Below are 111985 nucleotides of genomic sequence, written 5' to 3' on the forward strand. Positions count from 1 at the left end.
ACGCCGGGGACAGCTCATATTAACCAATCCGAACCTGATTACCATTATTTGTTAGTAAACATCGGATACTTGTTCGAGACAAGGTATTATTTCAATTTAAAAAATCGAATTCTAAAAGGAAAAACAGGGAATGGATTATCGGCTGACTATATTTCTTTGGGTGTTTATAACTACTACCAAAACAATGACTACATAAACTATACAAGTTCGGCTTTAAGAGGTGGTGATCATTTTAATTTTTTACAACCTCAACTCAACATCGGTACACAACGTTTTGTTGGAGATCGATTCTTTTATGATTTAGGAGCTGGAATCCGATTTACAGATCTTTTAGATAAAGTTCATCCAAGTAATAATCGATCTGGTGCAGAAGTTCTATTAAGAAGTAAAGTAGGTTTTCGATTTTAGCAGTGTTAATTAATTCAGCAAATTTTAGATAATTGGTTCGTTTTCAAAAAAAGTCCTTAGTGCTGCAGAGCACTAAGGATTTACCTTTTTGTATCGCCTGAGTGAGCCGAACCCTCGTCCAAAAGAGGACCTATTGAGTTATTATTGATGCAATTGTTTTAGAATTATAGAATAAACCAACTACTCAAACAACCTCGCATGAGCTACTAAATCAGGAAAAAAGGCATCAAATTCTGCTAAATATTGCGCTTCGTCTTTCCGCAGGTATTCGGCAGCTAATTCCATTTTGGAGCCTTTGATTGTTCTTCTGGACATCCCACTTAACGCTCGGTCTATACCTTCTATTTTTCGGTAGTTGTACAGCCAATTGTCACGCTCCATATAACTGAACATAAATGCTGCTTTTTCAGGAATTAGATAATGAAATTCATTGACAACTTCGTAAACATTTATGGTAAAATCCTTCAAACTTTTCTGGGAATAATCATTCCATCGTTTGGCCAATAAGTAATCGTAAAATACGTCAACTATAACGGGAGAAAACTTATGAAAGATTGGACGCAACCGCTTTTTGCTTTCCAACACTACCGGGTGCTCATCGGTAAAGGTATCAATGGCTCTGTGCTGTAGCACTCCTTTCTGAATGGATTCTGGAAAATCTAAATATTGATTACCTACGATGTGATCAGCAATAAAATTGCCAACCATCCGTCCTTTATCGCCATTAGCGAGGTAAAAATGGGCTAAATAATTCACGTTTTAAAGATAGTTTTTTAATGATTGTGATTGACATGATTAATTTATTCCTAACCACAAAGAACGCTAAGGGTTTCGCTAAGTGCACAAAGAACAATTTAATTATGAATTCATTGCTAGATTGATACATTGTTACATTGATTCATTAATTTTGCTGCGTGTATACGACCCAAGAAACCATTTGTGCATTAGCTACTCCATCGGGCTCAGGAGCCATAGGAATCATTCGATTATCAGGACCTAAAGCGTATGAAATAGCCAACACTATTTTTCACGGAAAAGACCTTACCAAACAAGCCACTCATACCATCCACTTTGGAACAGTAAGAGACGACAATAAAATCATCGATGAAGTATTGGTGAGTTTATTCAAAGGTCCTAACTCATACACTGGAGAGGATAGTGTTGAAATTTCTTGTCACGGTTCTTCTTTTATTTTAGGAAAAGTGATCGCACTTTGCCTGAAAAATGGAGCTCGTTTTGCCAAAGCAGGTGAATTTACACAACGAGCATTCGTCAACGGCAAATTAGATTTAGCACAAGCGGAAGCTGTAGCTGATCTGATAGCTTCGGAATCAGAAAGTGCTCATGAGTTGGCTATGAATCAAATGCGTGGAGGGTTTTCAGACAAAATCAAAACCTTGCGTGATGAGCTGATTCATTTTGCCTCTTTGATAGAATTGGAACTTGATTTTGGTGAAGAGGATGTTGAATTTGCGGATCGAGATGATTTGAAAGAGTTAGTTGATCGATTAACTGTTGTTCTTTATAATTTAATTCAATCTTTCTCTGCAGGAAACGTATTGAAAAACGGCGTTCCTATTGCCATTGTTGGTGAACCCAACGTTGGAAAATCGACTTTATTGAATGCCATATTAAACGAAGAACGTGCCATTGTATCAGACATAGCCGGAACCACTCGTGACGCCATAGAAGATGAAGTAAATTTGGGCGGTATAATTTTCCGATTTATTGATACTGCAGGACTTCGTGAAACCACAGACGTGGTAGAAAATATAGGAATTACTAAAACCTACCAAAAAGTAGATCAAGCTACCGTGATACTATATTTGGTTGATGCGAAGAAGAGTACCAAAGAAGAAATTCAGAAAACTGTTGCGACTATTCAAGCGCGAATTGTGGACACCAACAAGCGACTAATCGTTGTTGCCAATAAATTAGAAAATGAGCTGAATGATAAGAAAGAAGTTCCGACGGCTATTCTAGACAAGTTTGAAGGATTGGATGAAGTCCATTATTTATCAGCATTGCAAAAAACAAATGTTGAAGAGTTATGCGCCCATCTAGTGGAATTGGTGAAAAGCAATATCGTATCCAACAGCGATGTTACCGTGAGTAACTACCGCCACTATGAAGCGCTTTCTAAAGCTTATGAAGCATTAATGAAAGTAACCGAAGGCTTGGCAGTCAACATTACTGGAGACTTCTTGGCCATGGACATTCGTCAATCGCTGCATTACTTAGGGGAGATTACTGGTGAAATTACCACCGATGATTTGTTGGGTAATATCTTTAGTAAGTTTTGTATCGGAAAGTGATTACTTTTCATTTGGTTAGCTAATCCCTTCTTTTAGTGCATTTTAGGCTGTTTTTCTTTCTCTTATTTGTTACTGATTTGCCTATTTTTTCGTATCTTTCGTTACTAATTTGTTACTAAGAACACCATTTTTGTTTCTAGCAACAGATTAGAAGTATCAAGGGGGAGATTATGTTACATGCAGATACATTCTGATACATAGCGATACACCCTGATACAGAAACACGAAAGAGAGAGAACATGAGTAGCAATCTTCGTATTCCAAAAATCTGTCAGGATTGTGGTAGCGATTTTATCGCCAAAACCACCGTTACTCAATATTGCAGTGACAGATGTGCTAAGCGAGCTTACAAGAAGCGCAAGCGCAAACAGAAGGTTGAAGCTGTTCCCACCCTTTCTCAGCAAAAGGTCAATCACTCCAAAGAGATAGTTGGCGACAAGGAATTTCTAAGCATTAAAGAAACCTGTCAGCTATTAGGCACAAGCAGAATGACAATATACCGCCAGATCAAGAGCGGGACAATCCCTGCGGCCAAGGTTGGAGCCCGTACCATTATTAAGAGAACCGATATTGAAAAACTGTTTACAGCATGAAAGTAACATTGAGAGAACGCCACCAGGGCGGCAAGATCAGCCTATACCTTGACTACTACCATAAGGGCAAACGCAAAGCTGAGTATCTGAAACTATACATTGAGCCTAACCCGAAAAGCAAAGCTGAAAGGGAACTCAACAAAAAGACTATGCAGCTTGCAGAATCAATCCGGGCTAAACGCCTGATTGAAATTCAAAACGGTGTGTATGGCTTCAGAGACAATGAAAAGCTTAAAAGCAGTTTCCTAGAGTACATTCAACTCTTAACCAACAAGCGGCACAGCAGCAAAGGCAACTACGGGAATTGGGACAGTATGCTCAAACACTTGAAAGGCTACATTCCTTATGACAAGACCTTTGAAGAAATAGACCGACAGTTTGTAATGGGTTTCAAGGAATATCTTGACCATGATGCTAAGAAGTCAAGCGGTCAACCGCTTTCCCAAAATTCAAAGTACTCCTACTTCAACAAGCTAAGAACAGCACTCAAACAAGCAGTTAAAGACGGTATCATTCCAAGCAATCCAAGTGAAGGAGTTGAAGCATTTAAGCAAGGCGAACCTCAGCGAGAGTTTCTAACCTTAGAAGAATTACAATCTGCAGCACAAGCGGAATGTGAAATTCCTGCGATTAAGACAGCCTTTTTATTCTCCACTCTTACAGGTTTAAGATGGTCCGATATTCAGAAGCTACTTTGGTCAGAAGTACAGCATTCAAATGATATGGGCTACTATATTCGATTCAGACAGCAAAAGACTAAAGGAGCAGAAACCTTACCCATTTCAGAACAAGCCGTTGGCTTGCTCGGTGAAAGACAAGACAAAGACGAACGAGTATTCAAAGGATTGAAATACTCCTCTTGGCACAATGTGAAGTTGCAGCAATGGATGATGAGAGCAGGAATCAGCAAGACCATTTCATTTCACTGTGCGAGACATACCTACGCTACTTTACAGCTTTCAGCAGGTACAGATATTTACACAGTTTCAAAGCTCTTAGGTCATAGAGAACTGAAAACCACCCAGATTTATGCCAAAATCATTGACGACAAGAAGAAAGAAGCTGCGAACAAAATCAAATTAGACCTATGAGCAATACATTATTCAGCAGTTTTAGAGACTTCATTCACAATGGTAAAGAGCCTTGGAAGGCAAACTTCACAAAAGCCAAATACAATGAACAAGTCCTTGCATTGGCTATTCCTACCTACAACACACAACCATTATATGAACTCACCTTTCCAGACCCATTGACTGAAAAGGCCAACTATTACAAAAAGCTCATAGATCAATACGCAGTTCAAGAGTTGAACAGCTTTCACAGCATTGTTTCTGAATCCAAAGACAAAGCGAGACTTTACCAAGTGTATTTCCCACTCTCCCGAACATTACCAGGTCTAATGAACGACCTCAACAATACGCTTGAAACATTGGATCTCACCAATCCAAAATATGAACCTGATGCAAACGGTAGAATCAACCTGACTGATGAATACGATAACTCGTATATCCTCCACTACTTAAAGCATGAACTCATTCGCATTTACCTTGAAGTCATTGAACACTATCCTGATTATGCGAAAGATGCTGAGAAGGATGTAAACAAGCTGTATATCAAATTCTATAAGCACGTTCAACCTCCTGTGCCGGTTATCACAGATGCTCCTACCCTTGAGATTGAAAAACCAATAGCTGAGCAAAAGGTAAAGGCTACCGATAAAGCCTTACAAGTAATGAAGCGAGACTTTAGAACCGAGAAGGATTCTATTCTCAGCTACAAAGAAGTAGTTAAGGACGGCAGCAAATTCGCCCTATTTGAAGAGAAGCTATTCCAAAGTGGCTTTATTGATTCAGAGTACAATGCCATTGAATCGCACGGCTCTAAAGGGAAACTAGCAGCGATCTATCACAGGATTATTGAGAAAGGATATTTCAATGAAAGAACCTTTCAGCCCATGAAGCCAATCCAACCCACTGACATTCGGGCTTTCTTGGATTACCGCTACAATACCAACCTCAGTCAGCAATTCAGGAGATACAAACAGAACGAAGAAAAGCACAAGGAATACCTCGACAGCCAGTATTGGTTAGACAGCCTTCCGACCCTTCGTTAATCCGCTTCATTTTGTCCTGATTTTTAGTATGGTAAAGTCGCTCGATTTTACCAATACAAATTACCACTTCATTTCATAACATTCTGTTATTCAATGGTTTTTGCTGTGTCAAATTACCATTGAGCACCTTACCATTTGCCTTTATTTTCCTTTGGTCTTGTCAACGGAAATCGTTGGTGACTTTAGCGCTGAAGTCTTTTTCAAATTTTCAAAATCCAATAAAAATGGAAGAGATTTTAAAAAGACTAGAAATAATAGAAAAACACGTATTAGACCAAAATCTAATACTAAAGAATGTGCTCAATTTTAATGAAGCTGCAAAGTTCATTGAAGTATCGCATTCGCACCTGTACAAGCTCACCAGCTCGGGTAAAGTGCCATTCTATAAACCGAATGGCAAGAAGATCTACTTCAACCGACAAGAGCTAGAAGAATGGTTGCTACGCAACAGAAATGAAACGGACGCTGAGATAGACCAAAGAGCAGCAGATTATCTAATCAAAAAAGGGAGAGTGAAGCTATGAGTGAGTTGATAGACATGATCCTGAAGCTCTCTCAGGAAATCAAATGGATTAGAGCCTACTTAGGTCAATTTCAGAAGAGCCAATTGGAGCATTTCAAAGATGCTTGGATTGATGGACAAGATGTAATGATGGCTTTGCATATCAGCAAGCGCACACTACAGACTTTGCGTGACAATGGAACACTGCCATACAGCCGAATCAATGGCAAGTTCTACTACAAGGTTTCTGACTTAGAGAAACTACTTGAATCCAATTACTCAACCTTTAAAAGCAAGAGCCATGGAAATAAGTAGAGAGTCAGTCCTAGAGAGAACGCACTACGGGCTTAATATCTACGCCCATGTGCTTCGCAAATACTATCCGGGTGAAACAGTCCTTTCCCTTGCGGGAAGGGACTGCAAGCCTGCAAAGAATCCTTTCAACAACTCAAAGGCTACCCTTTGGATAAAGATTGTAGAAGGAATGGCCACCCATGTAGATACCGAAAGAGCCATTGAAAACGGTGATGCGTTTGACTTTGCGGCACTTCATTTCAAAGTCCAGGGACAAGCCCTATACGATTTATTGAATGAAGAAATGCACCTGCGAATTGACACCAAGCACCCGTTCTATGACTATAAGGAATTTGACAAAGAGAAAGAGCCAGTAACTAAGAAGGAAGAAATCAAGATTCCTGTATTCAGCTACTTCAAAAAGCCAATTACCAATGTCAATCCTTATGGAACCAAGAGCTTACTTGAAGTTTACGAACTGATTAAAAGCGATACTTTCAAAGCTCACACAGCAAAGCTGCGTTCGCTTACTGATGTAAAAGAAGCACGCAAATACAAAGCCTTCAGCTTTGATTACGTGACCTTCTCAGGCGCATTCTCTTCGAGAAGCGACAAAAACCTGAAAGCACATTCAGGATTGATAGTGATTGACTTTGACCACCTTGAAGACCTAAACGGTCTCAAGGAGCAATTACTGAACGATAAGCACTTTGATACAGAACTACTCTTTACCTCACCCTCAGGTGATGGGTTGAAATGGGTCATTACTATCGACATTCAGGAAGCCGATCACCAAACATGGTTCAAGGGCATAGCCAACTACCTCAACGCAACTTACCAGTTGCAAGTAGATGAATCAGGCAAAGACATTTCAAGAGCCTGTTTCCTACCCCATGACCCAGAGATATTCATTAATTCAAAATACTTAGGACAATGAGAGAGAAATTCAATTTGAACGATTGGGTAGATACACCCAAGCAACAAGCAATAGATACAGAACCAAAACAAGAAAGCACCATTAAAACAAGTAAAGCACAAGCCAAGCAAGAAGCACCTAAGCAGTCGGTTGAGCTTACTGAAGTAGAAACAGTAGTTGCTAAACTTGAAGAAGCACAGCAAGACATTACAGGCACTTACAGCGATTGGCGAAACGTTGGTTTCGCTTTCGCTGATGAGCTAGGCGAATCAGGTCGAGACCTGTTTCACCGTGTCAGTAGGTTTCATGGAGACTACAATCAGAAAGAATGTGATGAGCAGTTTGACAAATGCCTACAATCTAAAGGGCATGGAATCAATATCAGCACCTTCTTCTATTTGGCGAAACAGGCAGGAATCAAGATAGGCAAAGCAGAAAGCACCATTGAAGTTAAGCCAATGGATATGCCAACTATTCCTGATTCGGTATTTCCGCAACTTCCTGAGTTTCTGCAAAACGTTACCATGTACGCCAATTCTAGTGAAGAAAGAGACATTCTCCTATTGGGTGCAGTGGTTTGTTTAAGCGCATGTATGCCCAATGTTTACGGTATTTATGGCAATAGCAAGGTTCACCCCAATCTGTTTGTATTTGTTACAGGAAGAGCCTCAGCAGGTAAAGGCGTATTGAATCATTGCAAGCACTTAGTAAATCCAGTACACCATGATTTGAGAGAACAGGCCGCCAGAGCCAAACAGGAATACGAAATAGAATTGGCAGCTTACAACCAATCCAAAGGATCTGACACCAGTGTACAGAAACCAGCTAAACCACCTGAAATGATGCTCTACATTCCTGCCAACAATAGCAGTACAGGAGCCTATCAACTATTGGCCGACGGTGGCGGCAAAGGATTGATATTTGAAACAGAAGGCGACACGCTTGCCCAATCTTTCAAATCAGATTATGGAAACTACTCAGACGGATTCAGGAAAGCCTTTCACCATGAAACCATTTCCTATTTCCGCAGAACCGATAAGGAGTTTGTAGAGATTGAAAAGCCTTGCATTTCTGCAATGCTATCAGGTACACCCAAGCAAATCACCAGTCTTATTCCTAGTTCTGAAAACGGCTTATTCAGCCGCTTTATGTTCTATTACATGAATACGAAATATGAGTGGTTAGATGTATTCGCCAACACGGAAAGCGGAGCATTGGAAGACTATTTCAAAGGGCTTGGCGATACCTTTTATGAATACTACAAATACCTGAAAGCCACACCGCCAATTTGTTACAAATTGTCTCCAGGGCAGCAAAAAGAGTTCAATCAATACTTCGCTCAGATGCAACAGAAATATCTTGCTTTGCTCGGTGATGATTTCTTAGGCTCTATTAGGCGTTTAGGTTTAATCACCTTTCGCTTATCCATGATTTTCACTGTCCTCAGGAGCTTTGAAACAGGTGAAGCTGCAAACCCTTTGGTTTGCGCTGATGAAGATTTTCAAGCTGCGCTTTCAATCATTGCAGTATTGATGAAGCACTCTAGCCATATCTTTTCAGAATTACCAGAAGAAACCCAATTGCCTATTCATAAGACCACCAAAGAACAATTCTTTGATGCCTTGCCCCCAACCTTCAATAGGCAAGCCTATTTGAAGTTGGCCGAAACATTGGGTATCAATCCAAAAACGGCAGAAGGCTACATAGGGCAATTCAAAAAGAAAGGATTGATTCACCACCCCAGGCAAGACCACTACACCAAATCAGGAAAGTAGGAATCTTAGGAAGTTAAGGAAACCAAGGAAGTAAAAGCCGTTTCGGCTTTACTTCTGTAGGTTCGACCATTCCATAAAGAATAAACACTTATGGTCACTTTAAGGAATTTGTTCCTTGATTTCCTGAGTTTCCTTAAAATCCTTATCACTTACCGAGTGATATTTCTTCTTTTTCTTAGCCTTTCTCTTCTCTTAATTTCTTAAATTGGCCAAATATTGACAAGTCATAAATTAACAGGTCATGCAATTTGGTGAACGGATAAAAGAGCTACGTGAGAGTAAAGAACTTTTGCAACGCCAACTAGCCGCTAGTTTAGAAATAGATACTCCTATGTACAGTAAACTAGAACGGGGTGAAAGACGAGCCAAAAGAGAACAAGTGCTCTTGCTTGCAGACCTCTTAGATGCTGATGTTCACGACCTTCTAACCATTTGGTTGGCAGATCAGGTGTATGACTTGGTAAAGGATGAAGAAGATGCTCAAAAAGCCCTTAGAGTGGCGGAAGAGCGGGTAACATATAAAACTCAAAAGAAACGATAATGCAGCTATTTGAGCATGTAAAAGAAGTACTATCTAAGAACGAGTCATTCTGTAAAGATGGTAAGCTATTTAAGAACAATGTGGTAGAAGCCGCCTTAAAATTAGATGCTGAACTACTCACTATCTTATTGAAGGATGACACCACCAAAAAGCATTTTTTCACCACCGTTGAAGGTGTCCAGGTGTTTGATAAAGTGAAGTTCCAACAGTTTGTATCCAACAAACAGTTCTTACCCGATAGTTACACTACTTTCAAAAACAAGATTGGCCTTACTGCAAATGGTGAATACCTAACAGAAGCCAATGAAGTAGTACTTGATTTTCCATATAAAGACTGTGTACTAGAAGGCGGCCAAACCAAAGAAGACCAAAAGAGAAAAGAGATATTTTGGAATGAAACCTTAGCAGGTGATGAAATAGACCGATTGTTTGAGCCAAAAGTCTTGACCAATTGGAAGAGATACGACAAGAAGGGTGAACATGCGCCAACGTCAGTTTCTGACAAGGATAACCTTATGATTAAAGGCAATAACCTGATTGCTATGCATTCACTAGAAAGTAGGTTCAAAGGAAAGGTGAAATTGATTTATATTGATCCACCCTACAACACAGGTAAAGATGGATTCCAGTACAATGACAGGTTCAGCTTATCAGCATGGTTAGCATTTCTTTCAAATAGACTTGAAATAGCTAAAAGACTATTATCAAATGAAGGAGTAATTTTCATTCAAATAGATGATAAATACAAAGATTATTTGAAGGTACTGCTTGATGGATTATTCAAAAGGGAAAACTTTATTTGTAATATTATTTGGAAAAAAAGGGGCGGGGCACCCAATGATAAAATTATAGGTTCAACACATGAAAATATTTTACTATACTGTAAAAGCCCAAACTATTCCTTAAATAAAAAACCTCGTTCAGAAAAGCAGTTGAGCCGATATGGAAACCCTGATAATCACCCTAAAGGAAAATGGGCTTCAGATAACTTGATGGCAAATGTAAAAGGGGGAAGATTTGTTCAGTCTCTTCATTTTCCTATTAAAAACCCTAATACAGGTGAAGAATTTCTACCCTCTTCAAATGGGAATTGGAGATTCAATAAAGAAAGAATTGATGAATTACTAAAAAATGATGAAATCTATTTCGGAGCAGATGGAAAAGGTCGCCCAAAACTTAAGCGTTTTTTAAGTGATTTAAAGGATGATGGAGTGTCAGTAGCCACAATATGGGATGATGTGCCTCAAAACAATACAGCCTCTTCCGAAATTGAGAAGCTATTTGGATCTGTAAATGAATTCGACACACCGAAACCTGAAGGATTGATAGAGAAAATCATAACTATTGGTTCTAACGAAAATGACATAGTACTTGACTTCTTTGCCGGTAGTGGAACAACAGCTGCAGTTGCACACAAAATGAAAAGGCAGTTTATCACGATTGAGCAAATGGACTATGTAGAATCGGTGACCAAATTGAGATTGAAAAAAGTAATTGAAGGCGAACAAGGGGGTATTTCAGAAAAGGTCAATTGGAAAGGTGGTGGCTCATTTGTTTATGCGGAATTAGCTGAAAATGCAGCAAGCTACATTTCTAAAATAGAAGAACTTAAAAGCAGTAAAGATGCGGTTGCCTTATGGAATAAATTAAAAGAAGAACCCTTTATTTCCTACCGTGTATCACCTTCTGAATTTGATGCCAACATTGATTCTTTTGAACAATTAGAGCTTGATGACCAGAAGAAATTATTGATCTCTACCATTGACAAGAATCACTTGTACATAAACTACGCAGATATTGAAGACAAGACCTACAATATCTCAGATGCAGACAAAAAGTTGAACCTTCAATTCTATAATCGATAAGCTATGAAACAAGACATAATTTCAGGTCTTACACAGACTTTTGAAGACTATGCCAATAAAACGGATAGCGGTATTGAGTTTTGGCTAGCGAGAGATTTACAACACTTGTTGGGCTATTCTAAGTGGGACAACTTCTTAAAAGTCATTCACAAAGCAAAGACTTCATGTGAAGCCAGTGGCAACGATATTGACGACCATTTTGCTGAAGTCGGGAAAATGGTCAATCTAGGTTCAGGTTCTCAACGTGAAGTTCAGGATTTTATGCTTACACGCTATGCCTGTTACCTCATTGCTCAAAACGGAGATCCAAAGAAAGAAGCGATAGCATTTGCACAAAACTACTTTGCAGTACAAACCCGCAAGTTGGAGATAATAGAGCAAAGAATAAAAGATTGGGAACGTCTGCAAGCAAGAAGCAAACTCTCTTTGTCTGAAAAGGAGTTGAGCACCCTAATCTTTGAAAAAACAGGTAGCGACAGAAACTTCGCTCTTATCCGAAGCAAAGGCGATACTGCCCTATTTGGTGGCAACTCTACCAAGCAAATGAAAAAACGTTTGGGCGTTCCTGACAATAGACCACTTGCAGACTTTCTACCAACCATTACCATTAAAGCTAAAGACTTTGCTACTGAGATTACCATTTTCAATACAAAAGAAAAAGGACTTTCCAGTGAAAGAAGTATTTCAGCAGAACACATTACCAACAACCGCTCGGTAAGAAAAATACTCTTAGATAGAGAAATTGTACCAGAGAACTTACCGCCCGAAGAAGACATTAAGAAGTTGGAACGCAGAGTTAAATCTGAAGAAAAGAAATTAGGCAAAAGTCAAGGCTCCTTAAAAGACAATAAAGATGAGTAGTCAAACCCTAGAACAAAAGATTTCAGCAGGGTTTGAAATGGGCGTTCCTCGTCCTGAAATTCCTGCATATATAACCACGAATCTTAATCCAAAGTTTGAGCTTCGCCCCTATCAAGAAGAAGCCTTTTCAAGGTTTATCTTTTATACCGAGAAATATCCGGGAAAGATTTTACCTACTCAGCTATTGTTTCACATGGCTACAGGTAGCGGCAAAACCATGATGATGGCAGGCTGTATGCTTCACCTATATGAGTTAGGCTACAGAAACTTTATATTCTTTGTAAACAGCAATACCATTATTGAGAAGACCAGAGATAACTTCTTGAATGATGCTTCCACAAAATACCTCTTTGCAGAAACGATTTCTATTGCGGAACAAAAGATCAATGTCAAAGAAGTAGATTCATTTGAAGGGGTAAATGAAGACGATATAAACATAGTCTTCACCACCATTCACGGTTTACATTCAGACCTGAACAATCCCAAGGAAAACAGTCTCACCTATGAAGATTTTGAAGACAAGAAAATTGTCCTGATTTCTGATGAAGCCCACCACATAAACGCAGATACCAAAAACAGTAAGAAGCTGACCAAAGGAGAGTTGGAAGACAAGTTGAGTTGGGAAAAGACTGTGACCAAAATCTTCAACGCTTCAAAGGATAATTACCTCTTAGAGTTTACTGCAACAGCAGACTTGGCCAATGCAGCCATTGCAGAAAAGTATAAGGATAAACTCATTTTTGATTACCCATTAAAGCAATTCAAGAAGGATTTATATTCCAAAGAAGTAAAGATTCTACAAGCGGAGATAGATCCCTTTCAAAGAGCATTACAGGCTATTATTCTGAACCAGTACCGCAGAAAAGTATTTGAAAAGAATGGTTGGCACATTAAGCCAGTTGTACTCTTCAAATCCAAAAAGATTGATGAAAGTGCAGCTTTCTTTGCAGAGTTTGTGGAAGGGATTAAATCCCTGTCCAAATCAGATATTGATAAAGTCTATGCTGCCAACACGAACAACGCCATAACAGAAGCAAAATCATATTTTGAATCCAATGGGGTTACTATTGCAAACCTGATTCAAGAGTTGAAAGAAGACTTCTCAGAAGACAAATGTATTTCTGTTGACAGCAAGTCTGATTCAGAAGAAAAGCAGCTCATAATCAATAGCCTAGAAGATGAAAACAACGAATACCGTGCGGTATTCGCTGTTGACAAACTCAATGAAGGTTGGGATGTACTCAACCTATTTGATATTGTAAGGCTTTATGATTCCAGGGATGCTGACACAAAAACAGGAAAAGTTGGAAAGACTACCATGTCAGAAGCACAGCTAATTGGTCGTGGTGCTCGTTACTGTCCTTTTAAGTTGTCAGAAGACCAAGACAAGTACAAAAGGAAATATGATAAGGACCTTACCAACCCACTCCGTATTTGTGAAGAGCTGTACTATCATGCAGCCTACAATCCTCGTTACATTTCTGAACTGAATAAAGCACTTGAAGACATTGGCCTAAAAGACACAAAAACCAAGCAGGTAGAATTGTTCCTGAAACCTGAGTTTAAAGAAACAGACTTCTACAAGAGCGGCCTAGTCTATGTGAATGAAAAAGTGCCTAACCAACGTGAAGAAGTAAAAGAACTGCCAAAACACCTGAGAGATAAGGTTCATAAGGTAAAACTCGCTACAGGCTACACCAGTGTAAGCATTGCTTTTCAATCTTCAACTGACAACCTTCAAAGAGACCAAAAGACCTACAAGCTCAGTGAGATTGATTATAGAATCAGACTGAAAGCATTGAGCAAGCTCAAATTCTATCGCTTCAACAACCTAAAGAAGCACTTTCCTCATTTAGATTCAGTTGAGCAGTTTATTACAGATGATAGCTATGCCAATACCATTTCAGTTGAGCTATCCGGCACAAAAGAACAGGTAGAGTCTCCTACTCCAGATATGTTCCTTGAAGCCTGTATTCAAGCCTTTGATGATACCGCCAAACAGATTCAAAGCAATGCCATTGATTTTGTTGGTTCTAAATCCTTCAAGCCTAAAGGCTTGCCGTATTTGTTCAAGGACAAAGTATTGAATATTACTGTAAATGAAGATGGTGATGCAGAATATGGCCGTTCACAGAAAGAACCTAGCAATGCAGACCTTCTCATTGATTTAGGGCAAGAAGAATGGTACGCACACAATGATAACTACGGTACTTCAGAAGAGAAATACCTTGTCAAGTTTATCAAGCAAGCACATACAGAACTATCAAAGGAATATGAAGATGTGTACCTACTCAGAAATGAAAGATTCTTCAAGCTGTTTGCCTTTGATGATGGCCGTGCAGTAGAGCCTGATTTTGTGCTTTACCTGAAAAAGGAAGTTGAAAAGAAGTACCTATTCTATCAAATATTCATTGAACCAAAAGGTCAGCACCTTATCAAGAATGATGAATGGAAGCAGGAATTTCTAACACAGATAGAAGAAGAATACGAACTCGAAACAGTTTTTGAAAATAAGGAATACAAATTGGTGGGAATGCCATTCTACAATGAGACTTTGACAAGGACAGATTTTGAGAAGAAACTACAAGAGTACTATGGAAAATAGCCTCACCCCAAATCAAAGTGAATTTCTACTCTACGTTTCCCAGAGCGGTGATGTAAAGGTAGATGTATTGCTACAGGATGAAACCGTATGGCTTACCCAAAAGGGAATGCAGGAGTTGTTTGAAAAAGCCAAGTCCACCATTTCCGAGCACATTACCAATGTATTTGAAGAAGGTGAGTTGGAAGAAGAAGTGGTTGTTCGGGATTTCCGAACTACCAGTCCACATGGAGCCATAAAGGGTAAAACTCAGGAAAATACCGTAAAGTATTACAACCTTGATGTGATTATCTCAGTAGGCTATCGGGTAAAGTCTCAAAGGGGTACACAATTCCGCATTTGGGCAACTAAGATATTGCGAGAGTATATTATCAAAGGCTTTGCCATGGATGATGAACGCCTCAAGCAAGGTTCTGCCCTATTCGGTAAAGATTACTTTGATGAATTGCTTGAACGTATCCGTGAGATACGAGCCAGTGAAAGACGATTTTATCAAAAAATCACGGACATATATGCCCAGTGCAGCATTGATTATGACCCCAAAGCGGAAATTACCCAAACCTTTTATAAGACGGTTCAAAACAAACTGCATTGGGCTATTACAGGCCACACCGCAGCGGAGCTAATCAAAGGTCGAGCGGATTCCAAAAAGCCAAAAATGGGTTTGACCACATGGAAAAATGCTCCCAAAGGCAAGATTCTAAAAACAGACGTTTCAGTAGCAAAAAACTACCTGAGTGAAAAGGAACTGAAAGAACTCAACCGAATCGTGACCATGTACCTTGACTTTGCCGAGCTACAAGCCGAAAAACAAAACCCCATGAAAATGGTGGATTGGGTCAGCCGCTTAGATGCCTTCTTGCAGTTCAATGACTACAAGGTGCTAAAAGATGCAGGTAAAATATCGGCTTCCATTGCCAAGCAATTAGCTGAAAAGGAATACAGCAAATACCGAGTAGTACAAGACAAGGAGTTTGAATCTGACTTTGATAAAGAAGTGAAGCGAATCACCAAAAAGGGAAAGAAAAAGTAAACGCCTATGCAGAAGAACCAAGAGCTATTTTTCAATGTACTTAAATTCGATTGGCCTACAGAAGCACTAAAATTTCACTTCTTCGGAGATGAAATACCAGGAGCAGAACGAATCTTCCATTCGGTAGTTCCTGATGAAATCAAAGAGCAATTTCCAAACCTTGGCAGCCAAGAGCAAGAACACCTTTACACCACCTATACGGTGGCTAATGAAGGTTCTGTAAGCGTTTCGCTCAATCTAAGCGAGAGCAAATACAGTTTCGCAAAGCGATACTTCAATTGGCTCATTCGCAATCACTTTTTGAGTAAAGAAGATACTTTGGTTCGCTCTACTTTCATTTCAGATACCAATGTTTGGATTCCTGCAACCAAACAGCCCTACACCGATTTTACAGTCTATGAAAAGTACACGCTCAAGGTTCAAATCAAGCACTTTAGCGGTTACCCTGAAATCCTGCTTTCCTTTGATGGCAGGTCAAAAGTCTTTAAACAGCCAGCCAATGAGTTAATCCATTCTGTAAGTGCCGCAGCTTTCAATTGGGTGATGTATGATGGGGCTATTCAGAAATGGGATGATTTACAAGAAGCAGATGAAGACATAGACAATGCAGAAGTGTTTCCGGTACTCAATGCAGATATTGAAAACGCCATGGGTTATCCTTATGAACCGATCAAACCTACCAACAAGTATTCTGATTATTTAGACCTGATTGTTAAGTTCTACAAGCAGTATATCAATGTTGAAGACTTCAAAAAGGTCATAGACCTGCACAAGAGTGGCTTTATCAAAGTAAAGCCCACTTCTATTGATTCCACCTCAGAAGAAAGTAATGAATTGCTCTTTGGCAATGGCAATACCGAGAAAGTACCCTACACAGGAATCAAGCTGCATAAACCCTACAAGAAAAGCCCCCATTCAGCCGTCAACCTATTCTATATCTTCCATGAAGATGATTACGAAACAGTCAAAGACCTTAACAGTCGTTTCAAAAATGGTTTCGGCTTCTTTAAAGGCTTAGAGCGGTTTGCCAAAATCATGTTCCATACGCAGGAAGGGTTCAGCATTCGTTTTAAGGACAGGGATAATCCAATTGAGCAGATAGAAGAAATACTAACCAAGAGAACCTTTGACCCTGCGGTACAATACATAGCAGTTTATATCACACCATTTGGCAAGTTTGATACTGACAAGCAACACCGAGAAATCTACTATCAGGTCAAAGAACTCTTGCTCAAAAGGAACATTACTTCTCAGGCCATAGACCCTGCCAAGATGGAAGAACAAGGTGAAGATTGGGTATATAGCTTACCCAACATTTCAATTGCCATGCTCGCAAAGCTCAATGGCATTCCTTGGCAACTCAAACAGACAGAACAAAGTGAATTGATTGTAGGTATTGGAGCTTTCCTTCATAAAGAAGAAAACATTCAGTACATAGGTTCGTCTTTCAGCTTCACCAATCATGGCCGCTTCAATCGCTTTGAGTATTTCATGAAAAATGAGATTGATGTACTTGCAGGTTCAATAGCTGATTCAGTTCGTCAGTATGCAGCGGCACATGGCGAACCTTCCAGGCTCATAATCCACTTCTACAAAACCATGAGTAGAGCGGAAATTGAACCCATACAGCATGAGCTAAAGAATCTTGGCTTAGACATTCCGGTATTCATTATCACAATCAATAAAACCGAATCAAGAGACATATTAGCATTTGACAAGAAATGGAACGGTAGAATGCCTATGAGTGGCACGTTTATCAATTTGGGCGGTAAGCAGTATCTGTTGTTCAACAGTACCAGGTATGCCACTTCATTACCCAAGCCCAAAGACGGCTATCCATTTCCCGTAAAGCTCAAAATTGATTGTACAGATAGGGAAGAATTGAAAGATACGAAAGTGATTAAGAACCTGATAGAACAAGTCTATCAGTTCAGCAGAATGTATTGGAAATCGGTACGCCAACAGAACTTACCAGTTACGATCAAATACCCTGAAATGGTGGCTCAAATCGCCCCACATTTCAACGCAAACGACATTCCCGAATATGGTAAAACGAATCTTTGGTTCTTATGAAACAAAATGAACTATTACACATCAAAAACATGGTTTGTCCCCGCTGCATAATGGCAGTAAGGGACGAGCTCAACGAACTCGAAATTCAATTTCAGGATGTTCAATTAGGTCAGGTCATTCTTTCAGATCCTATTGACAAGCAAAAACTCAAATCGCTTAGCAATCAATTGAATGCTTTAGGATTTGAGTTGCTCGAACCAGGAAAGTCAGTACTGATCTCTAAAATCAAAACCGTAATTATTGAACAAATTCATCACGAGCAAGAACCCCTTTCCATCAACTTTTCTTCTTTAATTTCGGATGAACTGAACCATGAATACACATACTTGAGCAGGCTATTCTCCTCCGTTGAAGGGATTACCATTGAGAAATTCATTGTCCTTCAAAAAATTGAAAAGGTCAAAGAGTATTTGATTTACAACCAAATGACCTTATCAGAGATTGCCCTAGAAATGAACTACAGCAGTGTAGCGCATCTTTCTGCTCAGTTCAAGAAAGAAACGGGAATGACCCCTACTAAATTCAAAGGTCAATCGAGTCACCATAGAAAGCCCTTAGATAAGATCTGAGCATAATTTCATAAACCAAAGTCAATATTGTGTAACGTTCAAAGACAGCTGATTTCCCAATTTTGTGATCCCAAAAAAGGATAAGCAATGCATAGTAGAACATACAAAATTGAAGGAATGACCTGCGGTGGATGTGTAGCAAGTGTAAAAAATCAATTGTTGACAGCTTCTGAAATCAAAGAAGCTCATGTTCAGCTTGATTTCCCACAGGCACAGTTGAATTTAAATGAACCCATTGCTCTTGAATTTCTACAAGCACTTGTCAAGAAAGCGGGAGATTATTCCATATCGGAAACTCCTTCTGTGCAGGAAAAAACAATAGATCAACTTCCAAATAAGTCTACAAGTACATAAAAGCCACTATTGCTTATTGTTTCATTTATAGCAGCCGTTACTGCACTCTCACAGTTTCCTTTCGCCTCATTTTCAACAATGCTATGGATGCGTCATTTTATGGCGGGCTTTTTCATTGTCTTCGCCTTTTTTAAACTATTAAACCTAAAAGGCTTTGCAGACTCCTACAAAATGTATGACATAATTGCTGCTAGATGGTCGGCTTGGGGATATATCTACCCCTTCGTGGAATTAACCCTTGGAGTTTTATATTTAATTAACCTGGCACCACTTGCAACGAACATCAGTACTGCCATTATTTTAGGAGTAAGCAGTATTGGAGTTATAAAGAGCAACCTTGATAAGAAAAAAATCAGATGTGCCTGCCTTGGAGATGTATTTAACTTACCCATGAGTACTGTAACCATTGTCGAAGATTTAACCATGGTAGGAATGGCCGTATTTATGCTTTTTAGTTACCAAATCTTGTAAACCAAAGTCAAAATTCTGTAAAACACTCAATTTGTAATTTCGTATCTTTGAAAATCTTGAAAAAAGTAATTGCCATATCACTCGCTTTACTCATGTTGGTTTCCAACATTGGTTTTGCTATGAATACACATTTTTGTGGCGGTCAAGCGGTAGAGACTACTTTTACCCTGGGCTTAGGAAATCCTGACTGCGGCATGGAAGATATGGAACAGGAATGCGAGAACATGCCATCTGAAGAAGAGCAGATTAAAGCTAAGCCTTGCTGTGAAAATCAGCATCAAGTCATTCAAACAGATGACATTGCAAAAACTCAGCCCTCTACATCTGTAGTTAATCCTTTTTTCTTTGCTGCCTTTGTTCAGGTTTTTATACAACCTCTGTTCTTTGTTGACAAAGGGCAATCACTATATCCAGAATATCCCCCTCCCTTCTTTGAAAGAGACGTTCAAGTTCTTTTTCAAACCTTCTTGATTTAAGCCATTAATACAATTTGAAACTCTCGGTCAATAGATCGCTGAGCAATTTGGCATTTCTTGCCATTGAACATTCCTTTTCTGTTCAATCAACATTAATTGTATTATGCTTAATAGAATCATTAAATATTTCTTGGAGAACAAGTTGGTTACTGTTCTTGTCCTTACAGGTTTTGTGGCCTGGGGTATCATCACCGCACCTTTCGGTTGGCAGGTGGGCGTTCTCCCGTCTGACCCTGTACCCGTTGATGCTATACCTGATATTGGCGAAAACCAGCAAATCGTATTTACCCAATGGCAGGGTCGATCACCACAGGATATTGAAGATCAAATCTCCTATCCTTTAACCACCTATTTGCTTGGTATACCTGGTGTAAAATCCATTCGTAGCTCATCCATATTCGGTTTTTCAAGCATCTATATCATCTTCTCGGAAGATGTAGAGTTCTATTGGTCACGTTCTCGTATCCTTGAAAAACTGAGTTCATTACCATCAGGGCTATTGCCCGATGGAGTTCAGCCAAGCTTAGGTCCTGACGCTACAGCTTTAGGTCAGGTGTACTGGTACACCATTGAAGGAAGAGACAAAAACGGTAACCCAACTGGTGGTTGGGATTTACACGAAATCCGCACGGTTCAGGACTTCTATGTGAAGTATGGACTCAATGCAACAGAAGGAGTTTCAGAAGTAGCCTCTATTGGTGGATTTGTGCAAGAGTATCAAATAGACGTGAATCCTGATGCACTCAAAGCTTACGACATCCCTTTGCACAGAGTAATGCAGGCAGTTCAAAAATCGAATAAAGATGTAGGAGCAAAAACCATAGAGATCAACCAAGCAGAATACTTAGTACGTGGTTTGGGCTATGTTAAAAAAGTCGAAGACATTGAAAAGGCCGTTGTTGCTGTGCAGGACAATGTGCCTGTACGAATAAAAGATATTGGCGTGGTTTCGCTCGGCCCTGCTACCCGCAGGGGCTTGCTAGATAAAGATGGTGCAGAAGTAGTAGGCGGAGTAGTTGTAGCACGATATGGTGCGAATCCCTTGCAGGTCATCAACAATGTAAAAAAGAAGATAAAAGAAATAGCACCTGGGCTTCCAAAGAAAACTTTAGCAGATGGCAGAGAATCTCAATTAACCATTGTGCCCTTTTATGATCGTTCGGAATTGATTTACGAAACCTTAGGCACCCTAGAAGAAGCCATTTCACTGCAAGTACTCATTACCATTTTGGTAGTAATTGTAATGGTGTATAATCTTAGGGCTTCTTTTCTCATTTCAAGCATACTACCTATTGCTGTGCTCATGGTATTTATCGCCATGCGTTACTTTGGCGTAGATGCCAACATTGTAGCCTTATCAGGTATTGCCATTGCCATCGGAACGATGGTTGATTTAGGCGTGATTCTCTCAGAGAATATCATCAAACACATTGATGAAGCCCCACCTAAGCAGAAACTGATTACCACCGTTTACAATGGCGCTTCTGAAGTGGCTACAGCAATACTCACAGCCGTTTCTACCACCATTGTGAGTTTCATTCCTGTATTCACCATGCAAGCTGCCGAAGGAAAGCTATTTGGGCCTTTGGCCTTTACCAAGACCTTTGCCCTGATTGCTGCACTGCTGGTGAGTCTGCTAATCATGCCTACCCTGGCACATTGGTTTTTCGGCTTCAAAATCAAGAACAATCTACTCAAAAAGTACGGTAGCTACGTACTTGTCATCATTGGGGTAGTCGCACTGGCTTTTGGTCAGGTTTGGGGTGGAGTAATGCTATTTCTCTTTGGTGTAATAGGCATTCTCAAACAATTCTTAAATGCTAACAGCAAGAATTTTCCGAAACCCGTTCTCTTTTTATACCAATACGCAGAGTTAATCATCGTATTAATAGGCGTTACCTGGCTCTTGGCAAAATACTGGTTACCACTAGGGGCATCACAGTCTCTCCTCGTCAATTTCGTATTTGTGGCAATACTAGTGGCTGTAATCTTGGGCAGCTTCACCCTACTAGAATATCAATACAAAAGGTTTTTGCATTGGTGCCTTGATAATAAAACAAAGTTTCTTGTCATTCCTTCTTTGCTTATTCTGTTGGCTGCCAACATTTGGTTAGGCTTCAACACCGTTTTCGGTTTTGTTTCTAAAGGATTTGAATCCGTAGGCTGGAACATCAACAAGACTAAAGTTTGGTCTGAATTGGCGCATACTTTTCCAGGAATTGGTAAGGAGTTCATGCCTTCGCTCGATGAAGGCAGTTTTCTACTTATGCCCACCTCCATGCCACACTCAGGTATGGAGTACAATCGAAGAGTGGTCGGGCAATTGGATATGTTGCTAACCAATATACCTGAAGTGGAATTGACGGTAGGTAAATTAGGACGGGTAGAATCTGCTCTTGACCCTGCACCCATTTCGATGTATGAAAACATCATCAATTACAAGTCCGAATACATTCTCAACAAAAAAGGTCATCGACAAAGGTTTAAGGTAGATGACAACAATCACTTCATTACCATTTCGGGCGATACCTTGAGTAATCAAGAAGGACTAGACCTAGGAATTAATGCGAGCGATTTAATTGTTGATGATAATGGTAAATACTATCGTAATTGGCGTAAAGTGATTAAGTCTCCAGATGACATCTGGAATGAAATTGTCAAAGTCACTAAGATTCCAGGGGTTACTTCAGCCCCTAAGCTTCAGCCTATTGAGACGCGTTTGGTGATGCTTCAAACAGGGATGCGAGCTCCTATGGGCATAAAAGTTTATGGCCCAGACCTGAGAACGATAGAAGACTTTGGCTTACAAGTCGAAAGCATACTGAAAGAAGTTCCATCGGTAAAAAAAGAAGCGGTCTTTGCCGACAGGATAGTGGGTAAACCTTACCTACATCTAAATATCAATCGCGATGAAATTTCACGCTATGGGCTAAACATAGAAGATGTCCAACAGACCATCGAAACCGCTATTGGTGGTATGAAGATTACCTCAACGGTAGAAGGACGTGAGCGTTTCCCTGTCAGGGTTCGCTATCCAAGAGAACTTAGGGATGACCCTTCAGCTCTTGGCAAAATATTAATGGCAACACCTACAGGCGCCCAAATCCCGCTATCACAAATTATAGATTTTGAATACGTAAGGGGGCCTCAAGCCATCAAGAGTGAAGAAACCTTTTTGGTTGGTTATGTTCTGTTCGATAAAAGGGATGGTTTCTCTGAAGTAACTGTGGTAAATGATGCGCAGCAAGCTATTCAGAAAAAGATAGATTCAGGAGAATTGACTGTGCCTTCGGGAGTGAGCTATAAGTTTTCGGGGAGTTATGAAAACCAGGTCAGAGCTGAAAAACGTTTATCAATCATTGTACCTCTGGTATTAGGTATTGTTTTTCTCATACTCTATTTCCAGTTCAAATCGGTCTCTACTTCGTTCATGGTATTTACAGGTATTGCCATGGCCTTTAGTGGTGGTTTCATTATCCTTTGGTTGTACGGTCAAACATGGTTTGCCGACTTTTCCATATTCGGCACCAATTTTAGAGACCTATTCCAAATTCACACCATCAATCTCAGTGTAGCAGTTTGGGTCGGTTTTATAGCCCTATTTGGTATCGCAACTGATGATGGCGTTTTGATGGCCACTTATTTAGATCAGAGTTTTAAGCGAAACAAAACAGACCACCTTAAAGGTATTAGAGCAGCCACTGTAGAAGCAGGTCAGCGAAGAATAAAACCTGCTGTGATGACTTCTGCCACTACCATTATTGCCTTGCTCCCTATCCTCACTTCAACAGGCCGTGGGTCTGATATCATGATACCCATGGCAATACCCGCCTTTGGCGGGATGCTATTTGCGGCTATCACATATTTCATTGTTCCAGTGCTTTACTGTTGGAGAGAAGAACGCAAAATCAAAAAAGCTCAATCATGAAGAAATTTATCTTAATCATATGCATTGCAATGGGCTTTCACTTATCAGGAAATGCTCAAACACTAGAAGACTATTTCCAAATAGCCGCAGAAAATAACCCTGGGCTTTTGGCTAAATACAAAAACTTTGAAGCGACCATGCAAAGGGTCACTCAGGCGAGCAGCTTACCCGACCCTAATTTATCTTTTGGCTACTTCATCTCTCCTGTAGAAACGAGAGTGGGCCCTCAACAAGCCAGATTCTCAATGACACAAATGTTTCCTTGGTTCGGAACGCTAAATGCCCAAGAAAATACTGCTTCTTTACTGGCTGAAGCAAAATATCAGGAATTTCTGGATGCAAGAAACAAACTCTATTATCAGGTAGCTGCCTCTTATTATCCGCTTTATGAACTGGAAAAACTGATTTCGATTGAAGAAGAAAATCAACGCATTCTATCTTCTTACAAGGAGATAGCCACTGTTCAGTTTCAAAATGATAAAGGGTCTATGGTAGATGTGCTGCGTGTTGACATCATGCTAAAAGATGCAACTACTGACTTATCTATTCTCAACCAAAAGAAAAAGCCTCTTGAAACCCGTTTTAATAAGCTATTAAATCGAAATGAAAACGAATCCATTGAAATAATTGACACGCTTCTCTTAAAAGAAATCACACAAGAATTTAGAAAGGATTCAATGTTGGTTGCAAATCCGTTGCTTGAAGAATTGAATCTAAAGGTTCTAGCAAGCCAAGCCCAAGAAAGAACGGCAATCAAGCAGGGATTGCCAAAGTTTGGTATTGGTTTGGATTATGTAATTGTAGGCGAACGTACTGACATGACTCTGGAAGACAATGGCAAAGATGTATTAATGCCTATGGTCACCATGAGCCTGCCTATTTTTCGTGGTAAATACAAGGCTGCTCAAAATGAAGCGCAGTTGATGCAGGAGTCCTATGAGCTTCAAAAGGAAGAAGTAGCTAATCGGCTGATAAGCTCCTATGAAATGATTTGGTACAAGATTCAGAAACAGACTGAACTCATTGTTTTGTACGAAGCGCAAATTCAAGAATCAGAGCAATCCCTCAACCTGCTGTTCTCGGCCTATAGCAATTCAGGGAAAGACTTTGAAGAAGTGCTGCGGATGCAACAGCAAATTTTAAAGTATCAACGAATGAAAGCCACTGCCCTGTCGGATTATCATATCGCTTTGGCTGAGTTGGACTATATAACGGCAAAAACGAAATAATTATGGAACATCAACACGATCATAAACAGCACGAACACTCACATGATAATCATGATTCACATGGCGGTCATCATGATCACCATGCCCATATGATAGAAGACTTTAAAAAGCGCTTTTATATCAATACTGCGCTCTCCGTACCTGTTTTAGCCTTTTCTGAAATGATTCAAGGCATATTGGGATTTTCAATCAGTTTTCCAGGCATGGGCTATGTAGCAGCCGCTCTAGCAACATTCATATTCATTTATGGTGGCTGGCCATTCCTTAAAGGATTAAAGGATGAACTTTCTCAAGGCGGTCCTGGAATGATGACCCTAATAGCCATTGCCATAACCGTAGCATGGGCTTACAGCACGGCAGTAGTATTCGGGCTGGAAGGTAAAGTGTTCTATTGGGAGCTAGTTACGCTCATTGACATTATGCTTTTAGGACATTGGCTAGAGATGCGTTCCATTATGGGAGCATCTAAAGCATTGGAAAAATTAGCTGAATTGATGCCTTCAGAAGCTCACAAAATAGATGGTGACAAAATTCATGACGTGAAAATAAGTGACCTCAAAAAAGGTGATCTGATCCTCATTAAACCAGGTGAAAAAGTACCTGCTGATGGCAAAATTGTGGAAGGCGATAGTGAGTTGAACGAAAGTGCTTTAACTGGAGAGAGTAAACCAGTTCAAAAAACAAAAGAAGATGAAGTAATTGGTGGAGCCATCAATGGAGATGGAAGCCTAAAAGTTAAAGTTAAGTCATCTGGTGAAGATAGCTACCTGAACAAGGTCATCAAATTGGTAGAAGAAGCTCAGCAAACCAAATCTAAAACACAGAACTTGGCCAATACAGCGGCTGGATGGCTTGCTTACGTTGCAATTGGCATAGGAGCAATCACCTTCATCGCCTGGGCTTTCTTCAGCTCACAGGGAATGGACTTTGCACTTGAGCGCATGGTAACGGTGATGATCATCGCTTGTCCTCACGCTTTAGGTTTGGCCGTACCCTTGGTGGTAGCTATTTCTACTGCGCTATCGGCCAAGAATGGATTGTTGATTAGAAACCGAACAGCTTTTGAGACCAGCCGCAAAATTACGGCTATCGTATTTGATAAAACAGGAACACTGACGGAAGGAAGTTTCGGAGTAAACCGAGTAGTCTCATTAAACGATAAATCAGAAAATGATTTGCTTTCAAAAGTGGCTGCTATCGAGCAAAGTTCCGAGCATCCCATTGCCAAAGGCATTGTTAAGGAAGCTAAAAGCCGTGATCTTAAACTGCCTTCAATTTCCGATTTCGGTTCCACGAAGGGAAAAGGCGTAAGTGCAAAAATTGAAGGGATCACTTATCACATAGTAAGCCCTGGATACCTAAAAGAAGAAGGTATAGACTTACCGAAAGAAGCCAATTCAGACCAGGCAGAAACTGTGGTGTTCATTCTCAAAGAAGGCAGCTTGGTTGGTTTCATTGCTTTGGCAGATCAAATCAGAAAAGAAAGCAAATTCGCCATTGATAACCTAAAAGCAAAGGGCATCAAAGTACTGATGGCAACTGGCGATAATGAACAAACCGCCAAAGCAGTAGCGAAAGAATTAAAGCTCGATGGTTACTACAGCCAGGTACTTCCTCATGAAAAGTCTGAACTGATTGAGAAGCTTCAAAACCAAGGTGAGTTTGTCGCCATGACTGGCGATGGAGTAAACGATGCACCTGCCTTAGCCAAAGCAGATATAGGTATTGCCGTGGGTTCAGGTACAGATGTAGCCGCAGAAACAGCCGACATCATTCTTACCGAAAGCAGCCCATCCGATATAGCTACTTTGATTCTGTTCGGAAGAGCAACCTATAAAAAAATGGTTCAGAACCTCGTTTGGGCAACTGGCTATAATATAGTGGCTATTCCACTTGCAGCGGGAGTTCTATTCTATCAAGGCATTATGATTAATCCCGCATTAGGTGCCGCTCTCATGAGCTTAAGCACCATTATTTGTGCCGCAAATGCGCAGCTTCTGAGATTAAAATTTAAAAAAGACTTACAATGAAACAGTTGAATAAAACAACCCTAATTCTAGCACTGAGCACACTTGTGATAGGTGTCATAATGGGCTGGCTGATATTCGGTCGCGCCAATACGAACGTGATTAACGAAGTTGGCCATGCTATTGCTGAAGATACCGAGACCATATGGACCTGTTCTATGCATCCACAAATCAGAAAAGGTGAGCCAGGCGATTGCCCTATTTGTGGGATGGACTTAATTCCGTTGGAATCGGAACAAAACGAAGAACTAAACCCCATGGCAGTAAGTATGTCTCCCACAGCTATGCAGTTGGCGCAGGTTCAAACGCTCACGGTGGGTAAGGGAAGTGTCACAAAATCCATTCAACTGAATGGCAAAGTGCAGGAAGATGAACGATTACTGCATACACAATCTTCCCATGTATCAGGTCGTATCGAAGAACTAACTGTAACGTTTACAGGAGATTTTGTGTCAAAAGGTAAGATCATTGCAAGGCTTTATTCGCCCGAATTAGTGACAGCTCAGGAAGAACTTCTCGAAGCACAAAAAATTGCCACGACACAGCCTGCTCTATTCAATGCAGCCAAGGAAAAATTAAAGAAGTGGAAGCTCACAGATAAGCAAATAGATCAGGTGCTGACTTCAGGTCAGGCTATTGAGTCATTTCCTATTCTTGCAGATGTATCGGGATATGTTACTGAAAAAATGGTCAACCTTGGAGATTACGTAAGGCAAGGTGAACCCATATATCAAATAGCAGATTTATCAAAAGTCTGGGTATTGTTTGATGTGTATGAGACGGACATGGGTTTTATAAACAAAGGGGATAAAGTCGAATACACTATCCAATCAATACCAGGTAAAACATTCAGTGGTACAATCAGCTACATCGACCCTGTAATAGATACCAAAACAAGAGTGGCTAAAGCAAGAGTAGAACGAAACAATGCCGACTTAATGCTAAAGCCTGAAATGTTCGTCAGTGGAACCGTAGAAGCAAGTACTTCAACAAAGAAGCCATCATTGACGGTTCCAAAATCAGCCGTTATGTGGACAGGCACTCGTTCTGTTGTTTACGTCATGCAAACCAGCTCACAAGGCGTTAGTTTCATAATGCGAGAAGTTACGCTAGGTCCCGAATTAGGAGATAGTTACGTAATTGAGTCAGGTTTAGAAGCTGGGGAAGAGATTGCAGTTAACGGCACCTTCAGCATTGATGCAGCAGCACAATTAGCTGGTAAACCAAGCATGATGAACCCTCAAGGCGGGGTAGCTATGACAGGGCACAACCATGGTGGTCTAAAAAATTCTGCAATGGAGAATAAGCCCTCTGCCATTAAGAAGACTTCCTTATCTACCTCTGCAAAAAAATCCATAGAGCCTCTTTTCGAGTCTTATTTTAACTTCAAAACTGCCCTTGCATCTGACGATTTTAAAAAAGCAAAGCAATCAGGCTTGGCACTGAAGTCTGCACTTGCTAATGTGGATATGACCCTTTTCAAAGGCGATGCTCATGCTGTTTGGATGGAGTTATCATCTTCCCTGAAAAATTCTTTACAACACATTGAACACGAAGAAAACATAGCCGCCCTGAGAGAAAGCTTTATCCATATTTCAAACGGGATGATAGCAATTGCAGAGTCTTTTGAACCAAATATATCTCCAATTTATATTCAGCATTGCCCGATGGCAAACTCAGATAAAGGTGCAGATTGGCTGAGCCAATCAAAAGAAATACGAAACCCCTACTTCGGTGAGTCTATGCTGACCTGCGGAGAAGTAAAAAAAGAAATCAACTAATTATTCACTTCAAATTCAAATACAATGAAATCAACAACTCAGAAATTCAACACAAAAACAAATAATCCGATGATGAGAACATTTCTTGGATTACTTGTATCCATCGGGTTAACAACTACCCTTTATTCTTGTAATAACTCACAGAAAAGCGATGAGAAAAATAAAACAGAGCAATCCACTATTGATGCTGGTCAAGCTTCTGGCGTATTAGATAACTATCTTAAAGTGAAAGATGCCCTCGTGCAATCTGATGGATCAGCAGCTAGCAAAGCGGCAGGGAAACTTATACTCAGCATTCCTGATGGTCAAGATGAACTAATGAAAAAAATACGCTTTGATGCTCAGCATATAGCTGATACGGAAAACGTAGATCACCAACGAGACCACTTCAATACCCTTTCAGACAACATTTACGCGTGGGTAAAAGAATCTAATGTAAATGATCAAAAGCTTTACAAACAATACTGCCCTATGGCATTCAACAACGAAGGAGCCTACTGGCTCAGTGCCGAAAAAGAAGTAAACAATCCTTATTTTGGTGATAAGATGCTGCATTGTGGAAGTGTAAAGGAAGAATTGTAACTAGAATCAATTAATGCCTCAAGTGTAATACTTGGGGTATTAAACCCTTTCTACGCCCATGTCGTTTCAGTAGGGGCATTTCAACGCAAACGACATTCCCAAATATGGTAAAACGAATCTTTGGTTCTTATGAAAGATGTAATCGAAAATAAATTAAAACTCAGGTCAGTTAAACCTACGGCCATGCGCCTTTTGGTTTTACAATGCTTAATGGAACAAAATCGTGCTTTAAGTTTGAATGAACTTGAAGCACTTTTTGAAAATGCTGATAAGTCAACCATTTTCAGGACGCTCAAAACATTTCAAGAAAACTACTTGGTACACAGAATCAATGACGGTAGTGGAGCAATCAAGTATGCCCTTTGTGATGATGACTGTATTTGCAGTTTGGAAGATAACCACATTCATTTCTTGTGTACTAAATGCGAAAAAACCTATTGCCTAAAGGATACCCCTATCACAACTCCGAATTTACCAAATGGCTTTAGAGCAAACTTTGCCAATTATCTGATTGAAGGCATTTGTTCTACATGTACCTAAACTTTGCAATGGCATTGCACTCCTTAATAGTTTGCTTTGTGTTCGAATTAAAACTTGAACATGAAGCACGCATTTCTATCACTTTTCATTCTACTTAGCGTATCTGCTATTGCGCAAAACAACATTTACTTTCAGGTAAATGATGAAGAAGGTGAAAGCCTCATTGGTGCAACTATTGTTATTGATGGAACGACAAATGGTGGTACAACAGATGCGGAAGGCAAGTATCACTTTCAAAATATTCCAAACGGCTCAATCAACTTTGTTATAAGCTATGTTGGATATGAACCGCAATCCAAAACACTCCTTTTTCCTGAATCAGATGGTAAAACGATTGATATTGTCATGGAATCCGGTGAAGAGCTTGAAGAAGTAATTGTGTCTGCTACACGTTCTTCAAGAACAATAGAGACCATTCCAACACGGATAGAAGCTGTAACTCTAGAAGAGCTTGGAGAGAAAGCCGTAATGAACTCAAGTAACATAAGCATGGTACTTAGAGAGTCTCCAGGTATAATGATGCAACAAACCTCTTTGAGTTCAGGAAACATGAACATACGTATTCAGGGACTTGATGGTAGATATACCCAAATGCTCCGTGATGGAGCACCTATATATGGCGGCTTTGCAGGTGGGCTATCAATCTTACAGATCCCGCCACTTGACTTAAAGCAATTTGAAATCATTAAAGGTGGAAATTCAACACTCTACGGGGGTGGTGCCATTGCAGGTATCGTAAACTTGGTTTCCAAAACCCCAGAAGAAGAACCTGAACTTACCATAATGATTGACCAAACAAGCGCATTGGGAACTACAGGAAATGTCTTCTATGCACAGAAGTATGGAAAGTTGGGACTAACCATGTATGGGTCAGGAAACAATCAAATAGCATACGATCCAGATGATGATGGTTTCTCGAACATGCCTCAATCACAGTCTCTCACTCTAAATCCACGATTATTTTATTATCCCAGCAACAACACAGAAGTTTCGCTTGGTGTAGGTGCAACCCTTGATGAAAGAACAGGTGGAGATATGAAAGTGATTGACGGCAATCCCGAGATAGAAAATGTCTTTACGGAGGTAAATAAATCCGAAAGGTATAATTCTCAATTTCTTTTGAAGAACCGGAAAGATAACCGTGAGATAATATTAAAAAACAATATTAGCCTGTTCAACCGGGAATTAACTATTCCCGACTATCTATTTGACGGACAGCAGCTATCCAGTTTTTCAGAAGCATTTCTAAAACTCAACAAATCAGATGAAAACGAATGGCACTTAGGAGTGAATCATTATTACGAGTCTTTTACAGACAACAATCCTGATAGCCTTGGCTCTCAGGGTTACACATTCAATACGTTTGGTGCTTTCGTCCAGAACACAAGGAATTTAGGTGAAAGATTTGTTTTTGAAGGTGGCTTACGTACCGATTACAACATTGAACATGGCCCCTTTGTACTGCCAAGACTTGCTCTACTTTACAAGCACAGTAATAAGTTTTCTTCAAGGATAAGCGGTGCAATGGGTTATAAACTCCCAACGCTATTTACAGAAGATGCGGAGCGTATTTATTATAAAGATATAGCACCGATTAGCACAAGTTCACTCAATCCCGAAACCTCCATTGGTGGGAATATTGACTTCAACTATAAAACTATTGTACTAGACAAATTCACGTTTGCCATTAACCAACTCTTCTTTTTCACACAGCTCAACCAAGCATTAGTCCTAAGAGAAGATGTACCAAGCAGCACATACTTTTATGAAAATGCCGATGGCCCAATTCAAAGTTCAGGTTTTGAAACTTCGATTAGAACCACATACGAAGACTTTAAATTATTTATGTATTACACCTATACCAACACACAACTGAAATACGACAATATAAATAAGCAGCAGCCCTTAACCCCTGAGAGTATGGCAGGTTTCATTCTGATGTATGAATTAGAAGACAATTGGTCAGTTGGCTACGAACTCTACTACACAGGCCAGCAATTTGATAACAGCTTTGATCAAAAACCTGACTATTGGACAATGGGTTTTATGGTGATGAAGCACTTTGAACACATTACCCTATTTGCCAACTTCGAGAATTTCACCAATACAATACAAACCAATTTTGAACCACTTGTAAATGCTCCAATTTCCAATCCAACCTTTAATGATATATGGGCACCCACTCCAGGCTTTGTATTTAATGGTGGTGTGAAGATTAACATTTTCTAAATCATGGACTTTTACCAAATCATAACTCCAATTATCACCGTTGCGTATTTGCTCATAGTCTTTGTGCTTCGCTCAATCATAGTATGGCGGCAATCGGGTGTTAATCCTTTTGTTTTCAGTTCAACCGAGAAAGCACATGACTACCTCGGTTTCATTTACAAAATGGCCGTTCTTTTTATGGCTATAACAATTGTCTGCTACTCCTACCTACCAGCTGTTTATCAGTTTTTGAATCCTATCACTTTTTTATCACAGGACTCAATACAAATGGTCGGTATAGCCCTCCTGCTAATCTCATTTCTTTGGACATTAATCGCTCAAGTTCAAATGTCAGATTCTTGGCGTATTGGAATAGACTATGACGAAAAGACTGAATTAGTTGATAAAGGGATATTTACTATCTCAAGAAATCCAGTATTCCTAGGCGTAGTGGTATTTTACATTGGCATTTTCCTAATTCTTCCAAACACCCTGAGCTTTACATTGGTAGTAGTGATCTTAATAACCGTACAAGTCCAAGTAAGATTAGAAGAAGTGTACCTACTTGAAACACATGGTGAAGCATATCAAGCATATAAAAACAGTGTGAGACGATGGATTTGATGCGAAAAGCAATATTCCACATTTCTAAAATGGACTGCCCTTCGGAAGAGCAAATGATTCGTATGAAGCTTTCCGATTATGATTCCATACAGCACCTTGATTTTGAAATTCAAGACAGAAAACTAACTGTAATGCACCTTGGCAATTCAACTGAAATATTGAATCTGCTAGAAGAGCTGAAATTGGATACAAAGTTGGTTTCCGAATCAAAAACGACAGAGTCAATAAACTACTCTACAGACTCCAAAAAAGAGCGAAAACTACTATGGGCAGTACTACTTATTAATTTCTCATTTTTTGTAATTGAGATACTCTTTGGTTGGATTTCAAAATCAATGGGGTTAGTGGCTGATTCATTAGATATGTTAGCTGATTCAATTGTGTACGCACTCAGTTTAATGGCAGTGGGGCAATCTGCTATCCGCAAAAAGAACGTTGCGAAATGGAGTGGATATTTTCAATTACTCCTAGCCCTAATAGGATTAGTTGAAGTGATAAGACGTTTTATAGGATCGGAAGAAATGCCTGTATTTCAAACCATGATTATAATCTCATTTCTTGCCTTAATAGCCAATGGTCTTTCGCTATATCTTATTCAAAAATCCAAAAGCAAAGAAGCTCACATGCAGGCTTCAGCGATTTTTACTTCCAATGATATTATTATAAATATTAGTGTGATTGTAGCAGGCACCCTTGTCTATTTTACCAGCAGTCAGATTCCTGACCTTGCAATTGGTTCGATAGTCTTTTTGATAGTCATTCAGGGTGCTTTCCGAATACTTAAATTAGCAAAGTAATCCCTCCCACGGCCATGTGCCTACGGTAGGTGCATTTCATTCGTTCCTCATTCCATTTACCAACCTTTAGCACCGCACAGCAAGAGAAGCCCGTTATTCCATTCCGCAAGGCTACATTCCATATCGTGCTACACTTGCTTTTTGCCAACGCACAACCCCAACGCAGGTAAAGCGGTATTCGTCAATCGCTCCATTTAGTTTCACAAAAACATATCTGCAAGGGTAAATGCACTCCCTACGGTCGCCCTTGCATATACCACTCACTACCTTTCAGTTTGCGCTCCAGTGGGTGCTCACTTCAAGTCGTTCATTTGTTTTGTTTCACACATTCCACTCAATCCTCATTCGCAGCTTTTCTATCCCCCCAAACCCCGATTAAGGTGTTCGCTAAACTCACATATATTTAATTGGGGGGCTATCGCTGCTTGTTGTTTTGCTCGCCTGCGGGTCGCTGCGGGCTAATCGGGCTGTCATGCTTTTTGCTTACCTCCACGGCTACAGGCGCTGCGTTTCAGTCGATTCTTTTCAATCCACTCCTTCAACTTAGCCCCTTTCACCTCCGCTCACAAGAGCAGTTCACTCATTTCAATTCATTCCTTGTGCCTCGTCATTCCTTTCAATTCGTTCACTACACTTGCCTTTCCCGACACGGTTGCAAAAAATCACGCCAGCCCTGTGTAGTTCCTACATAGGCGTAGGTCGCCTTCACCCTAAAGGGATTCAGGCTTTTTCCTACACCACCCTTGCTCCGCTCGCAGGCGGCTCGCGAAATCGGCTTCGCCTTAGTTTACCTGCGTTTCCCCACTCCTAACCAAGAAAGACAGTTGTAGATTTAATGTTTAAGTATTTGCTTAAATAATAAACTTCTTTTCTTTTATTTGCGTTAATTTAAGCAATCACTTAAATACGCTCAATTATGGTAAAATCATGTATCAGGGTTTATGCTAATCAGGCACAAATAGATGACTGTAAACAAAGCATTGAAGATGTCTCAGCGTCAGTAACACGTATTTCAAAGGCATTAAACCTTGCAGGTAATGAAGTTCGTTTAAAAATCTTATTCCTATTGGACAAAGAATCCCAAATGTGCCCTTGTGATTTAAGTGATGTCCTCGGTATGACTGTACCTGCAATCTCTCAGCATTTAAAAAAACTCAAGGAAGCGGGAATAGTGAAGTATGAAAAAATTGGACAAACAGTTTTTTATTCACTTGCAGAATCCAATAGCCACATACTCAATCCAATATTCAATCTATTGGCTTCAGAAAAACAACTAGCTATATGAAACCTAATAAATCAAAATCCTTGGCCTTAACAAGCGTCCTGACTGCCGTCAGTGCTTCACTCTGCTGTATCACACCTGTACTAGCTCTTATTGCAGGGTCTAGCGGCATAGCAGCTTCCTTTTCATGGTTAGAACCCTTTCGTCCATGGTTAATAGCAATAACACTGCTAGTTCTAGCATTTGCATGGTATCAGAAACTAAAACCTCAGTCAAAAGAAGAAATTGAATGCGCTTGTGATGATGTCGAAAAACCAAGCCTTTGGCAATCGCAAAGATTCCTTGGCATTGTTACAGTATTTGCCGCAATTATGCTTGCATTTCCATACTATGCCGACTCCTTTTTTCCTGAGACAAAGTTTTCAAATTCCGTTGATAGAACCCTTGAATCTAACTATCAAATCTCAATTAAAGGTATGACCTGTACAGGATGCGAAGAACACGTCAAGGTAGAAATTGGTAAGCTTCCGGGTATTACACAATTAGAAGTTTCCTATGAAGATGAGAATGCCGTAGTATCCTTTGATGAATCTCAAACGAATATTGAAGAAATTAAATCGGCAATCGGTAATACAGGTTATAAAGTTAAATCAGTGAATAAATTAAAATGAGCGAAATAATCCTACAATCGACAATTACTTGCCCTGAATGTGGTCACAAGAAAGAAGAAACCATGCCTACAGACGCATGTCAATTTTTCTATGAGTGCGAGAACTGTAAGAAAGTACTGAAACCTCAACAAGGTGATTGTTGTGTTTACTGCAGTTATGGCTCAACTCCCTGTCCACCTATTCAAAATGATAATGGGAGTTCATGTTGTCAAACAAAAAAATAGAAAAGCAAATTTAAGTGGGTCGTTAGCACTAGGTATTGTTTCACAAGGTCAAGCCCTGCGGGTTTTGAATAAAATCTCCACCCTTCGGGTAGTATTTGATCCAAAAACCTTGTTCACAATCCCTCCCCACATTCAAAGAGAGCTTTCTCTTTTCTTTTTTTCCCTTTTTTCTTTTCTCTTTTAAAAATGTCTGTGCGAAGCGCAGCGAGCATAATTCTAATGGCTTGCTATATGAAAACGCTTCTGCTAAAGACACACAGACCGACAACCACCTACACACAACCCCATTTCTTTATACTGAATAAAGGATTGAATAGCGGTAAACCATTGAAAGCACCCTGCCCGAATTGCTTTGTTTGCCTCCTCGAAAACCCTGATTCAGTTGACCAGGTGTATTGGATAGCATACGCACTTTGGAAGTCAAGACAGCTTGAAATGTTTCTACGTGGTTCAGTGATTCCATTCATAACCATTGGAGAATACAGAAAGCATTTTCTAAGGACCATAAAGGCTGCTGAAGAGAAAGAACAACAACTTGAAAAACTCATTCAGAGCTTCAAGCTCTTAGAGATTCAAGAACAAAAAATCCATGTTTCATTAAAAATGATTGAAACCGCAAGAATGGCATTTTTCAGGGAGTTGCTATGACCTGCATTCCCTTTTGTCATAGGCGTTTAAGCAAACCGAAGCAAGAAAGAGCTAAGAAACCGAAAGAAACCACTTTGCCCAATTATTGACGTAATCTTGGTGGAAAGTGACAAGGCCGTACCAAGTCCGAGTCAAGTCCAAGTAACTAATGTTTAACCCCTAAAAATTTAAAGATCATGGGTAAAATTTCACAAGGTGTCTTAGGCGGCTTCTCCGGCAAGGTCGGAAATGTCGTAGGTGGTACATGGAAAGGTATTGATTACATGAGAATCAAGCCTGCCAATGTATCGAATCCAAGAACTGCAGGTCAAGTTGACCAACGTTCTAAATTCTCAACTACTCTTAAATTCTTGCAGTCAATGACTGACTTCTTGAGAGTAGGTTTCAAGTTGTACGCAAACAAGATGACGCAGTTCAACGCTGCAATGTCTTACAACTTGAATAACGCAATCACGGGATCATATCCCAACTTCACTATTGACTACGCCAATGCGCTCGTTAGTCGTGGTGGATTAGTAGGCGCAGCAAACGCAGCTGTTAGTTCTTCAGGTGGATTGGTTGAGTTCACATGGGACGACAACACAGGCAGCGGAAACGCTCAGGCAACTGACAAGGCGTTGCTAGTTGTTTACAACCCAACCAAGGACGAATCAATCTATGATTCCGCAGGAGCTGTAAGAAGTGCCACTTCTCAGAACTTAGGAATGCCTGCAAGCTATGTAGGTGATGATGTAGAAGCCTTCATTGGTTTCTTATCAGAAGACGGTAAAGAAGTCGCTAACAGCGTTTATATCGGTTCTGTAACAGTTGCTTAATAGCAATTGGTTCTCTCTCGAAAACCGCTCTAATTCTAGGGCGGTTTTTTTATTCCCTTACCTTTGTGTTTGCACTTGTTTAGCGGTTAATTAGCTCTATTTCAGGACTTTTTGTTACTGATTTGTACCTAGAAGCACATAACTAACTGATAATCAATAGTGCTTTAGATATTGTATCGGAAAGTAAGTAGCTAACAATTAACTAGTTAACTTCTCTCAATTACCATCCACAACAAGCTTTTATCATTAATCCAAAAAACTAAAGCTCAAGTAATACTCCACATTTGTTGATTTTATCATGATTAGGAATGAAATGTAGCTCATTATTTAATCGCTCTATTTCCTCTATATTCAAGACGAGGTCATTCAAAAATATAGCTTGTTTGTAATTATTATTTTTCAACCATATCATAATTTCCTCTCTGATTTTTTGATTACCCCAATAAAATCGCATAGTAGGAGTAGATGTTGCATACTCTATGGTACCAGTTTTTAACTCCCCCCATACAACATCATAGGTTTCAAAACACTCCTTTAAGTCTTGAATTTCCAAAGAAGTAGGAATCTCTTTTATCGACTTATACTTTGAATAATTAGTAATAAATATTGCTAATAAACCAACTAAAGCGATAAAGTTTAAAGCTGGAAATAATATTTTTTTCTGTGGATTTAATGTAGATACCTTTTGGATAATCACTCCTATCATTATTAAAGATAGTCCGTAAGGGTAATAAGGTGTTTTTGCCGCATGAAACAAAAAGAAAAGATAAATAAACAACAAGCTAAAGGAAAAGGAAAGGTATGTTTTCTTTTTATCATTGAAATTTAAGAAACAAAGAACCATTAACGATAAAAAACTAACTATCAGCCACTTATTTTCATTTATAAAATAATACTTAAAATTAAGGATAGCCATTTCTAAATTTGCGGAAGCTTGATCAATCGAAGAATAGGTAGAAGCCAGAAAACTATCTACCAATAATTTAGTATAGAGAGAATAAGGTAAAATTCCAATCACCAAAAGAATTATTAGAGTCTGTGAAACCGACCTCGCTAAGTCATTAAAGTTTTTTGTTTCCACATATTGCAATAACTGATGTATTAAAATAGGACTTATAAGCAGAACATTGGCTAGTCTGAAATTTACAGTAATTGCAATTAATAATGCGGCGACTCTCCAGTTTCTAGAATAACAAACACCCGCTGCTAATAAAAACCCAAATGTAGGAGCTACTGAGTTTACACTAGTGTATTCTGTTAAAAATGGTGCAATTAGAATACTAAGTAATATAAAAATCGTAATCAGGGTAAATTGCTTTTCTCTGGTTCGTCTATCCTCTTTTAAACCAACTAAAAATGTTAAGGTATAGATTAATAAGACCACAACAACTGGAAAGAGATATTGACGATATAACTTTGGAATAAAGGACATTAAAAGAGAAGTCCCTATGGGATATTGATTAATAACTTTATTAGAGTGCTCATCTAAATGGTAAGCATGTGGCAGCATTACCCAGGTCATCTCCTTGGTTGTATATCCCTGATTCAACAAATGTTGCTTCAATTCATTAAAAAATGGTCTTTTTGTATGGCTTTTCAATAAATTACCATTACTAATTGCTTCAGACATATGCAAATAACCAAATTCATCACATCCTTTGGGCAATTCATGATGGTTTTTATAAAACCTTACGTAAACAGATATTACTAATAGAAAAAATAAAGACATTTGCAGGATTCTAATAGCTGTGCTTTTCTTAAACGCCATCTCATTATAATTCATGAGTTTTATACCCAAAAGTAATAGTTCTAAAACACTTGTTAGTATTTTAATTGTTGTATCAATTGTTTTATTAAGGTTTGCTTGGGGAAATTTTGACTGGACATACTTCATAGTTTTAGGGGATAACTTCGTATCTGAACAAATAATAGGAGAAGAAGTAATTATTCAAAAGGGACCAGGATATGATGGTCAATTCTATTATGCTTTAGCAAAAGACCCCTTTTCATTTGAAAAAGTAAAAGGTGGCGTTATTGTAGATCATCCTCCGTATAGACATCAGCGAATTTTGTATCCCTTATTGGCTCACATTGCTGCATTTGGAATTCCCTCCTTTATACCATTTATGCTGGTGTTGATTAATATGATTTCTTTAATCATTATTAGTTTTACTGTATCGAATTTCAAATTTATTGCCTCAATAAAATGGAGTTTTTACCTACCATTTTTAATATCAGGACTCTGGATGAGTTTAAGCCGTGATTTAACTGAATGCATAGAAGTTTTATTACTCGTATTGGCATTGAAATCCCTATTTGAAAATAGATTATACCTCTTCGTTTTTTTGTCTAGTCTTGCATTATTAACCCGAGAAACCACTATCATATTTATAGGAGCAATGACGGCTATTTGGTTTTGGCGAGATATGTCCTCACCTCAGTTATTAAGATACAAGATTCAAAATTCATTATTACTAACAGTCCCATTCCTTTTACTCTCCTTTTGGAAATTAATTCTATTACACTCATACCCAAGTAGCGAATTAGTTTCGGCAAGCTCAAACATTACTTTCCCTTTCAATGGTCTTTACATGAGCTTTAAAATCTCCAAAAAGCTATATAGAATTTTTGGTTTGGATCGTTTTTCTCATTTGGCAATTTTGCATATTTGGTCTAGGAATTAATGCTATGACTTTCAAATTTAAGTCCCAATTTGTTGGCAGTACTTTATCTGTATTAGGGGTAATAGGAATAAGTTTTGCATCTGTCTTTTCAATCTCTATCTATATTGACGATTGGGCATTTCTCAGAATCCTTTCATCGCTTGACTTGTTTCTTTTTTTATTAATCCTTAATCAGAAAAAGGCACTTCCAAACTGGTTTTCGATTGCAACTATTTTTCTTGCGCTTTTGACAATTGCCAGAATTATCTTTAGGGTTTAAACCGTTACTAACAGTTTGAGCACAGAAAATCTCTTAACACATTAAACCACAAAAATTCACTTTAATTAAACCTACCTTCGCCATTCATTAAAAATCCAATTATGAGTGCGAACGATATCAATCAAATTTTAGCAAAAGGTCAAATAAGGAATTTAATCATTGTAGTAGGTATACTCTTAATCCTATTTCTTTTGAAACCTTGGGCTCAAGTCGATGCCGGTCAAAGAGGTGTGGTTCTCAATTTTGGAGCTGTTCAAGATATTGTTCTTGATGAGGGCATACACTTTAGAATTCCAATTATGCAAGAAATCAAAACAGTAGATGTGAGAATCCAAAAAGTAGTAACAGATGCAGCTTCTTCTTCATCAGATCTTCAAGATGTAGATATGTCAGTTGCTTTGAATTATAATATAATACCAGACAAAGCAAATGTAGTAGTACAAACAATTAATTCTGATTATAAATCCACCATTATCGACCCTGCTATACAAGAGGTAATGAAAGCTGTTTCAGCAAGATATACCGCGGAAGAATTAATTACCAAACGACCAGCCGTAAGTAGTGAAATGAGAGAAGCACTAAAACGTCGCCTTTTGGAGTCAAACATCACTGTGACAGGATTTTCCATCATTAACTTTAGTTTTTCTCAGACGTTTACTGATGCAATTGAAGCCAAGCAAACCGCCGAACAAAATGCCTTAAAGGCGAAAAGAGACTTAGACCGTATTAAAGTGGAAGCAGAACAAACTATAGCTGCTGCAACTGCCGAAGCCGAAGCTTTACGACTACAGAAAATGAATATTTCTCCTGACCTAATTGAATTAAGAAAAATTGAAGCGGAGCTTAAAGCAATAGACAAATGGAATGGAGTTCTTCCAGGTGTGACCGGTTCGGGGGCAATTCCTTTTATCGGTGTTGGGGGAAATAAGTAATAAATCCTATAAAATAGCAAACTTTAGAATGACTAACTTTTAGGTTAAGGTGTTATTTACACATACTCTATGTCTATTACTTCAAATTTTCTTTCACCATTTAATAGTTTCAATATCGCTTTCTCTCCAACTTTTTTGCCCATCAATAAAAGCGCAATTGGAGAGTTAAAAGCCATTTTCTTTTTGGAAATATCGGCTTCATCTACTCCCACAATATGATAACGTTGAACTTGATTAGCTTTTCCAATTTTCAATGAAACGGTTGCTCCAAATCGGACTTCATCCTTTGGCTGTTCTGATAAATCTATGATCTGTGCACTAGAAATCCGTTCATTGAGCAATTGAATTTTAGCATGAATTAAATTGGAAGCTATTCGCCTTTCTTTTTCGTTAGCACCCTCTAAATCTTCTCGTTCCTTAATCAAAGCCTCTTTCTCAGCTAATAATTCATCATAACCCTTTGATGTAACATAATTCATTAACCCCTCAGGCAAATCGGCTCGAGGCGGAACCATAGGAGTTTCCTCTTGATCATCCTCTTTTACAAATCCTCTACTCATATCTTTTAGATTTAGTTATCTAAGTTATGAAAGTCTATTTAAATGATTTAGTGTAGAAGATATTGAATAGTTAAAACACAATAAGCAATTTGCTAATAGCATACTTTTCACTCGATTTTAATAAAATTCTTTCAACCCCCAATATAATTATCCGAGCTGTATTTACTTTTAAGTATAAATCCGCTCTAATCCGTCAATTAATAATTACTTTGCAGTCTGCTATTGCTTTAGATAGAATGAGAACAGAGCTAATTAGAAAGATTAAAACAAACAAGGGTTATGTTTACCTTATCGACTCCGACCTATATAACATTGATCGTAACCAATTTCGATCTAAAAAAGACTTCCAAGCACAAGTTGTTCGTTTGTTCCTAACTGCTAAAATTGGTGATCATGTTCTAAATCATAATGATAGTGGGGCTCCTTTTCTAGTAGATTCTAATTACCACCTTTCTATTTCACACTGCGATCATTTATTCGCAATATACCTCTCGTCTTTTGAATTCATAGGTGTGGATATTGAGGTTATAAAAAAAGATATTCAAAAAATCATACCCTACTTTATCAATCAACAGGAACGAAATACCAATTGGACCTTTGAGCAATTATACATTATATGGTGCACAAAAGAAGCCGTTTACAAATCTAAAAAAGGAAATATACAGGATTTAGCGGCTGAAGTAACTGTTAAGAGCATCGCTAATAATGAAGTAATATATACTTTCAAAAATCAGGTTGAAAAATTGACCTATGAAATCACTGACAATTGGGTATTGACCTACAATTAAAAACAAGCAATTGTTCCTTTTGATTTCTATACTAGGAAAGCAATTGCTCGAAGAATCCTCCAATTTTTAATACTGGGTCTATAAAGTGAATTTCATAAATCCAATAACGCTCATTGCCATTTTTGTCTTTTTCACTCATCAATATATCATTATTGGGGTGAATATAATTGACTTCTTCCTCTCCTGCGATTTGTTCATGTGGGAATTTCCCAATCAAATGTCCGCAATGAATGTTACCAAACTGCCAACCGTATTTCTGAGCCAATCCTTTGGTATAGTTGTAGAATTCCGCCCCGGTTAAAGTGTCCTTATTTTTATCGAAATATACTTTTCCTTCTTTCCATGCATCTTCTACATCCTGCTTTAATTTTAGTTTTAGATTGTGTTTCCCAATCACATAGGTTTTACCCATATCAGCTTCCCATTCTTCAAAAACAGGCCCAAAGTCAAAAAATAAGATATCATCCTCTTGAATGGTCAAGTTGGGTGGATTTTCTTTGTATGGGAATAAAGTATTTGTCCCTGTCCTCACGATTCGCTTGTGCCAATATTGTCGAATTCCAAATAGTTCAAAAGCCAACTCATAAACTTGTGTATTGAGCTCTTTTTCAGACTTTCCTGCTTTCACTAGTCTGCGATTTTCAATTTCCTGAAATAATAATTCAGCCTTTTTTTCTGCTTCTATTAACTGTCTCAATTGATTGCTCATACTTCCTACCTATTTATTAATTTCAAGCTTTGCACGCTCAATCACCTCATCTTTAGTTCGATCAGATAAGTTAGTAATTACTCTGATATCTGGTGGCACACCACTTTCGTATTCATTATTCAGATTTGCATCTAAGGTTTGAGTAATGGAAAAACGATAAGTCCATCCATTGGGCAATTGTCCACCATTAGGCAACCCCAATCCACCACCTGTGGTATCTCCTATTAACGTTATACTCGGCATAGCCTTAGTAGACAACGCTGTAAATGATCCTGCGCTATAAGTTCCACGATCAATTAACATCATTACCTTTTGATTATATATTGGTGAAACCGGTGAAATAAAAGTAGGTTGATCTTCTGAAAATGCAGTGTGCGCTTTACCATTCTTCAGTCTACTGTAATAAACAAGTGTTTTCTGATTAATGAAGCGCTCTAGAAGAGCAAATACATCACTTACTGCCCCTCCTCCATTTTCTCTCAAATCAATTATCAACCCTTTCGTGTGCTTATACCTATTGAGAATAAAATTCAAATTAGTAGAATTAATCATTCCAGTAAATTGTGAAAACCTAATGTATCCAATTTCTTGATTCGAATTCAGTAAAAAGTCGTGCACAAAGGGTCCAGATATATAATAGTCGGAAGGTAGGTAATGATCAGTAACGATTCTCCAGTCAAAATTGTCAGGTCCTAAATTTTGAGTTCCATAAAATGCGACATTAAAAGTGGAGCTTAAGTTGGTATGATCGTCTTTAAGTTCTCTCAACAATCCTCCCAATACATTAAAAAGGGAGTCATCAGACATTTCAGGATAAAGTTTGGAACTGTACTCGGTATACTTTTCATCCCAATCAATTTCTTTTAAATCGAAGTAAGCATATTTCTCATCACATTGTTTCCACAAATAATCAAAATTGACTTGAGGGTCTAAAGAACTTAAGTCTTCTTCAAACAAATAACCTTCGCAAGCCATTAGAAAAGGAATAAATACGGCCAACATATACTTTATACTCTTCATCATCGATTGGTTTTAAATAATAACGCTACACTTATCAGGTGATTACTCATCTCAAAAACATCCAAATCTCCTCCAGTTTTATAAGCCTCCCAGTCATATGCAAGCTTTACTCTATTACTATTGTTCAAAGAAATTTCATAGGCAAGGCTGCTAGATATCTTTGCTCCTGAAAACACCCTCAACTCATGGTTGTCGAATATGTTCCATCCATCCCTATTGGTAATTGCACCTTGACTTAAGTATGCGTAGCCGTTTCTATATGAACTATTCACCACTCCTACATTGAATTGATACGTTAGACTTCTTGATCTTGGAAACAAAGAGTACTTGATGAACAAAAACTTTTTATTCTTCTGCTCAGTTCTCGAGATATCTAAAATCACTTTGGCCGCCACTTGCAAATTAATAAAAGCCTCAATTCCTAGGTTATTATTCATTAGGGCCTCATTAAACCTATAGTTTCCCATGGCAGAAAGCATTCCTCCGACTAAGAATTTACACTTTGCAGTGTTCCAATTTCTAATACCTCTTAAATAAGAATAGTTAAGGGTAAATGTATTGATCGAACTGTAATGAACTTCATTCTCAATCAAGGAAGAGTAGCTTCCCGCGGCCATTATAAAATTCGCATCTGTTTCAAAAATGTTATTTTTTTTATTTCTACCAATTTTTGCATGAATTCCTGGACCGCTGTAAATTAATGGCGATGTGGCAAAATCTCTAAATGTTCCTAATTTGACTCCAACTCCCAATTCTAAAAATGTAGCTCGGGCGGAAGTGTCTCGTGCAACCCATCCTGACTGTTCTAATTCTTGGGCTAAAGTTCCGAAGCTAAGAATCATCAGTAGAGGAAATATGACTTTAAATTTCATTCTTATTTTTTTAAAGGTATTATCGAAATCTTCAATTAAATTTTATATTAAAAATAAGTCTATCACACAATCAACAAAAAGTTTAATTCTTTCATCTTCATCAACTATATAGTTTCAAAAGTAAACATATAGATAGACGTTAAATACCACTTAAAAAAATTACCCCACACAATGGATATTAAAAATATGACTGCTTGTCTATTTAAAACCTCCTCTAATCGAAAAAAGATGACTCACTGTCGGATTCTAATTAATTTTAGCAATTAGTAACATCCCAACTTTGACTAAACATATTCTCTTTTTCTTATTATTGGTTTTCTCCTTTTCAGTCAATTTAGTTTGTCAGCAATTGGTAGGGGAAAAAGAAAATTCAGTAATAGATTCTTCAAATACCTCTCTACTTCTATTTATAACCGATGAAGAGCTAGAACTTATGTCCTACGTTTCCAGTAAAATAGAGTTTTATCCCAATACTTATGTATTAACTCTGGAAGCAATTGAAGCCATTGAGCTAATTGCGGACCTTCTAGAACAAAAACCTGCATACAACTTAGTTATTTCAGGTCATTATTTTGAAAGTTTCAGTAAAAAGCGCAACCTAAAGCTTTCTTTACAGCAAGCTGAAGCGATTAAGCATTATTTTATGTCTGCTCAATTAGATGAATCCAGAATACGCATTAATGGATATGGCGAAAAACAGCCACTTTCACTAACTAATTTGAAAGTTAATACTCGAATCGACCTTTCTATCAACTTTTGAGTAGTTAATAGGAAAAGAAGTTTGACTAATTGGGACTTCCTGAGTAAATTTAGCTTTCACCTTTACTCAACTACCATGAAGTGGCCCTATAGTTTAAAAAATAAGTTATCTGTTTCGATTATTCTCACTATCATAATTCTATTGATACTATTAGTCAATATTCAGAATCGACAGCGATTTGAACAATTGGATCATTCTATGTCGAGTATTTATGAAGATCGACTAATGGTGCAAAATTATTTATTCAAATTATACGATAATCTTCAAAAGGAAGAAAAACTAAGGAATAGCACTTCCAATTCTATTATAAAAGATTTGGACGAATTGAAAGAGGAGCGGCAACAAATTATTTCGAAATATGAAGAGACCTATCTTACCGAAAAGGAAAGAAAAGAGTTTGCAAACTTTTTAAATCACCTGAATAAAAAAGACAAACTTGAGCAACAAATACTTGAAAGTAAAGACTCTACTACTCGAGTTAATTTACACGAAGCTTTTGAAACCAATACTGCGAAAACGCTAAACTCGATGCGTAATCTCTCAAATATCCAAACTCAAGAAGGCAAAGCTCTTCAGATAAGTTCACATAAAATAGTCCTAGGTAGTTTATCCATTTCTCAGCTGGAATTAGCGATACTTATTGTTTTAGCTTTAGTAATTCAAGTCCTCATATTTACCTCTAAAACCTTAAAAATCAAAACCCACACACCTCATCACTTAAACTAGATGATGGTTTTTACACAATTCCTTTTATCGGGAATTTGATAGCTTTTAACTTTAAAAGCCCCTACCTCAACGAAGATTAAATTTAATACGCTTCCTTCCCCTCTACTTTTGTCCTTGAATTGTATTATAAATAATTAGGATGAAGAAAATTTTATTATCTATTGTTGCCACTACGTTAATATCAGTTGGCGCATCAGCTCAGAGCAAAACAAATGAAAACAGCATTGGTATTCATTTTGGAACCAAGGAATATGCAGGAGATTTAGGATACGAAATGTATCGATTTGAAAAGGTTCATGCTGCTTTCGGAGTGTCTTATAGCAGATACATTAACCGATCTTTTGATGGAATGTTATCGTTTTCTTACGGTCAAATGCGTTTTTCAAAAGGAGCTCGTTCTTTCAAAACCAACCTTGGAGATATTAAACTAGAGGCAAAATATAAATTAAATAATGGATACCTACTTAAAGAAGATGCACTTATTGCACCATTCGTTCATGCAGGTATTGGAAACTCTATGTATTCTGGTGCTCATGTAAATGGAACTGTGTTTAGGTTAGGTTTTCCTATGGGTGCAGGAACCATGATCAACGTTCATGAGAATTTCGCGCTTTCTTTAAACTCCACCTTCACTTATATGGTTGATGATAAAATGGATGGTGTAGACAATAGAGATAAGTCTGAAAATTTATTGGATCGTTTTTTATATTCGGCTGTTGGAGCGCATTATAACTTTTCTACAGGAAAGGATACTGATGGAGATGGAATTCTTGATAAAAATGATGAATGTCCTGAAGTTGCAGGAACTCTTGAAAACGGAGGATGTCCTGATACTGATGGCGATGGTGTAATCGACAAATTAGATGCTTGTCCTACTGAAGTTGGAACAGCTGTATTAGGCGGTTGTCCCGACACGGATGGTGACGGAGTAGCTGATAAGGATGATACTTGCCCGAAAGTAAAAGGTTTAGTTGCCTTAAAAGGTTGCCCTGACACAGACGGTGATGGTATCGCTGACAATGAAGATGCTTGTCCTGAGATAGCAGGAGTTGCTGAATTCAATGGATGCGTTGATACAGATAAAGATGGCATTGCTGATAACTTAGACACTTGTCCTAAAGTTGCCGGTTCTAAAGAAATGAACGGATGTCCTGATACGGATAAAGACGGTATCGCTGACAACTTGGATAAATGTCCAACAGTAGCAGGAATTGCAGCTAACAAAGGTTGCCCTGAGATTAAAAAGGAAGATGCAAAAGTGATGGAAATGGCGATGAAAGGTTTATTCTTTGAATCAGGTTCAGCTAAAATAAAAGCTTCATCTCTTAAAGTATTGGACAATATTGCTAAAGTTATGAACGCCAACAAAGCTTATAACCTAATGATAGAAGGCCATACAGATGCATCAGGTGATGAAGCGAAAAATTTAATCTTATCAAAAGATAGAGCTAAAGCAGCAAAAGACTATCTAATTGCAAAAGGTATTGACGCTAGCAGATTGACTTCTGAAGGCTATGGAATTACTAAGCCAGTAGCAGATAATAATACTGCTGCAGGTAGAGCAAAAAATAGAAGAGTAGAATTTAACATCAAGTTTTAACACTACACCTAGAACAAACGACCAAAACTCTGAGAGAGCGTTTCGAAAGAAACGCTCTTTTTTTGCTTTTATACTCTCCCTATGCCTTTCCTCCAATTGTTACTCAACAACAAAATCAAGGAAAGTGGCAACAAAATAGAAACAACAAACATCAGTAAATAGTAGTTGGGAATACTTCCCCACTTCATCCAAATTAAAACACCTTGGAAAAATAGAATGGTTTCTGAAAACACAAACCCAAGAATAAAAATTTGAATTCCGATACCGGAAATTAGTTTTCGGATTCGTTGTCTAAGAATTAAAAATATAAAACCTGACACTACTCCAAGCATGGTTAAGTGAATGTAACCAATCATAAAGTTTCGAAGCTCGGTGGACACTGTAGCTACTTCAGGAATCAACAATAATGTTTGCAGCACGATTTTAAATAGCAAAGAACTAACTCCAAATATGATCAAGATTTTATTTAATCTCGATTTTGTGAGAACCACTGATCTAACTTCTTTCCAATTGGATTGAAATAAAAGAATGAAGCCTAAAAGTTGTGCTAAGACTCCAATTCCGTTGATCCAATTGTAATAGTCAGCTTTAAACGCCCAAGCCAAAACATGCGCAAAAGTGGCTATTAATCCCACCCAATAAAGTAGAAAGAAATGCTTGAAAGTTTTGGCTTTTAACTGAACTCCCCATTGACTCAACAAGAATAAAAACAATCCAAAAATGGCCATCAAAAACCAACCGTTGAATTGAAAATGCAAGTAAAACTGCACCACAATGTGGTACCAAGGTGTAGCTTGCATTCCCTTTCCAATGACTGCGCCCATGGCCCAAATTCCAATAGTAGAAATCACCATCGTCATTAATGCAGATTTAACCAATTGTTGAATTGGAGGATTTTTAATTTCCATATCACGCCACAGCAGTCGAGCAAAAGAATAGGAAGCAAAAATGTGCAAGGAAGAAAAAGTAATGGAAACGGCTCCATACCCTTGAAACGGAAAACTAAATAGCATTCCCACTACGGTAATCTGCGTGAACCAAAATAGCCTATTATAGATGGGTTTTCTTTTGCGAGATTCAGGGATAAAACAATCCACCAACAAGGCATACAAAATCAGGTAAACCCAACCTAATGTGGCGACATGAGAATGGGTGTGCAGTAAATTTTTATAGTCGAAGTCGAAGTGCCACACAAATGCACCCCTCAAAAGTAAGCCTAATGAAGCTGCAATTAAAAAATTAATCAGCGCTGTGTTTACCCAAGATTTTCGCATAAAATTCTATCGTGTGAGAAGACTCAAAACTAAAAAAAAATGCCCACAGCTATCAAATATAGCTATGGGCAACTTTACAACATACAAATCAATTTTAAACTAAACTACCTAACTTCGCTTCTTCTGCTTTTACAGCCCAAGGAAACAAAATATTATTTTCTAAGTGGATGTGACGGTGCAAATCTTGTTCAAATTCTTTTAGCATAGAAAAAGCCACCGTATAAGTACTACACGCATCAGATGGTGGAATATAACCGTTAGTCAACTTCTCTATTTTTTCAAAGCGATCTCCTTCATTTTCATGCTCACTCATCATCATCGCAATTGGATTTTTAACTGTTCCGAAATGTGGTGTATCTAGTTCACCTCCGCCCATTTCATTTTTTACCATCTTACGAATGTGAGGGAACAATACCAGTTCCTCTTTCTTCATGTGCTTTGTTAACTCTCCAGCTGAAGCAATGAATAATTCGTTCACCTCAATCAATTCCGGATGACGATCGCCATGAACGGCTGCGATTTTAGCCAAATACTGCTTCAAAATTGGAATTCGCTCTTCCACATATCGGTGGTGCTTTTTCTCGATGTAATCCACCAATAAATCTTTTGGCCAAGCTGTAAAATCTACATTTTCTCCACTCGATGTTTTTAGCACATTGTCTAATGCATTTAATACATCAGTTGGGTTAATCATTTTCTTTTCGCATGCATCTTCTATGCTGCGATTTCCTTTGCAACAAAAATCTATTCCGTATGATTCAAATACTGTTGCAGCTCTATAATCTTCTGCAACCAACTCTCCTATTATGCTATCTTTAGTTCTCATATGTAACTAGTTTATGGTTATTTTCTGAATCAAAGTTAGGCAACTTTTATTAATTCGGACAAATTTATCCGAATTAAATTATCCATTAAAAGTCCTTCTTCATCGCGATGCGTTGCATAATGAATGTAGGTACGATAAACCAAACCGTCAACATGAATAGTGACAAGAAAAAACCGAGTCTAGTTCCGAAAAATTGTTGAAACACAGCTCCTGTATAACCCAATAAAGCGGAGATGTCTAGCTTCAATAAAATCAATACTCGAGATAGATCAACGGGATTTAGTAAAGTGGCGATCAATGAAAATTTGTCCAGTGGATAATCTTCAAAAAACATCAACGACATTAAGAACAAACCATCGTAAATAACCGCCATAAATAGCCACAGCAAGATGGCATATCCAAACCCTTTAATCTTGTTTTCGTTTTTTAATGCGATCACAAACGCCAAAGAAGTAAAGATTAAAGTCAACATACTTCCACTCACTAAAAGCAATCCAAAATCCCAAATTGCAACACTGGTATTGATACCGTAAACAAAAAATGGGATTCCTAAACCTATCACTAAACTCATAGAAAGCGAAAGTGCAACTCCGAGGTATTGCCCCATAAAAATGGAACTTCGTTTGATGGGCTGTGCCAATAGCAATTCTGTAAACTCTTTGGAATTGTAGTAATACATTATTCCAAAAATGGTTCCGATGAGTGGCACCAATACGATGATGATATTCATTAAAGTAATGACTGCTTTTGAAAGGTCATTGTTCAAAAACAACAAGACAAATCCCATTAAAAGGTAGAATAGAAAATAAACGTAGCTCCATCGGCTGCGTATTAAATCGTAAAAACTGTATTTTAATATCTTAAGCATAACTAGCGGTTAAAATGGATGCAATGGCGTGTTCAAAGTCAGACTCGTTGGTCTTACTTTTCAATTCAGGGATGGTTCCTTTGAAATAGATTTTTCCTTCTAAAATAAATACAATCTGGTCAGAAATTTCTTCTACAAAACTCATAATATGCGAGGTAATCAATATTGTTTTCCCTTTCGCCTTCTCTTCATTAATCAACTGTTTTAATCGGATGTGAGCAATGGGATCCAACCCTGTGGTGGGTTCATCTAAAATAATCAATTGACTGTCAAACATGAAAGTCAACACTAGATTCACCTTTTGTTTGGTACCTCCAGATAGGTTACTCAACTTCTTATTCAAAAAGGGTTCTAGTCGAAACAACTCAATTAGCCGCTGATCATCGGCGTTTTTATTCGACCGTAAATCTTTGATCATATTGATTAACTCCTGCACAGATAAGTTCCCAGGGAAGTTGGCAATCTGTGGCAAATAATCAATGTTATTTCTATAGTTCCACTCCCCTTGTATGGCTTTTCCATCAAGGTGGATACTGCCTTTATCGGGAATCACCATTCCCAAAATGCTTTTAATTAGGGTCGTTTTTCCTGATCCATTTGGGCCTAGAACGGCAAAGATTCCTTTGGTATCAATTGTTAAGTCGATTCCTTCAAGAACCTTATTTTGTCCGAACTTCTTATGTATATCTTTTACTTCAATCATTTTTAATAGGTTTCATTTGTGGATTAGTGTCAACTAAATCATCAGGAGTAAATACTGGGGATACTTTCTCTGCAAAGTCGATTATGTCCATGAACAAACTTCTCAGCAGAATAATGGTTTCAGGTGTTCGGTTGACGATATATGAAAACAACTTTACAGGACGGTAAGGCACATCTCCCACTCCATTCTTATTCAGGTCGTAGCCGGAGTAACTGCTCCAGTAGTTTCCATCAAACTTATTGTCATTCAAGTTGCTATTGTAAGAAATATCAAATGAATTGTACAAAAAATTGTTACTTATAAAATGGTTCTCATAGCAAGCCCCTCTAACTTTTACAGCCCATCCATTCCTTTTAAAATTATTGTTTCTATAGTTCACTCGATTGGACCCTTCTATGGTAATTCCCACAGTATTGTCCTCAAAAGTATTTTCGTAAATCTCGGAGTCGTTGATCTCTTTCAATAAAATCCCAAAGGCTGCAGTGCCCCAATTTTTTCTAAAAATATTTCGATGCATGATGATACGTTTGGAGAACATCACAGCCACTCCTGCCCCATTGTTTTCAAATACATTATCACGATAGGTATCGTCGTTTGAAAACATAAAATGCAATCCATAGCGTACATTGTTGGTACTCGTATTTTTAAGAATTTGAATGCTATCTGAAAATTCTAAGTAGATCCCATCGCGCACATGTTGCACTATATTGTGTTCCACCACGATATTATTGCAATACCACAATTGAATGCCATTTCCTGAATTAAATTCCTCTACTGCATCTCCTATAATCTTATTGTGATAAACCCTTCCATGAGAAGATTTCTCTAAATAAATGCCAAAAAATAGCTTTTCAAGAACTACGTTTTGAATTAAAAAATGCTTGCTTTTAACCACCCGAATTGCTGCGAAATCAGTGGTATAACTCGTTCCTACATTGATGATAAACAATCCATCCACGGTAACTGAATCTGAAACAATGGTAATGATTTCACCTTGATCCTCTCCATCAATTGTAGGAAACAATTCCCCTTTTAAGGTCAGTGGTTTATCTATCGCAATATTGAATTCCTTATAGTATCCCTGCTTTACTAAAACGGTATCGTGGGGAGACGCAAGCGCAATCCCCGTTTTCAAGGATTTAATCGATCCATTTTTACTGACAATAATAGTTTTAGAATAAGCATTCGTACTTAAAAGAAAAACTAATGCATTGACCAATATAGCTGTTATTACTTTCAAAATCATCTACTTTTATAGTATTGCATACTTAAGGCCTGCATTTATCAAGTACTTTTGATTCATTTGAATACCCGTAACATTTTGATAAATTGGCACTCCAGCCTCTAAACCGAATTTAACCTTATTCCAATTTGATGAAGCGCTGAAAGCATAGTTTAATCCAAGAAAACCATTCATTTGATGACCTCCATAATTCGCTGTATTTGCCGCAGGAGCCATCATTGGCTTTAAATCTACATCGATTCCAGATATATTTTCATTTATAAGCCATTGAACACGACTAGAAATAGAAACACAACTGTTCAAATTAAGAGCTCCCCAAACATTTAATTGCCCCATATCTCCAAGCTGATATCCTTCTGTATTATTACCAGTTCTTAATACTCCAGATAACTGAGCTCCAATAGAGCCACTTGTAAAAGTCTTTTTATAGGTAGCGCCTAATGAGAAATCGACCGTTCCGCTACCCAACTGCATGGCGTAAGGTAGTTTTGCATTCTCCTTCATCGGTGTATCGTCCTTTTGGCTGACACTCCCTATGGGAAAGCTAATCCCTGTATTCAAATGCATAGAACTACTTTGATTTGCATATAAAGCGATTAAAACACTTGCCTTTAAATCGCCTAAGCCTCTAGACTGCGTAGAAAAATTTTCTTTCATTTTCATTCCATCCATCATGGTCATGCTGTGTGTTAGGTCCATTTTATTACTTAAATAGTTTTGCATCAACATTAAAGTTACTTTATCAGTTGGTGCATACATTACACCCAACATATGCATTTGCATTGTCATGGTTTGAGGCGCATTCATATAGCTGTTAAAGATTTGTTCATCTGTTATCGCTTCAGTTCCAGATAAATTTCCTTCCATAGACATGTACATGGCCTTATAGGAAAACATTAATCCGCCTTGAGGGTGCATGTGATCACCTGAAACACCAATTGGTGCGTGAGAGTCGGGTCTAAAATGATTGTGATGAAAATGGTTTGATGCATCTGATTTCTCATCAGAAAAAAGCGCTTTCAGCTCTTCCCAATTGTATACCGCTCCACCGTTTTTCTTTTTATAATTGTTCGCTACTTCTTCACTTTCAAAAGCAGACAAATTCGCTCCCATCGGACTCTGAATCTTTTTACTTTTGAGGTAATAGGCTGTTTTTGCATCCACCAATTTCGAAGTAGAATAATCAGCAACAGCTAATTTTGAATGCTCTTTGTTTGGCTGTTCTTTTAGGTAATTAACCAAGCACTCTATCGCATCAAAATGACTGATTTTGCCATTTTCTTCTATTGTCGCATTGTGTTTTAAGTCTTTAATAGTCATATTGCAGTGAGTGCAACTGCTATTTTTCTGAGCGTTTGCTGCCATTGCTAGGAATAATATCGTAGCAAACAGCATGATTTTTAAGGTTTTCATGTTTTATGGTTTTAGCTGAACATTACTTGGCGAATTGCCGGTTCAATTCTTCCCAATTGAACAATTCTCCACCGTTCTCTTGTTGAATTTCTACTGCCTTCTGTTGAGATTCAAATCCCGAAAGATAAGCTCCCATAGGACTTGGGATATTTTCACTAATTAGATAGGTTGCTTTAGTGGCATCGATTAGATCGCCCGAGCCATTAAAATCATTGATGAGAAATAGAGCAACTTGCTGTTCCTGATTTTGATTATTGTAATTCAAAAGGCATTCAATGGCATCGAATTTAAATGCTTTGCCTTTCTCGGTGACTATTTGAGCGCCATGCTGTTTATCAACGATTGTCATCTTGCAGAAGCTACATCCATCTTTCCCGTAGTTGATGGGCTGAGGACTAATGCTGCATGCAGATAAAACAACAGTTAAAATGGCGAAGATTAACACGGTCTTTTTCATGATTTTTTGATTTAAATTTTAAGTGGTGGTGGCTGATTTACGACCAACAAAGAATGCTAGAACTGTAAGCGACATTCCGACGAACATCATATATGCACCTACATTCGGCAGGGATTCTACATCAAAGTTGAGTAGTTTTTGAAACCCAAACAATGGTGGTTTATAGGTCATTGGATTGCCATCGGCATCCATTAATTTCATAATTGCATTGGGGTCTAAATTGGTTCCATAATCATACATCCAAAGGTTGAAATCATACATACCCAATATTCCAAGAATCGACATTGCGACAAACCAAATAAGCGCCCAATTGTGACTTATTTTCTTCATGGCCATTAGTATTCCTATAATGACACCTAGAGAAACAATGGCTATTAATATTTTGGGGAAAGCTTGAAATTCCCACATTTCATCAGCGGTTGGTAAAACTTTCATACCGATATAGTGATTTAAACCGTTGATATTTTGAACATCAAATTCACTCACCCCTCTAATGCCATTTACGAAGATGTGCATTCCAAGAGGTTCAGGATATTGTGGTGCTCCAAGCATGATGGTCCATAATGGAAATTGGAATAACCCAAGTAACAGTAGTGAACCAACAATCATAATTATACCAGCATTTTTCATTTTGCTTTGGTTTAGAAGTTTTAAAAAAAGGCGGGAGAAATCAACCAACTCCCGCCTCGGGAAAATGAATTTTTTAACCGTTTTCTATTTTCCCATATAAACTGATCAATCTTCGCCTAAAGACCAGCTTAATTCAATATCAGAGTCTGCAGGAGAAACTCTAATGTATCCTTGCATTTCTTGATGCAATGCTGAACAAAAATCCGTACAGTAGAACGGCCATACCCCTACTTTCTTAGGCTCCCAAGTATTGGTTTTGGTTTGACCTGGCATGATTAATAATTCAGAAGAATTCTGACCTATCATAGAGAAACCATGAGGTACATCAAAATCTTGTTCGTGGTTCGTAATATGGAAATACACTTTATCACCAACCTTCACACCTTCAATGTTATCCGGAGTAAAGTGACTTCTGATAGTTGACATATAAATGTGAACTTCGTTTCCTTTTCGCTCTACTTTTGCTTGATCAGGGCTAGTGATGGCGTAAGGGTGCTTGTTTTCATCTAAACGATAGATTTTCTTCGCATTATTTTTCAATAATTCAGCAGGACAACCTGCAGCATAGTGAGGCTCACCATGAGTTGGGAAATCATAAATCAATTCCATTTTCTCACCTGAGATGTCATAAATCTGTGCAGAGTGCTCCATTTCAGGACCTACTGGTAAGTATCTATCTTTTGTGATTTTATTCATGGCAACCACATATTTACCAAATGGCTTTCTTGAGTTTCCTCCAGGAATCATTAAGTGACCAACAGAATAGTAAGTTGGTTTTCTATCAATTACTTCCCAAGTACCTAACTTCCATTTTACCACTTCAGAAGAGATAAAGAAAGTAGTATATGCGTTTCCTTTTCCATCAAACTCAGTATGCAATGGTCCTAATCCTCCACTCTTAACAGTACCTGCTAATACATCTTCGAACTTTAAAATTGGAATACCATACGCTTCTCCGTCAAATTTCTCTGCTTCAATAGCAGCAATCATCTTATCAAATGAGTGAACCGTTAAGTCTGCAGATAATTTACCGTTTCCAATAATGTATTGACCAGAAGGATCAACATCACAACCGTGAGGAGATTTAGGAGTTGGTAAGAAATAAACTGCACCTGGAACTTTTAATGGATCAACTGTCAGCACTTCCTTTTTCATAGTAGTAGTCGCAGTATGTGTACTTTCATCATATACATTGTGTGCATAATTTGCTGGCATCATTGTTCCACCACCATTGTTCACATATTCTTCGATCTTTTTCCAGTTTACTGCTGCAATAAAATCTTTATCGTTTTGTGAAGCATTCACTTCCAATAAAGAGTTAGCCTCTTCAGTGTTGTAAGTAGTAAAGAAGAACCAACCGTGAGACTTGTCTCTACCAGGGTGAGATAAATCGTAGTTAAAACCAGGCATCATCAATTGAAATTTAATATCCATGTGACCATGCTCAGGATCTACACTAATGAAAGACAAAGAACCCTTAAAATTTGATTTATAGTCTTTAATCGGCATATCTTTCTGAGGAATTGGCACAGAGAAACGCGTTCCTGCAACTACATATTCTGTATTCTCAGTAATGAAAGAAGAACTGTGGTTTCCCGCACTGTTTGGAACTTCGATAATTTCTTCTGTCTCAAACGTGGTTAAACTAATTCTCGCAATCCTAGGGGTGTTGTTACCATTGATAAAGATCCAACGACCGTCCAACTCTCCATTGGTTTGAGAAATGTCTGGGTGATGAGCATCATCCCACGGCACAAAACCAAAAGAGGTATTCAACATTGGTTTTGTTTCTTCGGAATAACCATAACCTGAAGTTGGAAACTGAGAGAATACAGGAATCTCTTTGAACATTCTACCTGATGGCAAACCGTAAACGGTTAAGTTTCCACTATATCCACCTGACATAAAGGCATAAAACTCATCGTGCTCTCCTGGAGCTACATATACCTTTTCGGCAGCACTAGATGCCAATGCACCTTTATTCGACTTGCCTCCTGACTCGCTGTTGCTACAACTGATTGCAGTTCCCACTAGAGCCAACACAATTAAACTATTGATTAACTTTTTCATATTCTTGTATTTTGGTTGATTGATATTAATTTTCAGGTAAAATCACTTTGTCGACTACGTGTACGATTCCGTTTCCGGCTTCTACACTGGCTATTATTTTGGCTCCTCCGATGAATACCTCATCTCCAACAACTTCCACTTTCACGCTTAAATCACTGGCTTGGCCTAGCTTCTTAAACTTCTTCAAAAAGTCTTTAGAGTAATTACCTGCCGTTACATGATGTTTTAAAATCTGAGCTAGCTGCTCCTTATTCTCAGGCTTCAGTAAGTTCTCTACAGTGCCAGCTGGTAATGCTTCAAAAGCTGCATTTATCGGTGCAAAAACCATCAGTGGACCGGCATTTACCAATGCATTTTCTAGCTGTGCAGCCTGAACCGCAGCTACTAATGTAGAATGATCAGGTGAACCTATAGCAATGTCCAAAACAGTGGGTTGAGATTCATCATCTTTGATAAAGGCCTGCCCTTGTTTTTCAGTTTTTACTTCAGTCGTATTCGATGTCGCATCTTGCTCGACAGTTTCCGAATTCGGATTGCCGCAGCTCGCTATTGAAATTGCAACAGCTGCGCACAATATTCCTTTGTTTAAATTATTTTTCATGGCGGTTTGGTTTATGGATTAAATTGAATTTAATTAAGTGTTCTAAAGTATTCTAGAATATCACGTGCTTCAGCCTCAGTTAAATTTTGATTAGCCATTGGAGACCCATTGTGATCAATCAACAATTGACGTGCTACTGGATCTTTCTCCACCATTTCCACAGGATTCAGAATCATATTCATAATCCACTCAGGAGACCTTCTTTCTGTTACTCCTTTAATAGCTGGCCCTATAAACTTCTTCTCTACTTTATGACAAGCCTGGCATTTAGTATTGAATAGCTCTGTTCCTCTTGCTACCATTGCAGCGTCTATCGCTTCAGCAACTTCTACATTCTTAACGGGCCCGACACCTTTATTTACTTCTGGCTCAGCCTCTACTATTTCTACTTTGTCCTTTTTGGGCGTTTCTACCTTTTTAGATTCTACTTTTTTCTCTTGTGCTCCACCACCGCAGCTATATAGAACTAGCGTGGCCATTACGATTAGGGTTTTGATTGTGTTTTTCATCTTTGATTGATTTTTAATTTCTATTCAAAGGTATCTCTGCTTATCTCCTAAGAAAATGACATTTGTCATATTTTCGGACTTTTTTATCCTTTATTTGAAAAACAAACAACAAGCAGCTATATTCGAAATACTTATATCTGAGAAATACACAAAAAATTATTCCAATTGAAGAATAGAATTACAGCTCAGTAAGCAGATTACATTCTTTAAATGAACCCTATTTATGAATCATAATATTTTGAAATAGAAAGAAATTTCAATCTAAAAAAACGTTAAATTTGGGAATCAATGAAAGCGATATTATCCATATTCTTAATGCTAGAAGTTTTGTTCAGTTCCATGAGCATCACTGTCAATATGCATTACTGCTTAGGAGAATTGGCTGATATTGCTTTTCTAGAAGAGGCTGAGGTTTGTTCATTCGAGAAGTACTTTGGAACTTCTACCCCGAAAGATGGATTAGCTTTTAAAAATAAATCATGCTGCGGAAGTGAAAGTTATGTGATTCATGGACAAAACCACGAAACCACATTAAAAAGTGAAACAAAAACTGCTGACTTTGCAATTGCCATTCGCGATCTACCGCATTTATTAGAAAATATCAGAGAAAGTCTAATACTAACCCCCAACCACTTAAATTCAGTTTTGATTGAATCTTCCATTTTTCTGCGGATTCAATCTTTTCGATTATAGCTTTTTAATTTTAGACAAAAAACATTATCAATCAAAAAATTAACACACCACATTAACAATCGAATCATGAAAAAATTTAGACTACTTTTAATATTAGCAGTTAGCGTTATATCTGCTCAAGCTCAGCAGGATATCTATTTTAAAATCAATCACAAATTAGGTTCTGCCAATTTCGCATACAACCAAACAGCTACCAATAATATTTCCAATTCTTTCAACCTACAACGGCTTGAATACTATATTTCTGAAATCACATTAAAGTATGATGGTGGACAAGACACCACTTTAGACACCTATATCTTAGTGGATGCAGGAACCACCACCAATGTATTTTTGGGAACTTTCAACATTACGGCCATAGAGAGTGTTTCATTTGGCACCGGTGTAGATGCAGCTGTAAATAATGGAGACCCAGACCTATGGCCAATGACGCACCCTTTAGCACCTAAATCTCCATCCATGCACTGGGGATGGGCAGCAGGTTACCGTTTTGCCGCTTTCGAAGGAATGACCGGAGCCAATATGACTACTGCTTGGCAAATTCATGCGTTAGGCAATAGAAATTACAATACCCAAACAATTGCAACCACAGGATTTACTAATGGCAATACAACTACAATAGAGTTAAATGCTGATTATGCTCAGGCATTAAACAACATTACTATAAATGGTAATTTATTCAATCATGGTGAAACAGGTGAAGCAGCGACGTTATTGAGTAATTTCAATACGAGCGTATTTTCTGCAGGGGCTGTTGGTATTAAAGAAAATCAACTCACCTCTTTTAGCATTTCGCCCAATCCAAGTGCTCAAGACATTACCCTTCAATTTGAAGACAACCAAAATGGGAATAGGTTAACTGTTTCTTCTATTAACGGTCAATTAATCAGCCAAAAAACCATCACTTCAGGTAACCAAGTAAAGGTCTCTATTGATAACAAAGGAACTTATCTGGTTAATATTTATAAAGAAGGAAAACTAATCGGCTCTGAGAAGGTAATCATACAGTAATTATGGAAAAATCAAACCTCACAAAAGGTTTGCTTTTTTTATGTTTCGTTTTATTTTTCTTTCAAAGTTGTCAAAATGACAATGATGAAATTGGAAATGAAACGTTATTATATGATGGCACACCTTATCAGATAAAAACAGGGAGTTTAGAACAACCTGCCATTTCGGGTGACAACAAACTAACTGTTCAAGGAGTAAAATTGGGGCGCATGCTTTTTTATGAAAAAAAATTATCTGCCACCCAAACTCAATCTTGTGCTAGTTGTCACCGACAAGAACATGCATTTACAGACACTGCACGATTCTCTGAGGGAGTCAGAGGTCTTCAGGGTAAACGAAATGCAATGGCTATATTCAACATGGCGTGGAATACCAATGAATTCTTTTGGGATGGTCGAGCCCATTTATTGCGTCACCAATCTTTAATGCCCATTCAGGACCCTCTAGAAATGGATGAAAGTTTGGCAAATGTGGTCAATAAATTGAAAGGCGAAAAATCCTATCGAGATCAATTTTTTAGAGCTTTTGGAACAGAAGAAATTACACCTCAAAGAATTTCTTTAGCCTTGGAGCAGTTTATGAATTCCATCGTTTCAGTGAATAGTAAATATGACCGTTTCGAAAATGGTACTGCTATATTAGACAGTTTAGAGGAGAGAGGTAGATATTTATTTTTTGCTGAATTCAATCCGAGTTTCCCATCACTTTCAGGAGCGGATTGTGCCCATTGTCATTCTACCAAAAATTTTGAAAATGATAAGTATTTAAACAATGGATTGGACTCTGATGCCGATATGGCAGATGACGGACGCATGAAGGTCACCAATGATCCAAATGACAAAGGCAAGTTCAAAATAACGTCGTTGCGGAATATTGAATTGACAGCGCCATACATGCACGATGGCCGTTTCAAAACACTAGAAGAAGTTGTGGAACATTACAACTCAGGTCTAAAAAATTCGTCTACTCTAGACCCAACATTAATTTACCCACTGAACAATGGAGGTCTTCAATTATCATCTGATGATAAAAAAGCATTGATTGCATTTCTGAAGACCTTAACTGATGATGATTTAATGACGAACTTAGAGTATTCAAACCCATTTTAAATTGAATAATCGAAAACACAAAGTAAATACAATGCGACTGTTGGCAGCGTCAATGGTCGTATTTATTGTTTATGGGTTTCGCATATTTTCCGATACCAAAAGTGTTGATGCCTTAATTAAACATCCACTCGGTTTTCCCCCGATGGAATTTCCTACAGGAAATGAATTTAGCAGAGCGCGTTGGGAATTGGGGAAAAAGCTATTCAATGACTCTATACTGTCTATTGATAAAACGATAAGTTGTGGCAGTTGTCATTATCCACATTTGGCTTTTTCAGACTCTGTAGCATTGAGTCCAGGTGTGTTTAAACGTGCCGGCGTTCGGAATGCTCCATCATTAGCCAACATTGGTTATCACCCTTACTTTCTCAGAGAAGGAAGCGTTCCTACGATTGAAATGCAGGTTTTGGTGCCTATTCAGGAGCACAATGAATTCAATCACAACATCGTAGACATAGCTAGAGAATTGGATAAAGATTCTATTTATGTAAAAATGAGCTTGGAAGCTTACAACCGCCGACCTGATCCGTTTGTAATTTCCAGAGCACTCGCTAATTATGAGCGAACATTCATGAGCGGAAACAGTCGCTATGATCAATACACTTTTCAAGGTAAAAAGAAGGCGCTTAATCCAACAGAAAAGAAAGGGATGAAGCTCTTTTTCAGTGAACGATTAAAATGTGTCAACTGTCATGGTGGCTTTAATTTCACCAATTACGCCATTGAAAATAATGGGCTCTCAGAAAAATACGAAGATCCAGGTCGATTTCGACTGACATTAGATTCTATTGATTATGCAAAGTTTAAAGTGCCTTCTTTAAGAAATGTAGAATTGACTGCTCCTTACATGCACAAAGGCCAGTTTGCAACTTTAGAAGAAGTGATAGAGCACTATAACAAAGGAGGTAAAAATCATCCTCAAAAAAGCGAGTTGATACAACCACTAAACTTGACTGAGAAAGAAAAAAGTGAGCTCCTCGCCTTCTTAAAAACATTAACTGATTATGATTTTGTGACGAATAAAAATTGGCGATAAAGGATTAATTTTGGCAAAGAAGACGGTCCATACTCTTCTTTTCTCTGCCATGATTAAACCATTATTTCTGCTTTGTTCACTACTCTTCACTACCGATTTTTTGGCATTAGCTCCAATTGAAAATCAATGGAAATTGGTCAATGAAGAAGATGGATTCAAAGTCTACACCAGTGAAAATGCTTTTTCTCCTATTCATGAAATTAAAATATTATACACTGCTACCTCCACTTTAGACAAAGTCTCTATCACACTTGATAATGTACCTAATTATAAAAATTGGGTGTACAAATGTGTAGACTCCAAACGTGTATCGATAAAAAACAAAGACGATTTTCATTACTATATACTAACTGATTTTCCTTTTCCTTTGTCTGACCGTGATTTGGTAATACATACGCAACAAACGATGTGGCCAAATGGAAAAGGCTACTCCTCTGTTTCCAAACTATTTCCTTCTGAATATAACAAAAGCGAAGACCGTGTGAGGATGGCTTACTTCGAATCGAAATGGGAAGTAGTGAAAGTCAATTCCACCACCATTAGTATCGACTACCGAGTAGTGGCTGATCCAGCAGGAGACATTCCATCATGGTTAGTCAATATGGCGATTACAAAAGGCCCAGTTGAAACAATGCGGAAGTTTAAAACAATGATAGAGAAGTAAATGGCAGACAACTCAATCCACCTACTTTCAAGTATTCATTAAAAAGAAAACCACAAAGCACACTAAGTTTTTCGCAAAGTTCACAATAAGAAAGAAAAGCATTTATTGAATTCATTCACATCATAACACAATTCTAACCACAAAGGCTGCTAAGGTTTCCACGAAGGTCACAAAGAAATTACGAAGTAATATATTAATACTTTGAGTATTGACATATTCATATAATTACAAAGCAATTATATCCTCGCCTGATACGTATACAAATCAAAGTAACGCCCTTCAGATTGAATCAACTCTTCGTGGTTTCCTCGCTCTACAATTCGTCCATCTTCAATGACTAATATTTGGTCTGCTTTTTTGATGGTGCTCAATCGGTGAGCAATCACGAAAGTGGTTCTTCCTTTCATCAGTTCATTCAAACTTTTCTGAATCAATGCTTCACTTTCATTGTCGAGATTAGAGGTCGCTTCATCTAAAATTATAATCTTAGGATCGGCCAAAATCGCTCTTGCAATCGCAATTCGCTGGCGCTGTCCACCTGAAAGCTTCACCCCTCTTTCCCCGATTAAGGTATCTAAACCTTCATCAAAACGATCGGTAAATTCATTCACATATGCTGAGTTTACAGCATTCTGTAATTGTTCTTCAGTAGCATTTGGTCGTGGGAATAATATATTTTCACGAATAGTTCCCTCAAACAAAAACTCATCTTGTAAAACAACGCCTAAATTTCTTCTATAATGGTTCAATTTCACTTTAGATAAATCTTTTCCATCGATGGTAATCATTCCTGACTTTGGATTTAAGAAAGTGGCAGACAATCCAGCAATAGTAGATTTTCCAGAACCAGAACTTCCCACTAAAGCGGTAACTGTTCCCGAAGCAGCTTCGAAACTTATATTATGAATCACTTCTTTTCCTTTTTCGTAAGCAAATGAGACATCCTTGAATTCAATATTTCCAATCACATTGGGCAGTTCTTCTGTTCTATTTCCAGCATCTTCTTCGGCTTCCATATTCATCAACTCCTCTGTGCGGTCTAAGCCTGCCATGGCCTCGGTCAATTGACTCCCGATATTGCTCATCTGAACAATCGGTGCAATCATAAAACCTAATAAAAGCGTAAAGGATAAGAAATCTCCAACGGTCAGGTCTCCAGTCATAATTTTATATCCGCCGATTCCCATTATTCCTGTAGAAGCTAATCCCAATAGAAAAGTAGACGAACTGGTCATAGCGGCCGTGGCTGTTAAACTTCTTTTCACATTGTTGAATAACCGCTCTACTCCTTCTTCAAAGGTTTTATTTTCCTGTTCCTCTGCGTTGAATGCTTTAATGACTCGAACTCCTGCTAACGATTCTGTTAATCGTCCAGTCACTTCGGCGTTAATCACTCCACGTTTTCTAAAAATCGGTCGAATGTATTTGAAAGCCTTTAACGCAACGACGCCAAATATGGCCACTGGCACCAATACAAAAAGGGTCATAGATGGACTAATTTTAATCAACAACACCAATGATATTACTGCCGTAATCGTTCCTCCAACCATTTGAACCAGCCCAGTTCCAATTAAGTTTCGGACTCCCTCTACATCAGTCATAATCCGAGAAACCAACACTCCTGACTTTGTATTATCAAAAAAACTAATCGGCAAGGAAAGTACTTTTTTCTGCACTTTTGCTCGCAATTCTGAAATCAAATACTGCGCCTGTACACTCAATATTTTGGTCAATAAAAAGGACGTGACTGCTTGAACCAAAATTGCAATTCCCACTATCAACAATAGACTATACAGCTGATCATAATCCTTATTAGGGATTACATCATCCAACAGCGCTTTACTTTTCCAAGGCAACACCAAACTAGCCAATCGGCTCAAAACAATTAAAAATAATCCGATAAAAACCAACTTCCTTCGTGGCCAAATTATCGTTTTAAAAGCTTGGGCCTTGGTTACCTTAGAATGCTTTGCAGGCTGCCCTCCTTCTGCCTTGGTATTAAACTTAATCTTTGGGGTCTTCTCCTGAAATCGGTTAAATTTTTTCATCACTAGTTTTAGAATGTTCGAAGTTAAGCAGGTTATTATTTTATTGAGAAATTAATCCAAATAAATAAAATTCATCGTAATATTGCAATATAATATTATACCGATGGGAATCACAAAGTCTACACTTTTTACGGAAGAACAAAACGCACTAGCTAAATTGGCGAAAGTCTTAGGACATCCAGCAAGAATAGCAATTATTGAGCACCTACTTGCGGCAAATGCTTGTATTAATAATGATTTAGTCCAAGAGTTAGGATTAGCACAAGCTACAATAAGTCAACACTTAAAAGAGCTCAAGCAAATTGGAATTATTCAAGGAACCGTTGAAGGCGTTTCCATGAGTTATTGTATTAACCCTGAAAAATGGGCTGAATTAAGTTCCCTTTTTAATCACTTGTTCAATCAATATCAACCTAAAAATAACTGTTGTTGATACTAATTAATCTATAAATGAATAGAATAGTTATTTAATCATACAATTAATACGGTAAAAAAATAGAAATTATGAAGATATCAGAAATTAAGAATCACTTATCGAATAGCAATCAAATTGCTTTTCAATTGCCAAACGGCGAAATAGTTCCTTCTCACTTTCATGTAACCGAGGTAGGAGTTGTCTCTAAACACTTCATAGATTGTGGTGGAACTGTTCGAAAAGAAGAAAAAGCCAACTTTCAATTGTGGGAAGCAGATGACTACGATCACCGCTTGCATCCTGAAAAATTGACCAACATTATCGAGCTTTCTGAAAAAGTGCTAGAAATGGGAGATTTAGAAATTGAGGTAGAATACCAAGGAGACACTATCGGAAAATACGACCTAGACTTTGATGGTTCAAACTTTTTACTGCTCTCAAAAACTACTGACTGCTTAGCGAAAGATAAATGTGGTATTCCGGAACAGAAGCCAAGAATCAAAATGAGCGCAATTGGTAATTCAACTGAAACATCTTGCACGCCAGGTGGTGGATGTTGCTAAATACAAAAACTAAATGATAACAACACAACCTATATTATTTTCTGATATAGAAGCTTCTTTTAGTGGATACAACCACCAAGAAATTTCAGAAGATAGAAAAGCAGTTTTACAACCACTGATCGACTTTATTCAAACGAAAGTAGAAAATAAGCAGCCAGTTAGAATCAATTTTATTTGCACCCACAACTCGCGAAGAAGTCATCTGACGCAAGTGTGGGCGCAAACGATGGCGAAAAATTATAACATCCCGGATGTGGCATGCTATTCTAGCGGGACAGAAACCACTGCCCTATTTCCAAAAGTGGCAGAAACATTAGAAAATACTGGCTTCAAAGTAAGCAGACTTTCCGATGGAGAAAACCCGATTTACAGTATAAAGTTTGCTGATAATGAATTACCGATTATCGCATTTTCGAAAAAGTTGGATAGCGAGTTTAATCCAAAAAATGGTTTCGCAGCTGTTATGACTTGTTCACAAGCTGATGGAGCTTGCCCTTTTGTTGTTGGTGCTGAAAAGCGAATTCCAATCACTTTTGAGGACCCCAAAATATTTGACAATACACCTCAACAGTCAGAAAAGTATTTAGAACGGAGTATGCAGATTGCCAACGAAATGAACTATGTATTTATGACAATAAACCAAAACTTAAAATGAAAAAGCTAAACTTTATTGACAAAAACCTAACGTTGTGGATCTTTCTAGCGATGTTAATTGGGGTGGCAATTGGTTATTTTTATCCTAACTCTGCTGACTTTATCAACTCATTTAGTTCGGGCTCTACCAACATTCCAATCGCTATTGGTTTGATTTTAATGATGTATCCACCGTTGGCAAAGGTCAATTATGCACTTTTGCCCAAAGTTTTCCAAAACGTAAAAGTTCTTTCTGTTTCCTTGCTGCTAAACTGGGTAATTGGACCCATTTTAATGTTTGCATTAGCCCTAATTTTCTTGCAAGATCACCCAGGCTATATGATTGGGCTAATTTTAATTGGACTCGCAAGATGTATTGCTATGGTTTTGGTATGGAACGACTTGGCAGAAGGAAGTCCAGAATATGGAGCAGGGTTGGTCGCATTAAACAGTATTTTTCAAGTATTTGCATATTCATTTTACGCTTGGTTGTTCATCACAGTGCTTCCACCCTATTTCGGATTTGAAGGCGCTTTGGTTGACATTTCAATCCGCACCATTGCCGAAAGTGTAGCGATCTATTTAGGTCTACCATTTCTGATGGGACTTTTGAGTCGATTGATATTGGTGAAATTAAAAGGTGAAGAATGGTATACTAACCGATTCATTCCATTTATTTCTCCATTGACTTTAATTGCGTTATTGTTCACCATTATCGTAATGTTTTCATTGAAAGGAGAATTGATCGTCCAAATTCCTTTTGATGTATTATTGATTGCTGTTCCACTGATGATTTACTTCATCATCATGTTCTTAATTGGATTTTTTGTCAGTAAAGCGACTGGAGCAACCTACGATAAAAATGCAGCCATTTCATTTACTGCAGCCGGCAATAATTTCGAATTGGCCATTGCAGTCGCCATAGCCGTTTTCGGACTTAACTCCGATCAAGCTTTTGTTGGTGTGATAGGACCTTTAGTAGAAGTTCCGGCGTTGATACTGCTGGTGAGAGTAGCGTTTTGGTTGAGGAAGAAATATTATTAGTTTCTCCTCCATTCATTTACTGATAGATTGTATTTTTATACGCTAATCAAACTACAGCCATAGCATGAATCAAGAAGATACACCAAGACAAGTAAATCCGATTCATTTAATTTTCGTCATTCTAGGATTTATCTGTTTGGGATACTTGGCTATTGAATACTTCAATTCTCCAAAAGAAGATTTAAATACTACTACACAAGCACCTGACTCATCTGATTCTTTTGAAAACGATTCTATCTATGACAAAGCTGACCTGATGCCTGAATTTAAAGATGGTAAATTAAGTTTGTCCAAATATGTCGGATCTCATGTAGTTTATCCTCCTGAAGCAATAGACAAAGACATTACAGGTCGAGTGTTTGTGACTTTCGTAGTTAACAAAAATGGAAAAGTTGGAAGTGTAGAATTACTGAAAGGCGTACATCCTTTGCTAGATGAAGCTGCTTTAGAATGCGTTAGAAACTTACCTCGTTTTTATGCTGGCGAACAAAACGGAGAAAAAGTAAGGGTTCGAATAAACATCCCGATTAACTTTACGTTGAAGTAAAAAGCATTAAAAAAGAATTCTTTTTCATATTGCTTCGAATAATATAAGCTAACCGGACTTCTACCGTAAAACCCTCCAAGGGTTAATACACGCAGACTACTAACCCTTGGAGGGTTAGCAAAACTTACTCGTCAATATCTAAAATATCGGAGATAGCATTCTCATCTACTAAACGCTGATTATGAACTTCTATAAAATTAGCCTTGTCACCAAACAATTCTACTACTTCATTCGTCCTTATTAATGTCTTTTTATTTGATTGTATAGTGTGATAAGATGAATGAGAATATTCCTGAAAATCACCAACGACTCCGTGACTTTCAGGGTTTAAATGAACATAAATAATTACTTGAGTTAGATATCTGTTTGTCGCAATTTCTTTTCGCTTAAAATTTTGAGAAAAAAGGCTTCCATTTCTACTATAGCGTTTATTGATTGCCTGAGTATATGAATTGAAATAATGACTAAATTGAAGACTTATAAGTTTGCTAACTAATTGTTTTGGAACATTATTAAACTTCAATTTTGCTCGTTCTATCTTCTCAGCAAAAAAGAAACTCAATTCCTGATCAGACTTAATTTGTAAAACAAAATGAAAATGATTTGGGATAAGACAGTCAGCATACACATGAGCAATTGGAGAAATATACTTTTGGAATAGACTCAAAAAGTATCTATAGTTTTCTTCATCCTTAAATAATAGCTCCTTATTATTGGTTCTGTTATAGATATGGTAGAACTTATCTGATTACATTGCTTTTGCTTTAACAACCCTCCAAGGTTAAGTCCATCTAGAGCTCCAAGGTTTTGGAAACCTTGGAGCTCTGGGTTTAACTAATCGCTTTTCTAATCTTGATTAGCTTCTCCAACATCGTTTCTAAATTATCTAAGTGCAACATATTTGCTCCATCAGATTTTGCTTCAGCGGGGTTATGGTGTGTTTCTAAAAACAATCCATCGGCACCAACTGCAATACCCGCTTTGGCAATGGTTGTAATCAACTCTGGCTTTCCTCCTGTTACTCCACTCGTTTGGTTCGGTTGCTGCAAACTGTGCGTAATGTCTAAAATCACAGGCACATCGAATGCTTGCATAGTTGGAATTCCTCTAAAATCTACAATCATGTCTTGGTAGCCAAACATGGTACCTCGGTCAGTGATCCAAACTTTATCGTTTCCAGACTCTTTTACTTTATTGACTGCAAAAATCATCGATTCAGGTGCTAAAAACTGTCCTTTTTTGATATTGATTACTTTGCCTGTTTTGGCTGCAGCTACCAACAAATCCGTTTGACGACATAAAAAAGCAGGAATTTGTAATACATCTACATACTGAGCAGCGATTGCCGCTTCTTCAGCAGAATGAATATCTGTAACCACAGGCACATCAAACTTTTGTCCTACTTTTTGTAGAATTTTCAACGCCTTCTCATCGCCAATTCCAGTAAAACTATCTAATCGAGATCGATTTGCCTTTCGGTAAGATCCTTTGAAAATAAATGGAATTTCTAATCGATTGGTAATCTCAAAAATCCGTTCGGCAATATTCAAGGCCATTTCTTCTCCTTCTATGGCGCAAGGTCCTGCCATTAAAAAGAAATTTCCACTCTTAGTATGTTTGATATTTTTTAAATGTTCGATCATCGTTCTGCTATTTTGAGCAACAAAAGTACACCTTTCGATTAACATTTTTTTAATCCTACTTTCATTGCCTAAAGCTTAAAAAATGGAGTAAATTTGCGGCATGGCACCAAAAACTAAACTCCCATTTATTATCAAAGTTCTACGTTTTTATTTCAATACGTTAGGCAAAATCACTCCTGCACTTTCCTCCAAGTTATTGATTAAACTGTTCTCCACACCTCAAACAAAAAAGGTGAGACAAAGAGAGAAAGTAGTTTTAAAAGGTGCTTTGCATAAAAGGGTAACAATAGAAGGGCACGACATTCAAGTGCATGAATGGGGACAAGGAGAAAAGATCGCCTACCTTTTACATGGTTGGGAAGGAAATGGTGGAAGTATGGGTGCATTTGTTAGTCCACTTTCACAAATGGGCTATAAAGTCATTACGTTTGATGGTCCTGCGCATGGAAAAAGCAGTGGAAAAACGGCTAATATATTATTGTTCTCTCAAGTATTCAAAGGCATTGTCGATCAATATGGCCCTGCTGAAATCATCATTTCTCATTCTTTCGGAACAAGTGTAATGCTATATAGTGCTGTTAAACATGGCATTCAGCCTAAAGCTGCGGCTTTATTGAGCGGAAACGATAAAGTGGAAGATATTTTCCATGAGTTTGCACAATTAATGAATCTCGACCAAACACAAGAGAACAGATTGTTCGACACCATTAAATCGGATTTCAATATAGACGCTAGAGAACTAATTATGAGTGAGTATGCTAAAAAATCAGGCATACAGAAAGCGCTTTTGATCCACGATAAAAATGATCGTATTATACCATACAGCAACACTGAAGCATTGGCTAAAAATTGGCCGGCAGCGACAGTTTTACCTGTTGAAAACACAGGTCATTATAAGATGTTGTGGGCTCCAGCTGTTATCAACCCGACAATTGCATTTTTTAAAGCACTAGACTAAGGTTCAATTAACATCGATTAACGCTTCCTTTTGATTAAAATCAATAGTTTTACGATTCTTTTTTACCACCTAGAATTGTAACTATTATGAAATATCGCTCTCTCTTTTCACTGACTATTGTATTGATGATTATCGGATTTAGCAGTATTGCCCAGTCCAATATTTATTCTTCTTCAAAGATTCAGTTGGAATTGAAGAAACTGAACTTTTTAGGCAATGCCTTGTATTTGGCGGCTCACCCTGATGATGAAAATACACGTTTAATCACTTGGTTGGACAATGAAAAATTGGCTCGAACTGCTTATTTGTCATTGACAAGAGGAGATGGTGGACAAAATCTAATTGGTACAGAGAAAGGTGCCGCCATGGGTTTACTAAGAACTCAAGAATTAATAGAAGCTCGAAAAATTGACGGTGGAGAGCAGTTTTTTAGCCGTGCAGTGGATTTCGGTTATTCTAAAACTGCCAAAGAAACTTTTGAAATTTGGGAAAAAGATAAAATTCTAGCGGATGCCGTTTGGGTGATTCGAAAATTCAAGCCTGATGTAATTGTTACTCGATTTCCACCAGACGAGCGAGCTGGTCACGGACATCACACCGCTTCTGCGATGATTGCCATTGAAGCATTCAAATTAGCTGCCGACGAAAATGCCTATCCGGAGCAACTAAAATTGGTAGACACTTGGCAAGTAAAACGGTTGTACTGGAATGCTTCCAACTGGTGGAACAAAGGTATTGCTGAAGAAGCTGCAGGAAATGACAAATACTTTGTAGTGGATGCCGGTGGTTACAGCCCTTTATTGGGAGAATCAAATGGAGAAATTGCTGCAAAAAGTAGAAGTTCACACAGAAGTCAAGGTTTTGGAGCAGCAATGCAGCGTGGAGAAAACTTAGAATATTTATATCACTTAGAAGGAGAAAAAGCAACCAATGATTTATTTGATGGTGTTCATACTTCTTGGAAAACCATTAAAGGTGGCGATAAAATTCAGGCTCAAATTGATGCCATTATTGCGAATTTCAAACCCAACCAACCTCAACAATCCATTGCAGGATTGGTGAAATTGTACAATACCATTAAAGCGAATAAAAACTTAACTCCTCATGCCACTCAGAAATTAGCAGACATTCAGGACATCATCAAAACCTGTTCTGGTGTATTTGTAGAAGCTATAGCAGAAGATTTTAGTGGAACCGAAAATAGCGAAGTGAAAGTTTCTGCACAATTGATCAACAGAAATGGAGCAGCTGTCAAAGCAACATTTTCAAATGTTGAAGGCCAAATTGAATTGCCGAAAAATCAGTTAATCGAGAAGGATTTTACCATCAAAGCTCCTTCAGAAATTTCTCAGCCATATTGGTTGACATCTCCTTACTTCGGTGTATTTGGAGTAGATCAGCAAGAACTGATCGGGTTGCCTGAAAGTCCAGCTGCTGTGAATTTAGATTATCAATTGACCTTTGACGGAACGACTTTCACCTACTCTACTCCCCTACTTTATAAGTGGACAGACAGAGTGGAAGGAGAAATCTATCGACGATTTATAGTGACTCCTAAAGCAACGGGAGAATTTTCAAGCAATGTTCTATTATTTGCCGATGAGCAACCCAAAGAGGTGAGCTTGATTATCAAAGCACATGAAAACTATACCACTGGAAAAGCAACTTTAACGATTCCTAAAGGTTGGGAAACAACGGCTTCTCAGTTTGATTACAACATCGCTGAAAAAGGACAAAAGCAGGTATTTAAATTCATCGTTACTCCTCCCAAAGGTGGAAGTATTGGCGATCTTTCAATCCAACTATCAGATGGTTCTGAAATGAAGTCTGAGCAATTGATTAAATACAATCACATTGAATATCAAACGCTTTTTGACCCTTTAGTTGCGAAAGTTGTGAAGGTCGACTTTAAAAGAGCTGGCGATAGAATCGGATACATAATGGGTAGTGGAGACGAAGTTCCAAACAATTTAAAAGAGGTTGGATATACTGTTGAACTAATCGAAGCTGACAATTTAAACGCTGTCGATTTATCCGTTTTTGACGCTATAATTGTTGGAATTAGAGCCTACAACACTACGGAATCGTTGAAAAATGGCAATTTATTTTTGAATGATTATGTAAAAAATGGCGGAAATGTAATCGTGCAATACAACACCAATAGAGGTTTGGTGACTGAAGATATAGGACCATACAAATTTCAAATTTCTCGAGAGCGTGTGACGAAAGAAGAAGCTGAAGTAACTTTCATCGATCCTAAGGCGGAAGTGCTTAACTTTCCAAATAAACTGACTAAAGCAGATTTTGATGGTTGGGTGCAAGAAAGAGGGTTGTATTTTGCAGACGAATGGGACGAGAATTTCACCCCAATTTTGTCATGGAATGATCCTGACGAAGATGCTCTTGAAGGTGGATTAATCGTTGCGAAATATGGCGAAGGTCATTTTGTATACACCGGAATCTCGTTCTTCAGACAGTTGCCTGCAGCAGTGCCAGGTGCTTACCGTTTGATGTCGAATATTATTGGATTAGGAAAAAAGTAAACCATGGAAAAACAACCAGAGATTTTAGAAGAAGGCCCTCCATTTTTCAGTAATTGGAATAAGCTGTATGTGTTTATTATTTGCTTTCAATTGGCGTTGATTGCGTTTTTTACGTGGATGACTTTGAGTTACGCTTAAATGGGTTAAAGTATCAATTTAGCAATGTATTTGCTTACCCTTCATTTCGACGCAGCTCAATGTTAACTCAAAAAGCTCAGGATGACAAAGGCATTCGTGTATTTGATAAAACTAATTTAAGAGTTTAAGTTTTAACTAAAATCAATTTTTCTCAACAAACGAAATGTCAATCTTAATTTGTCAGGCTGAGCGGTGAAGTTCACACTGAGCTTAGCTGAAGTGAAGCCTTAGACAAACATAACCACAATCCCAACAACAGCAATCAGTAATAAATACAAATACTTATTGCCAAAGTTAAGCGTCCACCCCATGAATGGTTGATATTTTGGAACCATCAATCTTGGGTCTGATGCATTGACATAAAATGGCCCTTTCCAATTTTTAGGACCTTGGTGAGTGCGTTCTCGCATTTCCTTTTTGATGTCTTTGCTCATGAATCTAGTAGTCTTGAATTAACACATCAGTTGGAATGTGAAGCGTCGTATTTAATTTTCGAATCATATCAATTGTAAGCTTTCTTTTTCTATTCAAAATCTCACTTACTCGACTTTTAAAACCAACAATTTCAGCTAAATCCTTTTGCTTCATTCCCATTTGCTCCATTCTAAATTTTATAGCTTCTATAGGGTCGGGAAGATCAATTGGATAAGTCTCATTTTCATACTTGTCAATTAGTATCGATAAAATTTCTAATTCATCGCCCTCGTCTGTCCCTTTCTTTGAATCAAAAATAACCTCTAATCGCTCCAATGCCTCTTGATAATCTTGTTCGTTTCTTATTGGTGTAATTTTCATCTTAAATTTCGTTAGCGTTAATTTTATCGTATTCTGCATGAGTCCCAATAAATCTTATCCAAGATATTTGAAACTCAAAATTGAACTTAACAATCAGACGATAATTATTTCCCTTGATATTGAATACAATCCTGTTGTCTTTTAAAATACTAGCAGTTGGATACTCGTATTTTAAATCATTAATATTCTTCCATTCTGCTTTCTCAGTTTCTCTAAACCAAGCTTTAAGCTGTTGTTCACTATCAGCATGTTTTAGCCAGAATTCTCTCAGAATTTTCTTGGAAATTACCCTCACCTAAAATCAATTTACTACAAATATAACAAAAGTTACCGAATTGGGAATTTATTCCATTATCAATCTACTCACAAAACTTCTTTATCGCTTCGTCAATATCTTGCCAATAGATTTCATGAAAATATTCTACATAATTGTCGGAGCTTTTACTGCCTTTTGCCAATAATGTTTTAGCGGTATTTAATAGAATACAGGCAAAATCGATTTGTCCCATTTCTGCCAACAACAACCCTTTAAAATAGAATGCTTCTGTGCAGGAAGGTGCATAAAGTATCGCTTTGTCATAAGCAGCTAGCGCTTCTTCTTTTCGGTTGAGCTGAGCTAAACTTCTACCTTTTTGGACAAATGTATAAACATCAACAAAGTCCTCTCCGTGAGTATTTCCAAGATGAGAAATGTAGGTATCGAACTCGGAATTGGCTTTTTCATAGTGCATTAACTGAAAGTGAGCCAACCCTTTTAAATAGTGAATATCTTCTCCCATTGGAGCGTCATTAAAATCAGGTGTATATGAATCGTGTAATTCTAATATCTCTAATGCTTTCTCATAATCTCGGTAGTAATACAACAGCAACCAACCATAATATCGGGAGACTGTTTCTGGGTCTAACTTCATACCTTCTTCTAATAATTCTATCGCTTGACGATAATTGCCGTTTTTGGTATTCTGAACTGAAAGCCCTCTTAATTGGTCTCCAGTAATGGAATCCATTTTAGAAATCCCCAATTGAATCAATTCATTTCCGATTTCATTCCTGCCATAATAAATGGCGCGGTACCCTAAATTGGCGAGCGCTGAACCATCGTTCACAGGAAAACTATCTACATACGAAAGTACCGTATCTAAATAATCTTTAGTTTCTTGACTTAGCATTTCATCGTCTGTTTCATGGCTTTTACATCCAAAAATCAAACTCAACAATAACGCTACAGTTAAACTATAATTTCTCATGGCTATTTATTTAGGTAAGATTTCTGTGAGAACTCCGTTGACAATTCTAAAGGAATAAAATTTATGACTGTTGACAATCAATCCATTCTCATCCTTTCCTAAATTCCAGTCTTTTAATTCTTTCGTTTTCGACATGAAATAATCGGTGATAGCTGTATCCATTTCTGTTAATCTATAATTCAAATCGCACTGTTGAAGTCGATAATCACCAACTTCTCCTTTACAGTTGATCTTAAATTGAATAGCAATTAATCCTGAATTGGACGAAAGCTTTTTGAATTTCGCTTCTGGATAATCCGCCCTGAAATGCTTTTTGATGTCATAAAAATTGAGGGTATTCGTAATGTCAGGATGATAGTAGGGCATTGTTCTTACACCATCACACAATTTAAACTGGTCTTGTGCTGTTGCCGCATTTTGAAAATAGAATAGATATAAAAAGGAAATAAATAACAATCGTTTCATGAACTAGCTAAATTAATTTGAAACAAATAAAACCAACTAATTTGAAACTTATTGTGAATGAAGGTTAAACCATAATTTAATCGCAAAATTCACAAAGATTTACACAATGGGCGCTAAGACAATATTGATTCTAACTACCAATCTCACAAAAAATCATTGCTATATTTTCCTATTGAAAAATTTCTACATAAAACAATTGCTACATTATAACTTTCCCTTGGGCCTTTGTCTCCTCTTCAGGTAGAATATCACAATTGTCCCAGATTCCAGTCAACAATGTTTTGGCATAAGAAGCTGGCAATCCCTTTTCGGTCATTAATTGATTCGCTAATAAATGGTCGTATGAGAAGTGATGATGCTCTACTTTTAACTCTCCTTCATTTGATGACAAAATCGCATACCAAACATCGGTTTGTCCATCGTTGGCTGGCATTCCTATTACGCCTGGGTTTATCCACAAGAATCCGTCTTTTTTATCTTGGAAAGGCAATCCACAGTGCCCTCCAATAATAACATCAGCTTTTGTCAATTCAAATTCTTTTTGCTTCACTTTCCATGGAGTAGACTTAAACACGAATTGAGAAACATGGCTTTTAGAACCGTGCACAACAGCTACTTTTTTACCGGCAAAATCAAATTCTAAAAAATCGGGCATTTGCTCTAACCAAGCGACCGATTCAGTACTGACATTCTGCTGAGCATATGGATACCACTGTCGTGAAAAAATATCGCAGCGGGTTCCGTCTTCAAAGTCGCAACCGCAATCCTCTTGGCCTTCTCGCAGCTGTTGTTCTACATTCCCTGTGATGGAATGGATTCCCCAGTCTTTGATAAAATTCAAGGATTCCTCCGGCTGCGCGCAATAACCGACAATGTCGCCATTGCAAATAATTCGACCTGGCGTAAATCCTTTTGCTACAGCAATTTCTTTCATTTTTTCAAGTGCTTGCAAGTTGCTATACACTCCACCGAACAATAAAATAGCGTTTCCTGAAATTGAAATGGATTGGGTTTTACTCATGATTTTTTGAAAATAGAATGGGTAACTTTTTTATATTCCAATTGACTTTAGTGTTTTTTCCTTTTACTTTACTTTTTGGTGAGCAAAAAGTAAAACAAAAAGCTCAGCCTTTAGAAAAATGAATGAAAATTCTTGAATTCCCTAAGTTCAGCCGGATGATCTTCTTGGTCCACCTTCGAAGCTTTCCGGTTTCTCTATGGAAATTCTTCGAATTTTAATCCATTTTTCTAAGTGACAGTCTTAAAACTCTAAATTACAATTCAAATATCCAAAACTCAAATACACTGTTAAACTATTAATAATTAATACAATTTGCTTTAACATTAACACTATTTACTCATGCTTTTTTGAAAATAGAATGGGTAACAAATATAATCCCAAACAAATCAAACTACCCCATAAATTGGCTCCTAGTAAGGCTGCATATTTTCCACTTCCGATGGCTAAATTATTTGGTAATAAATCAAAAGCAAATAAGGTTCCGATTACAATTCCGCCAAGAACAGATAGGAAGAATGAAAGCCTAGGCGCTTTGACTTTCCACAAAATAAATACTGGCGCTAGACCTATTACCATGGTTCCTGATATCGTTGTTGCTGATAAAATCTCTGGACCTAAAAAGATGGGAATAGTTCCCAAAACGGTTAATCCAATCATGGCCAAACGACCTTTACTTAAACTGATATTGATGGTTTTTCCAAAGTTCAAATCCACTGCAATTAACTTCGAAAAAGAGGCAAAAGCAGAGTCCAATGTTGAAGAAGCTGAAGTAATCATGATGAAATTCATCAACAGCATCATTCCGACTCCAAAGGTTTTACTAACCTCAACAGCTGCTTGCCCTTCGAGTCCATTTTGCTGCGCATAGATCCCAATCCACGAAAATAGAATGATGCAAATTCCGCCAATAAAGGTCGCAGCGATAAAACTTTTCAAAGCCACTTTTGGAGCAGCAATAAACGCCCGATCTGTCATTACAGGATCGTGAAAAGGATAACTGAATACTTGCAGCAAAGCCACCAATAATAAGTCGACTCCGCCTGCTAACGTCCATTCGCCTGAACCAATGGTTTCGGTAACGGTAGCTTCAGAACTCGGCAACAAAATGCCTAAAATTACAAACAACAATAAACCAAAAAGTACCATTTGCACCATGTCCGTTATCAGCGAACTCCGAAGGCCTCCTTTTAGTGCGTATGCCAATGTCAATAACGTAAAAACGATAATTGCCGTAAAATAAACCGACGTTCCTTTGTCGCCAAAATAGGTTCCTATCACCATCGTATTCGACCATACTTCGTTGAACATTCGAAAGGCAATCAACAAAGAAAAAAGCCGAATGGCATTGCTCCCAAAACGACTGCGGAGAAACTGGTGAATGCTCTCAAAACCACCGTTTACCCGCATGTAGTAAATGACAAAACCTGCCACTATAAAAGACAAATAATAAGTGGCATAAGCGACTCCACCGACCATTCCAAACTCCATCCCTAAATTGGCTGCATTGGTTATGGACTTGGCAAAAATCCAAGAAATCACCAAACTAGAAGTCAATAGCCAAAAGCCAGGCAGTTTCCCATTGGCCGAAGAAGCTCGGAAAAAAATTTCCTTGCTCTTCGCTAACGGAGAGATGAAAAAGAGGATCAAGCCAAACAAAATGACTAAAATCCACTGATAAATTAAGAGATCACTCATGTATTAATTGGCGTCCCACCATGTTTTTACATTTACACTATTCCCGTTGGTTGAAGCTGCCGCTGTATTGTAATTAGCGCTATTCAAGGTTTGTTCTCCACTAGGGTAAGGCATCCTTACGGGAATTAAATTATTATTCAAACTCGCAGCTACCGTTTTTAATCTAGGAAAACCTGTTCTTCTGAATTCTATCCAGTTTTCATAGCCATTGATGGTATTGGCGATCCATTTTTGCGTAACAATCTGCTCCAAAGGATCAGCTCCGAAAGCACCAAAAGCAGCGGAATCAGTCGTCAAATACGAAGCAGGCAAAGTAGTATTCCAATATTCAAAAGCTTGACGAACGCCTGCTTCATACAATCCTTGTGCATTTCCTCCGATCAATCCTTTTTGCGCTGCTTCCGCCAATAGAAAAGTAGTTTCCCAAGCGGTCATAAAGTTCGCATCCAACACTCCTGTATTTTCTCTAAAAATGGTTCCAGGCAATGAATAGTCTGCTACCGAAATGGTATTCGAAAGGTCGGGGCCATTTAAAATTCCAACATAAGGAGTCGTACCTGAAGTGTCGCCAAAACGGGGTCTAAAAAGCACTTCTATCCGTGGATCATTTAGACTCTTCAAAATTTCTTCGCTCGTCAGCGACATCACATATTGATTAAAATCACCTGAACGCAAAGTCGCCATCCTAAAGTTGTTCGGTGGACCTGATGTAAAATCATAAGTCGCATTTTCTACATTGAATTGAATGTAATTTCCCGCGGCAAAAATGGTTTGCAATTCTGTTGCTACATTTACTCTATCTGAAATGCGCATCAAGAATTTAATCTTTAAAGAATTGGCAAACTTCGTCCAAGAAGCTAAATCGCCACTAAACAAAATATCTCCTTCCAATCGAGCCGCTCCTGAATAGTTATCTATCGCTGCAATTCCTTGATCTAATAAATCCAAAATTCCACCATCGGCAGTATAAATGGCTTCTTGGCTGTCGTACTTTGGAGTGGTGTTTCCTGACTTTCCATTCAGTGCTTCAAAAAATGGAACATCTCCATAAATATCTGTCAACGCAGCTCCCATGTATGCCTTTAGTATCAAAGCAGGCCCTTCATACACTTTGAATGCGGAACTTTCTGAAGCCTTTTGTAAAATGATTTGATTGTCACGCAAATTCGTGTACAACACCGGCCAGGGATTGCCGCCCAATTGTGGCGAACTTAAATTGTGTCGATCGAATAAATTGAAATCAATCATCGACAAATTCTGTCCCAATAAATTTCCCGCCACAAATCCTTCATAGCTCATTTCTTCGCCATAATTATAGATGACCTGACGCAACAACAAACTGGGTTGTGCATCAATTGGCGCATTGGGATTGGTATTAATTTCTTCAAAATCTTTGGTGCAAGCGAATAGCATCAAAACACTAAACGCAGCAATTATATAGTTTATCTTTTTCATGTTTTTCGCTTAAAAATTAAACCCTATTTTCACTCCAATGCTTCTAGAAGTGGCATAAGACATGTCCTCTACTCCACTTAAAAATTGATTTCCTTGGACAGCCAACTGCTCAGGATCAAAGTGTGGAATTTCACTGAAAGCATATAAATTTCTACCAAAAAGTGCTACTCTTAAATTTCTACCTTCTTGTAACAACCCTTTGTTTCCTTTGGTATCGAAAGTATAACCAATCGTCACTTCACGAATTTTTAAATAAGAAGCATCATAAGTATTGTTCTCTTCATGATTCCGATCGTAGTATTGGATGTAATAATTTTCAGCAGAAATGGCTGTGGTATTTTTCTCATAAACAGGATTTGCATCCGTGCCCACATTTACAACTCCATCCACTACTATTCCGTCAACTGGCCTGTCTTCCGTTTCTTTCAACTGACCGGCAACACCAGCCAACGCAAGTGTTCTAGATACAATTATTCCACCTTGTCGCCAGTCCAATAAAATACTCGCGTCCCAATTTTTGTATTGGAATTGATTACTTATCCCTAAAATAAAATCAGGATTCGAATTTCCTAACTTTTTCAATGTATTATCAACGATAAAATTTCCGTTGTTGTCTACTATAAAATCTCCTTCTGAAGTCTTTTTATAGCCCGTTCCGTAGATGTCGCCAATTCTTCCACCCTCTTCTACCTGAAACCAAACTCGCTGATTGATATTATCATACACACTTGAATATCCTAACGTTAATCGACCATCATCTTGCGGCAAATTTTCAACTGTTGATACATTTTTACTGAAGTTGAAATTAGTTCTCCATTCAAAATTCTCTTTTCTAATCACGGTTAATCCTAACATTATTTCCACACCTTTTGAGCGAACTTCACCTCCGTTCACCACTTCTTGGTTGTAACCTGAAGTAATGGAAACTGGCAAGGATATAATTTGATTTTCAGTCAACGCATTGTAGTAGGTCGCATCCAATCGAACACGATTATTAAAGAAACTCAAGTCCGCACCTACTTCATAAGAGGTCGTTTGCTCAGGTTTCAAATTAGAGTTGGCAATGGTAGCTTGATCACTTAAAGTGGGCAATCCACCATAACTCACTTGCGGTAAAAATGTTCCTTCCGTTTGGTATGGATCTGTATCGTTTCCTACTTGCGCCACATTCGCTCTCACCTTCAAAAATGAAATTTGTTTGGGCATTTCGATCAAATTGGAAACCACAAAACTTGCAGCCACCGAAGGATAGAAGAAGGAAGTATTGGCTATAGAGTTGACCGTTGCCAACGCACTCGACCAATCGTTTCTAGCAGAAAAATCTAAGTACAAATAATCTTTATATCCAAACTTTGCTACCCCATAGACACTATTGATTCGTTTGGTATTGTCCGCCTGAAACACTTGAATAGGCGCAGCAGCATTGGTTAAACTATAAATTCCGGGCTGGGCCAATTTGGTCGATTGAGTTTGGGTGGTCGTCGCTTGCTGATCCATCCGGTTGGCTCCCGCTGAGAAGTCGGTTGAAATATTCTTGAACTTTCGTTGATAATTCACTAACAAATCTGAATTCATTTCTCTAAAACCCACTTGGTGTTCTGCATATGCTCCTTGCAAAAAGCGATTGGTGCTGTATGCTCTTTTAAACTTTCTCAGTTCCGCTGAATAATCCAATCCAGATCGAACAGCAACACTTAAATATTCATCCACTTGATAAGTGGCACTCAAATTTCCAAACAATCGATTTCGATTAAAAGAATTGGTATTTTCTTTCAGAATAAAGTAAGGATTATCGAAATAGGTATAGTTGAAAGAATACTGCTGTACATCCTCCAAGCCTGGCTGCCAATAATCTTTCAGCGCATCTATGTTCAACGATCGTGGTCCCCATGCAACCAATGAATAATTCACATTTTCAGAGCCATAACCATTCGAAGGTCGGTTGTCGCTCGATGAATTCACATAATTAATGGAAGTGTTTACTTTCATTCGATCTGTTACATTTAAGCCCATTCTTGCGGCCAACGTTTTCCGATCTAAATTCACACCGGGGATAATGGATTTACTTCTCAAATCGGTATACGACAAACGCATATTCCCTTTATCAAAGGATTTCGAAATGGCCAAATTATTAATCGAGGTATAACCTGTTTCGTAGAAATCTTTCAAATTATTGGGATACGATTTCATCTCAGTAGGCGTAATTGGTGCCCCACCATGTACTGCCACATCTCCCCCTCTGACAACAGAGCCATCAGCCAAATAAACGGGGCTATCAAATTGAGGTGTATAAAAACCATTATCTAATCGAGGGCCATAACCGTAAGAAATATTGTCATTGATTCCGCCACCTAAACCATCGACATATTCAAACTGCCCTTGACGACCTTGTCCATAAGTATTTTGAAATTCGGGCAACTTAAATGCACGTTCTATACTGGTGGAAGAATTAAAGCTCACGCCAAATCCATCTGACTTAGAACCATCCTTGGTGGTAATCAAAATTACTCCATTTGCAGCACGTGTTCCATACAATGCAGCAGCACTTGGTCCTTTCAAAACCGATACCGATTCCACGTCGTCAGGATTCACCTCCATAGCACCGTTTCCGAAATCAATTTCTTGAAATCCTGCCGCAGCATCTGTGGTGTATGGAATGACTGTATTGTTATTGATTGGTGTTCCATCCACTACAAACAAAGGGTTATTATTAGTGAAAGAAGCTTCCCCACGAATGGTAATTTTAGATGTAGATCCTACTCCTGTAGCTCCTTGACTCACAGAAACCCCAGCTACTTTTGCCGCTAGATTGTCAACAAAATTGGGCGATTTTACCTCCGAAACCTCCTTGCTGTCTATGGTTTGAATGGCGTATCCTAAATTTTTCTTTTCGCTTTGAATGCCCAAGGCGGTAATCACCACTTCGTTTAATTCATTCGCATCTGGTGATAGACTCACCTGAATCGGATCAATCAGCGTAGAAGCCTGAACCTTTATTTCTTGAGTCGCATATCCAATAAATGAAATGATTAATGTATTGATATCTTGATTAGAAGTAATAGAAAACGCCCCATTAGCATCAGTAGAAACGCCATTAGTCGTCCCCTTTAGAATGACCGATGCTCCTGGAAGCGATTGATTGGATTTGGTATCAATGACTTTACCGCGTATTGTAAAAGACTGATCTTGTGAAAATCCGGTAACAATACAAAATAATGCCACTAGAAAAAAAGTAATTTTTCTCATGCATGAATTAGTAATAATGAATAATAAATTGGTTTAAAAAACTTGTTATATTACATCATTACTGGAGGTCCTCTCAATGAAAATTGAAAATGAGGGAAAGTAAGAAGGATACACTTTTTGAGCTCCAACAATTGGAATTGAAAAGAGGCCACAATAGATCTAGCAAAATCCAGAAAAGCGATATGCGAATGAAATGCATTTCTAAATTCTTCAGGGGTGTCCATATCGCCTTTTGGAGACAATAGCAAACAACTCTTGTTGTTCTCCTTTACAAAATCATCGAAAGAATGCAATAAGGAAGGCTGTTGCCAATCCAAATTCAAGAATTGAGATTGACTAAATGTGTCTTTATGAATGCCTATTAAATAAGTGCCTCCGTCGAGTGCCGGCCCCAACACCAAGTGGTCTTTAGAAACACATTTCGCCGCCAATAATATATCGTCGACCTCTAAAGTCGGACAATCGTTCCCAATAGCAACTACTGCGTTATACCCTAGCGAAAAGATAGACTGATATGCTTCGTAAAGCTCTAAACCAAATTCCTTCTCGCCTTCAGAATGAAATTCAAAAACAGGAAAATTTGTCTGGTTCGCTAAAGAAAGTGCTTGTTTTCGCAAGCTGCCCAACACCGTTTTTACTGCATTCGAATCTATCCGAGGAGCAATTAACCTAAGCGTAGCTTCTTGCTTCTTTGAATGATCAAAGAATAAAATAGCCGTGTTATTTATTAAGGAGTCCTTTTTCACTTCATCTAAATCGTACGACAATGTACGTAAGTTTTTGAATTTCGGATTGTCTGAAAAAAGACTTTCCAACAACTCCTAACACTAAATTAACTTGACTTGTTTTTGTTAATCTACAATTAAAATAATCGGCACATCAACTGAACACTTGAGGATGACCTTTGGATCTCAAAGCAACTTCACAAAACCAAAAAAGAAAAAAATGAAAAAGAAAATGACAAGTGTCTTGAAAATAGCCTTCCTTATTGGAGGAATAGGTTTATTCAACACTTCGATAGCACAACGAAATTTGATGCTAACGACCAAAATTGCGGCTGACACCGACGATGCCGAGGAACAAGGTGCAAATGGAACGATCCCAGGGGATATTGACATTACTAGTACCGACATTGAATTAGTCAATGATGGTTCTGATGGGGATCAATTTGTAGGGTTAAGATTTGCTTCTTTAAACCTTCCAAAAAATGCCATTATCGATTCTGCATTTATTCAGTTTACTGTTGATGAATTAGACAACGGAGCTACTTCTGTATTGATAAAGGCAGAAGATGTGGATAGTTCTTCTACATTTAGTGCAACTCCATTTAACATTTCATCTAGAACAAATACTACTGTTAGTGTAAATTGGACAAATATTCCTGCTTGGGGAACTGCTCAGGTAGCTACTTTAGATCAAAGAACTCCAGATGTTTCCATTTTGTTGAATGCAGTGATGCAGAGAGCAGGATGGAATCAAGGGAACCCAATTACATTCTTACTGACTGGAACAGGAACAAGAACTGCTGAAGCTTATAGAACTAACGGAGCTGAAGCGGCAGAGCTGATTGTTTATTATTCACTACCTCAACAAACTACTTTTTCAATTGCTTCTAGTTCTGATGATGCGGAGCAAAGTTTAGTTTCCGGGGCAATGGATATTACTAGTTCAGACATAGAAATCACCACAGAAAACGATGACCAAGCAATGGGCTTAAGGTTTACAGGAATAAATATCCCTCAAGGGTCAACAATTTTAAATGCCTACATTCAATTTCAAGTAGACGAAGTTACTACTACAGGAAATGTGGATGTTGCTATACTTGTGGAAGATGCAGTAAACCCTTCCACTTATTTAAACTCAGTGAACAATATTGCAGGAAGAACCTATAGTACAGTTGATACCATACTATGGACTAATTTAGCAGCTTGGGGAACTGTTGGTAGCAATGGAGTGGACCAAAGAACACCGAATTTAAAAGTATTAGTACAAGATAGAGTAAATCAATCAAATTGGGTTGCAGGAAACCCAATCGCCTTTGGTATGGTTCAACCTGCAGTGATCTCGATTCCTGGTTTTACAGGAAATACCGGAAAAAGAACTGCAGAGTCATTTGATGGAATTGCAGCTCCTCAGTTAATCATAGAATATTTAGCTCCTAATAGTTATGTCAATGGTAGTTTTCCGATTGCGAGAAACTCTTCATGGAAATACAACGACTCTGGATTAGACTTAGGAACTGCATGGACTGCCAACAACTACAATGATTCTTCTTGGGCTTTTGGAGATGCCATTTTGGGATATTCAAACCCAAATACAACAACAGTAGATTTCGGAACTGATCCAAACGATAAACACATCACCACCTATTTACGTCACACATTTAATGGAGCAAATACGTCACAATACGATTCTCTAATATTTGATGTATTGAGAGATGATGGAGTTGTTGTCTACATTAACGGTGTTGAAGCATTTCGCTCCAACATGCCTTCTGGTTTAATTGGATTTGACACCACTGCCTCTTCAACAGTTGGTGGAGCTGATGAAACAACTTATTATAGGTACACCGTTGATAATACTCTTCTTCCAGGCTTAAATACTATTGCAGTTGAATTACATCAAGCAGATGCAACTAGCTCAGACCTTAGCTTTGATATGGAAGTAAATGGAAAGTTACCTCCAATGGCCATCTCCAATTTTCCAATTTTAAGCGGTGATGAGTGGAACTATTTAGACAATGGTTCTGATTTAACAGGTTCTAATTGGACAGCGTTGAATTATAACGATACTTCGTGGGCATACGGTCCTTCTGCTTTAGGTTATAATAATACCAACACCAATACCGTCGTTTCTTATGGTCCTGATGCGAATAATAAATACATTACCACCTATTTCAGAAAGCGATTTAACATCACCAACCTTAATACAGTTGTAGATTCATTGATTCTAAATTTGAGAAGAGATGATGGAGCTATTGTTTATGTTAATGGTACAGAAGTTATTCGTTCAAATATGCCAGCAGGTGCTGTAAATTATAAAACAGAATCTACTTCTATCGTAAGTGGATCGGATGAAGATCTTTTCTATCCAACTATAGTTCATAAAAGTGTATTCAACCAAGGTGTAAACATTATTGCTGTTGAGCTGCACCAAAGAGATTCAAGCAGTTCTGATTTAACTTTTGATTTTGAAATACTAGAAAAAGTAAATACAAGAAAGTCCTGCTTGGGACCAAATGATACCCACATCTCCTGTTATACTTCTTTGTTGCCTTCTGGTCAAGGACCTGACTTTTATCTTCCTTCAACTCATGCTTTCCAAGTTTTGATTGAACAAGGAGATGCATACACGAATCAAACGGTTAGAAATACTGCTCCTGGCAATAATGACTTTACAGGATTTGTTCCTAGAGCAGGAAGCAGTGTTGATGGATTTGTTGCCATTAATCATGAAAACTCTCCAGGTGGAGTTTCTATTTTAGATGTAAGGTACAATGACTCCACTCGACTTTGGGTTGTAGATTCTTCTCAAGCCGTTGACTTCTACAACAACGATTTAGTAACTACTACTCGAAATTGTTCAGGTGGAATAACGCCATGGGGAACAATTATTACTTCTGAAGAGTCTACAAGTGCTGGTGACGCTAATAACGATGGTTACCAAGATGTGGGTTGGCAAATAGAAATTGATCCAATTACTAGAAAAGTAAAAGAATACGGCACTCCAGGTAAACAAGAAAAACTATGGGCGATGGGTAGAATGAGTCATGAGAATGTGGCTGTTGCCAATGATAGCATCACTGCTTATGAAGGTGAAGATGCTGGCTCTGGTTGTTTATACAAATTTGTAGCAGATTCTCCTGGTGATTTATCTACAGGATCACTTTATGCATTACAATTGACTGGAGGTCTAACAAACGGAGAGCCTAACTCACAAGTAGGTAAATGGATTAAAATACCTAACTCAACCATTGCAGATAGAAATTCAACAAGATCCTTGGCTTTAAGTCTTGGAGCTACCCCATTCAATGGGATTGAAGATGCTGAAATTGGAACAGTAGATGGAAAAATTTATTTTACTTCTAAAGGATATTCTAGAGTATACAGATTCAGTGATGACTCCGATTCTAGCATCTCTGCTTTTGAAACTTTTGTAGGAGGCCCAACTAGTTACCTAATCAATTATGGAAACGGTATAGCAGCAGAAAACTGGGGTTCAGGAAATGACAATTTATGTTTCGATAATTTAGGGAACCTTTATGTATTACAAGATGGAAGCCGAAACCACATTTGGATGGTGACTCCAAACCATACTCAAGTTTCTCCAAAAGTTGACTTATTTGCAAAGTTACCTTCAGGTTCTGAGCCATGTGGAATGACTTTTACTCCTGACAATAAATTTATGTTTGTGTCTGTTCAGCACCCGAGTGGAAGCAATAGTAGCACTTACCAAATAGATGCAAAAGGAGATACCGTAAGAATGAATGTAAGTGCAACTCTAGTAATTGCGCGTAAAGAATTCTTAGGAAACTACGCTCCTACAATGGCTGCAAGTAATTTCACATTCCCTACTGCTACTTGTGATTCAATCGATTTGAGCTTTACTAAAGGTAATGGAAATGGTAGATTGGTTGTAGCTAAAGAAGCAGCTAAAGTAGATGCATTACCACAAGACGGATTTACTTATTCTGCTGATAACACTTTAGGTAATGGTTCAGTTTTAGGTGCTAACAACTATGTTATTTATGACGGAGTTGACTCTGCAATTACCATAAAAGGACTAAAGCAAAACACCATGTATCACGTATCGGTATTTGAATATAATGAGGATCCAAACAAATTTTACAATACATCACTTGCAGCATATGACAGCTCACTGACTGCAGCGGTAAATACTGGTGCGATAGCAGGAAACTTTAATTCTTCTGTAAATGCAGTTGAAACCTATTTGGTTCCCAACACATCAGGTTCTACTTACTATTGGGAAGTGACCAATGGAACGATCACATCAGGAGCAAACACGAACAGTGTGACTGTTACTTGGGGAGCAACCATCGGTTCAGGTACTTTAAAAGTAGTTGAAACAAATGCTGCTTCTTGTATTGGAGATACTGTTAGACAAGTTGTAGCTATTGGGACTGTTGGATTACAATCATTTGATTTGAGCAATTCAATGACCATAGCTCCTAACCCTTCAAACGGTAGAACAACATTGAAATTGATTGAATCGAATGATGCATTTGATGTTGAAATTTTAGATTTAGTTGGAAAACAAGTTATTCAAGACTTCAATCAAACCGGATCTTATGAGATTGACCTTTCTTCTGAAAGAAAAGGGACTTATTTGATTCGAGTGAGAAGCCAAAACAAAGTGGGAACGAAGCTTTTCATTAAAAACTAACAATCTCCTTTAAAAATAGGAAACCGAGCAAGGTGGGGAAACTCACCTTGCTTTTGTAGTAAATAAAGTTTACAAAAATGAAACAGATAATTATCACAACAGCCATTGCAGCACTCTCTTTTAATTTGGTCGCTCAAGACAAAGATGAGCCACACTACATAAGAGACAAAGCGGGAACACACATTTACTTTTCAGTAGAAGAAGCTAATCAAACTACTGAAAAAGTGGAAGTTTTAAATTTGAGAAATAAGGAATTGGCAGTGGTTCCTGAAGGCATTAATCAATTTCAAGAATTGAAGTTTTTGAATTTGATGAAAAACCAGTTGACCGTTTTACCTGATGCTATTTTTGAGTGTACTGAACTGACCGAATTAATTTTCAGACAAAATAAATTGAAAGAATTACCTGCAGCAGTTGGTCAACTCAAAGAATTAGAAGTATTAAATGCTTCTAGAAATCAATTTACGGTTTTGCCGGAGGAAATTGGTCAACTTCAGAAAGTAAGAATTATTCATTTGGTTCAAAACGAATTAACGGTATTACCAGAATCTATGGGAAATTTAAAACAATTAAGAACATTGGAACTAGATGATAACAATCTATCCGCCCTACCAAGTTCTATAAAACGATTGAAGCAATTGAATTTACTTAATGTAGCCAACAATAAAGTTGTGAATTTTACGCCAGAAATGTGTCGCTTAAAGCGATTGGAAGATTTGAATTTAGACAATAACAAAATTCAATCGTTACCTGAAGACATCAAAAAACTTAAATCGATAAAATCACTTTCATTGAGAGATAACCAAATCTCAGTACTTCCTGAAAACATTTGCAAATTGCGTCATTTGAATTTATTGAATTTAGGAAACAATCAGTTGACATCTCTTCCTGAAAACCTTGCACAACTGAACAACCTAAAAACCTTAATACTAGTCGGAAACGAATTCTCCATTGAAGAAAAGGCAAGAATAAAACGTGCTTTACCCAATACCGATATCCGGTTCTAAATTTTTAGTCGCATCATCTATAAAAAAACTACAGAAAACTACACTCTCGTTTATGGATGGTGCGACTTTTATTTACACTGCTTCTCTCAAAGTAAAATAGGCTAAAAGAAATTCAATAGTTACTTCTTTTTTTTTGAGAAGGTCTTAAACTTTTCTCAAAACTGAATATCATTTCATATTGTGGTCATTTTTTTTATAATTTCGACATCCATATGAATCAACCAAACAACCCTCCCTTTCAATCTTTTAATCACCGCAGAATAATAATCGCACTATTGCTTATAATTCTAGCTTTCGGTTTTTGCTACAACTTAGGAGAAATCTCTCTTCGAGCTGAGGAACCAAGAAGAGCTGCCATTAGTATGGAGATGATCTTTTCTGGTGATTACATTCATCCTACGCTTAACAATTGGGATTACTTTAATAAACCTCCGCTCTTCAATTGGGTGCAAATTGTTTTTATGAAAGCATTTGATTCAAATGCCGAATGGGTCGCACGAATTCCGTCATTACTATCTCACCTTTTAATAGGGATTTTAATGTTTTTTGGTTTCAAACCATTTATAGGAAAAAATGCCGCAACATACTCTGCCCTATTATATATAGTAGCCGCTGAATTAATCTTCTACGGTACAATCTTTAGTGGAGAAATTGATTTATTCTTTAGCTTATTGGTATTCCTTCAAATCATGAGCTTGTTTATTTTTTATCAACGTAAACAGTATTTGTATTTGTTTTTAGCTTCCTACCTCTTTGCAGCTTTAGGTACACTTACAAAAGGCCCTCCCTCTATAGCCTTTCAAGGGCTTACTATCATTGCTATGGCAGTCCTATATAAAGATTTAAGACTTCTATTTAGATGGCAACATTTTGTAGGAGGGGCATTATTTCTAGTAATTTGTGGTGGATATTTCTTTGCTTATAATTCTGATGGTGATGCAATAGCCTATATGGTTCGTCTGTTTAAAGAGGCTTCTCAGCGAACGGGGATGGAAACAGCAATCAGTAAAACCATACTTGGAATCATAAACGTCCCCTTCCAAATCCTTATTTTAATTATCCCTTCTTCCTTATTGATTCCTTTTCTTTTTAAAAAAGGCAACTATGATTTGATCAAGAGTAATCCGCTATTATCATTCTCTCTGTTTTTCGTCCTATTTAATCTACCGTTATATTGGTTTACAGGAGATTTTAAGAATCGATACGTTTATATGTTTTTCCCTTTTATTATCTTATTCTTCGCCTATTTTTACGAGAAAAGAAAAGATGAAATGCCTAAATTGACGGCTATTTTCGAAAAGATAATTAGCGTAATCCTCTTTATACTACCCATTGCTTTTATCGCATTTATTTTTACTCCAGTCTCCAATTTGGTTGAGAATGCAGCAGTTTTAGGGACTTCTTTAGCTATAGGGTTTCTTGGCATTTCATATTTCTACGCCCGATTAACCTCTCACCGACTACTTTTGCTTATTATGGCTATAGCCCTCCTGCGAGTTGGAGTCAACTTTATCTATCCACCATTTCTTGATGATCATTCAGAAACGAATATTAAATCCGAGATGAACATCGTTCTTGAGATAGCAAAAGAAAGAAGTGTGCAATTCGTAGGACTTTCGATATTGTTAGTTTCAGATGCATCTATTGGTCCCTTCAAATTTTCAGAGGTTACAACCGAGATTCCTGCTCATATGTCTTATGAAATACCCTATTATTACGCTCTCAAAAAGAATGAGCCATTTGAGTTTACGACAGAAATTGTTCCAGGTAGATTATATCTTGCTTATGAGTGGTTTTTAAGAGACAAAGAGTACACTCTCCTTCATGAGTTTATAGACACTAATGATCAAAAGATTTTATTTATAGAAGTTTAGCTCCTTCTTTTTCTATCGGCTTAAACATAAAATAAGCTCCTGCAATCGAATTTATCGCTAAACTCAAGTAAAATATTATTCCGATAGCTAAAGTCAAATCGATATTGAGCCCCATATACTCTGCACCGAGAACAAATGCCAGCTCCCTTGCTCCCAACATTGGCAAAGCATAGGCATAACATGAAACTAGGAAAATAAATAAGTAATCGACAATTTCGGCCCCAACTCCTAAAGACAACAAGATTAAAAAAGCACACATCAATTGAAAAAACTGAACCACTATAGATTGTATACTTGTAATCACCCATGAAGGCAGAAAAGATTTGAAAAACAAGAAAACTCCGAAATAATGCGCTAAATAAGCTAGTACTATCAATGGAATTGAAATCCACTTGTAATCAAATTCAAATGAAATAAAATTGACAAGAATTAAAACTAAAAAGGTAAGCCCCATTATACCGCTCACTTTATCCAACAATGAAGCCCATACCAACTTCTTAGTTTTGATATCAAACTTCTTTTTAAGCCAAATGATTTTATAGCCTTCACCACCGATTAAAGGAATAAATAAATTATAGAACATACCGGCTAAATAGAGCCGATAGTTGACCCAATTGTCTAAAAAAACACCCTGAGTTTTATACAAATTATTTATTCGAAAACTTCCAACTAATTTTGAGACGAAAAAAGAAAAAACCGCCAAAACCAAATATAAAATATCGGCGTTTGCAAAGTGCTCAACGACTTTATCTATATCTATCTTTCTAAATATCAAAACAATAGCAACCACACTGAGAACTAACTTAAGTATGAGTTTTAATATCTTCTTGCTTTTAGATTCGGCCATTTTGCTTTTAAAAAGTGTAAACTTATTTATTTAAAATAAGAAATACTCAATCTCCCAATGATAAAACTATTGAAACAATGTCTTATTCAGGAATTTGATACAGTAGAAATAATTATAAATGTTGACTATCGCCCCTTACCGGTTATTTTCCAACCAATCCATGCCATTGGCAAATATGCAACTCCCAAATCTAATACATTAAACCACAAGGGAGAAGGCACTTGAAAAACCATTGTAATACCTCCAATAAGGAAGAAAACACCAATGACCATTGCAAATTTTAACTGATGGCTTCCTGCTATAAGTGCAGCTAACAAGGCGCCAACTAAAGTTCCAAGAGCATGAGCCAAGAAAGGAAAAATGAAATGCTTGGCCTCAAAAAGTTCCATAGCAGCTTTAAGGCCTTCCATCGTAGTTGTATCCGCACCTGCTGGGGGAGGAATAATAGATCCACTGATGTTAATCAATCCCATATTTACAGTAGCTCCAACAAATAAGCCTATCACAACGGCCAATATATTTTTCAGTATTATTTTCATCGCACTAAAATTATTTCAAATGGACGCTAAATGTATAAAATGAAGATTGCTTATCCTAATTATCTCCATCAATCATTCGCCCTAATCCACCCAAGATAGAGCCTTCGCCTTTTGATGATCCACCCATTTTAGGTGCGTGTTGAATAATTCGATCGGCCAATCGTGAGAATGGTAAACTTTGTAAATAAACTGTTCCAGTACCTTGAACTGTGGCTAAAAACAATCCTTCTCCACCAAAAAACATCGACTTTAAATTTCCTGCTCTTTCTATGGAATAATCTAAGCCAGGTGAAAATCCAACAATACAACCAGTATCAATCAATAAAGATTCATTGTTCAATGTTTTTTTAACGATGGTTCCACCTGCATGTAAGAAGGCCAAACCGTCGCCTCTTAGTCGTTGCAATATAAATCCTTCTCCGCCAAAAAATCCTGCTCCGAATCGTTTAGTAAATGCTATAGAAACCTCTGTTCCTTTAGCTGCACATAAAAAAGAGTCCTTTTGGCAAATGATTTCGCCACCAATTTCTTTTAAATCTAAGGGTAGAATTTTACCCGGATATGGTGCTGCGAAACTCACTTCCTTTTTACCAAAACCATTGTTCGTAAAGTGCGTTAAAAAAATTGATTCTCCTGTTAACAATCGTTTTCCAACACTAGCCAACTTTCCCAAGATACCTTGATTGGGTTGAGAACCATCACCCATTTTTGCTTCAAACTGAATGTCTCTGTCCATCCAGTTCATGGCTCCTGCTTCTGCAATTACGGTTTCTTGTGGGTCAAGTATAACGGACACCACTTGCATGTCGTCTCCGTGTATTTTATATTCTATTTCGTGTGATCTCATATTTCCTGAATTTGAACTTTCGTTTTTATTTTCGAAATAACTCATACTGTTTATTTTTTACAATCAATACTACACGAGCGGCAATTAGCCTTTCGCTAAATTTTCTTTTACTCTATATTTTACGATTTCCGAAACTAATGCCAACGGCAATGGCTGATCTATAAGAAACTGAATGGCTCCCTTGGAGGTTTTATAATTTATAAGTGCGTTAGTGAAAGCTGTTATACCTGAAGGTGAAGGATAAAACCCAATGTGCTTTTTGAATGCCGCGAAATGAACCAAATTTCCATTTAATTGAAAAGTAGGCATGCCGTAATTGATGACCTCTTTTGCTTCGGGAGCTGCGGTTTGGATCGTTTTTCTCAATGCATTCAATAACTCTTTTGTCGTATCTGAGAATTGAGCTATGTACTCGTCAACATTTTTGGGTTTTGGCGATTTTTCTTCCATCAGTAAATTACTCTTTAACTAACTCCCCATTTGAATACATAGACTCTTTTATTACTTTTCCTTTGTCATCATATTCGATATAGGCTCCGTGTTTTTGACCTATTACGTTATAGTTAACTTCCTGTTTTAGTTGTCCATTTTTGTGAAAATAATACCAAGTTCCGATGTCATAATAATAATCAGAATTATTTCCCATATCATGTTTCGACCAGATTCCAAAATACTTTGGAGTCCCATCTTTAAATGATTTATCTAGAATTTTTATGGCTTTAAATATAGAATTTGCTGAGTAAGATTGAATTCTTTTACTGTACTGCTCTAATGTAGTATCAATAGGCAATCGATATATCAATTTATCAATATCAGTAATCTCTAGATAAGAACTATAGTCTATTTCATATCGATACAACTCTGAGTATTTTTTTATAACATCTCCTTTTATTGATGCACCTCTCTTTGTACTTTCAAAATCCGCAACAATATTTGTATCTCCGGAGAATAATTCTTTCAAATTCGATTTTTTGACTTTATATGAAACTCCATCGTTAATATCAATTACATATTCAACTTTAGTTCTCACTATAGGGATAGATGGAAATCCTGTTATAATAATGTAGAATAAATTAAGTTTAACCTTTTCATAATAACTGTATCTGCCGAAGTTTTGAAGTTCTACAAAATTATTCAGAGAGAAAAGGAATTGATTTTTTCTAACATATATCTTTTCCCCATCACAAAATCCAAAGACTTTCGTTGACTTAACACCATCTTCTAAATTGTAACCAATACCATAATATTTAACTTTCCCATTAAAAAAGAAACCATGCTTTTTATAAGCGCTATACAAAACCCCGTTGTAAGGCAATGATGGGTTATTGTATTTAAACTCTTCAAAAGTTCTATACACTCCTTTTTTCAAAACCACGCCAGAATCTACGTTCAGTTCTTGAGCAAATAAGCTGCTGAGCCCAAATAGGGCAATCAAAAAGGAGAAAACAAATTTCATACGAGTTAGCTAGTTTTTAGGAAGTCAAACATACTAAAAGTCAAGAACTACTTTACAGTAGCAATTTCAAAAATAGAAATATTAAAATCGCAACTCACTTGAATGGATTCGATGGTTTCAAAATGACGCAATTGGGCTGCTGAAGCACTCCAATAATAGGGAGTCATTTTTAGTAAATTCAGTATTGATTTATTATTATTTAGATCCAATACAAATGAACAGCGTTTTGTTTCAACTTTTGCAAACGGTTCAGGAATCTTCTCCAATATCGTTCGTTCATGTGGGCGAAATTCATCGTATACCAACTCGGCTATTTCTTTCATGTGGTTCTCTGCAGGACTTACAATTACTAACTTCCCTTCTTCTGACAATACACGCTGAAATTCTGCCGCATCAAATGGAGCGAATATGGAAACAATTAAATCCACAGAATGATCAGCTACGGGCAAGTTAAACACTGAACTCACAAAGTAGTTAGCCGATTTGTATCGCTTAGCTGCTAAACGAACTGCATATTTAGAAATGTCGGTTCCATATACTTGGGGAGAGATTGATTGCAGCTGTTCTGCAATTTTATGGGTGTAATACCCTTCGCCACAGCCGGTATCTAAAATAGTCGCGGCTGTTTTGTCTGTCAATTGACTCTGAATCAATGAGGCGACTTCATGAACCAATGGATCGTAATGCCATTCTTCTAAAAAGTTTCTCCGTGCCGAAATCATCACCTCATTGTCCCCAGGGTTCTTCGATTTCTTCTGATTGACTGGCAGCAAATTCACATACCCTTCCTTAGCAACATCAAACTGGTGATTGTTTTCACAACCATAACTTCGGTTTTCAGTTGGTTCAAGAGGAGCTTGACAATGTGGGCAAATCAAAATAGACATACTGCGAAATTCGGGAGAATGATTGATAGAATTAATTTTTCTTGAAACTTTTCATTTAAAAGAGTTTAATTATAAATTCAAAACAATTAACAATTGCCTCTATCAACTTATTTTTTTGACCGTCCTTGAAGAAAATGAATTATAGCTCAAAATGAAACTTTAGAGAGATGGAGAAGTTCCGATTTTAAGAGGAAATCACTCCTTCGAAGTTAAGTTTCATGAATAGAAATAATTTATTTCCTTCAAAGACTTGACCTTTTGGTTCTTTTGGGTCAAACCAAAATAACGTCAACTAGATTTATAATTGATCGAACTACAGCTGTGACTTGAGAACTGATATTTTAACTAAAATCACTATACTTTCTTCATCAGCAATCACCTTCAATACTTCTCTCTCTGACTCTTCCGCCACCAACACATCACTTTGTTGCAACAGAAACTCATTGTTTATTTCAATTGCTCCTTTGTACAAATAAAAAATCAACCAATTGGAAGAACCTTCGATTGCAACTTCCTCCCCTTTTGAAATCTTCAACACTTCAGTTGTATTCGAAAATTCGGGTTTAATGATCACATTAAAATCCACACCAATCCCTACAGATTTGGTATTCCAATCTCCTTTAAAAAAATCTTGATCGAAGGGTTTCAAAACCCTTTTATGATGTCCTTCATGTGAAATCTGAATACTACCATCTAGAATGAGTAATGTCCGGTCAAACCCAACAAATGGTGTAAATGTAGATTCACTGACTTCTACTTTCGCTGTGCTTATTCGAAAATAAAAATTCCGATCTGAAACATTTGATCCATTAGGAAAAATAAACAACTGCGTGGTGCTTCCTCCAGACCATTGAGTGGTTGTGTGAGCTGCGGATGGAATGAGTTGGGTTTTCATGGTGAATTAGATTCTTTTCTAAAAGTAGCTAAAAGTTATATCCATGTAATTTATTTTTTTGTCTTTAAAAATAAATTTTACAGTGATTAATGCCGATTGTTAAAATTAATAGTCGAATGATCTGCCTAAGGCAGAGAAATTGGAGGATATAATTTTTCATTTCGATATTAATCCCACCCCGCTTTTCATTGCATCAAAAATCTTTTCTACTTTAGTCGACAGAAATAAAAACTCATGGAATTACACTACCTCGATTGGATCATTATAGCAGCCTATTTCCTACTTTCACTTGGTATTGGATTGTATTACAAAGCCAATGCAGGAAAGGATTTAAGTCAGTTTTTCCTAGGTGGTCGAAATTTACCTTGGTACATCGCAGGTATTTCTATGGTGGCAACCACATTCGCTGCCGATACTCCACTATGGGTAACCGAGAAAGTTGCCCAACATGGTGTTTCAGGAAACTGGTTGTGGTGGAACATGCTAATTGGAGGAATGTTAACCACCTTCTTTTTCGCCCGTTTATGGCGAAGAGCGGATGTCTTAACAGAATTAGAATTGATTGAAATCCGCTATAGCGGAAAAGCAGCGGCATTCTTAAGAGGTTTTAAATCCCTCTACATGGGAATCTTTCTGAACGTTGTCATCATCGGCTGGGTAAATGCAGCTCTCGCTTCTATTTTGATTGTCTTTTTTGACATTCCAGAAACTCAGATTTTATACGTTTTGGGAGCTTGCATGCTAATTGTTGCTTTCTACTCTACTTTGTCAGGATTTATGGGTGTTGCCATTACAGATACTATTCAATTTTTCATTGCCATGATTGGCTGTATTATTTTGGCTTATGTCGTTTTAGACACCGAACAAATTGGCGGAATAGCCGGACTAAAAGCTCAATTGCCCGCGTGGCGATTTGACTTCTTTCCAAAAATCGGAGAAGGCTCTTCTACCTTAGACACCATAGGCACTTACAGCATTTCAATAGGTGCTTTTTTAACTTTCGGATTGGTGCAGTGGTGGGCGAGTTGGTACCCAGGAGCCGAGCCAGGCGGTGGCGGTTACATCGCTCAACGAATGATGAGTGCTAAAGATGAAAAGAATGCCGTTTTTGCTACCTTATTTTTTCAAATCGCTCACTACTGTTTGCGCCCTTGGCCGTGGATTATTGTTGGCTTGTGTGCTTTGGTATTGTATCCAGACTTAGGACCTGAAGAAACCAAGCAAGGTTTTGTTCTGGCGATGCGTGACTATTTACCAGTTGGATTAAAAGGATTATTGCTTGTTGCTTTTTTAGCGGCTTATATGAGCACCGTTTCCACTCAATTGAATTGGGGAGCCAGCTACATTACTAATGATTTCTACAAGCGATTCATCAAAAAAACCGAATCATTCAAAAATGAGGAGGAAGAAAACAAGCACTACGTAAAAGTTGCAAGAATCAGCACATTACTGATTGTTTTGATCTCCATTTTTGCAACCTCACAAATCGAAACCATTGATGGAGCAGCCAACTTTCTAATTGAATGTGGAGCCGGCTTAGGAATGGTTTTAATTCTGCGTTGGTATTGGTGGAGAATCAATGCGTGGAGTGAAATTACTGCATCCATAGCCCCATTCTTAGGTTATTCTTTGTCCAATTATGTTTTCCATTTCGAGCACCCTACCAACTTCTTATTTACTGTAGGATTTTCAACCGTTTGTTGGCTAATCGTTACTTTTTTAACTCAACCAACAGATTATGTTCATTTGGCAAAGTTCTACAATAAGGTTCGCCCTGAAGGTAATTGGAAACCTTACAAACAAAAGGATTCTGAAGAAAAGAGCACCATTTTTCCTTTATTGATGTGTTGGTTAAGCGCTGTGATAATGACATATGGAATTTTGTTTTTTATCGGTTCGCTCATCTTCCAAAACTATAGTGATGTGATGCTTTACGGTGCCATAAGTTTGGTCAGTTTTACAATCCTAAAGATTTTTATATCAAGAAGTCATGTGTTCGAAAGTTAAAGCCCCAATAGCTGGTTCAACTGTTCCTTTTTAGAACCTGAAACAGGAATCACCTCATCATTTAACAACGTTATGTAACCGGTTTTGCCTTTACTGAGCCTGCTCAATTCTTTTAAGTTAATTAAATGAGAATTGTGACATCTAAAAAATTTGGAAGGGTCTAATTTTTCTTCATAATAGCCCATTCGTTTACTAGCCAAAATAGCGGGATGTGTTTTTGAAATTATCTTGGTGTAACTACCATCTGCTTCCAACCGAATAATGTTTGAGACATCTAATATCAAATAGTCTTCTCCATCATAAACAGATAATGTTTCACTGTATTTTACAGCAGACTTCTCAGCTGTTTTTTTATCTGCATTCAGCAATTGAGAAGCTTTCCTGACGGCTTTTATTAATTCTTCTCTCATCACAGGTTTTAAGATGTAATGAACAGCATTCGCCTTAAATGCTTCAAAAGCATAATGGGAATAGGCTGTAATGAAAATTAATTTCTATGATTCTATTTTGGGCGGTTTAAAGAACAGATAATAAGATAATCTAGTTTTATTGCGACAATTTTAGAGATTTAATTATCTTTACCCAACAATTGTAAAAAGATCAAATTAAATATTTAATTATTTGCTAGTTATGCAAAACACTCCCCTTGGCAATATATCTTTTGGAGCACTTAGAACAACATTTGCTGCCATCACTTTCGGTCTAGTTATTTCTTTTGCTTCTTGCGCCGAAGGCGAAAAGAAAGTAGTAACTGAAGAACAGCAAGAAAAGCCAAAAGATAAAAATGAAAATACAATGTTTGAGATTGAAGGAAAGGTTTTTAGTATCCCTTCTCCAATTCAAACAGCTTTGTTGTTAAAAGATGCAGGCACTTCTTTTGACGGCTCTATTTTAAATCCAACTGCTAACATTACTAAATACACAACCTCGACAAAAAGAGCCATCAATCTTGGTATTTATGGAGCAGATTTAGGATATGTTACTATTTTTGATCAAACTCAATCTTCCATTTCGTACTTAGCAGCTACCAAAAGCTTGGCTACTGACTTAGGAATTGCCAATATTTTCGATCAAAAAATATTGTCTCGATTCGAGAAAAATATTGGTAACAGAGACTCCTTATTGAGTTTAGTTTCTGATGCTTTTAAATCAACTGATCAATTTTTAAAGAAAAACCAGCAAGAGCAATTAGGTGTGTTAATACTCGCAGGAGGTTGGATTGAAACGCTACATTTTGCTACCAAAATATCAGGTTCCTCAGGAAATCAGAAAGTTATTGATAGAATCGGAGAACAAAAAATCACACTTGAAAACTTGATGAAGTTATTATTGACCATTGAAGCAAACGACGATGTTACTCAGCTTCTGGGTAGCTTGCAAGAATTAAGAGATATTTATAACGGTGTTAATTATGTTTATGAATACAAAGAGCCAATAACAGATGTTGAAAATAAAACAACTACTATTACAAGTGTTTCAAAAATAGAAATGAGTCCCGAAATACTTAAAAGTATATCAGATAAAATATCAAGCATCAGAAATAATATCACGCTATAATGAACACGAAATCTATGAACAGATCATCTTTAAGATCACTTATATTATTCCTTTTCCTTGCTGTTGGCAGCCAATTCAATTCTTTTGCACAGTGTGATACAATTGCCACTATTTGCGAAAAGAATATGGCCAAAAATTATTTATCAGACGGCCAAGAATATAGAGCACTTTTAATTGAAGAGGAAACAGCCGAATTTCACTTAACACTTTATGGGAATAGCACGTATAGGTTTGCTGCTTGTAGTGGATTAACTGATGGTAATCTTATTTTTTCAGTTTATGATAAAGATAGAAATCCCATATTTTCTAACAGAGATCATGCTGTTAGTCCATACTGGGATTTTAAAGTCACCAATACACTTGATATTATTGTAGAAGGCAATTTAAATCTTGATAAATTAGGCTCAGGTTGCGCCGTATTATTGGTTGGTTTTAAACCCTAATCATTTACACCACATGAAATATATGAAGGTCTTGAATAATTAGTTTCAAGGCCTTTTTTTTATTATTTTCATACCCAAAATTGCACCTCGATTTAAATCAACAAAATGAGTGAACGGATTCTAAAAGCATTAATGCAACTATTTGCTATTGTGGCAAATGTTGGAGAAGACAATAAACTAGGAAGAGATTTTGTAGCTTTTTTCCTTAAACAGCAGCTCAACCAAGAGTTGGTCAATAAATACCTCGAAGTATTTGATGAATTTGTAGAACAACAAAGCAGAAAAAAAGATGGATCAAAAGCACGAAAAAGAACCTCAGTAAATTCTGTAAAGGTCTTAGTTATTTGCACGCAGATCAATAAAGAACTCACTCAAAAGCAAAAGATATTTGTTCTATTAAAATTACTAGAATTCGTTTATCTTGATGATGATGTTGTACCACAAGCATTAGAATTTGTAGATACAGTAGCGGACACTTTTAATATTGAACCTGAAGAATACAAGCGTTGTAAATCTTTTATCGAATCAGACGTTAACCACTCCATAGATTCAGAAGATTTTTTAATTGTTGGTAGTAAACCTCCCGAGGCGAACTCTAAAACCAAATTTATACAAGCAGATGGCCTTAATGGAAAACTAAGAATATTATTTGTAAAGAGCGTTAGGATGCTTTTTGTAAAATACTTAGGAACTTCAGAATTGCAACTAAATGGTCAGATAATACTACCATATAAAATTTATATTTTAAACCAAGGTTCTTCATTAAGAGGTAGCAAGCTATCAACCATTTATTATAGCGATATCATAAGTAAGTTTCTGGCTGACAAGAATGAAGAGCTAACAACTTTTACTGCAGATAATATTACCTATCAGTTTAAGAATGGAAATATTGGACTACATCCGATGTCCTTTCAAGAAGAATCGGGTGGTCTAATTGGTATCATGGGAGCTAGTGGTGCCGGTAAATCAACCTTATTAAATGTTTTAAATGGGAACTATCGGCCTACCACAGGAGCTGTTCGTATTAACGGGTTTGATATTAATGATCCCGAAAATAAAGAAAAAATTGAAGGAGTCATTGGGTACGTCTCTCAAGACGATTTACTGATTGAGGAGTTAACCGTTTTTCAAAATTTATTTTTTAACGCCAAACTTTGTTTCGGCAACCTCTCTGAAAAACAACTAATACGTATGGTCATCAAAGTCCTAAACTCCTTAGGGCTCTACGAAACTAAAGATCTGAAAGTAGGAAGTCCCATGGACAAAACCATTTCAGGCGGCCAACGAAAAAGGGTAAATATCGCTTTAGAATTAATTAGAGAACCTGCTGTACTTTTCGTTGATGAACCAACTTCTGGACTATCCTCCAGAGACTCTGAAAATATTATGGATTTATTGAAGGAGCTTTCTCTTAGAGGAAAGCTAATTTTTGTTGTAATCCATCAGCCCTCTTCAGATATATTTAAGATGTTTGATAAGCTTTTGATTCTAGACACAGGCGGTTACCTGATTTATAACGGAAATCCTGTAGATGCTATTATTTACTTCAAAACTTTAGCAAATCAAGCCAATAAATCAGAAAGTGAATGTGGAGAGTGTGGTAATGTAAATCCTGAGCAAATATTTAACATTATAGAATCTAAGGTTATCGATGAATATGGAAACTTAACAGATAGCAGAAAAACTTCTCCACCTGAATGGCAAGAAAGTTATAAAGAAAAAAATGAGGGAGGAGCATTACCCCCTATTAAAAACACGGATAATCCGGTTATTACATTTAAGATACCCTCTCTTTTTAATCAGTTTAAAGTCTTTATCAAACGAGATATTCTTAGCAAACTGACTAATAAACAGTATTTGCTCATTAACTTTCTAGAAGCTCCTATATTGGCGTTCATTTTGGCATTTATTGTAAAATATAAAAATGTAGATGCTGCCGTTAGTAATGCCTACGTTTTTAGGGAAAATGAAAATATTACTGCGTATATCTTTATGTCGGTAATTGTTGCACTCTTTATGGGACTTACAGTTGCTGCTGAAGAAATCATTCGTGACCAAAAAATACGAAAACGGGAAAAGTTTTTGAACTTGAGTAATGGAAGTTATTTGTTCTCAAAGATTGGAATTATGTTCTTAGTCTCTGCCATACAGACACTCAGTTTTGTATTAGTAGGAAATACCATATTGGAGATACAAGGGATGTATTTCGATTATTGGTTGATTCTTTTTTCTACTTCTTGCTTTGCCAACATGCTAGGTTTGAATATTTCTTCCGCTTTTAATTCTGCAGTAACTATCTATATTCTAATTCCATTTTTAGTAATCCCTCAATTGATTTTGAGTGGTGTCATAGTAAAATTCGAAAAACTTAACCCTACCATAACTGTACAAAATAAAGTTCCCTGGAGTGGGGATGTTATGGTTAGTAAATGGGCTTTTGAAGCTCTTGCTGTTAATCAGTTTAAAAACAACAAATTCAATAAAAATTTCTACTATGCTGATAAAGAATTAAAAAAGTATGGGTTCAAGAAGAACTTTTGGATGGGACGAATGAAGGAAAAGGTAAACTTTGTTCAACGGAACCTTGAAGATGAAACAAAACGACAAGAGGTCATAGATGGAATAGAGTTGTTAAAATATGAAGTTGAAGGTGTTCAAAAGCTAGTGCCAGATTATCCTTTTGAGAAAATTGACCTACTGACTATTGAGCAAATTGATGGTCCAACGATTGAACTATTAAAAGAATATCTAGCAGAGCTAAATGACCTATTTATTGACAAATACAATGAGCTTACAGCTGAAAAGGATAAAATAGTTGTTTCCTTGAATAAAACTGATGAGGATAGGGAGGCCTTTATAAAATTGAAGGATGATTATACGAATGAATCCTTAACTGATTTGGTAACCAATAAGAATGACCTTAACAAAATTATTGAATGGAATAATCGGTTAATTCAACATTCTAACCCTGTGTACAAGGATCCTGATGGATTTAGAGCGCACTTCTTTGCTCCCTCTAAAGAGTTATTCGGTACAAAAATAACAACTTTTTCAGCTAACCTACTAGTAATTTGGCTTTTCTCTATAGTATTGGCCGTTACCCTCTATTTTGACCTATTGAAGCATTTCTTGGATTGGATAGAAAAACAGTTTACCAAAATAAAATTCGCTAAATAAAATACCTTCAAATTCGCACAAAAAAACTCCTTAATGTAAATTAAGGAGTTTTTTTATATTTCGTTTGAAGAATTACTCTTCCATTTCTACCATCTTGAATGGAATATTAATAATCGCTTGGTAATCTTCACCTGCTTCTAACATATCTTCATCATCCTCTTCGTAATACCAATTGATAACCGTCTCACTTCCTCCGGTATTTATCTTCTCCAACTTCTTAAATACGTCTAGAATACACTTAGATGAACTTGTATTAAAGTACTCTAACTGAATTCTTACAGTCGTATTTGGTTTTGGGGTATTAGAATATTCCTCCAATTTATCTATTAAAGGTTTATAAAACTCAATAGAATTTTCAGGAATTGAACGTCCTTTGATTAATAATGAACCATCCTCTAAGCTAAATTGAATTGTTGGGGTTTTCGGTGTACCCTCTATTGTTAAATTTTCCATTTTCCTATTTTTTAATATTCTCCTACTTTAACCAAAAGGCTATAGAATGTATATTTATCGTCTAATTTTTTGAAATCGTACTCTAATTTATGTGCTGATTTTCTGGCAATATCAATCATCCCAAGACCTCCGCCTCCCTTATCAGACATCAATCCGTTGTTTAATACTTCTTTGTAGAAATCCTTTAATTCATCAGTTCCTAAAGAATTAATTTTATCAATTCTTTCTCTTAAACTTTCGACTTGATTATTATCCATATAATTACCTGTACAGATAAGGTAAGCATCCTCAGATTTGCCTATTACAAAAATAACCGATGAAACATCTTCGTTACCTACTAAACCAGGGTTTTCGGATATGTGATGGTATAAGTTTTGGAGTGCTTCGACCAGTACATTATATACTTTCTTTCTGATCTTGGATGGCTCATCCAGCTTATCCATTTTAGATTCTACAATCTGCAATACAGAAGTTACCAAATCTGAAGAAACGTCACCTTTATAGGACAATATTATATCGTCCTGCTTCATAAGGCTATAAAAGTTGTACAAGTCTATTTCCATACCAACTAGGCGTGCTACTTCGTAATTAATCTTTCAACTTATTGTTGAAAAAACACCAACTGTATTTTACCATTTATATTACTGCGCTAATATAATGCATATTGTGCCACAAAAAAAAATAAATTTAAGTAAATAACCTATTATTTATTCAAAAAAATAATAATTCTGAAAATGTTCAATTTAGTCGACCCCCTGTTCGTAGTTTACTTACTTTTGTCATCCCAATTTATCAAATTATAAGCATTAAGATGGTAGACAAAGAATGGTTTAAAGAATGGTTTGATTCTCATTATTACCACCTGTTATATCAAAGTCGTGACGAGAAAGAAGCCCACCAATTCATTCAACGTTTAATTGGTCGTTTTGCACTAAAAAAAGGATTAAAAATTATCGACATTGCATGCGGAAAGGGACGTCATTCCAAATTCATTAGCACTTTAGGGTTTGATGTAACAGGAATTGATTTATCTGCAGAAAGTATCACATATGCGCAAAAGGATGAGAATAAAAATCTTCATTTTGCCAGACACGACATGCGGGAGGTATTCAGGCCAAACTATTTTGATGTGGCTTTAAATCTATTCACTAGCTTTGGGTACTTCGAAAGTGAAGAAGAGAATAAAAAAGCCATCCAAGCGATGGCGGATAATTTAGTTCGTCAAGGTCATTTAGTAATTGACTTTTTAAATGTTAAAAAAGTTATAAAGACATTACCGGTAAAAGAACAAAAGACCATAGAGAATATTACTTTTAATATTGAAAAGTTTTTAGCTAATGGATACATTACAAAAGAAATTGCATTTGATGATGAAGGTAGAGCGTTCCATTTTACTGAGTATGTCAAAAACATTCAATTGCATCAGTTTCAAGAATACCTCAACCTTTCAGGATTAGAAATCATTCACACATTCGGCGACTACCATTTAAACTCCTTTGACGAAACTACTTCTGATCGACTAATTTTAATCTGCAAAAAGAATTAATAATGAATATTTGGGCTGTTCTACTTTTGTTTCTAAGTTCCGCAATTAGCGGTATTGCCATGGTTTGGTTTCGTCCGAATGGGACCAAAAGTATCAAATTACTCCTTTCATTTAGTGGAGCATTTTTGATGGCAATTTGTTTTTTACACCTTTTACCAGAAGTATTTACGAACACTCCGAAGGAGGTTAGTCTATTCTTACTCATTGGTTTCTTCTTACAACTGCTACTCGATTATTTCTCAGGAGGTATAGAACATGGACATATTCATTTACATAAAGACCAATTAAAAAAGTTTCCGTTCCTTGTTTTTCTAAGTCTTTGTTTTCATGCTTTTATTGAAGCCGCTCCTGCGTTTCACTTTCACTCCGGTGATCATAGTCATGACGTTTCTCCACTGTTAATTGGTATTGTCATGCATAAAATACCGATTTCAATCGTATTAGCAAGTTTGCTTCTAGCAAATCAAATAAAGAAGACCAATGTGGCCATTGCCATTATCATCTTTTCATTAATGGCACCATTAGGTGGTTTTCTAGGTCATTGGTTAAACCATAATACGCAGTTTGCTGATTTATTCCCTTATTTATTGGCACTAGCTGCAGGAATTCTTTTACATATCGCCACTACAATTCTATTAGAAACAAGTGACAATCACAAATTTAGTAAAATGAAAATAGTCAGCATTTTAGTTGGTGCTTTGTTAGCAATTATTGCTACCTACTGAGTCAAGTTCAATTAATGAATTTTAAGCTTTTTTTCTTTTATAAAGAACCCTCATTAGTTAACTTTGTTATCAATAAAAATCAAAATATAAAAACAATATAAAATGGCAGTATTAGTCGGAAAAAAAGCACCGCACATCTCTGCGAGTGCAGTAATTAACGGTGAAGAAATAGTAGAAAACTTTTCATTAGATCAGTATTTAGGTAAAAAGCACGTGGTTTTATTCTTTTATCCAAAGGATTTTACTTTCGTATGCCCTACTGAACTTCATGCGTTTCAAGCAAAATTAAAAGAGTTTGAAGACAGAAACACTGCAGTGGTAGCATGTTCAACAGATACAGAAATGTCACACTGGGGATGGTTACAAGTTGCAAAAGATAAGGGTGGTATTCAAGGAATAACTTATCCAATCATTGCGGATACCAATAAAACCATTGCTACCAACTTTGATGTTTTAGCGGGGGAATGGGATTACAATGAAGAAGGACAAATGATGGCTCACGGTGAAATGGTTGCTTATAGAGGTTTATTTCTTATTGATAAAGAAGGAATTGTTAAGCATCAAATTGTAAACGACCTTCCATTAGGTAGAAATGTGGATGAAGCAATCAGAATGGTTGACTCTTTACAGTTTTTTGAAGAGAAAGGTGAAGTTTGCCCCGCAAACTGGTCAAAAGGTAAAGAAGGAATGAATGCTACTCATGATGGAGTAGCTTCATATTTAGCTTCCAACTAATTTAAAAATCAAAAAAGTCTTAAGTCCTAACCAGCGGTTAGGACTTTTTTATTTCAACAATAAAAAACTTCCGGTTAGGTTCTCATACAACCCATCACCTTTCAAACTATATCGAATCGAATAAATGTAGTTACCGGGTGGAGAAACTTTACCGTGATACCTTCCATCCCACTTTTGATATTGGTCGTGTGTTTCAAACAGTAATTCGCCCCATCGATTAAAAATCTGAAAGCTATATTCCTGGTAGGCGCATTCATAAGTTGTACCAAACATATCATTATGCCCGTCACCGTTAGGACTAAAGGCATTAGGCATAAAAATATCACATGCGCAATTTCGATAGTCTATACTTATCGTATCAGTATCAAATCCACAAACATTTGATGCAAAAACAGAATAGGTTCCGGGATCCTCAATTATAAATCTTGACTTTTCAGATCCATCTTGCCAAAGGTAGTTTGTATATTTAGGATTTAGATTTATAATATGGTCTTCTCCGTAACAGAGCACCTTATCTTCTCCAAAATTTAGATTTGGGGCCTTAATAAAAGTTACATTTATTGTATCACTTGCTTCACAACGCCCTACATGGGATTCAACAGAATAAGTCCCAGAGTTTACAACCACATATTGAGGTAATCTTGAACCATCGTGCCAACGATACTGCGCATTGGAGAAGGTGGCATCCAATATGAGAGTATCTGAACTACACATCAATGTATCTTTTCCAAAATCTACTACCGGAGTTGGAGAAAAAGTAATATAGACAGAGTCTGCAATTGAACAACTACTTGCTGAAACATTTACCCAATACAATCCTGATTCAGTAACGGTATAATTAGGAGTCCGAGCATTGTCTTGCCATAGATAGGTAGCTCCGGGGAAGGCAACATCAAAAAATACCGACACTCCTTCACACTCAATTCTATCATCTCCTAAGGTTAAATTTGACAATTCACTAAAAGTGACCTGAATGGTATCTCTTATCAAACAAGAACCCAATGTTACTTCTACCCAGTACTCTCCAGTTGAGGATACATTAAGAGTTGGATTAGTTGAATTATCTTGCCACTTATATCGTGCTCCATTCACACTTAATTTAGGATCAATCACAAATGACGTCTGCGAACACAAAACAGTATCATTCCCTAAATCTAGATTTGGTCGAGTATAGCTCGTTATTACTACTGAATCTCTTGTTACACAGCCATTCGCTTGAACTTCTACCCAATACATACCTCCTTCAGAAACTCGAAGAGTTGGACCTGTAGAATTATCATTCCAAAGATAAGTTGCTGCAGTATAAGTTGCATCTAAAACAATTTCATCACCATCACAGATTACCTGATCTGCTCCCAAAGACACATTTGGATTTTGGTTATAAGTAATTGAAATGGAATCCCGAATAGTGCATCCATTATTCATTACATCCACCCAATATATCCCTGTATTAGATACAGAGAGTTGAGGGCCATTGGAATTATCTTGCCATACATATTGAGTAGACGTACTGTTTTGATTAGCATCTAACAAATAAGTGGACAGGTCACAAAAAATGGTATCCTCTCCTAAATTAACTTTAGGAGAGGGACGTTCTACTACATTAAAATTTTCACTTGACTTGCACCCTCCATAGCTATATTGAACTGTATATATACCGGGTGATGAAATAGCATATCTTGAAGTGGTTGAACTATCTTGCCACAAATAGGAGTAACCGAGCTTGCTAACATCCAAATTTAAAGTACTCCCTTCACAATAAAATGTATCTGTGATTAAAACAGCTGGAGCGGAGTAGCGGTAGACCGTATTAATATTATTGGTCCTCCAACCTCCCACTACATAACCATAAGTTCCGTCCGAAAAACTAGCAGAATTAGATCGATCTCCAGTATTAAAACCACAAATTTCTTCCCAAGTATCCCTATTCGGTAAATAACGTTAGTAAGTTCCTAAATCAAACCCTGAACCAAGGCGATATCCTCCACCAACTATTAACTCTCCGTTTACTTCAAAAGACATTGCATTTAATCTTCCTTTTCCAGGTAAAGTGGCCAATTGAACCCATGTATTTGTAGACGGGATATACTTCCACAAATCATCAAAATCTTGAGAATAATTATGACCTAAACCCACATACAAAGCATTTCCTATAGACTCAACAATCCCCTCGCTCCTAGCTCCAATAGGGTAATTCAAAATTTGTCTCCACGTATTAGAAACGGGATCATATTCGTAGAATTCATTAAAAGGTCCTATTCCAGCTTGACGCCCCCCTATTACGTAGCCCTTTCCATTGACAGCTGCTGCTCTAGCTCCTGTAGTTGCTATTCCAGGATAATCTGCAATCTGACTCCAAGTGTCGGTTAAAGAATTGTATTTATACATGGATTGATATGATACGGCCCCATTCCATCCTAACCCTACATACGCATCTGTTCCAATTACAAAAGCATCACCTAAACGACGACCTACCCCCGGAAAATTAGCCTTACGGGTCCATATATTTGTTGATCCATCGTATTCCCAAAGTTCAATTGAATTAGTCGCGCCATTGGAGCCATTTACTATATAGCCCTTATTTCCGATACTGAATCCAGTTCCACTCCTCATTCCTATACCAGGAAAACTACTTCTCGCTACCCATCTTTGAGCAACGGCAGATATTCCATTCACAAGGAATAAAAGGAAAACCAAATACTTTAGGACTATTCTTTTCATTTTTATCTTGAAACGTACTAGCTATTTTTTTGTTGTAATTATTTGCTTCTAAAAGACAAAAGCAAACATTAAAATTAAGACGTAATCAAATGGAAAAATGTCCACTATTAAAAATAAAATAGTTTTCGGAAAATTTAGTTTATCTCAATAAAGTCAATGTTCCTTTGTACACCATCTGATTTTGTGAATAGGGATTGGTGTATTTAATGACGTAAAAATAAGTACCTGAAGGCGATTTCTTTCCATCCACTCTACCATCCCAATAAATATTCTGACTTTCAGACTGGAAGATAGTCTCCCCCCATCTATTAAATATTGTAAATTGATAAGACTCTAAAGGACAGTGAATATATGTTTCAAACACCTCATTTACTCCATCTCCATTAGGAGTAAATACATTTACTATATTGTCAAAACAGTCACAATCAATAAATTCTACAGTAACAGAATCTGAGGCATAGCCACATTGGTTTGCGACCTCAACATAGTATGTTCCTCTAGTTGCTACTAAATATTGAGCACTAGTGCTACCATCCTGCCATATGTATACTGCACCTTCATTATAGGTATTTAGGGTTATAGTTTCATTCGAACACAAAATGGTATCTTCTACAAAACTAATCGTTGGTATGTCTAGAAACTCTATGCTTATCGAATCCCTTGTTGAACAACCATCAACTGTAACATCTACCCAATATACGTCAGAATTAAAAAACGTTTGAACAGAAGAAATAGAATCATTGCTCCAGAGGTATTGACCCAAATTGGTGGTTACATCCAAAACAATAGAATCTCCTGTACATAAAACACTATCCTTTCCCAAATTTACAATTGGAGTAGATTTGTAAAAAAGCTGAATAGAGTCTCTAGTGGTACATCCATTTACAGTTACATCTACCCAATATATTCCGGCTTGTGTGATGGTTTGTGTTGCTAAAGTTGAATTGTTACTCCATAAGTAGCTTCCTGATGGTATTGTCACATCTAAAAGAAGCGTATCTGTGCCACACAAGGATGTATCATTCCCTAAGTTTACAATTGGCGGATTAAAATAATTCACTGTTATAGAATCTCTAGTGGTGCAACCATTTACAGTTACATCCACCCAATATATTCCGGCTTGTGTGATGGTTTGTGTTGCTAAAGTTGAATTGTTACTCCACAAGTAGCTTCCTGATGGTGTTGTCACATCTAAAAGAAGTGTATCTGTGCCACATAAGGATGTATCATTCCCCAAGTTTACAATTGGCGGATTAAAATAATTCACTGTTATAGAATCTCTAGTGGTGCAACCATTTACAGTTACATCTACCCAATAAACTCCTGTTTGAGTAAC

General features: G+C 37.4%; 105 protein-coding genes (1 of these 105 cut by a window edge). 62 read left to right on the plus strand and 43 right to left on the minus strand.

What is annotated here, in order from left to right; genetic code table 11:
• On the plus strand, positions 1 to 408 hold the end of the coding sequence (locus GQN54_RS09740; RefSeq protein ID WP_160633350.1) for a hypothetical protein. It extends 885 nt beyond the left edge of the window; 408 of the gene's 1293 nt are visible here — the last part of the coding sequence; the start codon falls outside the window, past its left edge; the stop codon is at positions 406 to 408.
• Positions 409 to 588: 180 nt separating this feature from the next.
• On the opposite strand, the gene GQN54_RS09745 is transcribed toward GQN54_RS09740, so the two are convergent.
• Positions 589 to 1164 (minus strand): acyl carrier protein phosphodiesterase, encoded by a 576-nt coding sequence (locus GQN54_RS09745; protein WP_160633351.1) that lies wholly within the window; start codon positions 1162 to 1164, stop codon positions 589 to 591.
• A 158-nt stretch (positions 1165 to 1322) separates the two neighbouring features.
• Here GQN54_RS09745 and mnmE point away from each other — a divergent pair, with 158 nt between their 5' ends.
• From mnmE to GQN54_RS09900, 32 genes are all read left to right on the plus strand, one after another.
• Positions 1323 to 2723, plus strand: a complete 1401-nt coding sequence (mnmE, locus tag GQN54_RS09750; protein ID WP_160633352.1) for a tRNA uridine-5-carboxymethylaminomethyl(34) synthesis GTPase MnmE — start codon at positions 1323 to 1325, stop codon at positions 2721 to 2723.
• A 239-nt stretch (positions 2724 to 2962) separates the two neighbouring features.
• Positions 2963 to 3316 carry a helix-turn-helix domain-containing protein gene (locus GQN54_RS09755; protein ID WP_160633353.1) on the plus strand — a complete coding sequence of 118 codons (354 nt, stop codon included), beginning with the start codon at positions 2963 to 2965 and terminating at the stop codon, positions 3314 to 3316.
• Positions 3313 to 4407 carry a site-specific integrase gene (locus tag GQN54_RS09760; RefSeq protein ID WP_160633354.1) on the plus strand — a complete coding sequence of 365 codons (1095 nt, stop codon included), beginning with the start codon at positions 3313 to 3315 and terminating at the stop codon, positions 4405 to 4407. Before GQN54_RS09755 ends, GQN54_RS09760 begins: the two co-directional genes overlap by 4 nt.
• Positions 4404 to 5429: a hypothetical protein gene (locus GQN54_RS09765; RefSeq protein ID WP_160633355.1), complete on the plus strand. Its 1026-nt coding sequence runs from the start codon at positions 4404 to 4406 to the stop codon at positions 5427 to 5429. The genes GQN54_RS09760 and GQN54_RS09765 overlap by 4 nt, the downstream gene beginning before the upstream one ends.
• A 224-nt stretch (positions 5430 to 5653) precedes the next feature.
• On the plus strand, positions 5654 to 5953 hold the full coding sequence (locus tag GQN54_RS09770) for a helix-turn-helix domain-containing protein (RefSeq protein ID WP_160633356.1): 300 nt from the start codon (positions 5654 to 5656) through the stop codon (positions 5951 to 5953).
• Positions 5950 to 6246 carry a helix-turn-helix domain-containing protein gene (locus tag GQN54_RS09775; RefSeq protein WP_160633357.1) on the plus strand — a complete coding sequence of 99 codons (297 nt, stop codon included), beginning with the start codon at positions 5950 to 5952 and terminating at the stop codon, positions 6244 to 6246. Before GQN54_RS09770 ends, GQN54_RS09775 begins: the two co-directional genes overlap by 4 nt.
• A gap of 169 nt (positions 6247 to 6415) precedes the next feature.
• Positions 6416 to 7162: a BT4734/BF3469 family protein gene (locus tag GQN54_RS09780; protein ID WP_235933028.1), complete on the plus strand. Its 747-nt coding sequence runs from the start codon at positions 6416 to 6418 to the stop codon at positions 7160 to 7162.
• A complete protein-coding gene (locus GQN54_RS09785; protein ID WP_160633359.1) occupies positions 7159 to 8916 on the plus strand; it encodes a DUF3987 domain-containing protein in 1758 nt (585 codons plus the stop codon). Before GQN54_RS09780 ends, GQN54_RS09785 begins: the two co-directional genes overlap by 4 nt.
• Before the next feature lie 241 nt (positions 8917 to 9157).
• On the plus strand, positions 9158 to 9457 hold the full coding sequence (locus GQN54_RS09790) for a helix-turn-helix domain-containing protein (RefSeq protein WP_160633360.1): 300 nt from the start codon (positions 9158 to 9160) through the stop codon (positions 9455 to 9457).
• Positions 9457 to 11322 (plus strand): DNA methyltransferase, encoded by a 1866-nt coding sequence (locus GQN54_RS09795; protein ID WP_207554869.1) that lies wholly within the window; start codon positions 9457 to 9459, stop codon positions 11320 to 11322. Before GQN54_RS09790 ends, GQN54_RS09795 begins: the two co-directional genes overlap by 1 nt.
• Before the next feature lie 3 nt (positions 11323 to 11325).
• A complete protein-coding gene (dinD, locus tag GQN54_RS09800; RefSeq protein ID WP_160633361.1) occupies positions 11326 to 12183 on the plus strand; it encodes a DNA damage-inducible protein D in 858 nt (285 codons plus the stop codon).
• The gene (locus GQN54_RS09805) at positions 12176 to 14788 is read left to right on the plus strand and encodes a DEAD/DEAH box helicase family protein (RefSeq protein ID WP_160633362.1); all 2613 of its coding nucleotides are present in this window, start codon (positions 12176 to 12178) and stop codon (positions 14786 to 14788) included. The genes dinD and GQN54_RS09805 overlap by 8 nt, the downstream gene beginning before the upstream one ends.
• Complete coding sequence (locus tag GQN54_RS09810) at positions 14778 to 15818, plus strand: virulence RhuM family protein (protein ID WP_160633363.1); 1041 nt, start codon at positions 14778 to 14780, stop codon at positions 15816 to 15818. The genes GQN54_RS09805 and GQN54_RS09810 overlap by 11 nt, the downstream gene beginning before the upstream one ends.
• A 6-nt stretch (positions 15819 to 15824) precedes the next feature.
• The gene (locus GQN54_RS09815) at positions 15825 to 17891 is read left to right on the plus strand and encodes a Piwi domain-containing protein (protein WP_160633364.1); all 2067 of its coding nucleotides are present in this window, start codon (positions 15825 to 15827) and stop codon (positions 17889 to 17891) included.
• Between the two features lie 50 nt (positions 17892 to 17941).
• Positions 17942 to 18460: a helix-turn-helix domain-containing protein gene (locus tag GQN54_RS09820; protein ID WP_235933030.1), complete on the plus strand. Its 519-nt coding sequence runs from the start codon at positions 17942 to 17944 to the stop codon at positions 18458 to 18460.
• 87 nt (positions 18461 to 18547) lie between these two features.
• Positions 18548 to 18814, plus strand: coding sequence for a heavy-metal-associated domain-containing protein (locus tag GQN54_RS15450; RefSeq protein ID WP_235933031.1), 267 nt, complete (start codon positions 18548 to 18550; stop codon positions 18812 to 18814).
• Positions 18815 to 18823: 9 nt separating this feature from the next.
• Entirely contained in the window at positions 18824 to 19285 is a 462-nt protein-coding gene (locus tag GQN54_RS15455) for a MauE/DoxX family redox-associated membrane protein (RefSeq protein WP_235933033.1), read from the plus strand.
• A gap of 56 nt (positions 19286 to 19341) precedes the next feature.
• Positions 19342 to 19761, plus strand: a complete 420-nt coding sequence (locus tag GQN54_RS09830; RefSeq protein WP_160633366.1) for an HYC_CC_PP family protein — start codon at positions 19342 to 19344, stop codon at positions 19759 to 19761.
• Between the two features lie 103 nt (positions 19762 to 19864).
• The gene (locus GQN54_RS09835; RefSeq protein WP_160633367.1) at positions 19865 to 23689 is read left to right on the plus strand and encodes an efflux RND transporter permease subunit; all 3825 of its coding nucleotides are present in this window, start codon (positions 19865 to 19867) and stop codon (positions 23687 to 23689) included.
• Complete coding sequence (locus tag GQN54_RS09840; RefSeq protein WP_160633368.1) at positions 23686 to 24918, plus strand: TolC family protein; 1233 nt, start codon at positions 23686 to 23688, stop codon at positions 24916 to 24918. The genes GQN54_RS09835 and GQN54_RS09840 overlap by 4 nt, the downstream gene beginning before the upstream one ends.
• A 2-nt stretch (positions 24919 to 24920) precedes the next feature.
• Complete coding sequence (locus GQN54_RS09845; protein WP_160633369.1) at positions 24921 to 26948, plus strand: copper-translocating P-type ATPase; 2028 nt, start codon at positions 24921 to 24923, stop codon at positions 26946 to 26948.
• On the plus strand, positions 26945 to 28726 hold the full coding sequence (locus GQN54_RS09850; protein ID WP_160633370.1) for an efflux RND transporter periplasmic adaptor subunit: 1782 nt from the start codon (positions 26945 to 26947) through the stop codon (positions 28724 to 28726). The genes GQN54_RS09845 and GQN54_RS09850 overlap by 4 nt, the downstream gene beginning before the upstream one ends.
• Before the next feature lie 24 nt (positions 28727 to 28750).
• Positions 28751 to 29308, plus strand: a complete 558-nt coding sequence (locus GQN54_RS09855) for a DUF3347 domain-containing protein (RefSeq protein ID WP_160633371.1) — start codon at positions 28751 to 28753, stop codon at positions 29306 to 29308.
• A gap of 129 nt (positions 29309 to 29437) precedes the next feature.
• Positions 29438 to 29848, plus strand: a complete 411-nt coding sequence (locus GQN54_RS09860; RefSeq protein WP_160633372.1) for a Fur family transcriptional regulator — start codon at positions 29438 to 29440, stop codon at positions 29846 to 29848.
• A 60-nt stretch (positions 29849 to 29908) separates the two neighbouring features.
• Positions 29909 to 32077 carry a TonB-dependent receptor gene (locus GQN54_RS09865; RefSeq protein ID WP_160633373.1) on the plus strand — a complete coding sequence of 723 codons (2169 nt, stop codon included), beginning with the start codon at positions 29909 to 29911 and terminating at the stop codon, positions 32075 to 32077.
• A 3-nt stretch (positions 32078 to 32080) separates the two neighbouring features.
• Complete coding sequence (locus GQN54_RS09870) at positions 32081 to 32680, plus strand: methyltransferase family protein (RefSeq protein WP_160633374.1); 600 nt, start codon at positions 32081 to 32083, stop codon at positions 32678 to 32680.
• Positions 32680 to 33477, plus strand: coding sequence for a cation transporter (locus tag GQN54_RS09875; RefSeq protein WP_160633491.1), 798 nt, complete (start codon positions 32680 to 32682; stop codon positions 33475 to 33477). The genes GQN54_RS09870 and GQN54_RS09875 overlap by 1 nt, the downstream gene beginning before the upstream one ends.
• Positions 33478 to 34393: 916 nt before the next feature.
• Positions 34394 to 34762 (plus strand): ArsR/SmtB family transcription factor, encoded by a 369-nt coding sequence (locus tag GQN54_RS09880; protein ID WP_160633375.1) that lies wholly within the window; start codon positions 34394 to 34396, stop codon positions 34760 to 34762.
• A complete protein-coding gene (gene merTP, locus GQN54_RS09885; RefSeq protein ID WP_160633376.1) occupies positions 34759 to 35370 on the plus strand; it encodes a mercuric transport protein MerTP in 612 nt (203 codons plus the stop codon). The genes GQN54_RS09880 and merTP overlap by 4 nt, the downstream gene beginning before the upstream one ends.
• Positions 35367 to 35594: a GDCCVxC domain-containing (seleno)protein gene (locus GQN54_RS15460; RefSeq protein ID WP_160633377.1), complete on the plus strand. Its 228-nt coding sequence runs from the start codon at positions 35367 to 35369 to the stop codon at positions 35592 to 35594. Before merTP ends, GQN54_RS15460 begins: the two co-directional genes overlap by 4 nt.
• 231 nt (positions 35595 to 35825) lie before the next feature.
• On the plus strand, positions 35826 to 36242 hold the full coding sequence (locus GQN54_RS09895; protein ID WP_160633378.1) for a DUF6943 family protein: 417 nt from the start codon (positions 35826 to 35828) through the stop codon (positions 36240 to 36242).
• Positions 36243 to 36418: 176 nt separating this feature from the next.
• Positions 36419 to 37057: a DUF6266 family protein gene (locus GQN54_RS09900; RefSeq protein ID WP_160633379.1), complete on the plus strand. Its 639-nt coding sequence runs from the start codon at positions 36419 to 36421 to the stop codon at positions 37055 to 37057.
• A 259-nt stretch (positions 37058 to 37316) separates the two neighbouring features.
• Here the strand turns inward: GQN54_RS09900 and GQN54_RS09905 are convergent, their stop codons facing one another.
• On the minus strand, positions 37317 to 38840 hold the full coding sequence (locus tag GQN54_RS09905) for a hypothetical protein (protein WP_160633380.1): 1524 nt from the start codon (positions 38838 to 38840) through the stop codon (positions 37317 to 37319).
• Between GQN54_RS09905 and GQN54_RS09910 the strand changes: the two genes are divergently transcribed.
• Together GQN54_RS09910 and GQN54_RS09915 are read left to right on the plus strand one after the other, a co-directional pair.
• Entirely contained in the window at positions 38839 to 39741 is a 903-nt protein-coding gene (locus GQN54_RS09910; RefSeq protein WP_160633381.1) for a hypothetical protein, read from the plus strand. The genes GQN54_RS09905 and GQN54_RS09910 overlap by 2 nt on opposite strands.
• Positions 39742 to 40101: 360 nt before the next feature.
• The gene (locus tag GQN54_RS09915) at positions 40102 to 40932 is read left to right on the plus strand and encodes a prohibitin family protein (RefSeq protein WP_160633382.1); all 831 of its coding nucleotides are present in this window, start codon (positions 40102 to 40104) and stop codon (positions 40930 to 40932) included.
• 56 nt (positions 40933 to 40988) lie between these two features.
• Here GQN54_RS09915 and GQN54_RS09920 read toward each other — a convergent pair whose 3' ends face one another.
• Positions 40989 to 41492 carry a GreA/GreB family elongation factor gene (locus GQN54_RS09920; RefSeq protein ID WP_160633383.1) on the minus strand — a complete coding sequence of 168 codons (504 nt, stop codon included), beginning with the start codon at positions 41490 to 41492 and terminating at the stop codon, positions 40989 to 40991.
• A 236-nt stretch (positions 41493 to 41728) separates the two neighbouring features.
• Here GQN54_RS09920 and GQN54_RS09925 point away from each other — a divergent pair, with 236 nt between their 5' ends.
• On the plus strand, positions 41729 to 42280 hold the full coding sequence (locus tag GQN54_RS09925) for a 4'-phosphopantetheinyl transferase family protein (protein WP_160633384.1): 552 nt from the start codon (positions 41729 to 41731) through the stop codon (positions 42278 to 42280).
• A gap of 31 nt (positions 42281 to 42311) precedes the next feature.
• Here the strand turns inward: GQN54_RS09925 and GQN54_RS09930 are convergent, their stop codons facing one another.
• Genes GQN54_RS09930 through GQN54_RS09940 form a run of 3 tightly spaced genes read right to left on the minus strand, consistent with a single transcriptional unit; the run spans position 42312 to position 44881 of the window.
• Entirely contained in the window at positions 42312 to 42989 is a 678-nt protein-coding gene (locus tag GQN54_RS09930) for a M24 family metallopeptidase (RefSeq protein WP_160633385.1), read from the minus strand.
• Between the two features lie 9 nt (positions 42990 to 42998).
• Positions 42999 to 44012, minus strand: coding sequence for a S41 family peptidase (locus GQN54_RS09935; RefSeq protein ID WP_160633386.1), 1014 nt, complete (start codon positions 44010 to 44012; stop codon positions 42999 to 43001).
• Complete coding sequence (locus GQN54_RS09940) at positions 44009 to 44881, minus strand: hypothetical protein (protein WP_160633387.1); 873 nt, start codon at positions 44879 to 44881, stop codon at positions 44009 to 44011. Before GQN54_RS09940 ends, GQN54_RS09935 begins: the two co-directional genes overlap by 4 nt.
• A gap of 280 nt (positions 44882 to 45161) precedes the next feature.
• Here GQN54_RS09940 and GQN54_RS09945 point away from each other — a divergent pair, with 280 nt between their 5' ends.
• The 3 genes from GQN54_RS09945 (at position 45162) to GQN54_RS09955 (ending at position 47967) form a co-directional block, all read left to right on the plus strand.
• Positions 45162 to 45641 (plus strand): OmpA family protein, encoded by a 480-nt coding sequence (locus tag GQN54_RS09945; RefSeq protein WP_160633388.1) that lies wholly within the window; start codon positions 45162 to 45164, stop codon positions 45639 to 45641.
• 75 nt (positions 45642 to 45716) lie between these two features.
• On the plus strand, positions 45717 to 46367 hold the full coding sequence (locus GQN54_RS09950) for an MCP four helix bundle domain-containing protein (RefSeq protein WP_160633389.1): 651 nt from the start codon (positions 45717 to 45719) through the stop codon (positions 46365 to 46367).
• Between the two features lie 139 nt (positions 46368 to 46506).
• Complete coding sequence (locus GQN54_RS09955) at positions 46507 to 47967, plus strand: DUF6089 family protein (RefSeq protein ID WP_160633390.1); 1461 nt, start codon at positions 46507 to 46509, stop codon at positions 47965 to 47967.
• Between the two features lie 68 nt (positions 47968 to 48035).
• Here the strand turns inward: GQN54_RS09955 and GQN54_RS09960 are convergent, their stop codons facing one another.
• The 11 genes from GQN54_RS09960 to GQN54_RS10010 all read right to left on the minus strand — a co-directional run bounded on the left by GQN54_RS09960 (position 48036) and on the right by GQN54_RS10010 (position 58561).
• On the minus strand, positions 48036 to 49241 hold the full coding sequence (locus tag GQN54_RS09960; RefSeq protein WP_160633391.1) for a hypothetical protein: 1206 nt from the start codon (positions 49239 to 49241) through the stop codon (positions 48036 to 48038).
• Between the two features lie 94 nt (positions 49242 to 49335).
• The gene (gene ric / locus GQN54_RS09965) at positions 49336 to 50067 is read right to left on the minus strand and encodes an iron-sulfur cluster repair di-iron protein (protein ID WP_160633392.1); all 732 of its coding nucleotides are present in this window, start codon (positions 50065 to 50067) and stop codon (positions 49336 to 49338) included.
• A gap of 85 nt (positions 50068 to 50152) precedes the next feature.
• Complete coding sequence (locus GQN54_RS09970; RefSeq protein WP_160633393.1) at positions 50153 to 50935, minus strand: ABC transporter permease; 783 nt, start codon at positions 50933 to 50935, stop codon at positions 50153 to 50155.
• Positions 50928 to 51638, minus strand: a complete 711-nt coding sequence (locus GQN54_RS09975) for an ABC transporter ATP-binding protein (protein WP_160633394.1) — start codon at positions 51636 to 51638, stop codon at positions 50928 to 50930. Before GQN54_RS09975 ends, GQN54_RS09970 begins: the two co-directional genes overlap by 8 nt.
• Positions 51631 to 52884, minus strand: coding sequence for a nitrous oxide reductase family maturation protein NosD (locus GQN54_RS09980; RefSeq protein WP_160633395.1), 1254 nt, complete (start codon positions 52882 to 52884; stop codon positions 51631 to 51633). Before GQN54_RS09980 ends, GQN54_RS09975 begins: the two co-directional genes overlap by 8 nt.
• Before the next feature lie 6 nt (positions 52885 to 52890).
• Positions 52891 to 54294, minus strand: coding sequence for a nitrous oxide reductase accessory protein NosL (locus GQN54_RS09985; RefSeq protein ID WP_160633396.1), 1404 nt, complete (start codon positions 54292 to 54294; stop codon positions 52891 to 52893).
• Between the two features lie 22 nt (positions 54295 to 54316).
• Complete coding sequence (locus GQN54_RS09990; RefSeq protein WP_160633397.1) at positions 54317 to 54751, minus strand: nitrous oxide reductase accessory protein NosL; 435 nt, start codon at positions 54749 to 54751, stop codon at positions 54317 to 54319.
• Between the two features lie 18 nt (positions 54752 to 54769).
• On the minus strand, positions 54770 to 55381 hold the full coding sequence (locus GQN54_RS09995; RefSeq protein WP_160633398.1) for a hypothetical protein: 612 nt from the start codon (positions 55379 to 55381) through the stop codon (positions 54770 to 54772).
• 105 nt (positions 55382 to 55486) lie between these two features.
• Positions 55487 to 57451: a Sec-dependent nitrous-oxide reductase gene (nosZ, locus tag GQN54_RS10000; RefSeq protein WP_160633399.1), complete on the minus strand. Its 1965-nt coding sequence runs from the start codon at positions 57449 to 57451 to the stop codon at positions 55487 to 55489.
• A gap of 25 nt (positions 57452 to 57476) precedes the next feature.
• Entirely contained in the window at positions 57477 to 58052 is a 576-nt protein-coding gene (locus tag GQN54_RS10005) for a fasciclin domain-containing protein (protein WP_160633400.1), read from the minus strand.
• Positions 58053 to 58081: 29 nt separating this feature from the next.
• The gene (locus GQN54_RS10010) at positions 58082 to 58561 is read right to left on the minus strand and encodes a c-type cytochrome (protein WP_160633401.1); all 480 of its coding nucleotides are present in this window, start codon (positions 58559 to 58561) and stop codon (positions 58082 to 58084) included.
• A 288-nt stretch (positions 58562 to 58849) separates the two neighbouring features.
• Here GQN54_RS10010 and GQN54_RS10015 point away from each other — a divergent pair, with 288 nt between their 5' ends.
• The 5 genes from GQN54_RS10015 (at position 58850) to GQN54_RS10035 (ending at position 63074) form a co-directional block, all read left to right on the plus strand.
• Positions 58850 to 59254 carry an HYC_CC_PP family protein gene (locus GQN54_RS10015; RefSeq protein WP_160633402.1) on the plus strand — a complete coding sequence of 135 codons (405 nt, stop codon included), beginning with the start codon at positions 58850 to 58852 and terminating at the stop codon, positions 59252 to 59254.
• 66 nt (positions 59255 to 59320) lie between these two features.
• Complete coding sequence (locus tag GQN54_RS10020; protein WP_160633403.1) at positions 59321 to 60265, plus strand: MbnP family protein; 945 nt, start codon at positions 59321 to 59323, stop codon at positions 60263 to 60265.
• A 2-nt stretch (positions 60266 to 60267) separates the two neighbouring features.
• A complete protein-coding gene (locus tag GQN54_RS10025; RefSeq protein WP_160633404.1) occupies positions 60268 to 61374 on the plus strand; it encodes a cytochrome-c peroxidase in 1107 nt (368 codons plus the stop codon).
• Position 61375: 1 nt separating this feature from the next.
• A complete protein-coding gene (locus GQN54_RS10030; protein WP_235933035.1) occupies positions 61376 to 62410 on the plus strand; it encodes a cytochrome-c peroxidase in 1035 nt (344 codons plus the stop codon).
• Positions 62411 to 62420: 10 nt separating this feature from the next.
• The gene (locus GQN54_RS10035; protein WP_160633405.1) at positions 62421 to 63074 is read left to right on the plus strand and encodes an SRPBCC family protein; all 654 of its coding nucleotides are present in this window, start codon (positions 62421 to 62423) and stop codon (positions 63072 to 63074) included.
• Between the two features lie 236 nt (positions 63075 to 63310).
• Here the strand turns inward: GQN54_RS10035 and GQN54_RS10040 are convergent, their stop codons facing one another.
• Positions 63311 to 65122, minus strand: coding sequence for an ABC transporter ATP-binding protein (locus GQN54_RS10040; RefSeq protein ID WP_160633406.1), 1812 nt, complete (start codon positions 65120 to 65122; stop codon positions 63311 to 63313).
• A gap of 103 nt (positions 65123 to 65225) precedes the next feature.
• Here GQN54_RS10040 and GQN54_RS10045 point away from each other — a divergent pair, with 103 nt between their 5' ends.
• The 5 genes from GQN54_RS10045 (at position 65226) to GQN54_RS10065 (ending at position 68324) form a co-directional block, all read left to right on the plus strand.
• Positions 65226 to 65555, plus strand: a complete 330-nt coding sequence (locus GQN54_RS10045) for an ArsR/SmtB family transcription factor (RefSeq protein WP_160633407.1) — start codon at positions 65226 to 65228, stop codon at positions 65553 to 65555.
• Between the two features lie 71 nt (positions 65556 to 65626).
• The gene (locus GQN54_RS10050; protein ID WP_160633408.1) at positions 65627 to 66100 is read left to right on the plus strand and encodes a DUF6428 family protein; all 474 of its coding nucleotides are present in this window, start codon (positions 65627 to 65629) and stop codon (positions 66098 to 66100) included.
• A 13-nt stretch (positions 66101 to 66113) separates the two neighbouring features.
• Positions 66114 to 66755 (plus strand): arsenate-mycothiol transferase ArsC, encoded by a 642-nt coding sequence (locus GQN54_RS10055; protein ID WP_207554870.1) that lies wholly within the window; start codon positions 66114 to 66116, stop codon positions 66753 to 66755.
• Positions 66752 to 67777, plus strand: coding sequence for an ACR3 family arsenite efflux transporter (arsB, locus tag GQN54_RS10060; RefSeq protein ID WP_160633409.1), 1026 nt, complete (start codon positions 66752 to 66754; stop codon positions 67775 to 67777). Before GQN54_RS10055 ends, arsB begins: the two co-directional genes overlap by 4 nt.
• Positions 67778 to 67841: 64 nt before the next feature.
• Positions 67842 to 68324 carry an energy transducer TonB gene (locus GQN54_RS10065; protein ID WP_160633410.1) on the plus strand — a complete coding sequence of 161 codons (483 nt, stop codon included), beginning with the start codon at positions 67842 to 67844 and terminating at the stop codon, positions 68322 to 68324.
• A gap of 124 nt (positions 68325 to 68448) precedes the next feature.
• Here the strand turns inward: GQN54_RS10065 and GQN54_RS10070 are convergent, their stop codons facing one another.
• Positions 68449 to 68991 carry a transposase gene (locus GQN54_RS10070; protein WP_160633411.1) on the minus strand — a complete coding sequence of 181 codons (543 nt, stop codon included), beginning with the start codon at positions 68989 to 68991 and terminating at the stop codon, positions 68449 to 68451.
• A gap of 163 nt (positions 68992 to 69154) precedes the next feature.
• Positions 69155 to 69967 carry a 3-deoxy-8-phosphooctulonate synthase gene (gene kdsA, locus GQN54_RS10075; protein ID WP_160633412.1) on the minus strand — a complete coding sequence of 271 codons (813 nt, stop codon included), beginning with the start codon at positions 69965 to 69967 and terminating at the stop codon, positions 69155 to 69157.
• A gap of 100 nt (positions 69968 to 70067) precedes the next feature.
• On the opposite strand from kdsA, the gene GQN54_RS10080 reads away from it, so the two are divergent.
• The 3 genes from GQN54_RS10080 (at position 70068) to GQN54_RS15525 (ending at position 73606) form a co-directional block, all read left to right on the plus strand.
• Positions 70068 to 70925, plus strand: a complete 858-nt coding sequence (locus GQN54_RS10080) for an alpha/beta fold hydrolase (RefSeq protein WP_160633413.1) — start codon at positions 70068 to 70070, stop codon at positions 70923 to 70925.
• Positions 70926 to 71011: 86 nt separating this feature from the next.
• A complete protein-coding gene (locus GQN54_RS10085; protein ID WP_160633414.1) occupies positions 71012 to 73468 on the plus strand; it encodes a PIG-L family deacetylase in 2457 nt (818 codons plus the stop codon).
• Between the two features lie 3 nt (positions 73469 to 73471).
• Complete coding sequence (locus tag GQN54_RS15525; protein WP_262885864.1) at positions 73472 to 73606, plus strand: hypothetical protein; 135 nt, start codon at positions 73472 to 73474, stop codon at positions 73604 to 73606.
• A gap of 227 nt (positions 73607 to 73833) precedes the next feature.
• Here GQN54_RS15525 and GQN54_RS10090 read toward each other — a convergent pair whose 3' ends face one another.
• The 10 genes from GQN54_RS10090 to GQN54_RS10135 all read right to left on the minus strand — a co-directional run bounded on the left by GQN54_RS10090 (position 73834) and on the right by GQN54_RS10135 (position 84297).
• Positions 73834 to 74040, minus strand: coding sequence for a hypothetical protein (locus tag GQN54_RS10090; RefSeq protein ID WP_207554871.1), 207 nt, complete (start codon positions 74038 to 74040; stop codon positions 73834 to 73836).
• Between the two features lie 4 nt (positions 74041 to 74044).
• Entirely contained in the window at positions 74045 to 74401 is a 357-nt protein-coding gene (locus GQN54_RS10095; protein WP_160633415.1) for a helix-turn-helix domain-containing protein, read from the minus strand.
• A 1-nt stretch (position 74402) separates the two neighbouring features.
• Complete coding sequence (locus GQN54_RS10100) at positions 74403 to 74696, minus strand: type II toxin-antitoxin system HigB family toxin (protein ID WP_160633416.1); 294 nt, start codon at positions 74694 to 74696, stop codon at positions 74403 to 74405.
• A 64-nt stretch (positions 74697 to 74760) separates the two neighbouring features.
• Positions 74761 to 75648 carry a tetratricopeptide repeat protein gene (locus GQN54_RS10105; RefSeq protein ID WP_160633417.1) on the minus strand — a complete coding sequence of 296 codons (888 nt, stop codon included), beginning with the start codon at positions 75646 to 75648 and terminating at the stop codon, positions 74761 to 74763.
• A gap of 6 nt (positions 75649 to 75654) precedes the next feature.
• Positions 75655 to 76113, minus strand: a complete 459-nt coding sequence (locus GQN54_RS10110) for a hypothetical protein (RefSeq protein WP_160633418.1) — start codon at positions 76111 to 76113, stop codon at positions 75655 to 75657.
• Positions 76114 to 76312: 199 nt separating this feature from the next.
• The gene (locus tag GQN54_RS10115) at positions 76313 to 77134 is read right to left on the minus strand and encodes a metallophosphoesterase family protein (protein ID WP_160633419.1); all 822 of its coding nucleotides are present in this window, start codon (positions 77132 to 77134) and stop codon (positions 76313 to 76315) included.
• A 333-nt stretch (positions 77135 to 77467) separates the two neighbouring features.
• Complete coding sequence (locus GQN54_RS10120) at positions 77468 to 78829, minus strand: SLC5/6 family protein (protein ID WP_160633420.1); 1362 nt, start codon at positions 78827 to 78829, stop codon at positions 77468 to 77470.
• Positions 78830 to 78832: 3 nt separating this feature from the next.
• Positions 78833 to 80284 (minus strand): SusD/RagB family nutrient-binding outer membrane lipoprotein, encoded by a 1452-nt coding sequence (locus tag GQN54_RS10125; protein WP_160633421.1) that lies wholly within the window; start codon positions 80282 to 80284, stop codon positions 78833 to 78835.
• Positions 80285 to 80293: 9 nt separating this feature from the next.
• Positions 80294 to 83530 (minus strand): SusC/RagA family TonB-linked outer membrane protein, encoded by a 3237-nt coding sequence (locus GQN54_RS10130; RefSeq protein WP_160633422.1) that lies wholly within the window; start codon positions 83528 to 83530, stop codon positions 80294 to 80296.
• Between the two features lie 50 nt (positions 83531 to 83580).
• A complete protein-coding gene (locus GQN54_RS10135; protein WP_160633423.1) occupies positions 83581 to 84297 on the minus strand; it encodes a TIGR04282 family arsenosugar biosynthesis glycosyltransferase in 717 nt (238 codons plus the stop codon).
• 178 nt (positions 84298 to 84475) lie between these two features.
• Here GQN54_RS10135 and GQN54_RS10140 point away from each other — a divergent pair, with 178 nt between their 5' ends.
• The 3 genes from GQN54_RS10140 (at position 84476) to GQN54_RS10150 (ending at position 91814) form a co-directional block, all read left to right on the plus strand.
• On the plus strand, positions 84476 to 88933 hold the full coding sequence (locus GQN54_RS10140) for an alkaline phosphatase PhoX (RefSeq protein WP_160633424.1): 4458 nt from the start codon (positions 84476 to 84478) through the stop codon (positions 88931 to 88933).
• Between the two features lie 77 nt (positions 88934 to 89010).
• Positions 89011 to 89940: a leucine-rich repeat domain-containing protein gene (locus GQN54_RS10145; protein WP_160633425.1), complete on the plus strand. Its 930-nt coding sequence runs from the start codon at positions 89011 to 89013 to the stop codon at positions 89938 to 89940.
• A 212-nt stretch (positions 89941 to 90152) separates the two neighbouring features.
• Complete coding sequence (locus GQN54_RS10150; protein WP_160633426.1) at positions 90153 to 91814, plus strand: ArnT family glycosyltransferase; 1662 nt, start codon at positions 90153 to 90155, stop codon at positions 91812 to 91814.
• Here GQN54_RS10150 and GQN54_RS10155 read toward each other — a convergent pair.
• From GQN54_RS10155 to GQN54_RS10185, 7 genes are all read right to left on the minus strand, one after another.
• The gene (locus GQN54_RS10155; protein WP_160633427.1) at positions 91801 to 92661 is read right to left on the minus strand and encodes a lysylphosphatidylglycerol synthase domain-containing protein; all 861 of its coding nucleotides are present in this window, start codon (positions 92659 to 92661) and stop codon (positions 91801 to 91803) included. The genes GQN54_RS10150 and GQN54_RS10155 overlap by 14 nt on opposite strands.
• A gap of 125 nt (positions 92662 to 92786) precedes the next feature.
• Entirely contained in the window at positions 92787 to 93200 is a 414-nt protein-coding gene (locus GQN54_RS10160) for a hypothetical protein (RefSeq protein ID WP_160633428.1), read from the minus strand.
• Between the two features lie 55 nt (positions 93201 to 93255).
• Entirely contained in the window at positions 93256 to 94047 is a 792-nt protein-coding gene (locus tag GQN54_RS10165) for a TIGR00266 family protein (protein ID WP_160633429.1), read from the minus strand.
• An 84-nt stretch (positions 94048 to 94131) separates the two neighbouring features.
• The gene (locus GQN54_RS10170; protein ID WP_160633430.1) at positions 94132 to 94497 is read right to left on the minus strand and encodes an iron chaperone; all 366 of its coding nucleotides are present in this window, start codon (positions 94495 to 94497) and stop codon (positions 94132 to 94134) included.
• Positions 94498 to 94504: 7 nt separating this feature from the next.
• Positions 94505 to 95503, minus strand: coding sequence for a toxin-antitoxin system YwqK family antitoxin (locus tag GQN54_RS10175; RefSeq protein ID WP_160633431.1), 999 nt, complete (start codon positions 95501 to 95503; stop codon positions 94505 to 94507).
• Positions 95504 to 95550: 47 nt separating this feature from the next.
• Positions 95551 to 96390, minus strand: a complete 840-nt coding sequence (locus tag GQN54_RS10180) for a putative RNA methyltransferase (RefSeq protein WP_160633432.1) — start codon at positions 96388 to 96390, stop codon at positions 95551 to 95553.
• A 313-nt stretch (positions 96391 to 96703) separates the two neighbouring features.
• The gene (locus tag GQN54_RS10185) at positions 96704 to 97285 is read right to left on the minus strand and encodes a HutD/Ves family protein (protein ID WP_160633433.1); all 582 of its coding nucleotides are present in this window, start codon (positions 97283 to 97285) and stop codon (positions 96704 to 96706) included.
• Positions 97286 to 97519: 234 nt separating this feature from the next.
• Between GQN54_RS10185 and GQN54_RS10190 the strand changes: the two genes are divergently transcribed.
• Positions 97520 to 99292, plus strand: a complete 1773-nt coding sequence (locus tag GQN54_RS10190; RefSeq protein ID WP_160633434.1) for a sodium:solute symporter family protein — start codon at positions 97520 to 97522, stop codon at positions 99290 to 99292.
• On the opposite strand, the gene GQN54_RS10195 is transcribed toward GQN54_RS10190, so the two are convergent.
• Positions 99289 to 99702: a LytR/AlgR family response regulator transcription factor gene (locus GQN54_RS10195; protein ID WP_160633435.1), complete on the minus strand. Its 414-nt coding sequence runs from the start codon at positions 99700 to 99702 to the stop codon at positions 99289 to 99291. The genes GQN54_RS10190 and GQN54_RS10195 overlap by 4 nt on opposite strands.
• 220 nt (positions 99703 to 99922) lie before the next feature.
• Here GQN54_RS10195 and GQN54_RS10200 point away from each other — a divergent pair, with 220 nt between their 5' ends.
• From GQN54_RS10200 to GQN54_RS10210, 3 genes are all read left to right on the plus strand, one after another.
• Positions 99923 to 100849, plus strand: a complete 927-nt coding sequence (locus GQN54_RS10200) for a hypothetical protein (RefSeq protein WP_160633436.1) — start codon at positions 99923 to 99925, stop codon at positions 100847 to 100849.
• 14 nt (positions 100850 to 100863) lie between these two features.
• Entirely contained in the window at positions 100864 to 101292 is a 429-nt protein-coding gene (locus GQN54_RS10205) for a hypothetical protein (protein WP_160633437.1), read from the plus strand.
• Between the two features lie 105 nt (positions 101293 to 101397).
• On the plus strand, positions 101398 to 104469 hold the full coding sequence (locus GQN54_RS10210; RefSeq protein ID WP_160633438.1) for an ATP-binding cassette domain-containing protein: 3072 nt from the start codon (positions 101398 to 101400) through the stop codon (positions 104467 to 104469).
• 72 nt (positions 104470 to 104541) lie between these two features.
• Here GQN54_RS10210 and GQN54_RS10215 read toward each other — a convergent pair whose 3' ends face one another.
• Both GQN54_RS10215 and GQN54_RS10220 read right to left on the minus strand, forming a co-directional pair.
• A complete protein-coding gene (locus GQN54_RS10215; RefSeq protein WP_160633439.1) occupies positions 104542 to 104922 on the minus strand; it encodes a DUF1987 domain-containing protein in 381 nt (126 codons plus the stop codon).
• 11 nt (positions 104923 to 104933) lie between these two features.
• The gene (locus GQN54_RS10220) at positions 104934 to 105485 is read right to left on the minus strand and encodes a SiaB family protein kinase (protein ID WP_262885865.1); all 552 of its coding nucleotides are present in this window, start codon (positions 105483 to 105485) and stop codon (positions 104934 to 104936) included.
• A gap of 248 nt (positions 105486 to 105733) precedes the next feature.
• Between GQN54_RS10220 and GQN54_RS10225 the strand changes: the two genes are divergently transcribed.
• The 3 genes from GQN54_RS10225 (at position 105734) to GQN54_RS10235 (ending at position 107928) form a co-directional block, all read left to right on the plus strand.
• A complete protein-coding gene (locus GQN54_RS10225) occupies positions 105734 to 106468 on the plus strand; it encodes a class I SAM-dependent methyltransferase (protein WP_160633441.1) in 735 nt (244 codons plus the stop codon).
• A 2-nt stretch (positions 106469 to 106470) separates the two neighbouring features.
• Positions 106471 to 107193 (plus strand): ZIP family metal transporter, encoded by a 723-nt coding sequence (locus GQN54_RS10230; protein WP_160633442.1) that lies wholly within the window; start codon positions 106471 to 106473, stop codon positions 107191 to 107193.
• 102 nt (positions 107194 to 107295) lie between these two features.
• A complete protein-coding gene (locus GQN54_RS10235) occupies positions 107296 to 107928 on the plus strand; it encodes a peroxiredoxin (RefSeq protein WP_160633443.1) in 633 nt (210 codons plus the stop codon).
• A 48-nt stretch (positions 107929 to 107976) separates the two neighbouring features.
• Here GQN54_RS10235 and GQN54_RS15595 read toward each other — a convergent pair whose 3' ends face one another.
• The 3 genes from GQN54_RS15595 to GQN54_RS10250 all read right to left on the minus strand — a co-directional run.
• Positions 107977 to 109767, minus strand: a complete 1791-nt coding sequence (locus tag GQN54_RS15595) for a T9SS type B sorting domain-containing protein (RefSeq protein ID WP_160633444.1) — start codon at positions 109765 to 109767, stop codon at positions 107977 to 107979.
• Between the two features lie 102 nt (positions 109768 to 109869).
• Positions 109870 to 110649 carry a Kelch repeat-containing protein gene (locus GQN54_RS10245; protein ID WP_160633445.1) on the minus strand — a complete coding sequence of 260 codons (780 nt, stop codon included), beginning with the start codon at positions 110647 to 110649 and terminating at the stop codon, positions 109870 to 109872.
• Positions 110650 to 110788: 139 nt separating this feature from the next.
• On the minus strand, positions 110789 to 111985 hold a 1197-nt coding region (locus tag GQN54_RS10250), incomplete at its 5' end, for a gliding motility-associated C-terminal domain-containing protein (protein WP_160633446.1).

It is taken from the genome of Acidiluteibacter ferrifornacis (genome assembly GCF_009909615.1).
In the GTDB taxonomy this organism is placed as follows: Bacteria; Bacteroidota; Bacteroidia; order Flavobacteriales_E; family Vicingaceae; genus Acidiluteibacter; species Acidiluteibacter ferrifornacis.

What these genes read in the sequence shown, in the direction of transcription:
- GQN54_RS09755 (WP_160633353.1), top strand. Translation starts at nt 2,963, where the DNA reads ATGAGTAGCAATCTTCGTATTCCAAAAATCTGTCAGGATTGTGGTAGC.
- GQN54_RS09760 (WP_160633354.1), top strand. Translation starts at nt 3,313, where the DNA reads ATGAAAGTAACATTGAGAGAACGCCACCAGGGCGGCAAGATCAGCCTA.
- GQN54_RS09765 (WP_160633355.1), top strand. Translation starts at nt 4,404, where the DNA reads ATGAGCAATACATTATTCAGCAGTTTTAGAGACTTCATTCACAATGGT.
- GQN54_RS09770 (WP_160633356.1), top strand. Translation starts at nt 5,654, where the DNA reads ATGGAAGAGATTTTAAAAAGACTAGAAATAATAGAAAAACACGTATTA.
- GQN54_RS09775 (WP_160633357.1), top strand. Translation starts at nt 5,950, where the DNA reads ATGAGTGAGTTGATAGACATGATCCTGAAGCTCTCTCAGGAAATCAAA.
- GQN54_RS09780 (WP_235933028.1), top strand. Translation starts at nt 6,416, where the DNA reads ATGGCCACCCATGTAGATACCGAAAGAGCCATTGAAAACGGTGATGCG.
- GQN54_RS09785 (WP_160633359.1), top strand. Translation starts at nt 7,159, where the DNA reads ATGAGAGAGAAATTCAATTTGAACGATTGGGTAGATACACCCAAGCAA.
- GQN54_RS09790 (WP_160633360.1), top strand. Translation starts at nt 9,158, where the DNA reads ATGCAATTTGGTGAACGGATAAAAGAGCTACGTGAGAGTAAAGAACTT.
- GQN54_RS09795 (WP_207554869.1), top strand. Translation starts at nt 9,457, where the DNA reads ATGCAGCTATTTGAGCATGTAAAAGAAGTACTATCTAAGAACGAGTCA.
- dinD (WP_160633361.1), top strand. Translation starts at nt 11,326, where the DNA reads ATGAAACAAGACATAATTTCAGGTCTTACACAGACTTTTGAAGACTAT.
- GQN54_RS09805 (WP_160633362.1), top strand. Translation starts at nt 12,176, where the DNA reads ATGAGTAGTCAAACCCTAGAACAAAAGATTTCAGCAGGGTTTGAAATG.
- GQN54_RS09810 (WP_160633363.1), top strand. Translation starts at nt 14,778, where the DNA reads ATGGAAAATAGCCTCACCCCAAATCAAAGTGAATTTCTACTCTACGTT.
- GQN54_RS09815 (WP_160633364.1), top strand. Translation starts at nt 15,825, where the DNA reads ATGCAGAAGAACCAAGAGCTATTTTTCAATGTACTTAAATTCGATTGG.
- GQN54_RS09820 (WP_235933030.1), top strand. Translation starts at nt 17,942, where the DNA reads ATGGCAGTAAGGGACGAGCTCAACGAACTCGAAATTCAATTTCAGGAT.
- GQN54_RS15450 (WP_235933031.1), top strand. Translation starts at nt 18,548, where the DNA reads ATGCATAGTAGAACATACAAAATTGAAGGAATGACCTGCGGTGGATGT.
- GQN54_RS09835 (WP_160633367.1), top strand. Translation starts at nt 19,865, where the DNA reads ATGCTTAATAGAATCATTAAATATTTCTTGGAGAACAAGTTGGTTACT.
- GQN54_RS09840 (WP_160633368.1), top strand. Translation starts at nt 23,686, where the DNA reads ATGAAGAAATTTATCTTAATCATATGCATTGCAATGGGCTTTCACTTA.
- GQN54_RS09845 (WP_160633369.1), top strand. Translation starts at nt 24,921, where the DNA reads ATGGAACATCAACACGATCATAAACAGCACGAACACTCACATGATAAT.
- GQN54_RS09850 (WP_160633370.1), top strand. Translation starts at nt 26,945, where the DNA reads ATGAAACAGTTGAATAAAACAACCCTAATTCTAGCACTGAGCACACTT.
- GQN54_RS09855 (WP_160633371.1), top strand. Translation starts at nt 28,751, where the DNA reads ATGAAATCAACAACTCAGAAATTCAACACAAAAACAAATAATCCGATG.
- GQN54_RS09860 (WP_160633372.1), top strand. Translation starts at nt 29,438, where the DNA reads ATGAAAGATGTAATCGAAAATAAATTAAAACTCAGGTCAGTTAAACCT.
- GQN54_RS09865 (WP_160633373.1), top strand. Translation starts at nt 29,909, where the DNA reads ATGAAGCACGCATTTCTATCACTTTTCATTCTACTTAGCGTATCTGCT.
- GQN54_RS09870 (WP_160633374.1), top strand. Translation starts at nt 32,081, where the DNA reads ATGGACTTTTACCAAATCATAACTCCAATTATCACCGTTGCGTATTTG.
- GQN54_RS09875 (WP_160633491.1), top strand. Translation starts at nt 32,680, where the DNA reads ATGCGAAAAGCAATATTCCACATTTCTAAAATGGACTGCCCTTCGGAA.
- GQN54_RS09880 (WP_160633375.1), top strand. Translation starts at nt 34,394, where the DNA reads ATGGTAAAATCATGTATCAGGGTTTATGCTAATCAGGCACAAATAGAT.
- merTP (WP_160633376.1), top strand. Translation starts at nt 34,759, where the DNA reads ATGAAACCTAATAAATCAAAATCCTTGGCCTTAACAAGCGTCCTGACT.
- GQN54_RS15460 (WP_160633377.1), top strand. Translation starts at nt 35,367, where the DNA reads ATGAGCGAAATAATCCTACAATCGACAATTACTTGCCCTGAATGTGGT.
- GQN54_RS09895 (WP_160633378.1), top strand. Translation starts at nt 35,826, where the DNA reads ATGAAAACGCTTCTGCTAAAGACACACAGACCGACAACCACCTACACA.
- GQN54_RS09900 (WP_160633379.1), top strand. Translation starts at nt 36,419, where the DNA reads ATGGGTAAAATTTCACAAGGTGTCTTAGGCGGCTTCTCCGGCAAGGTC.
- GQN54_RS09910 (WP_160633381.1), top strand. Translation starts at nt 38,839, where the DNA reads ATGAGTTTTATACCCAAAAGTAATAGTTCTAAAACACTTGTTAGTATT.
- GQN54_RS09905 (WP_160633380.1), bottom strand. Translation starts at nt 38,840, where the DNA reads ATGAATTATAATGAGATGGCGTTTAAGAAAAGCACAGCTATTAGAATC.
- GQN54_RS09915 (WP_160633382.1), top strand. Translation starts at nt 40,102, where the DNA reads ATGAGTGCGAACGATATCAATCAAATTTTAGCAAAAGGTCAAATAAGG.
- GQN54_RS09920 (WP_160633383.1), bottom strand. Translation starts at nt 41,492, where the DNA reads ATGAGTAGAGGATTTGTAAAAGAGGATGATCAAGAGGAAACTCCTATG.
- GQN54_RS09925 (WP_160633384.1), top strand. Translation starts at nt 41,729, where the DNA reads ATGAGAACAGAGCTAATTAGAAAGATTAAAACAAACAAGGGTTATGTT.
- GQN54_RS09930 (WP_160633385.1), bottom strand. Translation starts at nt 42,989, where the DNA reads ATGAGCAATCAATTGAGACAGTTAATAGAAGCAGAAAAAAAGGCTGAA.
- GQN54_RS09935 (WP_160633386.1), bottom strand. Translation starts at nt 44,012, where the DNA reads ATGATGAAGAGTATAAAGTATATGTTGGCCGTATTTATTCCTTTTCTA.
- GQN54_RS09940 (WP_160633387.1), bottom strand. Translation starts at nt 44,881, where the DNA reads ATGAAATTTAAAGTCATATTTCCTCTACTGATGATTCTTAGCTTCGGA.
- GQN54_RS09950 (WP_160633389.1), top strand. Translation starts at nt 45,717, where the DNA reads ATGAAGTGGCCCTATAGTTTAAAAAATAAGTTATCTGTTTCGATTATT.
- GQN54_RS09955 (WP_160633390.1), top strand. Translation starts at nt 46,507, where the DNA reads ATGAAGAAAATTTTATTATCTATTGTTGCCACTACGTTAATATCAGTT.
- GQN54_RS09960 (WP_160633391.1), bottom strand. Translation starts at nt 49,241, where the DNA reads ATGCGAAAATCTTGGGTAAACACAGCGCTGATTAATTTTTTAATTGCA.
- ric (WP_160633392.1), bottom strand. Translation starts at nt 50,067, where the DNA reads ATGAGAACTAAAGATAGCATAATAGGAGAGTTGGTTGCAGAAGATTAT.
- GQN54_RS09970 (WP_160633393.1), bottom strand. Translation starts at nt 50,935, where the DNA reads ATGCTTAAGATATTAAAATACAGTTTTTACGATTTAATACGCAGCCGA.
- GQN54_RS09975 (WP_160633394.1), bottom strand. Translation starts at nt 51,638, where the DNA reads ATGATTGAAGTAAAAGATATACATAAGAAGTTCGGACAAAATAAGGTT.
- GQN54_RS09980 (WP_160633395.1), bottom strand. Translation starts at nt 52,884, where the DNA reads ATGATTTTGAAAGTAATAACAGCTATATTGGTCAATGCATTAGTTTTT.
- GQN54_RS09985 (WP_160633396.1), bottom strand. Translation starts at nt 54,294, where the DNA reads ATGAAAACCTTAAAAATCATGCTGTTTGCTACGATATTATTCCTAGCA.
- GQN54_RS09990 (WP_160633397.1), bottom strand. Translation starts at nt 54,751, where the DNA reads ATGAAAAAGACCGTGTTAATCTTCGCCATTTTAACTGTTGTTTTATCT.
- GQN54_RS09995 (WP_160633398.1), bottom strand. Translation starts at nt 55,381, where the DNA reads ATGAAAAATGCTGGTATAATTATGATTGTTGGTTCACTACTGTTACTT.
- nosZ (WP_160633399.1), bottom strand. Translation starts at nt 57,451, where the DNA reads ATGAAAAAGTTAATCAATAGTTTAATTGTGTTGGCTCTAGTGGGAACT.
- GQN54_RS10005 (WP_160633400.1), bottom strand. Translation starts at nt 58,052, where the DNA reads ATGAAAAATAATTTAAACAAAGGAATATTGTGCGCAGCTGTTGCAATT.
- GQN54_RS10010 (WP_160633401.1), bottom strand. Translation starts at nt 58,561, where the DNA reads ATGAAAAACACAATCAAAACCCTAATCGTAATGGCCACGCTAGTTCTA.
- GQN54_RS10015 (WP_160633402.1), top strand. Translation starts at nt 58,850, where the DNA reads ATGAAAGCGATATTATCCATATTCTTAATGCTAGAAGTTTTGTTCAGT.
- GQN54_RS10020 (WP_160633403.1), top strand. Translation starts at nt 59,321, where the DNA reads ATGAAAAAATTTAGACTACTTTTAATATTAGCAGTTAGCGTTATATCT.
- GQN54_RS10025 (WP_160633404.1), top strand. Translation starts at nt 60,268, where the DNA reads ATGGAAAAATCAAACCTCACAAAAGGTTTGCTTTTTTTATGTTTCGTT.
- GQN54_RS10040 (WP_160633406.1), bottom strand. Translation starts at nt 65,122, where the DNA reads ATGAAAAAATTTAACCGATTTCAGGAGAAGACCCCAAAGATTAAGTTT.
- GQN54_RS10045 (WP_160633407.1), top strand. Translation starts at nt 65,226, where the DNA reads ATGGGAATCACAAAGTCTACACTTTTTACGGAAGAACAAAACGCACTA.
- GQN54_RS10050 (WP_160633408.1), top strand. Translation starts at nt 65,627, where the DNA reads ATGAAGATATCAGAAATTAAGAATCACTTATCGAATAGCAATCAAATT.
- GQN54_RS10055 (WP_207554870.1), top strand. Translation starts at nt 66,114, where the DNA reads ATGATAACAACACAACCTATATTATTTTCTGATATAGAAGCTTCTTTT.
- arsB (WP_160633409.1), top strand. Translation starts at nt 66,752, where the DNA reads ATGAAAAAGCTAAACTTTATTGACAAAAACCTAACGTTGTGGATCTTT.
- GQN54_RS10065 (WP_160633410.1), top strand. Translation starts at nt 67,842, where the DNA reads ATGAATCAAGAAGATACACCAAGACAAGTAAATCCGATTCATTTAATT.
- kdsA (WP_160633412.1), bottom strand. Translation starts at nt 69,967, where the DNA reads ATGATCGAACATTTAAAAAATATCAAACATACTAAGAGTGGAAATTTC.
- GQN54_RS10080 (WP_160633413.1), top strand. Translation starts at nt 70,068, where the DNA reads ATGGCACCAAAAACTAAACTCCCATTTATTATCAAAGTTCTACGTTTT.
- GQN54_RS10085 (WP_160633414.1), top strand. Translation starts at nt 71,012, where the DNA reads ATGAAATATCGCTCTCTCTTTTCACTGACTATTGTATTGATGATTATC.
- GQN54_RS15525 (WP_262885864.1), top strand. Translation starts at nt 73,472, where the DNA reads ATGGAAAAACAACCAGAGATTTTAGAAGAAGGCCCTCCATTTTTCAGT.
- GQN54_RS10090 (WP_207554871.1), bottom strand. Translation starts at nt 74,040, where the DNA reads ATGAGCAAAGACATCAAAAAGGAAATGCGAGAACGCACTCACCAAGGT.
- GQN54_RS10095 (WP_160633415.1), bottom strand. Translation starts at nt 74,401, where the DNA reads ATGAAAATTACACCAATAAGAAACGAACAAGATTATCAAGAGGCATTG.
- GQN54_RS10105 (WP_160633417.1), bottom strand. Translation starts at nt 75,648, where the DNA reads ATGAGAAATTATAGTTTAACTGTAGCGTTATTGTTGAGTTTGATTTTT.
- GQN54_RS10110 (WP_160633418.1), bottom strand. Translation starts at nt 76,113, where the DNA reads ATGAAACGATTGTTATTTATTTCCTTTTTATATCTATTCTATTTTCAA.
- GQN54_RS10115 (WP_160633419.1), bottom strand. Translation starts at nt 77,134, where the DNA reads ATGAGTAAAACCCAATCCATTTCAATTTCAGGAAACGCTATTTTATTG.
- GQN54_RS10120 (WP_160633420.1), bottom strand. Translation starts at nt 78,829, where the DNA reads ATGAGTGATCTCTTAATTTATCAGTGGATTTTAGTCATTTTGTTTGGC.
- GQN54_RS10125 (WP_160633421.1), bottom strand. Translation starts at nt 80,284, where the DNA reads ATGAAAAAGATAAACTATATAATTGCTGCGTTTAGTGTTTTGATGCTA.
- GQN54_RS10130 (WP_160633422.1), bottom strand. Translation starts at nt 83,530, where the DNA reads ATGAGAAAAATTACTTTTTTTCTAGTGGCATTATTTTGTATTGTTACC.
- GQN54_RS10140 (WP_160633424.1), top strand. Translation starts at nt 84,476, where the DNA reads ATGAAAAAGAAAATGACAAGTGTCTTGAAAATAGCCTTCCTTATTGGA.
- GQN54_RS10145 (WP_160633425.1), top strand. Translation starts at nt 89,011, where the DNA reads ATGAAACAGATAATTATCACAACAGCCATTGCAGCACTCTCTTTTAAT.
- GQN54_RS10150 (WP_160633426.1), top strand. Translation starts at nt 90,153, where the DNA reads ATGAATCAACCAAACAACCCTCCCTTTCAATCTTTTAATCACCGCAGA.
- GQN54_RS10155 (WP_160633427.1), bottom strand. Translation starts at nt 92,661, where the DNA reads ATGGCCGAATCTAAAAGCAAGAAGATATTAAAACTCATACTTAAGTTA.
- GQN54_RS10160 (WP_160633428.1), bottom strand. Translation starts at nt 93,200, where the DNA reads ATGAAAATAATACTGAAAAATATATTGGCCGTTGTGATAGGCTTATTT.
- GQN54_RS10165 (WP_160633429.1), bottom strand. Translation starts at nt 94,047, where the DNA reads ATGAGATCACACGAAATAGAATATAAAATACACGGAGACGACATGCAA.
- GQN54_RS10170 (WP_160633430.1), bottom strand. Translation starts at nt 94,497, where the DNA reads ATGGAAGAAAAATCGCCAAAACCCAAAAATGTTGACGAGTACATAGCT.
- GQN54_RS10175 (WP_160633431.1), bottom strand. Translation starts at nt 95,503, where the DNA reads ATGAAATTTGTTTTCTCCTTTTTGATTGCCCTATTTGGGCTCAGCAGC.
- GQN54_RS10180 (WP_160633432.1), bottom strand. Translation starts at nt 96,390, where the DNA reads ATGTCTATTTTGATTTGCCCACATTGTCAAGCTCCTCTTGAACCAACT.
- GQN54_RS10185 (WP_160633433.1), bottom strand. Translation starts at nt 97,285, where the DNA reads ATGAAAACCCAACTCATTCCATCCGCAGCTCACACAACCACTCAATGG.
- GQN54_RS10190 (WP_160633434.1), top strand. Translation starts at nt 97,520, where the DNA reads ATGGAATTACACTACCTCGATTGGATCATTATAGCAGCCTATTTCCTA.
- GQN54_RS10195 (WP_160633435.1), bottom strand. Translation starts at nt 99,702, where the DNA reads ATGAGAGAAGAATTAATAAAAGCCGTCAGGAAAGCTTCTCAATTGCTG.
- GQN54_RS10200 (WP_160633436.1), top strand. Translation starts at nt 99,923, where the DNA reads ATGCAAAACACTCCCCTTGGCAATATATCTTTTGGAGCACTTAGAACA.
- GQN54_RS10205 (WP_160633437.1), top strand. Translation starts at nt 100,864, where the DNA reads ATGAACAGATCATCTTTAAGATCACTTATATTATTCCTTTTCCTTGCT.
- GQN54_RS10210 (WP_160633438.1), top strand. Translation starts at nt 101,398, where the DNA reads ATGAGTGAACGGATTCTAAAAGCATTAATGCAACTATTTGCTATTGTG.
- GQN54_RS10215 (WP_160633439.1), bottom strand. Translation starts at nt 104,922, where the DNA reads ATGGAAAATTTAACAATAGAGGGTACACCGAAAACCCCAACAATTCAA.
- GQN54_RS10220 (WP_262885865.1), bottom strand. Translation starts at nt 105,485, where the DNA reads ATGGAAATAGACTTGTACAACTTTTATAGCCTTATGAAGCAGGACGAT.
- GQN54_RS10225 (WP_160633441.1), top strand. Translation starts at nt 105,734, where the DNA reads ATGGTAGACAAAGAATGGTTTAAAGAATGGTTTGATTCTCATTATTAC.
- GQN54_RS10230 (WP_160633442.1), top strand. Translation starts at nt 106,471, where the DNA reads ATGAATATTTGGGCTGTTCTACTTTTGTTTCTAAGTTCCGCAATTAGC.
- GQN54_RS10235 (WP_160633443.1), top strand. Translation starts at nt 107,296, where the DNA reads ATGGCAGTATTAGTCGGAAAAAAAGCACCGCACATCTCTGCGAGTGCA.
- GQN54_RS10245 (WP_160633445.1), bottom strand. Translation starts at nt 110,649, where the DNA reads ATGAAAAGAATAGTCCTAAAGTATTTGGTTTTCCTTTTATTCCTTGTG.